Annotated in this window: 101 protein-coding genes, 2 pseudogenes and 2 riboswitches; of the genes and pseudogenes, 53 read left to right on the forward strand and 50 right to left on the reverse strand. The window is 60.2% G+C overall.

Features of this window, described 5'->3' with window-relative positions:
- A partial coding sequence (locus tag N554_RS38305; RefSeq protein ID WP_156041924.1) for a helix-turn-helix domain-containing protein occupies nucleotides 1-299 on the reverse strand: 299 nt, incomplete at its 3' end.
- A gap of 106 nt (nucleotides 300-405) precedes the next feature.
- The gene (locus tag N554_RS0113965) at nucleotides 406-1,089 is read right to left on the reverse strand and encodes a DUF938 domain-containing protein (RefSeq protein ID WP_029584035.1); all 684 of its coding nucleotides are present in this window, start codon (nucleotides 1,087-1,089) and stop codon (nucleotides 406-408) included.
- A 27-nt stretch (nucleotides 1,090-1,116) separates the two neighbouring features.
- Between N554_RS0113965 and N554_RS0113970 the strand changes: the two genes are divergently transcribed.
- Together N554_RS0113970 and N554_RS0113975 are read left to right on the forward strand one after the other, a co-directional pair.
- Nucleotides 1,117-1,338: a hypothetical protein gene (locus tag N554_RS0113970; RefSeq protein WP_029584036.1), complete on the forward strand. Its 222-nt coding sequence runs from the start codon at nucleotides 1,117-1,119 to the stop codon at nucleotides 1,336-1,338.
- Between the two features lie 46 nt (nucleotides 1,339-1,384).
- Nucleotides 1,385-2,425: an MBL fold metallo-hydrolase gene (locus tag N554_RS0113975; protein WP_029584037.1), complete on the forward strand. Its 1,041-nt coding sequence runs from the start codon at nucleotides 1,385-1,387 to the stop codon at nucleotides 2,423-2,425.
- A 144-nt stretch (nucleotides 2,426-2,569) separates the two neighbouring features.
- Here N554_RS0113975 and N554_RS0113980 read toward each other — a convergent pair whose 3' ends face one another.
- From N554_RS0113980 to N554_RS0113990, 3 genes are read right to left on the reverse strand one after another with little or no spacing between them, the layout of a single operon-like run.
- A complete protein-coding gene (locus N554_RS0113980; RefSeq protein WP_081851263.1) occupies nucleotides 2,570-3,427 on the reverse strand; it encodes an ABC transporter substrate-binding protein in 858 nt (285 codons plus the stop codon).
- A gap of 8 nt (nucleotides 3,428-3,435) precedes the next feature.
- The gene (locus tag N554_RS0113985) at nucleotides 3,436-4,218 is read right to left on the reverse strand and encodes an ABC transporter ATP-binding protein (protein ID WP_029584039.1); all 783 of its coding nucleotides are present in this window, start codon (nucleotides 4,216-4,218) and stop codon (nucleotides 3,436-3,438) included.
- Nucleotides 4,215-5,240 (reverse strand): FecCD family ABC transporter permease, encoded by a 1,026-nt coding sequence (locus N554_RS0113990; protein WP_029584040.1) that lies wholly within the window; start codon nucleotides 5,238-5,240, stop codon nucleotides 4,215-4,217. The genes N554_RS0113985 and N554_RS0113990 overlap by 4 nt, the downstream gene beginning before the upstream one ends.
- Before the next feature lie 170 nt (nucleotides 5,241-5,410).
- Nucleotides 5,411-5,612, forward strand: a riboswitch (cobalamin riboswitch).
- A 394-nt stretch (nucleotides 5,613-6,006) separates the two neighbouring features.
- On the opposite strand from N554_RS0113990, the gene N554_RS0113995 reads away from it, so the two are divergent.
- The 5 genes from N554_RS0113995 to N554_RS0114015 all read left to right on the forward strand — a co-directional run bounded on the left by N554_RS0113995 (nucleotide 6,007) and on the right by N554_RS0114015 (nucleotide 9,803).
- Nucleotides 6,007-7,851 carry a TonB-dependent receptor plug domain-containing protein gene (locus N554_RS0113995; protein WP_371259487.1) on the forward strand — a complete coding sequence of 615 codons (1,845 nt, stop codon included), beginning with the start codon at nucleotides 6,007-6,009 and terminating at the stop codon, nucleotides 7,849-7,851.
- 55 nt (nucleotides 7,852-7,906) lie between these two features.
- On the forward strand, nucleotides 7,907-8,038 hold the full coding sequence (locus N554_RS42700) for a hypothetical protein (RefSeq protein WP_256378738.1): 132 nt from the start codon (nucleotides 7,907-7,909) through the stop codon (nucleotides 8,036-8,038).
- Nucleotides 8,039-8,151: 113 nt separating this feature from the next.
- On the forward strand, nucleotides 8,152-9,162 hold the full coding sequence (locus N554_RS0114005; protein ID WP_051677490.1) for a DUF6925 family protein: 1,011 nt from the start codon (nucleotides 8,152-8,154) through the stop codon (nucleotides 9,160-9,162).
- Nucleotides 9,163-9,290: 128 nt separating this feature from the next.
- On the forward strand, nucleotides 9,291-9,524 hold the full coding sequence (locus N554_RS0114010; protein ID WP_029584044.1) for a hypothetical protein: 234 nt from the start codon (nucleotides 9,291-9,293) through the stop codon (nucleotides 9,522-9,524).
- A gap of 15 nt (nucleotides 9,525-9,539) precedes the next feature.
- Nucleotides 9,540-9,803 (forward strand): hypothetical protein, encoded by a 264-nt coding sequence (locus tag N554_RS0114015; protein WP_029584045.1) that lies wholly within the window; start codon nucleotides 9,540-9,542, stop codon nucleotides 9,801-9,803.
- A 10-nt stretch (nucleotides 9,804-9,813) separates the two neighbouring features.
- On the opposite strand, the gene N554_RS0114020 is transcribed toward N554_RS0114015, so the two are convergent.
- Complete coding sequence (locus N554_RS0114020) at nucleotides 9,814-10,056, reverse strand: hypothetical protein (RefSeq protein WP_029584046.1); 243 nt, start codon at nucleotides 10,054-10,056, stop codon at nucleotides 9,814-9,816.
- A gap of 213 nt (nucleotides 10,057-10,269) precedes the next feature.
- Between N554_RS0114020 and N554_RS35830 the strand changes: the two genes are divergently transcribed.
- Nucleotides 10,270-10,482 (forward strand): hypothetical protein, encoded by a 213-nt coding sequence (locus N554_RS35830; protein WP_036053161.1) that lies wholly within the window; start codon nucleotides 10,270-10,272, stop codon nucleotides 10,480-10,482.
- A 39-nt stretch (nucleotides 10,483-10,521) separates the two neighbouring features.
- Here N554_RS35830 and N554_RS0114030 read toward each other — a convergent pair whose 3' ends face one another.
- Nucleotides 10,522-11,778, reverse strand: a complete 1,257-nt coding sequence (locus tag N554_RS0114030; protein ID WP_029584047.1) for an ATP-grasp domain-containing protein — start codon at nucleotides 11,776-11,778, stop codon at nucleotides 10,522-10,524.
- Nucleotides 11,779-11,954: 176 nt separating this feature from the next.
- On the opposite strand from N554_RS0114030, the gene N554_RS0114035 reads away from it, so the two are divergent.
- The 6 genes from N554_RS0114035 (at nucleotide 11,955) to N554_RS0114065 (ending at nucleotide 19,879) form a co-directional block, all read left to right on the forward strand.
- Nucleotides 11,955-13,193, forward strand: a complete 1,239-nt coding sequence (locus tag N554_RS0114035; RefSeq protein WP_029584048.1) for an MFS transporter — start codon at nucleotides 11,955-11,957, stop codon at nucleotides 13,191-13,193.
- Nucleotides 13,194-13,270: 77 nt separating this feature from the next.
- The gene (locus N554_RS0114040; protein WP_029584049.1) at nucleotides 13,271-14,992 is read left to right on the forward strand and encodes an N-acyl-D-amino-acid deacylase family protein; all 1,722 of its coding nucleotides are present in this window, start codon (nucleotides 13,271-13,273) and stop codon (nucleotides 14,990-14,992) included.
- Nucleotides 14,993-15,261: 269 nt separating this feature from the next.
- Entirely contained in the window at nucleotides 15,262-15,915 is a 654-nt protein-coding gene (locus N554_RS0114050; RefSeq protein ID WP_029584050.1) for an ABC transporter ATP-binding protein, read from the forward strand.
- Entirely contained in the window at nucleotides 15,912-18,374 is a 2,463-nt protein-coding gene (locus N554_RS0114055) for an ABC transporter permease (RefSeq protein ID WP_029584051.1), read from the forward strand. Before N554_RS0114050 ends, N554_RS0114055 begins: the two co-directional genes overlap by 4 nt.
- Complete coding sequence (locus N554_RS0114060; RefSeq protein ID WP_029584052.1) at nucleotides 18,364-19,452, forward strand: lipocalin-like domain-containing protein; 1,089 nt, start codon at nucleotides 18,364-18,366, stop codon at nucleotides 19,450-19,452. Before N554_RS0114055 ends, N554_RS0114060 begins: the two co-directional genes overlap by 11 nt.
- A gap of 34 nt (nucleotides 19,453-19,486) precedes the next feature.
- The gene (locus N554_RS0114065; RefSeq protein ID WP_029584053.1) at nucleotides 19,487-19,879 is read left to right on the forward strand and encodes an MAPEG family protein; all 393 of its coding nucleotides are present in this window, start codon (nucleotides 19,487-19,489) and stop codon (nucleotides 19,877-19,879) included.
- A 26-nt stretch (nucleotides 19,880-19,905) separates the two neighbouring features.
- Here the strand turns inward: N554_RS0114065 and N554_RS0114070 are convergent, their stop codons facing one another.
- From N554_RS0114070 to N554_RS0114105, 8 genes are all read right to left on the reverse strand, one after another.
- Nucleotides 19,906-20,913, reverse strand: a complete 1,008-nt coding sequence (locus tag N554_RS0114070) for a branched-chain amino acid ABC transporter permease (RefSeq protein ID WP_036053164.1) — start codon at nucleotides 20,911-20,913, stop codon at nucleotides 19,906-19,908.
- On the reverse strand, nucleotides 20,910-21,779 hold the full coding sequence (locus N554_RS0114075; protein ID WP_029584055.1) for a branched-chain amino acid ABC transporter permease: 870 nt from the start codon (nucleotides 21,777-21,779) through the stop codon (nucleotides 20,910-20,912). Before N554_RS0114075 ends, N554_RS0114070 begins: the two co-directional genes overlap by 4 nt.
- Nucleotides 21,780-21,820: 41 nt before the next feature.
- A complete protein-coding gene (locus N554_RS0114080) occupies nucleotides 21,821-22,525 on the reverse strand; it encodes an ABC transporter ATP-binding protein (protein WP_029584056.1) in 705 nt (234 codons plus the stop codon).
- 13 nt (nucleotides 22,526-22,538) lie between these two features.
- Entirely contained in the window at nucleotides 22,539-23,294 is a 756-nt protein-coding gene (locus N554_RS0114085; RefSeq protein WP_029584057.1) for an ABC transporter ATP-binding protein, read from the reverse strand.
- Between the two features lie 29 nt (nucleotides 23,295-23,323).
- Complete coding sequence (locus tag N554_RS0114090; protein ID WP_029584058.1) at nucleotides 23,324-24,634, reverse strand: ABC transporter substrate-binding protein; 1,311 nt, start codon at nucleotides 24,632-24,634, stop codon at nucleotides 23,324-23,326.
- Nucleotides 24,635-24,920: 286 nt separating this feature from the next.
- Nucleotides 24,921-26,114, reverse strand: a complete 1,194-nt coding sequence (locus N554_RS0114095; RefSeq protein ID WP_029584059.1) for an ABC transporter substrate-binding protein — start codon at nucleotides 26,112-26,114, stop codon at nucleotides 24,921-24,923.
- Nucleotides 26,115-26,230: 116 nt separating this feature from the next.
- Complete coding sequence (locus N554_RS0114100) at nucleotides 26,231-29,389, reverse strand: efflux RND transporter permease subunit (RefSeq protein WP_029584060.1); 3,159 nt, start codon at nucleotides 29,387-29,389, stop codon at nucleotides 26,231-26,233.
- Nucleotides 29,386-30,531: an efflux RND transporter periplasmic adaptor subunit gene (locus N554_RS0114105; RefSeq protein ID WP_051677500.1), complete on the reverse strand. Its 1,146-nt coding sequence runs from the start codon at nucleotides 30,529-30,531 to the stop codon at nucleotides 29,386-29,388. The genes N554_RS0114100 and N554_RS0114105 overlap by 4 nt, the downstream gene beginning before the upstream one ends.
- A 187-nt stretch (nucleotides 30,532-30,718) precedes the next feature.
- Here N554_RS0114105 and N554_RS39920 point away from each other — a divergent pair.
- Nucleotides 30,719-30,885: pseudogene (locus tag N554_RS39920) on the forward strand (acyl-CoA synthetase); the annotation flags it as partial.
- Between the two features lie 102 nt (nucleotides 30,886-30,987).
- Here N554_RS39920 and N554_RS0114115 read toward each other — a convergent pair.
- Entirely contained in the window at nucleotides 30,988-31,764 is a 777-nt protein-coding gene (locus tag N554_RS0114115; protein WP_029584062.1) for an SDR family oxidoreductase, read from the reverse strand.
- Nucleotides 31,765-31,791: 27 nt separating this feature from the next.
- Entirely contained in the window at nucleotides 31,792-32,490 is a 699-nt protein-coding gene (locus N554_RS0114120) for a GntR family transcriptional regulator (RefSeq protein ID WP_029584063.1), read from the reverse strand.
- Between the two features lie 183 nt (nucleotides 32,491-32,673).
- On the opposite strand from N554_RS0114120, the gene N554_RS0114125 reads away from it, so the two are divergent.
- The 12 genes from N554_RS0114125 to N554_RS0114180 all read left to right on the forward strand — a co-directional run bounded on the left by N554_RS0114125 (nucleotide 32,674) and on the right by N554_RS0114180 (nucleotide 46,695).
- Nucleotides 32,674-33,930 carry an ABC transporter substrate-binding protein gene (locus N554_RS0114125; protein ID WP_029584064.1) on the forward strand — a complete coding sequence of 419 codons (1,257 nt, stop codon included), beginning with the start codon at nucleotides 32,674-32,676 and terminating at the stop codon, nucleotides 33,928-33,930.
- A 95-nt stretch (nucleotides 33,931-34,025) separates the two neighbouring features.
- Nucleotides 34,026-34,904, forward strand: coding sequence for a branched-chain amino acid ABC transporter permease (locus N554_RS0114130; protein WP_029584065.1), 879 nt, complete (start codon nucleotides 34,026-34,028; stop codon nucleotides 34,902-34,904).
- Nucleotides 34,905-34,913: 9 nt separating this feature from the next.
- On the forward strand, nucleotides 34,914-37,433 hold the full coding sequence (locus N554_RS0114135; protein WP_029584066.1) for a branched-chain amino acid ABC transporter ATP-binding protein/permease: 2,520 nt from the start codon (nucleotides 34,914-34,916) through the stop codon (nucleotides 37,431-37,433).
- A 7-nt stretch (nucleotides 37,434-37,440) separates the two neighbouring features.
- Nucleotides 37,441-38,415: a 3-hydroxyacyl-CoA dehydrogenase gene (locus tag N554_RS0114140; protein ID WP_051677491.1), complete on the forward strand. Its 975-nt coding sequence runs from the start codon at nucleotides 37,441-37,443 to the stop codon at nucleotides 38,413-38,415.
- On the forward strand, nucleotides 38,412-39,335 hold the full coding sequence (locus tag N554_RS0114145) for a 3,5-dioxohexanoate:acetyl-CoA acetone transferase (protein WP_029584068.1): 924 nt from the start codon (nucleotides 38,412-38,414) through the stop codon (nucleotides 39,333-39,335). The genes N554_RS0114140 and N554_RS0114145 overlap by 4 nt, the downstream gene beginning before the upstream one ends.
- Nucleotides 39,336-39,430: 95 nt before the next feature.
- Nucleotides 39,431-39,889: a VOC family protein gene (locus N554_RS0114150; protein ID WP_029584069.1), complete on the forward strand. Its 459-nt coding sequence runs from the start codon at nucleotides 39,431-39,433 to the stop codon at nucleotides 39,887-39,889.
- Nucleotides 39,890-40,162: 273 nt separating this feature from the next.
- Nucleotides 40,163-41,755 carry an ABC transporter substrate-binding protein gene (locus N554_RS0114155; RefSeq protein WP_029584070.1) on the forward strand — a complete coding sequence of 531 codons (1,593 nt, stop codon included), beginning with the start codon at nucleotides 40,163-40,165 and terminating at the stop codon, nucleotides 41,753-41,755.
- A 115-nt stretch (nucleotides 41,756-41,870) separates the two neighbouring features.
- Entirely contained in the window at nucleotides 41,871-42,818 is a 948-nt protein-coding gene (locus N554_RS0114160; RefSeq protein WP_029584071.1) for an ABC transporter permease, read from the forward strand.
- Between the two features lie 8 nt (nucleotides 42,819-42,826).
- Nucleotides 42,827-43,720: an ABC transporter permease gene (locus N554_RS0114165; RefSeq protein ID WP_029584072.1), complete on the forward strand. Its 894-nt coding sequence runs from the start codon at nucleotides 42,827-42,829 to the stop codon at nucleotides 43,718-43,720.
- Nucleotides 43,720-44,733 carry an ABC transporter ATP-binding protein gene (locus N554_RS0114170; protein WP_029584073.1) on the forward strand — a complete coding sequence of 338 codons (1,014 nt, stop codon included), beginning with the start codon at nucleotides 43,720-43,722 and terminating at the stop codon, nucleotides 44,731-44,733. Before N554_RS0114165 ends, N554_RS0114170 begins: the two co-directional genes overlap by 1 nt.
- Nucleotides 44,730-45,722, forward strand: coding sequence for an ABC transporter ATP-binding protein (locus N554_RS0114175; protein WP_029584074.1), 993 nt, complete (start codon nucleotides 44,730-44,732; stop codon nucleotides 45,720-45,722). Before N554_RS0114170 ends, N554_RS0114175 begins: the two co-directional genes overlap by 4 nt.
- Before the next feature lie 259 nt (nucleotides 45,723-45,981).
- A complete protein-coding gene (locus N554_RS0114180; RefSeq protein ID WP_029584075.1) occupies nucleotides 45,982-46,695 on the forward strand; it encodes a DUF1614 domain-containing protein in 714 nt (237 codons plus the stop codon).
- Nucleotides 46,696-46,728: 33 nt separating this feature from the next.
- Here N554_RS0114180 and N554_RS0114185 read toward each other — a convergent pair whose 3' ends face one another.
- Nucleotides 46,729-47,358, reverse strand: a complete 630-nt coding sequence (locus N554_RS0114185) for a class I SAM-dependent methyltransferase (RefSeq protein ID WP_029584076.1) — start codon at nucleotides 47,356-47,358, stop codon at nucleotides 46,729-46,731.
- 224 nt (nucleotides 47,359-47,582) lie between these two features.
- Here N554_RS0114185 and N554_RS0114190 point away from each other — a divergent pair, with 224 nt between their 5' ends.
- The 4 genes from N554_RS0114190 to N554_RS0114205 all read left to right on the forward strand — a co-directional run bounded on the left by N554_RS0114190 (nucleotide 47,583) and on the right by N554_RS0114205 (nucleotide 58,936).
- Entirely contained in the window at nucleotides 47,583-49,802 is a 2,220-nt protein-coding gene (locus N554_RS0114190; protein ID WP_029584077.1) for an acetate--CoA ligase family protein, read from the forward strand.
- A 133-nt stretch (nucleotides 49,803-49,935) separates the two neighbouring features.
- The gene (locus N554_RS0114195) at nucleotides 49,936-50,778 is read left to right on the forward strand and encodes an MlaD family protein (RefSeq protein WP_029584078.1); all 843 of its coding nucleotides are present in this window, start codon (nucleotides 49,936-49,938) and stop codon (nucleotides 50,776-50,778) included.
- Between the two features lie 354 nt (nucleotides 50,779-51,132).
- Nucleotides 51,133-57,414, forward strand: a complete 6,282-nt coding sequence (locus N554_RS0114200) for a HAMP domain-containing protein (protein WP_371259488.1) — start codon at nucleotides 51,133-51,135, stop codon at nucleotides 57,412-57,414.
- Between the two features lie 16 nt (nucleotides 57,415-57,430).
- Nucleotides 57,431-58,936: a sensor histidine kinase gene (locus N554_RS0114205; protein ID WP_081851267.1), complete on the forward strand. Its 1,506-nt coding sequence runs from the start codon at nucleotides 57,431-57,433 to the stop codon at nucleotides 58,934-58,936.
- A gap of 129 nt (nucleotides 58,937-59,065) precedes the next feature.
- On the opposite strand, the gene N554_RS42010 is transcribed toward N554_RS0114205, so the two are convergent.
- On the reverse strand, nucleotides 59,066-59,311 hold the full coding sequence (locus N554_RS42010; protein WP_081851265.1) for a pilus assembly protein PilZ: 246 nt from the start codon (nucleotides 59,309-59,311) through the stop codon (nucleotides 59,066-59,068).
- Nucleotides 59,312-59,631: 320 nt separating this feature from the next.
- Between N554_RS42010 and N554_RS39925 the strand changes: the two genes are divergently transcribed.
- From N554_RS39925 to N554_RS35835, 7 genes are all read left to right on the forward strand, one after another.
- Nucleotides 59,632-59,784, forward strand: coding sequence for a hypothetical protein (locus N554_RS39925; protein WP_156041927.1), 153 nt, complete (start codon nucleotides 59,632-59,634; stop codon nucleotides 59,782-59,784).
- 275 nt (nucleotides 59,785-60,059) lie between these two features.
- Complete coding sequence (locus tag N554_RS0114215; protein WP_029584081.1) at nucleotides 60,060-60,389, forward strand: PilZ domain-containing protein; 330 nt, start codon at nucleotides 60,060-60,062, stop codon at nucleotides 60,387-60,389.
- Between the two features lie 29 nt (nucleotides 60,390-60,418).
- The gene (locus N554_RS39930) at nucleotides 60,419-60,586 is read left to right on the forward strand and encodes a hypothetical protein (protein ID WP_156041928.1); all 168 of its coding nucleotides are present in this window, start codon (nucleotides 60,419-60,421) and stop codon (nucleotides 60,584-60,586) included.
- A 76-nt stretch (nucleotides 60,587-60,662) separates the two neighbouring features.
- The gene (locus tag N554_RS0114225) at nucleotides 60,663-61,031 is read left to right on the forward strand and encodes a hypothetical protein (RefSeq protein ID WP_029584082.1); all 369 of its coding nucleotides are present in this window, start codon (nucleotides 60,663-60,665) and stop codon (nucleotides 61,029-61,031) included.
- A gap of 111 nt (nucleotides 61,032-61,142) precedes the next feature.
- Complete coding sequence (locus N554_RS0114230) at nucleotides 61,143-62,945, forward strand: adenylate/guanylate cyclase domain-containing protein (RefSeq protein ID WP_051677492.1); 1,803 nt, start codon at nucleotides 61,143-61,145, stop codon at nucleotides 62,943-62,945.
- Between the two features lie 5 nt (nucleotides 62,946-62,950).
- Nucleotides 62,951-63,250, forward strand: a complete 300-nt coding sequence (locus tag N554_RS39935; protein WP_156041929.1) for a hypothetical protein — start codon at nucleotides 62,951-62,953, stop codon at nucleotides 63,248-63,250.
- Complete coding sequence (locus N554_RS35835; protein WP_051677494.1) at nucleotides 63,226-64,302, forward strand: phosphatase PAP2 family protein; 1,077 nt, start codon at nucleotides 63,226-63,228, stop codon at nucleotides 64,300-64,302. Before N554_RS39935 ends, N554_RS35835 begins: the two co-directional genes overlap by 25 nt.
- A gap of 16 nt (nucleotides 64,303-64,318) precedes the next feature.
- On the opposite strand, the gene N554_RS0114240 is transcribed toward N554_RS35835, so the two are convergent.
- Nucleotides 64,319-67,075 (reverse strand): hypothetical protein, encoded by a 2,757-nt coding sequence (locus N554_RS0114240; protein ID WP_029584084.1) that lies wholly within the window; start codon nucleotides 67,073-67,075, stop codon nucleotides 64,319-64,321.
- Between the two features lie 155 nt (nucleotides 67,076-67,230).
- Complete coding sequence (locus N554_RS0114245) at nucleotides 67,231-67,992, reverse strand: S1 family peptidase (RefSeq protein WP_029584085.1); 762 nt, start codon at nucleotides 67,990-67,992, stop codon at nucleotides 67,231-67,233.
- Nucleotides 67,993-68,105: 113 nt separating this feature from the next.
- Between N554_RS0114245 and N554_RS0114250 the strand changes: the two genes are divergently transcribed.
- On the forward strand, nucleotides 68,106-68,738 hold the full coding sequence (locus tag N554_RS0114250) for an HAD-IA family hydrolase (protein WP_029584086.1): 633 nt from the start codon (nucleotides 68,106-68,108) through the stop codon (nucleotides 68,736-68,738).
- Between the two features lie 37 nt (nucleotides 68,739-68,775).
- On the opposite strand, the gene N554_RS0114255 is transcribed toward N554_RS0114250, so the two are convergent.
- From N554_RS0114255 to N554_RS0114265, 3 genes are read right to left on the reverse strand one after another with little or no spacing between them, the layout of a single operon-like run.
- On the reverse strand, nucleotides 68,776-70,830 hold the full coding sequence (locus N554_RS0114255; protein WP_029584087.1) for a bifunctional aldolase/short-chain dehydrogenase: 2,055 nt from the start codon (nucleotides 70,828-70,830) through the stop codon (nucleotides 68,776-68,778).
- A gap of 15 nt (nucleotides 70,831-70,845) precedes the next feature.
- A complete protein-coding gene (gene mtnA / locus N554_RS0114260; RefSeq protein WP_029584088.1) occupies nucleotides 70,846-71,955 on the reverse strand; it encodes an S-methyl-5-thioribose-1-phosphate isomerase in 1,110 nt (369 codons plus the stop codon).
- Between the two features lie 25 nt (nucleotides 71,956-71,980).
- Entirely contained in the window at nucleotides 71,981-72,856 is an 876-nt protein-coding gene (locus tag N554_RS0114265; RefSeq protein ID WP_029584089.1) for an S-methyl-5'-thioadenosine phosphorylase, read from the reverse strand.
- A gap of 275 nt (nucleotides 72,857-73,131) precedes the next feature.
- On the opposite strand from N554_RS0114265, the gene recQ reads away from it, so the two are divergent.
- Entirely contained in the window at nucleotides 73,132-75,006 is a 1,875-nt protein-coding gene (gene recQ / locus N554_RS0114270) for a DNA helicase RecQ (protein ID WP_029584090.1), read from the forward strand.
- Nucleotides 75,007-75,097: 91 nt separating this feature from the next.
- Here the strand turns inward: recQ and N554_RS0114275 are convergent, their stop codons facing one another.
- A complete protein-coding gene (locus tag N554_RS0114275) occupies nucleotides 75,098-77,305 on the reverse strand; it encodes a lytic transglycosylase domain-containing protein (protein WP_029584091.1) in 2,208 nt (735 codons plus the stop codon).
- Nucleotides 77,306-77,686: 381 nt separating this feature from the next.
- Nucleotides 77,687-77,935 (reverse strand): hypothetical protein, encoded by a 249-nt coding sequence (locus N554_RS0114280; protein WP_029584092.1) that lies wholly within the window; start codon nucleotides 77,933-77,935, stop codon nucleotides 77,687-77,689.
- A gap of 458 nt (nucleotides 77,936-78,393) precedes the next feature.
- On the opposite strand from N554_RS0114280, the gene N554_RS0114290 reads away from it, so the two are divergent.
- The 4 genes from N554_RS0114290 (at nucleotide 78,394) to N554_RS0114305 (ending at nucleotide 81,209) form a co-directional block, all read left to right on the forward strand.
- The gene (locus N554_RS0114290) at nucleotides 78,394-78,852 is read left to right on the forward strand and encodes a YidB family protein (RefSeq protein ID WP_029584093.1); all 459 of its coding nucleotides are present in this window, start codon (nucleotides 78,394-78,396) and stop codon (nucleotides 78,850-78,852) included.
- 45 nt (nucleotides 78,853-78,897) lie between these two features.
- A complete protein-coding gene (locus N554_RS0114295; RefSeq protein WP_029584094.1) occupies nucleotides 78,898-79,161 on the forward strand; it encodes a GlsB/YeaQ/YmgE family stress response membrane protein in 264 nt (87 codons plus the stop codon).
- A 242-nt stretch (nucleotides 79,162-79,403) separates the two neighbouring features.
- Complete coding sequence (locus N554_RS0114300) at nucleotides 79,404-79,595, forward strand: hypothetical protein (protein WP_029584095.1); 192 nt, start codon at nucleotides 79,404-79,406, stop codon at nucleotides 79,593-79,595.
- Nucleotides 79,596-79,985: 390 nt separating this feature from the next.
- On the forward strand, nucleotides 79,986-81,209 hold the full coding sequence (locus N554_RS0114305; RefSeq protein ID WP_029584096.1) for an ABC transporter substrate-binding protein: 1,224 nt from the start codon (nucleotides 79,986-79,988) through the stop codon (nucleotides 81,207-81,209).
- A gap of 249 nt (nucleotides 81,210-81,458) precedes the next feature.
- On the opposite strand, the pseudogene N554_RS0114320 reads toward N554_RS0114305, so the two are convergent.
- Together N554_RS0114320 and N554_RS0114325 are read right to left on the reverse strand one after the other, a co-directional pair.
- Nucleotides 81,459-82,059 (reverse strand): annotated as a pseudogene (locus tag N554_RS0114320) (NADPH-dependent F420 reductase).
- 26 nt (nucleotides 82,060-82,085) lie between these two features.
- Nucleotides 82,086-82,526 carry an ester cyclase gene (locus N554_RS0114325; RefSeq protein WP_029584099.1) on the reverse strand — a complete coding sequence of 147 codons (441 nt, stop codon included), beginning with the start codon at nucleotides 82,524-82,526 and terminating at the stop codon, nucleotides 82,086-82,088.
- 217 nt (nucleotides 82,527-82,743) lie between these two features.
- Here N554_RS0114325 and N554_RS0114330 point away from each other — a divergent pair, with 217 nt between their 5' ends.
- From N554_RS0114330 to N554_RS0114350, 4 genes are all read left to right on the forward strand, one after another.
- Nucleotides 82,744-83,673 carry a LysR family transcriptional regulator gene (locus N554_RS0114330; RefSeq protein ID WP_029584100.1) on the forward strand — a complete coding sequence of 310 codons (930 nt, stop codon included), beginning with the start codon at nucleotides 82,744-82,746 and terminating at the stop codon, nucleotides 83,671-83,673.
- 583 nt (nucleotides 83,674-84,256) lie between these two features.
- The gene (locus N554_RS42015) at nucleotides 84,257-84,694 is read left to right on the forward strand and encodes a hypothetical protein (RefSeq protein WP_245283609.1); all 438 of its coding nucleotides are present in this window, start codon (nucleotides 84,257-84,259) and stop codon (nucleotides 84,692-84,694) included.
- A 23-nt stretch (nucleotides 84,695-84,717) separates the two neighbouring features.
- On the forward strand, nucleotides 84,718-85,698 hold the full coding sequence (locus N554_RS0114345; RefSeq protein ID WP_029584102.1) for a formylglycine-generating enzyme family protein: 981 nt from the start codon (nucleotides 84,718-84,720) through the stop codon (nucleotides 85,696-85,698).
- A 109-nt stretch (nucleotides 85,699-85,807) separates the two neighbouring features.
- On the forward strand, nucleotides 85,808-87,553 hold the full coding sequence (locus N554_RS0114350) for an arylsulfatase (RefSeq protein ID WP_245283602.1): 1,746 nt from the start codon (nucleotides 85,808-85,810) through the stop codon (nucleotides 87,551-87,553).
- 107 nt (nucleotides 87,554-87,660) lie between these two features.
- Here N554_RS0114350 and N554_RS0114355 read toward each other — a convergent pair whose 3' ends face one another.
- The 16 genes from N554_RS0114355 to N554_RS0114425 all read right to left on the reverse strand — a co-directional run bounded on the left by N554_RS0114355 (nucleotide 87,661) and on the right by N554_RS0114425 (nucleotide 102,741).
- Entirely contained in the window at nucleotides 87,661-87,843 is a 183-nt protein-coding gene (locus N554_RS0114355) for a hypothetical protein (protein ID WP_029584104.1), read from the reverse strand.
- Nucleotides 87,844-87,852: 9 nt separating this feature from the next.
- The gene (locus N554_RS0114360) at nucleotides 87,853-88,434 is read right to left on the reverse strand and encodes a phosphorylase family protein (protein ID WP_036053173.1); all 582 of its coding nucleotides are present in this window, start codon (nucleotides 88,432-88,434) and stop codon (nucleotides 87,853-87,855) included.
- 18 nt (nucleotides 88,435-88,452) lie between these two features.
- Complete coding sequence (locus tag N554_RS40975) at nucleotides 88,453-88,896, reverse strand: BBE domain-containing protein (RefSeq protein WP_197033574.1); 444 nt, start codon at nucleotides 88,894-88,896, stop codon at nucleotides 88,453-88,455.
- Nucleotides 88,832-90,004, reverse strand: coding sequence for an FAD-binding oxidoreductase (locus N554_RS40980; RefSeq protein WP_197033575.1), 1,173 nt, complete (start codon nucleotides 90,002-90,004; stop codon nucleotides 88,832-88,834). Before N554_RS40980 ends, N554_RS40975 begins: the two co-directional genes overlap by 65 nt.
- Before the next feature lie 118 nt (nucleotides 90,005-90,122).
- Nucleotides 90,123-90,929, reverse strand: coding sequence for a crotonase/enoyl-CoA hydratase family protein (locus N554_RS0114370; RefSeq protein WP_029584106.1), 807 nt, complete (start codon nucleotides 90,927-90,929; stop codon nucleotides 90,123-90,125).
- A 470-nt stretch (nucleotides 90,930-91,399) separates the two neighbouring features.
- Nucleotides 91,400-91,735, reverse strand: a complete 336-nt coding sequence (locus N554_RS0114375; RefSeq protein WP_029584107.1) for a carboxymuconolactone decarboxylase family protein — start codon at nucleotides 91,733-91,735, stop codon at nucleotides 91,400-91,402.
- A 24-nt stretch (nucleotides 91,736-91,759) separates the two neighbouring features.
- On the reverse strand, nucleotides 91,760-93,043 hold the full coding sequence (gene glyA, locus N554_RS0114380; RefSeq protein ID WP_029584108.1) for a serine hydroxymethyltransferase: 1,284 nt from the start codon (nucleotides 93,041-93,043) through the stop codon (nucleotides 91,760-91,762).
- Between the two features lie 14 nt (nucleotides 93,044-93,057).
- The gene (locus N554_RS0114385) at nucleotides 93,058-94,440 is read right to left on the reverse strand and encodes an L-serine ammonia-lyase (protein WP_029584109.1); all 1,383 of its coding nucleotides are present in this window, start codon (nucleotides 94,438-94,440) and stop codon (nucleotides 93,058-93,060) included.
- Nucleotides 94,441-94,607: 167 nt separating this feature from the next.
- A riboswitch (glycine riboswitch) is annotated at nucleotides 94,608-94,695 on the reverse strand.
- Nucleotides 94,696-94,968: 273 nt separating this feature from the next.
- On the reverse strand, nucleotides 94,969-95,670 hold the full coding sequence (locus N554_RS0114390; protein WP_029584110.1) for an ABC transporter ATP-binding protein: 702 nt from the start codon (nucleotides 95,668-95,670) through the stop codon (nucleotides 94,969-94,971).
- A complete protein-coding gene (locus N554_RS0114395; RefSeq protein WP_029584111.1) occupies nucleotides 95,657-96,451 on the reverse strand; it encodes an ABC transporter ATP-binding protein in 795 nt (264 codons plus the stop codon). The genes N554_RS0114390 and N554_RS0114395 overlap by 14 nt, the downstream gene beginning before the upstream one ends.
- The gene (locus tag N554_RS0114400; RefSeq protein WP_029584112.1) at nucleotides 96,448-97,488 is read right to left on the reverse strand and encodes a branched-chain amino acid ABC transporter permease; all 1,041 of its coding nucleotides are present in this window, start codon (nucleotides 97,486-97,488) and stop codon (nucleotides 96,448-96,450) included. Before N554_RS0114400 ends, N554_RS0114395 begins: the two co-directional genes overlap by 4 nt.
- Nucleotides 97,485-98,357, reverse strand: a complete 873-nt coding sequence (locus tag N554_RS0114405) for a branched-chain amino acid ABC transporter permease (RefSeq protein ID WP_029584113.1) — start codon at nucleotides 98,355-98,357, stop codon at nucleotides 97,485-97,487. Before N554_RS0114405 ends, N554_RS0114400 begins: the two co-directional genes overlap by 4 nt.
- Nucleotides 98,358-98,386: 29 nt before the next feature.
- Nucleotides 98,387-99,535 (reverse strand): ABC transporter substrate-binding protein, encoded by a 1,149-nt coding sequence (locus N554_RS0114410; protein WP_029584114.1) that lies wholly within the window; start codon nucleotides 99,533-99,535, stop codon nucleotides 98,387-98,389.
- Nucleotides 99,536-99,607: 72 nt separating this feature from the next.
- Nucleotides 99,608-100,123 (reverse strand): flavin reductase family protein, encoded by a 516-nt coding sequence (locus N554_RS0114415; protein WP_029584115.1) that lies wholly within the window; start codon nucleotides 100,121-100,123, stop codon nucleotides 99,608-99,610.
- A gap of 46 nt (nucleotides 100,124-100,169) precedes the next feature.
- Nucleotides 100,170-101,168, reverse strand: a complete 999-nt coding sequence (locus N554_RS0114420; protein ID WP_029584116.1) for a succinylglutamate desuccinylase/aspartoacylase family protein — start codon at nucleotides 101,166-101,168, stop codon at nucleotides 100,170-100,172.
- A 10-nt stretch (nucleotides 101,169-101,178) separates the two neighbouring features.
- Nucleotides 101,179-102,741: a 4-hydroxyphenylacetate 3-hydroxylase family protein gene (locus tag N554_RS0114425; RefSeq protein WP_245283605.1), complete on the reverse strand. Its 1,563-nt coding sequence runs from the start codon at nucleotides 102,739-102,741 to the stop codon at nucleotides 101,179-101,181.
- Nucleotides 102,742-102,823: 82 nt separating this feature from the next.
- On the opposite strand from N554_RS0114425, the gene N554_RS0114430 reads away from it, so the two are divergent.
- Complete coding sequence (locus N554_RS0114430; protein WP_051677495.1) at nucleotides 102,824-103,456, forward strand: MarR family winged helix-turn-helix transcriptional regulator; 633 nt, start codon at nucleotides 102,824-102,826, stop codon at nucleotides 103,454-103,456.
- 442 nt (nucleotides 103,457-103,898) lie between these two features.
- On the opposite strand, the gene N554_RS0114440 is transcribed toward N554_RS0114430, so the two are convergent.
- Together N554_RS0114440 and N554_RS0114445 are read right to left on the reverse strand one after the other, a co-directional pair.
- Complete coding sequence (locus N554_RS0114440) at nucleotides 103,899-105,491, reverse strand: gamma-glutamyltransferase family protein (RefSeq protein WP_029584119.1); 1,593 nt, start codon at nucleotides 105,489-105,491, stop codon at nucleotides 103,899-103,901.
- Nucleotides 105,492-105,626: 135 nt separating this feature from the next.
- Nucleotides 105,627-106,913 carry a M20/M25/M40 family metallo-hydrolase gene (locus N554_RS0114445; RefSeq protein WP_029584120.1) on the reverse strand — a complete coding sequence of 429 codons (1,287 nt, stop codon included), beginning with the start codon at nucleotides 106,911-106,913 and terminating at the stop codon, nucleotides 105,627-105,629.
- A 167-nt stretch (nucleotides 106,914-107,080) separates the two neighbouring features.
- Between N554_RS0114445 and N554_RS0114450 the strand changes: the two genes are divergently transcribed.
- Both N554_RS0114450 and N554_RS0114460 read left to right on the forward strand, forming a co-directional pair.
- Entirely contained in the window at nucleotides 107,081-107,959 is an 879-nt protein-coding gene (locus tag N554_RS0114450; RefSeq protein ID WP_036053176.1) for a LysR family transcriptional regulator, read from the forward strand.
- Between the two features lie 824 nt (nucleotides 107,960-108,783).
- The gene (locus N554_RS0114460; protein ID WP_051677496.1) at nucleotides 108,784-109,272 is read left to right on the forward strand and encodes a low affinity iron permease family protein; all 489 of its coding nucleotides are present in this window, start codon (nucleotides 108,784-108,786) and stop codon (nucleotides 109,270-109,272) included.
- A 477-nt stretch (nucleotides 109,273-109,749) separates the two neighbouring features.
- Here the strand turns inward: N554_RS0114460 and cysK are convergent, their stop codons facing one another.
- The 4 genes from cysK to N554_RS39945 form a co-directional block, all read right to left on the reverse strand.
- Entirely contained in the window at nucleotides 109,750-110,787 is a 1,038-nt protein-coding gene (gene cysK, locus N554_RS0114470; protein WP_029584125.1) for a cysteine synthase A, read from the reverse strand.
- A 45-nt stretch (nucleotides 110,788-110,832) separates the two neighbouring features.
- Entirely contained in the window at nucleotides 110,833-111,933 is a 1,101-nt protein-coding gene (locus N554_RS0114475) for a pyridoxal phosphate-dependent aminotransferase (protein ID WP_245283606.1), read from the reverse strand.
- Between the two features lie 273 nt (nucleotides 111,934-112,206).
- Nucleotides 112,207-112,515 carry a helix-turn-helix domain-containing protein gene (locus N554_RS42020; RefSeq protein WP_245283607.1) on the reverse strand — a complete coding sequence of 103 codons (309 nt, stop codon included), beginning with the start codon at nucleotides 112,513-112,515 and terminating at the stop codon, nucleotides 112,207-112,209.
- A 603-nt stretch (nucleotides 112,516-113,118) separates the two neighbouring features.
- Nucleotides 113,119-113,304 (reverse strand): hypothetical protein, encoded by a 186-nt coding sequence (locus tag N554_RS39945; protein WP_156041931.1) that lies wholly within the window; start codon nucleotides 113,302-113,304, stop codon nucleotides 113,119-113,121.
- 200 nt (nucleotides 113,305-113,504) lie between these two features.
- On the opposite strand from N554_RS39945, the gene N554_RS0114485 reads away from it, so the two are divergent.
- Together N554_RS0114485 and N554_RS39950 are read left to right on the forward strand one after the other, a co-directional pair.
- Nucleotides 113,505-114,542, forward strand: a complete 1,038-nt coding sequence (locus N554_RS0114485) for a GumC domain-containing protein (protein ID WP_029584128.1) — start codon at nucleotides 113,505-113,507, stop codon at nucleotides 114,540-114,542.
- A gap of 272 nt (nucleotides 114,543-114,814) precedes the next feature.
- Nucleotides 114,815-115,090: a hypothetical protein gene (locus N554_RS39950; RefSeq protein WP_156041932.1), complete on the forward strand. Its 276-nt coding sequence runs from the start codon at nucleotides 114,815-114,817 to the stop codon at nucleotides 115,088-115,090.
- Nucleotides 115,091-115,343: the final 253 nt, after the last annotated feature.

Below are 115,343 nucleotides of genomic sequence, written 5' to 3' on the forward strand. Positions count from 1 at the left end.
TGGACTTCACGGCTGATGGTTGATGGCGATCGTCCCAAGTGGCGCGCGATCGACCGCAACGAGCAGCGCATGCTGAGCCATCGAGAGATTTCCTCTCGTTCAGAAAGGCCGAGCGCCTGTTTGGCACGGTGCCGATCCGGAGGACGTATGCCACCGGTTGGCGAGATCACAGAGAAGACCGACGAGGACTCCCGGTCAAATCGGCGTCCGATCGAACTCATCGGCTCGCCGGCCTGCCAGCGATCCCAGATCTCAGACCGCTGAGCGGTCGAGTAATAAATGCGACGTCGCTGTTTCATGCCCACACTCCATCTTTGCTAAAAGATTAGAGTGTTGCGCTGACCAATTGAGCCCGCCCTCCAAAGCGGACGTTCGTTACGGGCTACGGCTATTCGAGTCAGACTTTTAGGACCGCTTCGAGCGCGCGAACACCAGAATCAGATTGTTGGCGGGCATCCCGGCGATCTCGATAAGCTTGAGACCGGCATTTGCTGCCAGCTCTTCCAAGGCTTCGACATCGCGCACGCCCCAGTCGGGGTCGTTGTCGCGAAGACTTGAGTCGAACACGGCATTGCTCAGTGCGGTGTGCTTGCCGCCGCGCTTGAACGGACCGTATAGAAACAACCGCCCATCCGGCCGCAGGTAATGTCCGGCGCCTGCAAACAACCCTTCCGCGACGCGCCACGGCGCGATGTGGATCACGTTGGCGCAGAACACCGCCAGCAATTGGTCAGGGCCGCTGCCGTCATGCATCTCCGGGCACCACGCCGGATCGGACAGATCGATCCGCAGCGGCGGGCGGATATTCGCTAGCCCTACATGCGCCCGCCACGCCGCGATGCTTCTTAAATGCTGCTCGTTGAGGTCGCTCGGCCACCAGACGATTTCAGGACTATGGCGGGCGAACTCGACCACATGCTGGCCGGTGCCGCTGCCGGCTTCCACCACGTCGCCGGATTTCCCGGCAAGGAATTGCTGCAATACCGGCCAGATCGCCTGATGGTTGCGGTGAAACGCCGGCGCGTCGAGGCGACCGTCGGGCTCGACCGGCCGGCCGTCCTTGCCGAATTCCACGACGTATTCAGCCATCTCAGACTTTCACTTCAAATCGCCACAATGAATTTGCTTGAGCATCGTCGTGCACGGCTTTCCTCGTTGGATGCTGTTGCGTTCGCATCGAAGGCGTTCGCCGCGGCTGGCCTCGCGGCCGACGGCAAAGTACATCGCGGTGCCATCCGGGTCGACTGGAACGACCCGCCGGTGATGAACCTTGCGCTCAAGGGTGCCGCCAATGTGATCGAATATTACCGCGCGGGGAACGAAGCGGTGGAGGTTTAGAACGTTCGTATGGTAGTATCGAAGCTCATTCACGACGGCACCAGCCATGATCTTTCGCCAGCTCTTCGACAGCGTTTCGGGAACCTACAGCTATCTGCTGGCCAGCCGGGCCGGCGGCGAGGCACTGATACTCGATCCCGTGCTGGAGAAAGTCGATCGCTACTGCCAATTGCTGCGCGAACTCGATCTCCGGCTGGTCAAGGCCGTCGATACACATCTGCATGCCGACCACGTCACCGGGCTCGGCGAGCTGCGCGACCGCACCCACTGCGTCACCATCATGGGCGAGCAGAGCAAGGCCGACGTGGTGGCGATGCGGGTCAGTGACGGCGACAGGGTGATGATCGAGGGCCTCAGCCTCGACGTGATGTATACGCCCGGCCATACCGATGATTCCTACAGCTACCTGATGGGCGACCGGGTATTCACCGGCGATACGCTGCTGATCCGTGGCACCGGCCGCACCGATTTCCAGAACGGCAGCGCGCGGGCGCAGTACGAGTCCATCTTCGGCCGGCTGCTGAAATTGCCCGATGAAACCATGGTGTTTCCAGCCCATGACTATAAGGGCGATACAGTCTCCACCATCGGCGAGGAAAAGCGGTTCAATCCGCGGCTGCAGGTGCGCTCGGTCGACGAATATATCGAGCTGATGGCCAATCTGAAACTGCCCAACCCGAAGATGATGGATGTGGCGGTGCCGGCGAACATGCATGTCGGCCTGCACCAGGACGATCTTGCCAAGCAAGGTCTGGCGCTGGGCGCCCGCGAGGCCATCGACAACCTCGGCCGGCCCGATATTCTTCTGGTCGATCTCAGGGAAAACAGCGAACGCGCCAAACACGGCATGCTGCCGGGCGCGCTTCATGCGCCCTATCCCGGAATCGATGAAAGCCTGGCACCCGGCGGTATGTTGCGCGAAGTCGCCGCGGGCAGCGGACGCCGCATCGTGTTCTTCTGCGCGTTCGGCGAGCGCTCGGCGATGGCGGTGGCGGCCGCCAAGCAAGCAGGCCTCGCCAACACCGCTCACATCGCCGGCGGCATCGACGCGTGGAAGAAAGCCGGCGGACCGATACTGACGGGGTGAGATCCGTTGCCGCGAGGCCGTCGTCACCCATACTCCGCGGCTTCAGTCGTGGCGAAGAAGACCAGCAGCCCGCAAAATCATTGACGGCGGTGGTGATGGGTCTTTGCGTTCGCAGGGACGACGGAAGAGTTCAGCCGGATGACGCTAACGCCGCACCCGCGGCAGCTCCGCCACCAGCACATCCAGCGCTTCGGCAAGCATCACGCTGCCGCACTCGGTCAGCCATTCCGGAATGACAATCCGCTTCGACGGCGGATAGAATCGCTCGAGTGCGGGATGCAGCAGAAATGCCTGGCCTTCGTCTCTCGCGTGGTCGCCGGCCTGCGACACCAGAATGAAATCAGGCTTCAGGTTGACGATCGCTTCGAGTGAAGCAAACCCGCCGGAGGCGACACCGAGATCGCCTGCGGCATTGAACAGCCCGGTTTCCGTCAGCACCGAACTGACAAAGCTGTCGCTGCCGGATACCCAACCGCGCCGCGACAATGGCAGCACGCGATAGTGTTTATCCGCGACCGCCAGACGCGCGCGCGCCACGGAAGCGTCGAGCCGAGCGATTTCCGCCGCGGCGCGATCGGGATGCTGCACAATTTCGCCCATCGCTCGGATGTCAGCCTTCACTTCGTCGAGGTTTCGCGGCACCGCGAATTCGACGAGATGAACGCCGTTTTCCTTCAGCAATTCGCGCGTCGAGCGCTTGTCGAACAGGCTCGCGACGACGATGTCCGGCTTGAGCACCAGCAGATCCTCGGCGCCGCCTGACAGGACCGGAAAACGGCGCGCGTCGCCCGACGATGATTGCCAGCCGTCACGTGAAAAACGGCTGAGACCGACGATTTGCTGCGGATCGGCCAGCGGCACCAGCAATTGGTCGGTGCAGACATTCATCGATGCGATCCGCGGCAAACCGGCCGCGGGCGCCGGCGAAAACCATGCGTTTCCGAACGTCGCAAGCGTTGCAAGCACGATCGATTGGAATAGACCTCCGAGGCGCCTGCTCATGGCACGTCCTAAATTTCCGCCCATGGCACAATCACGGTCTCGCGCTGATATTCCGCGCGATACGAGCTGATGCGGAATACGTCCGCCATGACCTGCTCGGAGAGCGCTTCGGCCGGAGCGCCTTGCGACACAAGGCGGCCTTCCGACAGCACCAACACCGTGTCCGCAAATCGCGCGGCAAGCCCGAGATCGTGCGTCACCACGATCACCAGCGTGCCCTGATCGGCGGCGGTGCGCAGGGTTTTCATGACATCGATCTGGTGACGCGGATCGAGCGAGGATGTCGGCTCGTCCGCCAAAATCACCGGCGCTTCCACCGCGAATACGCGGGCCAGCGCGACACGGCTGCGCTCGCCGCCGGATAATTCCGTAACCCGGCGCTCGCCGAATTCCATCACGTCGGTCGCCTGCATCGCCCGCAGCACCGCCTCGGTGTCTTTCGGCGTCAACCGCGCCGGGTCGGTCGCACCATGCGGATAGCGGCCGAGCGCCACGATATCGCGCGCCGGCAGCGGCCAGTGCACGAGGTGGCCCTGCGGCAGATAGCCAAAACTCCGCGCACGTTCGCGTAGCGGCAGCGACGACAGCGCGGCGCCGCCGACATGGATGGCGCCACGAGCGGGCACCAGTCCCGCCAGCGCGCGCAGCAGCGTGGTCTTGCCGGCGCCGTTCGGACCTACCAGCGCGACCAGATGCCCTGATGAAAGCGAGAGCGAGACATCATGCAGCACGGCGCGACCAGCCAACGCCACGTTCAGGCCTTGCGCGGTGAGGAAGGCGGGCGCGGTCAAGCCACGCCTCCACCGAGCACGCGCCGCTCGCGCATGATCAGGTAAAGGAAAAACGGCACGCCGATGATCGAGGTCAGCACGCCGACTTTGATATCGCCGGTCGATGGAATGATACGCACGGCGATATCGGCTGATAGCAGCAGCGCCGCCCCGGTGAGCGCGCTTGGCAAGAGCAACCGCGTCGGATCGTGGCCAATCAGCGGCCGCATCAAATGCGGCGCGACCAGGCCGATGAAGCCGATGGTGCCTGACACAGAGACGGCGCCGCCGACGCCGAGCGCGACGCCTGTGATCACCAAAAGCCGGAGCCGGCCGACATCGACGCCCAGGCTTTGCGCCGTCTCCTCGCCGAGGCTGAGCGCGCGAAACGCATTGCGCTGGCTCAACAGAACGACCGCACCGGCCACGATGAAGGGCAGCGCCAGCATGACATGCTGAAAGCTGCGATCCTCCAGCGAGCCGAGCAGCCAGAACGCAATTTCGAGCACCACGAACGGATTGCTGGATAGATTCATCACCAGCGCGGTCGCAGCACCGGCAAGGCTCGAAATCGCAAGGCCTGCCAGAATGAGAATCAGCAGGCCGGCGTTGCGGCCCGCGACGGCGAGCAGCACGAATACCGAGGCGAAGGCCATGGCGATCGCCGCAACCGGGAGCGCGTAGGAGCGCACGTCGGCAAGACCCAGCGCGATCACCAGCACCGCGCCGAAGGCCGCCGATTGCGGCGCGCCGAACAGTGAAGGCGACGCCAGGGGATTGCGCAGCAATCCCTGCAATGCCGCGCCCGATAGTCCGAGAATAGCGCCGATCGCAAAGGCTAGAATCGTGCGCGGCAGGCGAATCTCCTGCACGATCACCTGCTGCACGTCGCTGCCGCCGCCGAACAAGGCGTCGATGACGGTCAACGGCGACAGCCGCACCGGTCCGATTCCAAGCGACACCAGCGCCAGCAGGGCGACAAGGACGACAAGCCCGGCCATCACGCCGGAGCGGCGGCGCGCCGCGATGTCAGCCGTCACCATGACGTTCTGAATGCTCATCAATCGTCCTCAGGCGGCGGCGACGCCGCATCGCTTCAATGCTCATACAATGATTGAGGTCGGGCACAAGCGGGGCTTGCGAACAAATTGCGTAGCCGACGAAGAGCAAACGCCCGCCCCGGACGATGGGCATTGACTCCTAGGCGGCCAAACTTCTAGATATTCGCGACGGTTCCCTAGCTTGGGGATCAAAAGGGAATGCGGTGCGGGGAAACTTCCCCAATGCCGCGGCTGCCCCCGCAACTGTATGCGGTGAATCTTTCGTCATAGGCCACTGGGAATCTCGGTCCTGGGAAGGCGACGCAAGGTATCGACCCGCGAGCCAGGAGACCTGCCGTCAGCCGTGGTCATACGCGAAGATGTCGGTCGGGGAGTACAGACATTAGTTTCGCCAGCGCTGCGCAAGCACCGTGGTGAGACTTGGTTCGCTGTGACGTGCCACTGACGTCATACCGAGGCCCGAACCATGTCTTCCGTCACCAATGCCGTACAGCGGCGTCGCACCAGTTTCCTTGCTTCCACCTTTCTCGTGCCGATCCTTTCATTGGGTATTTCCACTGCGAAAGCGCAGCAGTCGGCATCTCCAGATCTGCTGCCACCCATTGAGGTCCGTCCGCCCAAAAGAGTGGACGGAACAAAGCCTCCGGTCGATCGGGCTTCGAGGTCGCGCCGGGTTGTACGTGCTCCCGTGCAGCCAGCACCCGCAGGCACGCCGCAACCGGGTGCGCCCGTCGCCGCTGCTCCTGTCGTGGCTGTGCCTGTCGCGGTCAGCCCGACCGGAATAGTCACCCCGCTCAATCAGATCGCGAGCTCGGTCACTGTCATCACCGCAAAGGACATAGAGCGGGATCAGCGCCGCACGGTGCCCGAGGCGTTGAGCACGGTGCCGGGGCTCAACGTCGTTCAAAGCGGCGGCCCCGGCGGGCTGACTTCGGTCTTCATCCGAGGCACCAATGCCAATCACGGAAAGGTTTTGATCGATGGCATCGACGTCAGCGACTCCAGCAATCCGGCTCGTGTGTTCGACCTGGGTCAACTTCTCACTGCCGATATTCAGCAGATCGAGGTGCTGCGCGGCCCGCAAAGCGGGCTCTATGGTGCCGATGCGCTCGGCGGTGTGATTTCGATCATCACCAAGAAGGGCGAAGGTCCGCCGCGCGCCACGGGAATGATCGAGGGAGGCTCGTTCGGTACGTTCAACCAGACAGCCGCCTTGAGCGGATCTCAGGACAGGTTCAATTACGCCTTCAACGTCGCGCATTTCCGCGCCACCGACATACCGGTAACGCCGCTGGAGCTATTGCCTCCCGGGCAAAAAGCAATCGGCAATAATTACGACAACATGACGTATTCGACCAAGCTTGGTGCGGACGTCAGTGAAAATCTCACGCTAAACGGCGTCCTACGCTATACCGACGCGACCCTGCGCTTTACCGGCGACACCTTGGACCCGGTAACGTTTGCGAGTGTTCCCGCCGCGGCGCAGAGCACGCAAACAGTGCATCAACTCTTCACGCGCGGCGAAGCCGTCTGGTCGGCGCTCGACGGCCGTATCAAGAACTATTTCGGCGTCAATTACACCAATCACTGGAACTACAACATCTCGCCGGGCGATGCCGCGCCGACGATCACGACCGGCGATCGGGTGCAATACGACTGGCACGCTGTCGCCCAGCTCGCCCCGTACCACACCGTCATCGTCGGCGCGGAGCATCAGATCGAGACGCTGCAGACTTCCACGGTATCGGCTCAAAACATCAACAAGGCAGGCTACGTCGAATTTCAATCGCAGTTCGCGGACCGCCTTTTCCTGGTCGAGAACATCAGACAGGACGACAACGACCAGTTCGGGCAGCACCCGACCTTTCGTCTCGCTCCGGCGCTGATCGTCCCAATAACCGAAACCAAGCTCAAGGGAAGCTACGGTACCGGCTTCAAGGCTCCGACTCTGAGCCAACTCTTCGTGGACTTTCCAGCGTTCTTCTTTTTCGCCAACCCGAATCTGAAGCCGGAGGAAAGCGTCGGCTATGATGCCGGATTCGAACAGCCGTTGTTTAACGATCGAGTCCGTTTCGGGTCGACGTACTTCCACAACGACATCACCAATCTGATCCAGGCCGTGTTTGACAGCACGACCCTCACCAGCACCAACACCAACATCGGCCGGGCGACGACAGAAGGCACCGAAAGTTTCGTGGCTGCCAACATAACCGATCGTATTCGGTTTCGTGCGGACTACACGTTCACGCGGACCGTCGATGCCACGACCGGGTTAGAACTGTTGCGGCGGCCCAAGGAAAAATGGAGCGCCAATGTCATCTGGAATCCGATCGACCCGCTGACATTGTCCGCGACGGTCGTACACACCGGCAGCTTCATCGACGTTAGCCGCGACTTCAGCATCCAGCGTCTGCTGGCTCCGGCATACACGGTGGTCCATGTGGCGGCGGACTACGTCATCAACGACCAGATCAAAGTCTTCGGCCGCGTCGATAATCTGTTCAATGTCCATTACCAAAATCCGACGGGGTTTCTTCAACCGGGTCTCGGGGTCTTTGGCGGCATCCGCGTTGCGAACTACGGGGTGAAATAGACCCAATTTGAGCTCTCGGCAGCCGGCTGCCGAGAGCTCATCCGCGACACGGTCATTGAGCGTCAACAACATTTTCAACGCGTTGTATTGCGACTACGCAATCGCAAGCGCCTTTACGGAGGGCCGGTTCAGCGCCTATCCGCTGCCGGGCCGGACGTTCATGGTGAAGGCCGGCGCGACGTTCTGAACCGAAGCCTGCACCGGGCCGGCTTGTTCCGGGCGCGCAAGACGATATCCTCCCGGCAAAACGCCGGGGGAATTCCCACCAATGCCAACGCTGATCCCGCCATGTAGGCGGCCATGACCGCGCCCGCCGCGGCGATCGATTTGCTGTGCCGGGAAATCGCCAATCCCGGTACGCAATGGAGCCTGGGCACGTTCGGCGCGATCGCCGAATTCGCGCGCGGCCGCGATGAACCGGTCTGGCTGAGCCAATTGCCTCAGTCCGTGTCGGCCGTCACGGCGCGCGGCGGCATTGCGCTCAAGCACGACGTGCGCTGCCGGCCCTTCGCATCCGAAAGCATCACCAAGACCGGATGGGGCCAGAGGGTTGCGCTTTGCCTGCCGGCCGGCGAGTGCGCGATGAATCGCCGTCCAGTACTCACCGAGCTCGGCATCGATCACGACGCTCTGAGGCCGGAACACCGCGGATCGACCCTGTTCGATCTCGGCCTCGGCGCGCTGCAAGCGGATTTCTGTGTACGCATCGAAGACCGCGGCACCATCGCGCAATTGCGCCGACATGCCGGCCGCTCCCTGTTCGAGGCCGGCAACCCTGCGATGGCATTGATCCTTGAAGCAAATCCGCATCGCGTCTTCATCGGCCAGCTCGGCAGGATCGAAGTCTATCAACCCATTCCGCCGGCATCGGGAAAGAGTCCTGAGGGGCCGCATACGCACATTCTGCCAAAACTTTTGAAAAGCGGCCGGACCCATCCCGCGACCGAGCCGATTCCCGACGGCTGGATACCTTGCGCGCATCTCTATCCGCCGCACCCGGCCCGCGATGAATTGGGCGAGTCCCGGCCATTCGATGCAGCTCGCCATGATTCATTTCAGCTGCTGATTGGGACGTTCGGTCATCCCGAAAGTCTCGCGACCAAGCGGCGCGTCGTGGAGGCAGTCGAAGCGGGAGAGCCCCCGTCACCCATGACGCCTAGTCGCCATAGCCGCGCCAGCATCCGCATAGCCTTGCGGCAAATGAAAGCCGCTGGGCATGCGTCTCCGGTATTGCCCGACTGGCTTGCGAGTTTCGATCAAGCCTGTCAGGAAGACCACGAGGACGAAGCCTCCCTTCACCACGATGGCTGATTCGGCGCGAAAAGCTGCTTTCCGGGCGGATTCGGCCTAAAGATGCGCCTTTATCGGTCGGATGCGTGGTAGGATCGGTTCACAGGTCGCCGCACGACGACGCGCGGCCTGCGAATTGGAGGCATCCCATGAACGACGAGCCGAAAAGCGCCGCCGAGATGAAAGAGATCAGGCTGAAGCGAAAGCTCGCCCAGGATGCCGAAGGCATCAAGGCCATGGCGGAGATCGCCGCAGCCGACGTCGCTATTCGAAAGCGGACCGCGAACCTGCGCGCAATGCGCCTGGCAAAAGAAGCCGCCGACCGGGACAAGCCGGCGGAACCCAAGGCCAAAGCCAAGCCCAAGAAAAAGAAATCGACCTAAAAGAAATCGACCTAAATGACAAAAGATGATCGCAACCGCGCTAACACGCGTTTCAATAAAGTGGATCCGGGCAAGATCGAACGCGACACCGCGCTGAAGGCTGTGACCGACAACATGGCGAAGCTGAGAGCGTTGCGGCTCGCCCGCGAGGCCGCCGAGCCTCCACGCCCGGCAGCCACGGTCAAAATGGCGCGCTCCAAATCAAAGAAGACGGGAGAAAAGGGTCCGGCACTGGCGGATTGGCTGGCGAGCCAGCAAAGCGGCGGACGCCGGACTTAAGAAACTGCTGCTATGCCGGCGCGGGCCATTGGATCATCGATCGCGTCTTGGTCTCGGCATCGTAAACCTGCACCTGAAGCATCTGGAACTGGTTCTTCAGGGCCATGCCCGCCCCTTCGGCGGCTTCGACCGTATCGTGGTGCGACTTGAAATGACCGTCCACCACCAGCGAATAGCCATTGGTCGGCGCTTTATCGGCGCGAATGATTCTGCGCGGCGGCTGTTCTTCTGCTTCGATCTTCGGCTTTTTCATGCTTGGCTCCTGTATGATGATCCGATTGGATCGGATCATCATCTCATCTCTTTGTTTGGGCACGATCTCTTCGGAAAACCGGTTCCCACTTTTCCGGATCATGCTCTGGCTGTGCCTCGCTTTACACTGAACGCCGCAAAAAGGCAGGAAAGTTTGTCCGACTATGGCTAATATGCCGGTCAAAGGCCGGCAGATTGAGGTCGATTCGTTGTCGTGAAGGGATGGCTGGGCAAGATGTCGCTCCGTTCGATCAAAGGGCATATCATGGGTGGACCCGGCAAAAGCAAGAAGCCTAAGCTTCCCAGGAAGGACGACGACAAATCAAAGAAATCGCCGCCTGCACCGATCGAGGAAGAAGACTTCGAGGATGGCGATTTCGCCACTCCGAAGCGGGATCGCAACGGCGAGGACGATCAGCCGTTATAAGGCGCTGCTAGCATAAGACGTTGCTAGCATAAGAGGTTGCTAGCGGAAATTTTCGCTCTCGATCAGGCGGATGCTCCTGAGATCGAGCAAATGTTCGCCCCAGCCTTTTCTCGCCAGAGTAACCACCAGCTTCGGCGCGACCAGCAGACATATCGCCGTCAGCGCCAGCGGCACCGCGCTGATCCAGTCCAGCCGCACCGGCGTTAGTTCTTCGGCGCTTTCGGCGTAGGGCCCGCCGCCGATCAGCAAACGCCAGCACTCGCGCGTAAGATCGCCTCGCGTCCCGCCGCGCGACGCGCATCCAAGCAGGGCCTGCATGGCGAGATGGGTCCGGACGCCCGCGCGGCTTTCCGATAGCGGCGCGGGCATTTCACCTTGCGAAACCTGAAGCAGCAAGCCGGCGAGATCGATGCCGGCAAGATACGCGCTCATCGGCTCGACCAGCCGCGGATTGCAATCGATCAGCAGCGGCGTGGCGCTATCATCGGGCAGGATGTAATCAACCGATAACGCACCGTGCCAGGCGAGCTTCTCTCCGATGGTTGCGAGGTGAGCGCGCACCTGCGGTCGAGACACGCTTTGTTTGATCGCCTCGCCGCCGCCGGCGCCGGCGGCAATTTGCCGATAGGCGTGAAATCCAATCAATTTGCCGCGGCAAAACACGGCTTGCGCCTTCTCGGTCGTGCCCGCGACCAATCCCTGCACCAGCACCTCGTCCGCGAATGCACCGTTCGCGCTTAGATCTTGCAGGGCGCTCTCGAGGTCGGCCTGGTTGCGCACAAACCAGATGCCGCGGCTGGCGGTGCCGACGGAGGTTTTGACGACGGAGGGAAAGCGAACGGCATCACGCAGTTCATCAGCAAATTTCACGATTTGCGTGTCCGGCTGCGGCAAGCCGAATTGATCGAGCAGCCGGCTAAATCCCGCTTTGCTGTGCGCGGTGCGGTAGCTCGCAAAGCTCGGCAGCGCCAACCCAACGCGAACCTCCAACCGTTGCTGCACCCGCGCAAACAGCAACCCCTGTTCATGGATCGGCAGCAGCACATCGAAATGCCGCGCCGTCAGCAGCCTCTCGATAAACCCCAAGAACCCGACCGGATCGTCCCGCAGCCCCGGACAACGGTGAAATTTCCGGACGAACCGCGAGAATCTCGCGAGGCAATAAGGTGAGGGATCGCAAACTTCAATGAGGTGGCCCGACAGCCCCAGAATCGTAATCGCCTCCCGCGCAGACGTGCTGTTTCCCTCGGAAACCAGCACCCGGAGGGGGTTTCGAAGCTGCGCGGAATCGGCCATATCGGATCATCCCTGCCGCCGAGGGCTTTGTCTCTGACTTTCACCAGGAATCGCGGGGTTCCAGCCCCACTCGCCAGGGCCGCCATGCGGCGGTGTTCATGGACAAATAACCGGCAGCCGGTAGTTTTGCCGGGCCTTGCCGGGCCGCTACATCTCAACGGGGTTTTAGATCGGATATGGTCGACGTTCTGGCCGCAGCGCAACAAGCGAAGACCGACGCCGCGCCGCGCACCCTGGCCGCGATTTCGACGGCCCATTGGGTCAGCCATTTCCATTTGATGGTGCTGCCGATGCTGTTTCCGTTTCTGAAGGAGCAGCTTGGGGTCGGCTATATCGAACTCGGCCTCGCGCTGACCGCCCTCGCCATAACATCCGGCCTGACGCAAGCGCCGATGGGCTACCTGGCCGACCATATCGGCGCCCGCAAGATCCTGCTGATGGGCCTCACCCTCGGCGGCTTAGCGCTGGTCATGCTCGGCCTGCATCTGAGCTATTCCTGGCTGATCGCCAGCGCCGTGCTGCTCGGGCTCGCCAACAGCGTTTATCATCCAGCCGATTATGCGATCCTTTCCGCCCACATGGATGAGGCGCGCATCGGCCGCGCGTTTTCGATCCACACCTTTGCCGGTTTTCTCGGCGGCGCGGTCGCGCCTGCCATCGTGGCCGCGCTCGTTGCGTCGACCGGAGGCTATGGCGCCCTGATCGTCGCCGGCGCGGTAGGCCCGCTGGTGGCGCTGCTGCTCATCATCGTTGGCATTCCCGACGCCAGCGCCGCCGACCGCAAGATCGATGGCGCCAAGGCGCCGACGCAAACCATCATCACGCCAGCGATCATCGGGCTGGCGATCTTTTTCATGCTGCTGAGCCTCTCCAACGCGGGAATCGGCAATTTCGGCGTGGTGGCGCTGATGAGCGGCTATGGCGCGTCATTCTCCGCTGCCAATATCGCGCTGACGGCGTATCTCGGCTTCGCCGCCATCGGCGTGCTGGCGGGCGGCTTCCTCGCTGATCGCACCCGGCGCCACGGACAAATCGCTGCCGCCTGTTTTGCGATCAATGCGGCGATCGTGTTTGTCATTGCCAGCGTCAATTTGCCATCGCTGCTGCTGACCGCGGCGATGGGCGCGGCAGGGTTCCTCGGCGGCGTGATCGCACCCTCGCGCGATATGCTGGTCCGCAACGCGGCGCCGGCGGGCGCTGCCGGGCGCGCATTCGGCATCGTCTTCACCGGCTTTAATCTCGGCGGCATCGTCAGCCCGCTGTTGTTTGGCTGGATCATGGATCAGAGTTTGCCGCAGTGGGTGTTCGGCGCGTCCGCCGTGTTCATGATTCTCACGGTCTTGCTCGCGCTGGTCTCCGACCGCAGCCCGCAAGCCAGCCTCGAACAACCTGACGCAAGGCTTACGCATCCCTGAGCCTCATCCCCGACAGTTGACAGCATCGGGCGAGAATCCATGATGCGGCAACAAAATTGACCTCGGGATGAAACGCCATGACCTTTGATCCAGACCTCGTGATCCGCGGCGGCACCCTTGCCGACGGCTCCGGCGGCGAACTGTTCGAAGCGGACGTCGCGATAACGGGCGACCGGATTACGGAAATTGGCCGCGTCTCGGGCAAGGGCAAGGAAGAGATCGATGCCTGTGGCAAGCTGGTGACGCCGGGCTTTGTCGACCTTCACACCCACTATGACGGTCAGGTCACATGGAGCCAGGACATAACGCCCTCCTCGCAGAACGGCGTGACCACCGCGATCATGGGCAACTGCGGCGTCGGTTTCGCGCCCTGCCGGCCATCCGATCATCAGCAGTTGATTCAGTTGATGGAAGGCGTCGAGGATATTCCCGAACCGGTGCTGAGCGCCGGATTGCCGTGGGCATGGGAAAGCTTCCCAGACTACATGGACTGGCTGTCGCGGCGCAGCTTCGACATGGACATCGGCGCGCAATTGCCGCATGCGGCGCTGCGCGTCTACGTGATGGGCAAACGCGGCGCGCGCCGCGATCCGGCGACGCCAGACGATAACACCGCGATGGCGGCGCTCGCGGGAGACGCCGTGCGGGCCGGCGCGCTGGGCTTCTCGACCTCGCGCACCCTCAACCACCGCACCTCTACCGGCGATTTCACGCCCACACTGAAGGCCGGCGAGGATGAACTGACGGCAATCGCCGGCGCCATGCACAAGGTCGGCCGCAGCGTGCTGCAATTCGTGCTCGATCAGGACAGCATCGAGGAAGATCTGCCGATGATGCTGCGGGTGGCGGAGAAAACCCAGTGCCCGATTTCGTTTTCCGTAACCCAGGCCGACAAGGCCCCGCGGCGCTGGCGCCAGACACTCGACAGCATCAACCAGGCGTCCGCCCGCGGCCTGTCGATCACCGCGCAGATCGCCGCGCGCCCGGTGGGGCTGTTGCTGGGACTGGAACTATCCCGCAACCCGTTCCAGACCCATCCGAGTTACCAGGCGATCGCCAAACTGCCGCTGACCGAACGCCTGGTGCGGCTGCGCCGGCCCGAAGTGCGCGCAGCGATCCTGAGCGAGACGCCGACTTCGACCGACGATCCGCTGTTCTTCCGGCCGAACTACGACAAGATGTACCTGCTCGGCGATCCCCCGGATTACGAGCAGCCGCCGGAGAATGCGTTGGGCGCGCAGGCCCGCCGTCAGGGACGGCAGCCGGAAGAACTGGCCTATGACGCAATGCTCTCCGACGACGGTCGCGGCATGCTCTATGTGCCGTTCTTGAATTATGCCGACGGCAATCTCGATGCGGTGCACGAGATGCTGCGCGATCCGCATTCCGTACCGGGATTGAGCGACGGCGGCGCCCATTGCGGCATTATCTGCGATGCAAGTTTTCCGACCTATTTGCTGACGCACTGGACCCGCGACCGCAGCCGCGGCGAGAAACTCTCGATTCCCTTCGTCGTCGCGGCGCAGTCGCGCAAGACGGCGCTGTCGGTCGGGCTCTACGACCGCGGCGTCATCGCACCGGGGTACAAGGCCGACGTGAACGTCATCGACTACGACAGGCTTCACCTGCATCCGCCGAAAGTCCACTACGACCTTCCGGTCGGCGGCCGCCGCTTGCTGCAACAGGTCGATGGCTATGATGCCACCATCGTCTCAGGCGTGGTGACGCAACGCCACGGCGCTGCCACCGGCGCGCGCCCGGGCCGGCTGGTCCGCGGCGCGCAGGGAAGTTTGCATTAGCGCTTGAGCGGATACGCTTCAACACGCTCCGAGTCGTCCCCGCGCACGCGAGGACCTATACGCCGCGGCCTATCGGTGGGCGATGGGGTAGACGCGCGTCCCCTTTTTGACGGTGGACGCCGTTTTTGAAGCGTCCTGCAGCCGGATCACGATCAGGTCGCCGACGCGATTGAGGCCGTGATCTCTCATCCCGGTCTTGCTATGTTGCGAACGATCAGAAGCCGTTGTGAGGATCGCATACGCTTCGCATGGCAACCGGCAAACCAATCGTGCTGAGCGTTCGCAATCTGACCAAGACCTATCGTTCGGCCGGCGAGCAAATCGTGGTGCTGCGTGGCGTGAACCTGAGCATCGCGGCAGGCGAGCGCGTCGCGCTCACAGGCGAATCCGGCAGCGGCAAGAGCACGCTGCTGCACCTGATCGCCGGGCTGGATGCCCCTGACGGTGGCGAGATCAGGCTGGCCGACACCTCGGTTTCGGATCTCACCGATGCCGGCCGCGCAGCATTGCGGCGCGATCGGCTGGGCCTGGTATTTCAGCAATTCAATCTGATCCCGAGCCTTGATGTCGAAGACAATCTGGTCTTTCAGTCCCGCATTGCCGGCCGTCACGATTCCGCCTGGCATGCCGAGCTGGTGGAGCGGCTCGGGCTTGGCGGTCTGCTCAAGCGCTATCCCGACCAATTGTCCGGCGGCCAGCAGCAGCGGGTCGCGATCGGCCGCGCGCTGGCGGCAAAACCGCTGCTTCTGCTCGCCGACGAGCCGACCGGCAATCTCGACGAGGCGACGGCGGATGACGTTCTCGCGCTCGCGCGCGACCTGGTCGCGCGAACCGGCTGCGGCTTCCTGATGGTCACCCATAGCACGCGCCTCGCCGCCACGCTCGATCGCCGGATCCATCTCCATGCGGGGCTGGTCGCATGACTCGCATCATCTGGATTCTTGCCGTGCTGTTGAGCCATTGGCGGCGGCATCCGATGCAACTCGCGACCTTGCTGATCGGGCTGATCTCGGCGACCGCGCTGTGGAGCGGCGTGCAGGCGCTGAACCAGCAGGCGCGCGATAGTTACGACCGCGCGGCCGCGACTTTCGGCGGCGCGCGAACGGCGATGCTGGTCGGCCGCAACGGTGCGACATTTCCGCAGCAACTCTTTGTCGATCTACGCCGTGCCGGCTGGCCGGTATCTCCCGTTGTCGAGGGCCGGATTCAGATCGGCGGACGATCGCTTCGGCTGCTGGGTATCGAGCCCGTTACCCTGCCCGCTGAAGTGGGCAATGCGCCGACGATCGGGCGAACAGGTTTGCAATCCTTCGTCACGCCGCCGGGAGAAATGCTGGTGGCGCCGGAAACGCTTTCCGATCTCGACCTGACAGAAGGCACGGCGCCATCGGCAAGCGACGGCACGTTGCTGCCGCCGCTGCGCGTGCAGGCGCAACTCGTGCCGGGCGTTCTGGTAGTCGACATCGGGATTGCGCAGCGGCTGCTAAAAATGCCGGATCAGCTTTCGCGGCTTCTGGTCGGCAAGGCCAAAGGCAAACGTGTGCCGCTTGAAAACGTCGTCGGCGACAGACTTCAACTGGTCGAACCGGATGCGGAGAGCGATCTCGAACGGCTCACCGACAGCTTTCACCTGAACCTGACGGCATTCGGGCTGCTGTCATTCGTCGTCGGGCTGTTCATCGTCAATTCGGCGATCGGGCTTGCATTCGAGCAGCGCCTGCCGATGCTGCGGACCTTGCGCGCCTGCGGGGTATCGGCGCGCATGCTCAATGTGGTGTTGGTGGTCGAACTGGTATCGCTGGCGCTGGTCGCGGGCGTCATAGGCCTGATCTGCGGTTACCTGATCGCAGCATCGCTGCTGCCCGATGTCGCGGCTTCCCTTCGCGGCCTCTATGGCGCGCAAATTCCCGGCCAGCTGACGCTCAAGGGCGAATGGTGGATCGCGGGCATTGTCATCAGCATTGTCGGCGCGCTGGCGGCGGCGACCACGAGCCTGGCGAAGGCGATCCGCCTTCCGGTGCTGGCGACCGCGCAACCCTATGCCTGGCAACAGGCGCAGCACCGATGGTTGATTTTTCAAAGCGCACTGGCACTCGCCGTGCTCGCTGCCGCGGCCGGCATTCTGTGGTACGGCGACTCGCTGATATCGGGATTTGCCGTGCTCGCGGCATTGCTGCTGGGCGCGGCGCTGGGGCTGCCGGCGATTGTGGAAGTAGTGCTTTCTTTCAGCCAGCGCAGCGCGCACCGCGCGGTTGCGGTCTGGTTCTGGGCCGACGCCCGTCAACAGCTTTCGGGATTGTCGCTGGCGTTGATGGCGCTATTGCTCGCGCTCGCGGTCAATGTCGGCGTCAGCACGATGGTGGAAACCTTCAGCCGGACCTTTAGCGGCTGGCTGGATGGACGACTGGCGGCAGACGTCTATCTCATCGCCTCGGACGACACCCAGGCCACCGAGATCAAGGCGTGGCTGCGCCAGCGTCCCGAAGTGGAAGCGATGCTGCCAAGCGGCCGCGCCGAGACGCAAATCGGGGGAGAACCGATCGAGATTCTCGGCCTTTCCGATCACGCGACCTATCGGGACCACTGGCCGCTGCTCCAATCAACCGCAAACGCCTGGATTCGCCTTCGTCCCGGCGATACCGGCCTCATCAGTGAACAATTGGCCCGCCGTTTAAAGCTCGCTATCGGCGACCGGATCGAGGTACCCGCGCCAGGGGGAAACTGGACCCTGGAGGTCGTCGGCATCTACGCCGATTACGGCAATCCGAAGGGACAGATTGCCGTCAACATTGACGCGCTGACCAGGCGCTTTCCAGCAATTCCGCAAACGCGACTGGCTTTGCGCGTCGCCCCTGCGGCAGCGCCGGCGCTGATATCCTCGCTGCAGAGCAAATTTGGGCTGGATGGGCGCAACCTCGTGGACCAGGCGACGCTGAAAGCCGAATCTACGCGGATCTTCAACCGGACCTTCGCCGTGACGGCGGCGCTGAATACCTTTACCCTTGGTGTCGCCGGCGTCGCGTTGTTGACGAGCCTGCTGACCCTCGGCAATTCCCGCCTGCCGCAGCTTGCGCCGCTGTGGGCAATCGGAATCACGCGGCGCCGGCTGGCGGCGATCGAGCTGTTGAAGACCATGTCCGTTGCACTGATCACCACCCTGCTCGCGCTGCCGCTGGGCCTGTTGGTGGCGTGGTGCCTGATCGCGGTGGTGAACGTGAAGGCGTTCGGCTGGCGACTGCCGTTTCACATTTTCCCGCTGCAACTACTTGAACTGGTGGGGGTAGCGATGGCGGCCGCGCTGTTGGCCGCGCTAATTCCCGTTCTCAAGCTGGCCCGTATGCAGCCGGCGAACCTGGTCAAGATTTTCGCCGATGAGAGATAAGGTCCTGATATCGCGCCGTGCTTTCACGGCAGGCGTTGCGCTTCTCGGGCTTGGCGGCAACGGCGCGCGGGCGCAGGGCTTTGCCGGGCTCGGCATCACGGCGGAAGGATTTTCGCCCGTCATTCCCGGCAAGACCTTTGCCTTTCCGGAAGATCACGGTCCGCACCCCGACTACCGAATCGAGTGGTGGTATGTGACGGCTAACCTTGCTGATACGACGGGCGTTGCCTACGGCGCACAATGGACCTTGTTTCGTCTGGCCTCGAGGCCAGGCGCACAACAGGAAGGATGGGCCAACCAGCAAATCTGGATGGGCCACGCCGCGGTGACGCGCGCGGATACCCACAGATACAGCGAAGCGTTTGCCCGCGGCGGCATCGGGCAGGCCGGCGTCGACCCAAAGCCGTTTCGAGCCTGGATCGATGCATGGGAAATGCGTGGGTCGGACCGGACGCGCGACCACACGATCGCGCCGCTCGAACTCACGGCGTCGGGCGCGGATTTCAGCTACGCGCTGCGCCTCGACACCGATCGCGCACTGGTTCTGCAGGGCGACGCCGGCTACAGCAAGAAATCGGAACGCGGACAGGCCTCGTATTATTTCAGCCAGCCATATTTCAAGGCGACCGGCAGCATCGCCATCGATGACAAGCCTGTAGAGGTCACCGGACAGGCATGGATGGACCGCGAATGGAGCACCCAACCGCTCGCCTCGGATCAGACCGGATGGGACTGGTTCTCGCTGCATCTGAGCTCCGGCGAGAAACTGATGCTGTTTCGCCTGCGTCAGACCGACGGCAACAACTACGCTTCCGGCAGCTGGATCTTGTCAGATGGCAAAACCGAACAGATCGCATCCGCGGATATCGACATGGTACCGAAGACCTTGACCGACCTGGCAGGACGCAAGATCCCGGTCGGATGGCAGATATCCATTCCACGCCTGGCGCTTTCGATCGAGAGTGTCGCGCTGAACACGAAGAGCTGGATGGGAACGAGCTTTCCCTATTGGGAGGGACCGATCAGCTTCAAAGGCAGCCACGCGGGAGTAGGATATCTGGAGATGACCGGCTATTGAGGTCATAGCTATCGTCTTGAAGGGACCCCTCGCGATGTATCATTTCACGGCACTCGTCACCTGCCTCGCAATCGCCTTCTACTTTTGCACCACCATTCAGGTGGCGCGGGCGCGCACCGCCTTCGGCGTCAAGGTGCCGGCCACATCAGGCAATCCCGATTTCGAGCGGGTGTTTCGCGTGCAGATGAACACGCTGGAATGGATGCCGATTTTTCTGCCCTCGCTCTGGCTGTTTGCGGTCTACATCAGCGATCCAATCGCGGCCGGACTCGGTTTGGTCTGGATCGTCGGGCGCATTATCTACTTAATCGGCTATTCGCAAGCCGCCGCAAAGCGGGGTCTGGGCTTTGGCATTCAAGCCAACACAACCATCATCCTCTGGCTCGGCGCGCTCGGCGCCATCGTCTGGCGGCTTGTTCATGGATGAGTATTCATCCGACTACGAAAGCGTTTCTAAATCTTCGCCGGCCCGCGCTTAAGCGATTTCCCGCGCGTCGCGCCGCCGGCGCGCGCCTTCAGCCGCTCGGCGAGGCTGCCCAGGATGCCCTTGGGCAGGAAGATGATGAAAAGCACGAGCAGCACACCGTAGACGAGATTATCCCAGCCGACGGCCTTTGTGCCGAAGCCGATACGCAGCACTTCCGCCAGCATGATGGTGATAATCGCGCCGACGGTCGGTCCGAGCGACACATAGAGGCCGCCGACGATAACGGCAAAGACCATCTGCAACGAAACTGCGATGCCGCTCACCGTGTCCGGGGAAATGAACATTTGATACTGGCAATAGAGAGCGCCGGCGAGCGCGGTCATCAGCGCGCTGATCACCGTAATCTTGAGCTTTTCCCAAGTCACGTTGACGCCGGCCGCGGCGGCGGCATCTTCATCCTCGGAGATTGCCTCCAGGGCATAGCGATCCATGCTGCCGTCGACCCAGCGCCAAATCGCCAGGCCGAGCGCCCAGACTCCGAGCGCAATCATGTACCAGGTTATCTTGTCGTCGAATTGCAGCGCCAGCAGCTGGCTGCCTTTGGTGCGGTCGGGCGTGTATCCAAGTGAACCGCCGGTGTAGTCGCGCGTCGCGGTAATGACCTGCAGGACGATGCCGGACAGCGCCAGAGTGACAAGCACGAAATAATGGCCGGTGATGCGGAAGCGAAAACACGGGTATGCGACGATCACTGCCAGCACCGCGGCTGCGGCCATGGCGACTGGAATGCCCAACCACGGCGAAACGCCGAGATGATTCCACAACAGTGCCGTTACATAGGCGCCTACGCCCATGAACCCGCCATGGCCCAGTGAAACCAGGCCGAAGCGGCCCATCATCGACCACGAAGTGTAGGCGAACGCCCAGATCAGGATCAAGATCAGGATATGCAGGTGGTAGGGATCGCGATGGACGAATGGCAAGGCGATCAGCGCAGCGCCGGCGATCCAGGGTCCCAACTGACGTAGGGTCACGAGCGCCTCGCCAGCAGCCCGGCGGGCTTGATGAACATCATGACGATGAAGAAGGCGAACGCCAGCACATAGCCCCACTCAAGATCGGAAAACAGCCCGCCGAGCGAGATGATCACGGCGAATACAAACGCCGCCACGAAGCCGCCGACGAAATTACCGAGACCACCCAGTACGCAGATCAGAAAGGTGATCGGTCCGAACGACAGGCCGACAAACGGGTGGATGTCGTATTGCAGCACCAGCAAGCAGGAGGCGAGGCCGGCGAGCGCGCCACCCAGCGCTGAGGTAATGAGATAGAGCCGACGCGTGTCGACGCCCATCAGCGCCATGATCTGACGATCCTGGGAGATGGCGCGGATCGCGGTGCCGACATAGGTCCGCTTCATGAAGAAATACACCAGCAGCATGCCGATCAGCGCCGCGCCGAAGGCGAGCAGGCGCGAGTAGCTGAAATGCATGTCGGCGAACTTCAGCACCGGCATCCGGATGCCGAGGTTGCGGAAGTCGATGCCGAACGCGACGGAGGCGAAGCTTTGCAGCACGAACAGCACGCCGCCGGTGGCGAGCAGCTGGTTGATCGGCGGCGCCGACAGCAGCGGCGCGATCACCAGCAAATGCAGCAGTGCTCCCAGTCCCGCGACCAGCAGAATCGTGAACGGCGCCGCAACGTAATAGGGTAGCCCGAAAACCTGGACCAGATAGTACATGCCGTACATGCCGATCATGACAAGCTCGGCGTAACAAATCCAGGTCACGTCAATGACGCCGAAGATCAGATTCAACCCCAGAGCCAGCAACGCCAGCAGGCCGCCGAGCAGAATGCCGTTCACTATCGCTTCGAGCAGGTAGATGTCGAAAATATCCATCATCGTTTCACCTGACCCTCAAGAACTTGCACTCCAAAATCCTAGACTCCGAGATAGGCTTGCCGGATCGTGTCATCGGCCAACATCTCGCTCGACTTGCCGGAGGCGCGGATCGACCCTGCCTCCAGCAGGTAGGCTCGATCGACCACGCGCAACACCTGCTGCACGTTCTGCTCGACGATCAGCACGGTCAGACCGTTGGTGCGGATTCGCTTCACCAGTTCGAACACCTGCTGAACGACGACGGGCGCCAGGCCGGCCGAGGGTTCATCAAGCAGCAGCAACTTCGGATCGGACATCAGCGCGCGGCCGATCGCACACATTTGCTGCTCGCCTCCCGACATGGTGCCGGCAAGCTGGTTGCGGCGTTCCTTCATCCGTGGAAAAAGATCGAACACGAACGCCAGCCGTTCGGCATAGCCGGGCCGCGCTTCGGGCATGAAGGCGCCCATCTTGAGGTTGTCTTCCACCGTCAGGCGGGGAAACAGCCGGCGGTTCTCCGGCACATGGGCGATCCCGAGGCTGACGATGCGATGCTCCGGCGTTTTCAGGATGTCGACGCCTTCCATTGAAATCGCGCCCGCGCGGGGTCGGATCAGACCGGAGATCACCCGCATCAAGGTGGTCTTGCCGGCGCCGTTGGGACCAATCACGCCCACCGCCTCACCGGCCTTGACCTCGAGACCGACGCCGAACAGCGCCTGGAAGGTTCCGTAGCCCGCATCGACCGATTTCAGCTCGAGCATGCGCGCACCCCGCCTAACGACGCGCTTCCGCCGCAGCGGCTTGAGTCGCAACGGCGTCGGTGCCGAGATAGACCTCGACCACCCGCGGATCGTTCGACACCTCGCTCGGCAGGCCCTCGGAAATCTTTTCGCCGTGATCCAGCACCATCACGCGATCAACCACGCGCATCAGCACGCCCATGATGTGCTCGACCCAGATGATGGTGATGCCAAGCTCGTCGCGAATCTTGCGCAGCATGTCAGCCGCCTGGTCCATCTCGGCGTCATCGAGCCCGCCCAGACTTTCGTCGGCGAGCAGCAGCTTCGGCCCGGTCGCCAGCGCCTTGGCGAGCTCGAGCTTCTTCAAGCCGGCAGCGCCGAGCCCATCGACGCTTGCGGCGCGGTCCGTCGGCAGGCCCACCATGGCAAGCGCACGCTCCGCTGCCTCCTCGGCCTTGGCACGGCTGTGCCGGCCCTGCCCGAAATAGCCGGCCAGCGCCACGTTCTCGAATAGCGTCAGCCGGTGGAACGGTCGTGGGATCTGGAACGTCCGGCCGATGCCACGATTGATGATCCGGTGCGGCGCGAGACCTGCGAGTTCGGCGCCGGCGAATTGGATCGAACCTGCCGTCGGCAGCAGCGTGCCGGAGAGCATGTTGAAGATCGTACTCTTGCCGGAGCCGTTCGGGCCGATCAGGCCGAGAATCTCGCCCTGAGCGACCTTGAACGATATTTTGTTGACGGCCGTGAAACCGCCAAACCGCTTGACCAAGCCTTCGATTACCAGCACGACGGTCCCTTCTGTTGTAAAGGACCCGCCTACTTGTTGCTGTAGGTCGAGCCCGCCGGCAGCGGCAGCACGGCCTCGCGCTGCGCCTGGCTCTTCGGCCACACCACATACGACTTGTCGTCGACATACTGGATGACCACCGGGAACGAGCGCTCGTTCTGTCCGGCCATCGGGGTGCCTTCACCGAAGAACTTGACGCCAAAGCCAAGCATGGTGCCGCCCTCGGCGAGGTCCACTTCCAGCGCCGCCTTGCGCAGCGCCTCTGGATCGACGCCGCCATATTTCTTGATGGCGCGCGGCAGCACTTCATTCATGAAGACATAGATGTTGGAGGCGGCAATGCCGACATGGGCAGAGCGGATGGCGACGCCGGGCCTTACCTTGTCGAACTCCTCGCCGACCATCTTGATCACCGGCACCAGCTTGGGATCGAGCCCCTTCTCATTGGCGAGCCAGATCGAAATCGGATCGGTGTTGAAGACATAGTTGACGTCGCCACCGAGACCTTCCTTCAGTTTCTCGTAGACGCCATAGCCGGCGCCGTGGCCGACCAGGGCGCCAAATTTCAGACCCTGCTCGCGGGCCTGGCGCAGCAGCAGGGTGATGTCGGGATTGTAGCCGGTGTGGAAGATCACATCGGGCCGCGCACGCTTCAGCTTGGTGACCAGCGCGGAAAGATCCGGCGCGGTGGCCGAATAGCCCTCTTTCATCACCACGTTGAATCCGGCCTTCTTGGCGCCGGCCTCGTTGCCCTTCGACACGTCGACGCCGTAGGAGCCATCCTCGTGGATGATGGCGACCCGCATGTCCTTTGGCTCCTTGCCGAACTTGGATTGCGCGTTGCCGGCGATGAAGTCCATCGTCATCTGGCCGAACTGATCGCCGCTGGCCTGCGGGCGGAACACGTATTTGTAATTCTTGTTCTCGAAAACCGCCGAGGAGATGCAGGTGGTAATCCACATGAACTTCTTCAGCTGTTCGACCCGAGCGGCCACCGGTACGCATTGCGCCGAGGAGAAGAAGCCGAGCACCATGTCGACCTTTTCCTGCTCGAGCAGGCGCACCGCCTCGTTGATGGCGATATCGGGCTTGCTCTGGGCGTCGGCATAGACAGCCTCGACCTTGTAGCCCTCGACGCCGGTCTTGGCGTAATGATCGAGCATGATCTTGGCGCCGACATAGCCGAGCTCCGAACCGCCGCCCGCGAGCGGCCCGGTCAGGTCGTAGATCACGCCGATCTTGATTTTCTTTTCCTGGGCGTAGGCGGAAACCGCCGTGCCCATCGCCGCGACCGCGGCCAACAGCCCAAAAAACAGGCGTGCAGTCTTGCGCCCCAGCATCAAAACCTCCCTGGAATTCTTGTTTGCGTTTCTTGGTCTTGTTGACGCCCATCACACGGGCAGCGCCGACCGATGTCAAGCGCCTAACGTCCTTCAGTCGACGCTCAGAACGTCGCACATCATCAGCGACCCGGAATTTCGAGCCTGCCGAAGAGCGTTTTCCGGTCTTGTTGACGTGCGCGCCCCTGCTCGCCCGTGCGCGCAAAGAAACGCCGCGCTGCCTTTCGCAAAGAGGCAGCGCGGCGTTCAGATCGAGAGATGATATGCGATCAAATGATCGCTGCGATCACTTCGTCAGCGGGCAGCCGCTGTCCTTGGCGGATGGGAACGCCTTGTCGCCGGGCACCACGGCGAGTTGCTTGTAGTAGTCCCAGGGCTTTTTGGACTCTGACGGCTTCTTGACCTCGAACAGATAGAGGTCGTGCACCATGCGGCCGTTTTCGAGCACCTTGCCTTGCGCAAAGAGATCGTCGACCGGAAGCTCCTTCAGCTTCTTGGCGACGGCTTCGGTGTCCTTGGTGCCGGCGGCCTTGACCGCCTTCAGATATTGCAGCGTCGCCGAATAGGTGCCGGCCTGGATCATGTTCGGCATGCGGCCGGTGCGCTTGAAGAAGCGGTTTGCGAGATCGCGGCTCTTGTCGTCACGGTCCCAGTAGTAGCCCTCGGTCAGCACCAGACCCTGCGCCGCCTGCAGTCCAAGGCCGTGCACCTCGGCCAGCGTCAGCAGCAGCCCGGCCAGCTTCTGGCCGCCGGCAACGATGCCGAATTCCGCTGCCTGCTTGATCGAATTTGTGGTGTCGAGGCCGGCATTGGCGAGACCGATGATCTTCGCCTTCGAGCTTTGCGCCTGCAGCAGGAATGACGAGAAATCCGACGAATTCAGGGGGATGCGCACCGCACCCAGCACCTTGCCGCCGTTGGCCTTGACGAAATCGCCGGTGTCTTTCTCGAGCGCGTAGCCGAAGGCGTAGTCGGCGGTCATGAAGAACCAGCTATCGCCGCCCGCTTTCACCAGCGAGCCGCCGGTGCCAACCGCGAGCGCGTGCGTGTCATAAGCCCAGTGGAAGCCGTAGGGATGGCAGGCGTCGCCGGTCAGGCGCGACGTCGCGGCTCCGACGACGATGTCGATTTTCTTCATCTGCTTCGACAGGTCGTGGACCGCGAGCGCTACCGAGGATGTCGTCAGCTCGGTGATCATGTCGACGCCTTCGATCTCATACCAGCGCCGCGCGATACTGACGCCGAGATCGGGTTTGTTCTGGTGGTCGGCGGAGACGACTTCGATTTTCTGACCAAGCACGCTGCCGCCGAAATCCTCGACCGCCATCTTGGCCGCCTCGACCGACCACTTGCCGCCATAATCGGCGTAGACGCCGGACTGGTCGTTCAGAATGCCGATCTTGACGCCCTGTGCCGACACTGGCCCGGCGAGCAACACGCCGCATGCTGCAACGGCAGCCGACAACAATCCCGATTTCATATTGGTCTCCCAAACGTTTGTGAAGCTTAAGATTATTTTATAACTTCACGGCTGCCCATATAATTCAAATAGGCCAATAGTAGGGGAATTCGCGAACAGCAGCGAAGAGGTGCCTGCTATTTGGCTGGAGCCGGTTTTTTGCCGTAGCGCCGATCGGCCAGGTTGCGGACCACCATGTAGAAAATCGGCGTGAAGATCAGGCCGAACAATGTCACACCCAGCATGCCGAAGAAAACGGCCACGCCGACCGCCTGACGCATTTCCGATCCGGAACCCGACGAGATCACCAACGGTAGCACGCCGAGAATGAACGCGAACGACGTCATCAGGATCGGCCGCAGCCGCAGCCGGCAGGCCTCGATCACGGCTTCCAGCCGCGGCCGGCCCTCGTTCTCGATGTCGCGCGCGAACTCGACGATCAGGATCGCGTTCTTCGCCGCCAGCCCCACCAGCACGACGAACCCGATTTGCGTGAGGATGTTGACGTCCTGCCCCGTGATCCGCACGCCGATCGTCGCCGCCAGCAAGCACATCGGCACGATCAGGATGACGGCAAGCGGCAGGCTCCAGCTGCCATACTGCGCCGCCAGCACCAGGTACACGAACAGCACACAGATCGGGAACACGTAGAGGCCGGTATTGCCGCCGGTGACCTGCTGATAGGACAGGTCGGTCCACTCAAAGGAAAAGCCGCTCGGCAGCGTTTCATCGGCGAGCTTCTTCATGGTGTTGATGGCGGTCGTCGAACTCGTGCCCGGCAGCGCCTCGCCCTGCAGCTCCGCCGTCGGATAGAGATTGTAGCGCGCGACGCGGTCGGGGCCGGAAACGTCGCGGAAATCCACCACGCTGCCGAGCATCACCATGTCGCCGGCGGCATTGCGGGTGCGCAGCCGCGCCAGATCAGACGCCTCTTTCCGGAAATGCAGGTCGGCTTGCGCGGTGACGTGATAGGTGCGGCCGAACAGGTTGAAGTCGTTAACGTAGGTCGATCCGAAATAGGTCTGGATGGTTTCGTTGACGTTCGCAATCGGGACGCCGAGCTTCTGCGCCTTGACCCGGTCGATATCGACGAAGAGCTGCGGCGTATCGGCGGTGAAGGGCGAAAATACCTGGGTCAGTCCGGGCGCCTTGCGCGCGGCGGCAACGAGTTCGTCGTTGGCGGCCGCCAGCATTTCGGGGCCGCGGCCCTGGCGGTCCTGGACGCGCATCGTGAAACCGCCACCAGTGCCGATGCCGGGCACCGGCGGCGGCGGAATGACGATGATAAAGGCTCCCTGGATATCGGACATGCGCTTGCGCAGATCGGCAGTGATCACCGCCGCGGTCAGGCCCTTCTTCAGGCGGACTTCCGGCTCCTCGAACACCGGAAAGAGGGCCGCCGAATTGCCCGCCTGCGTTCGGGTCGCGCCCGAAAAGCCTGCGAACGCCGCGACCCTAATGACGCCCGGGGTATCCAGTGCCGCTTTCTCGATCTGACGGACGATGTCGGTGGTGCGCGCCAGCGACGCCGCGCCCGGCAACTGCGCCGATATGATGACGTAGCCGCGATCCTGCGCGGGAATGAAACCCTGCGGCGTGGTGGCGATCAGCCATCCGGCGCTGCCGATCAGCGCCACATAAAAGAGCAGCATCAGCGCCGAATGCCGGATCACGAAATCGGCCGTCCTGGCGTAGCCGTGCGACAGCCGGTCAAAGCCGCGGTTGAAATAGCCGGTGAATTTGTCCCAGCCGCGCGCGATGAAATTCCAGCGTGCCGGCGGCTTCTTCTCCTCGCCCGGCACCAGGATCAGCGAGGCCAGCGCCGGCGACAAAGTCAGCGAGCAGAAGCAGGAGATCGCGGTTGCGACCGCGATGGTGACGGCGAATTGCTGGAAGAACTGCCCGGAGATGCCGCCGAGGAAGGCGGTCGGCACGAACACCGCGCACAGCACCAGCGCAATCGAGACCAGCGCGCTGCCGACCTCCTCCATGGTTTTGAGCGCCGCATCGCGCCGGCCCATGCCGTGCTCGAGGTGCCGCTCGACGTTTTCCACCACCACGATGGCATCGTCGACCACGATGCCGACCGCGAGCACGAGCCCGAACAGCGTGAGATTGTTGATCGAGAACCCGAGTGCCGCCATCACCGCAAACGTGCCGACCAGCGAGACGGGGATGGCGATGATGGGAATGATCGCCGGACGCCAGCCCTGCAGGAACACCAGCACGACGATGATGACGAGCAGCATCGCCTCGTAGATCGTCTTGATCAGCTCGTGGACGGATTGCGCGATGAATTCGGTGGGGTTGTAACCGATGTTGTAATCGAGACCCTTGGGAAAACGGACCTTCAGCTTCTCCATCGTGTCGGAAATGTTCTTCGCGGTCGCCAGCGCGTTCGAGCCGGGCCGCTGCGTCACCAGCAGCGCGACCGCCGATTTGCGCAGCAGGAAACTGTTGGTCGAATAGGACAACGCTCCCAGCTCGACCCGCGCCACGTCGCGCAGCCGCACCGTGCGGCCGTCGGCGCCCGCCCTGACCACGATGTCCTCGAACTGTCTCTGATCCTTGAGACGGCCCGTAAATGTGAGATTGGGCTGGAACGCGCGGTCGGCGATCGGAGGCTCGCCGATCTGCCCGCCGGTGATCTGCAGGTTCTGCGCGCGGATCGCGGCTATCACCTCGGCGGAGGTCAGGCCAAGCGTTGCGATCCGGTCCGGATCGAGCCAGAGCCGCATCGAGTAGTCGCGGGCACCGAACATCTGGATGTCGCCAATGCCGTCGAGGCGAAGCAATTCGTCGCGCACCTGCAGCAGCGCATAGTTGCTGATGTAGAGCTGGTCAAAACTGTCGTCCGGCGACAGCATGAACACGACCATCAGGATGTCGGGGCTGTTCTTGCGGGTGACGACGCCGTTGCGCTGCACCTCTTCAGGCAATCGCGGCTGCGCGATGGCGACGCGGTTCTGCACCAGCACCTGTGCCTTGTCGAGATCGGTACCGAGTTTGAAGGTGGCGGTGATGGTCAGATTGCCGTTCGAGGTCGCCTGGCTGTAGAGATACAGCATGTCCTCGACGCCGTTGATCTCCTGCTCGATCGGCGCGGCAACCGTGTCGGATACCGTCTGCGCGGTGGCGCCCGGATATTGCGTGGTGACGACGACGGTCGGCGGCACCACCTGCGGATATTCCGAGACCGGCAGCGTGGTGTAGGCGATTGCGCCGACAATCAGGAGCACGATCGACAGCACCATCGCCAGGATGGGCTGGTTGATAGAGAGCCTTCCGAGATTCATGACTTGGTACCGGCCGGTGCGGTTTGCGGCGTCACCTTGGCGCCGACGCGGGCGCGCTGGATGCCGTCGACGATGACGCGGTCTTCCGCCTTCAGCCCCTCGCGGATGACGCGCAGGCCCTCGTCGAGCGGTCCGAGCGTCACCGGCTTTGCCTCGACGGTATTGTCGTCCTTCACGACAAAGACGATCTTGCGTGACTGGTCGGTGGCAACAGCGGTATCCGGCAGCAGCAGGGCCGCATAGGGCGAACTGGCGATCAGCCGCACCCGGCCGAATTGTCCGGGCAGGATCGAAAGATCCTTGTTGGGAATGGTCGCGCGGCTCCGCAACGTGCCGGTCGAGACATCGAGCCGGTTGTCGAGAAAGTCCATCTTGCCTTCATGCGTCGGTTTTGTTGCGCCGGTCAGCGTGACCTGCACCGGGTTCGGCGTGTCCCGCGAGCTCGGCCGTCTTCCCTCGAACCACAGCCTGTTGTTCTTCAGATACGTCGTCTCATCCACGTCGAAATAGATGTAGATCGGATCCATCGTGACGATCGAAGTGAGCAGTGTGGCATTGCCCTCGCTACCCTGCACGAGATTGCCGGGGCTGACCAGATGGCGGCTGACGCGGCCGGTCATCGGCGCGAGAACGTGGGTGAATTCGATATTGAGCCTCGCCGCCTTCAGCGCGCCTTCGGCCTGCATCTGGGCGGCATGCGCCGCCTGCAAGGTCTGGCGGCGCTGGTCGACGATGGATTCGGAAACCGCACTGGTCTGGACCAACGTCAGCGCGCGGTCGAGTTCGCGTTTTGCCAGTTCCGCCTTGGCGCGCGCATCGGAGAGCTGGCCATCGGCCTGCAGCGCGACCGCCTCGAACGGGCGGGAATCGATCGTGTAAAGCAGATCGCCGGCGCGGACGATCGCGCCGTCGCGGAATTCGACGCTGTTGACGAAGCCGCCGACCCGGGCGCGCACCTGCACTTCTTCCACCGCCTCGAACCGTCCGGTGAATTCGTCCCAATCCGTGACGGTACGTTGGGTGGGCTGCGCGACCGTGACCGTCGGTGGACCGACGGCAGCTTGCGGGGGCTTGTCCCCGCAGCCGGCCAAGGCGACGGCCAGCAGAATGATCAGCGGTCCGAGGCCGCGGAGTGAATGGATATCGGAAGTTCCTGTTTGAGCCGGACACTCCGATTTCTCAGTCGCGCTCAATTGCATCTCCTCTGCACGCTTGCCGCGATCGATCGAGGCGGCCGCAGTCCTTCGGCGGGATCAAGACGAGGTCGATCAGCAGTCTGTTCAAGAACTGGCCGGGATCAAGCAAAATCATTATGCATGGGTGGTGCGACCGATCATCCACGAATATTACGGCGCTACCGAAGGCTTAGGTCTTACCTCATGCAACAGCGAGGAATGGTTGGCCCACCGGGGTACCGTCGGCACCACATTCTCGGTGAAATCATGCAGCCCTGCCCGGTCGGCACGCCGGGCACCGTCTGGTTCAAGACCGCCACAGGCACCGGCATCGACACGCGTTCCTTGCAGCGAAGGTTCTCACCGCCGAACAGGCGCCGTGACGGTTTGCGCGCCGCGCAGCATCCGAAGGTTCGTGATCACCTACCCCAGCATCTGCGTATCGCCGCAAATCGAGATTGCCTGCCCGGAAATCGTCTTGCCGCGCGGGCTGCACATGAACAGGATCTGGTCGGCGATCTGCTCCGGCGTCACGTAGTCCTTGATCGAGGTGTAGGAAAACGCCGTGCGCTCCATCTCGGCATAGGAAATCCCGCGCTGCTGCGCCTTGGCTTCCAACACCCGGCGCTGGCGGTCGCCGGCGACGAGGCCCGGCAAAATCGCATTGACGCGGATGTTGTCCGGTCCGAGTTCGATTGACAGCGATTTGGTGAAACCGATCACGCCCCATTTCGCCGCCGCATAGGGCGTGCGCATCGCAAAGCCGAGCCGGCCCGCGGCCGACGAAATATTAATGATCGAGGCGTTCTTGCTTTTGCGTAAGTGCGGCACCGCTAGACGCGTGCAGTTGAATTGGCCGGTCAGGCAAATCTCCAGGCAGCGGTCCCAGTCTTCCGGGTTCATCTCCTCGATTTTGGAGGTCGGCCCGGCGATGCCGGCATTGTTGACGAGCACATCGAGGCCGCCGAGTTGCGCGATCGCATCCGCGAACAGATTCTTCACGGCTGATCGGTCGGAGACGTCGCACGGTGTCGCGGTGATCGCGGGATCGCTGGAGGCGAGTGCGGACAACGCCATCTCGTCGACATCGCAGGTGTGAACCCTGGCGCCTTCGCGGGCGAAGGCGCGCGCAATCGCAAGTCCGATGCCGTTGGCGCCGGCAGTGACCAGCACGCGCAAACCCTTGATATCGAGATCCATTGATTGCTCCGGGATTTTCGAAAGAATTCAGTCGGCCAGACCGCCGCGAGACAGGATGAAATTCGCCGCACCGCTGATGTCGCCGGCTATTCCGGTCCGCGCGGCGTCGCCATTGCCGGCGGCGACGGCGTTACGCACATCGGCGTGAAACCTGATCGCGTCGCCCTTCCCCAGCCGGTCGGGATTGGCGCGCAGATCGAGATTGATGACCGGCCCGGCTTTCAGCCAGAGCGCGCGAATGATTTCCACCAGGATCGGCGAATGCGCCGCTTCATAAATTGCAAAGTGAAAGCTCTTGTTGAGTTCGACCGCGCGCGGCAAATCGGGCTTCGGTAACTCGCTCTCCGTCCGCATTGCTTCTTCCGCGTGCGCGATGGCCTCAAGATCGGTTTTGTCACATTGCAGCGCGGCCTGCGCGGCGGCGTGGCCCTCGATGGCAATGCGCGCCTTGGTGAGATCGCGAAATTGTGCCGCCGACATCAGGGGCACGCGCACCGCGCGGTTCGGCGTCACCTCCAAAGCCCTATCGGCGACCAGCCGCGATACCGCCGCGCGCACCGGCATGATGGAGACGCCGAGGACATCGGCCGCGGCCCGCAGCGATAGTTTTTCGCCCGGGGCGAGCCGCCCGGAAATCAAGAGGTCCGCCAATTTCGCGTAAGCGCGTTCGCCCAGCGTCTGACGGTCGAGCGGCTCCACCAGATTAAGCGCGGCGGGCAAATTCAACGCTGGCCTCCCATACAGGTCCGAAATTTCGCAAGAGGGCTCGACAACGGCTCTGTCTTTTGCAAGTCTAACTGTGATCACAGATCACGGCAAGCGGGACCAAAGCACGTCTAAAGAACTGCGCTGATCTTGCCGGGGAACAAACAGCCGCGCCACGCGGCCGTATCAGGGAGACAAAGGCTGATGTCAGACAACAATCAATTCACGCGCCGCCGCCTGTTGAAGACCGCCGGCGGCATTGCGCTGGTGTCGGGAATCTCCGCGCCGGCGATTTTGCGCGCCCAGACTGCCGAGGTCATCAAGATCGGTCACCTGACGCCGCGCACCGGCTTTCTCGGGCCGCTCGGCGAGTATGCCGTGATGGCGATCGATCTCGCGGTGGAGGAAATCAATGCTTCCGGCGGCATGATGGGGCGAAAGGTCGAACTGTTGAAGGAGGATTCGGTGAATCCGCAGACCGCCTCGACCAAGGCCGAACGCATGATCGAGCGCGACAAGGTGGCCTGCATCATCGGCGAGATTTCTTCCGCCTCGTGCTTGACCATCGCGCAGGTCGCCTCACGCAACAAGACGCTGTTCATCAATACCGGCGGTAACTCCGACGCGCTGCGCGGCAAGGACTGCCAGCGCTACATGTTCCACGTCGAATCGCAGAATTCAATGTATGTCAAAACCGTTGGCCGCTCGTTCCTGCGCGATGGACTGGTCAAGGGAAAGAAGTGGTATTCGCTGACGGCCGACTATGCGTTCGGCCATGACCTGCTGAAGGTTTCCAAGCGCTTCATGGAAGCCAATGGCGGCAATTTCGTCGGCGACGATCTGGTGCCGACCGATGCCACCGACTTCTCCGCTTACCTGCTGAAACTCCGCGAGGCCAAGCCCGACCTGGTCGTGATCAATCTCGCGGGCAACCAGACCACCAACTTCCTCAAGCAATATGCGGAGTTCGGCCTGACCTTCCCGGTCGGCGGCTTCGGCTTCGATACCGCTCTGGCTTGGGCGGCGGGCAAAGGCAACTTCGTCGGCACCTGGCCGGTGGTCTGGCATCACCTGATCGACACGCCCGGCTCGAAAGCGTTCGTTGCGGCCTTCACCAAAAAATATTCCAAGCCGCCGGAAAACCAGGCCTGGGGCGACTACATCGCCACCAAGATCGTCGCGCAGGCCGTCAATGACCTCAAATCAGCGGAATCGCCGAAAATCATCGAGCACTTCGAGAAGGGTGCGAAATTCGATGTTCTGAAAACGCGACAAGGCTACTTCCGCGGCTCGGATCATCAATTGATGCACGAAATGTATGCGGTCACGGCGCTGCCCGCTGACAAGATCAAAAATCAGTGGGACATCTTTACCTCGAGCCCGCCGGTGCCGGGTCCCAACGAAGACCTCGAAGTGATCGCCGCCACCAAGGAAGAGAACAGCTGTACCTTCGCGAGCTGATCGATTGAATTTGCGTCTCTCCGGGATTGCCGGAGAGACGTGATCTTTTGCCATCCTCTCGTAACCCTTACTGCGCGCGGCGCGGAGCCAGAACCATGTCCGCCATGTTGCTGACGCAGCAAATTCTCAATGGACTGCTTGACGGCGTCTACTATCTCCTGATCGCGCTTGGTCTGTCACTGATCTTCTCGCTCGGCGGCATCGTCAATCTCGCGCATGGCGCGTTTTATGCAATCGGCGCTTATCTGACGCTGGTGCTTTCGCCCTATCTCGGTTTCGGCGGATCAATCGTGGCAGCACCCGTCGCGGTGGCATTGCTTGGCGTCGTGATCGAACGCACGCTGTTCCGCCGCTTCTATCGCTCCGATCCGATCCTCTCTCTGCTGCTGACATTCGGCCTGGCGATGGTGGCGGAGCAGGTGCTGCGCATGATCTTCGGTGCGCCGCCATTGTCCTATTCAATACCGCCCTGGCTGCGCGGACAGGTCGCGATCGGCAGCTTCATCTATTCGTTCTATCGCGTGGTTCTGCTCGGAATCGCCGTGGCCTGTATCGCCGGGCTATGGCTGCTCTTGCAAAAGACCTCCTTCGGCCGTGTGGTGCGCGCCGGCGTGCAGAACCCGGACATGGTCGGCGCGCTCGGCATTTCGCTGCAGCCTTATATGTCCGCGGTGGCCGCACTGGGCATCGGGCTTGCCGGCCTCGCCGGCGTGCTGCTGGCGCCAATCTATTCGATCCATCCGGCGATGGGCCAGGAGATCATCACGCCGGCTTTCGTCGTCGTGGTGATCGGCGGTCTCGGATCGTTCTGGGGCGTCGTTGCGGCGGCGCTGTTGGTTGGTCTCGTCAAAGGCGTCATGGTCGGCATCGGCTATTCCGCAGCCTCCACCGCCGCGATCTATCTGTTGATGCTGCTGGTGTTGCTGTTCCGGCCGCGCGGCCTGTTCGGCGAGCGCATCACGCGGTTCGAGTGAGGCGCTGACATGCTAAAGCGCCTGCCAATTCCACTGCTGATTGCCGCCATCGGACTGTTGGTATTGCCGCCGGTGCTGCTGGCGCTCGGCCTCACCATGACTTCGGCCACCGAGGTCGCAACCTTCGCCATCGCCTGCATGGCGCTGAACATTCTGGTCGGGCACACCGGGCTGGTATCATTCGGCCACGGCGCCTGGTTCGGTCTTGCGGCCTATGCGGCTGCGTTAGTCCAACGCAACCTGATGCCGGACTCGTTTTTCGGCCCGACCATCGCCGGCGTTTTGATCGTGGCGGTGGTCGCCACCGCATTCGGATTCCTGATCTTACGGCGGCGCGGCGTATATTTCTCGTTGCTGACGCTGGCGCTGGCGGCGATGCTATATGCGGTGTCGTTTCGCTGGACCGAAGTCACCGGCGGCGAGAACGGGCTCGGCGGCATCACGCGGCCGACACTGCTCGGCTTCAACCTGGAATCCTCGACCGTCTATTACTGGTTTGTGGCGGGGATCGCGTTCTTGGTGCTGGTCCTGTTGTGGCGTTTCCACAATTCCACCGTCGGCAGCGTGCTGGTGGCGATCCGCGAGAATGAGCAGCGCGCCCGCTTTCTCGGCTATCCGACCAATCGCTACAAGCTCGTGGCGTTCGTGCTGTCCGCCGCCATTACCGGCCTCGCCGGCATCCTGTTGCTCTACCAGAACCGCATGACCTCGGCCGATCCGATCTCGGTCGCGTTCTCCGGCGATTTGCTGGCGATGGTCGTGATCGGCGGCATGCGCAGTTTCCTGGGTCCGGCGCTCGGGGCGCTGTTCTTTATCCTGTTTCGCGAATTCCTCGGCATCTATACCGAGAACTGGCTGTTCTGGTTCGGCCTGGTGTTCGTCGCCTTCATCGTGTTTTCACCAACGGGTCTCGTCGGCGTCGGCGAGCGGCTGATCGCGCCGTTCCGCAAGAAGACGGTCGAAGACGCCGCGATGTCGGCGCGACGCATCGAAGTCTTGCCGCTGCCGGAATTTTTGCGGCCCAAAACGCACATCAACGGCGCGGTGCTCTCCGCCCGCCACATCTTCAAGAGTTTCGGCGGCATCAGGGCGGTTCAGGGTATCGACATCTCGATTGCCGATCGTACTCTGCACGCGCTGATTGGCCCAAACGGCGCCGGCAAAACCACCGCGTTCAATCTCTTGTCGGGCATGTATCCGCCGGACGAGGGCGAGGTTTCGCTGATGGGCCAGCCGATCGCCGGACATACGCCGGAGGAGATTGCGAGCGCCGGTATCGGCCGGTCGTTCCAGATCACCAACCTGTTTCCGGCGTTGAGCGTCGGCGAGAACATTCGCCTTGCCGTGCAGGCACGGCATCCCCGCCGCTTCGATCCCATCACCAACGCGCTGTCGATCGAGGCCATCAATGCCGAGACCACTGCCACCATCCGTTATCTCGGCCTCGCCGGCATCGAAAAGGCTGAAGCGGGCATGTTATCCTATGGCGGCCAGCGCCTCCTCGACATGGGGGTGGCGCTCGCCACCGCGCCGCGCGTGTTGTTGCTGGACGAACCGCTCGCCGGGCTCGCCGCGGCGGAGCGCGAGCGCATCGGCGCCATCATCAAGCGCATCTCGTCTGACTTGCCGGTGCTGCTGGTCGAACATGACATCGACCGGGTGTTTCAGCTCGCCGATCAGGTGACGGTCATGAACGAAGGGCGGGTGCTGCTCGACGGCTCGGTCGAGGATGCGCGCGCCAGTGCGAAGGTGCAGGAAATCTATATCGGCTCCGGCGCGACCGAGATCGCCGCGCGCCCGCGCGAGACCGCCGCCCGCGTCAACGCGCTTCTGACCGCAGCGAACGTCAATACATTCTACGGCAAGAGCCACATTCTCAACGACGTCAACTTCACGCTGCATGAAAACGAGATCATCGCGCTGCTCGGCCGCAACGGCGCCGGCAAATCGACCCTGCTGAAGACCCTGATCGGAATCGCGCCGGCTTCGCAGGGATCGATCAAGCTGGCGGACAACGAACTGGTCGGGCTTTCGTCCGCGCAGATAGCGCGCCTCGGCATCGGCTATGTGCCGCAGGGCCGCGGCCTGTTCGCGGGCATGAGCGTCGAACAAAACCTCGAGCTTGGCGGCTTGAAGCGCCAGACCGGCCATGGTGTGCATTGGACGCGTGAACGCATTTACGAATACTTCCCGCGTATTCGCCAACGCCTCGACAGCCCGGCGGATTATCTCTCCGGTGGCGAGCAGCAGATGGTGGCGGTGGCCCGTGCGCTGTCAGGCGACGTGCGGGTATTGCTGCTCGACGAACCCTTCGAGGGCCTCGCGCCGGCCGTGGTGGAACAGCTGTTCGAGACTTTCGATCGCCTGCGGAAGGAAATCGCCATCATCATCGTCGACCACAACCTCGATCTGGCGCTGGCGTTGTCCGACGCCACGGTGGCGCTGGAGCGCGGCCGGGTGATTCACGAGGGACCGTCCAAGGCATTGCGTGACAATATCGATCTGCGCCGCAAGGTGCTTTGGCTGTGAGAAGGACATGAAAAAGCAACATCGAAACGTCGCCATCGTCGGCGTAGGCCTGATCGGACGCGCCTGGGCGGCGATTTTTGCGCGTGCGGGATGGAACGTGGTGCTCACCGATCCGCATGAACCGACGCTCAAGGCCGCACCCGGCCTGATCCGCGACGAACTGCATGCGCTGGCACATTACGGGCTGGCGGACGATCCTGATGGGGCTGCGGCGCGGCTCTCCATTGCGGCGAGTCTCGAAGACGCCGTCAGGGATGTCGAATTCGTCCAGGAAAACGGCCCGGAGCTCGTTGAAGAGAAGAGAAGCATCTTTGCTCAACTCGACCAGCATGCGCCGCCGGACGCGCTGCTGGTCTCTTCGACCTCGGCCATAGCAGCGTCGCGCTTCACGGAGATGCTGCCGGGCCGCACCCGTTGTCTGGTCGGTCATCCCGTCAATCCGCCGCATCTGGTGCCGCTGGTCGAATTGTGCGGCGCGCCGTGGACCGCGCCTGAGACCATCGACCGGGCGCGCAATATCTATCGCGAGATCGGGCAGGTGCCGGTCACGATCAATCGCGAGATCAACGGCTTTGTGCTGAATCGTTTGCAGGGCGCGCTGCTGGCCGAAGCATTTCGGCTGGTCGGCGAAGGGTATATCTCGGCCGAAGATCTCGATCACACCGTCAAGGATGGCCTCGGTCTGCGCTGGTCGTTCCTGGGTCCCTTCGAGACCATCGAACTCAACGCGCCCGGCGGCATACCCGATTACTGCGCACGCTACACCGGTTTCTACAAGGAGCTTGCGTCGGCTTCCGCCGGGCCGGAGGTTTACCAAAGCCCGAATGTGGACCGGGTGATCGCGGCATGGCCGCACCAGCCGACGCCGGAGCGGATCGCCGCGCTGACGCAGCGGCGCAACCAGCGCCTTGCGGCGCTCGCCGCCCACAAGGCTGCTCAAACCGACGAAGCATCGACCCGCCAGAAAGAGAGCAAAGCATGAGCCGCAAAGTCATCATCACCTGTGCCGTGACCGGCGCGATCCACACCCCCTCGATGTCGAAGGCCTTGCCGGTGACGCCGCAGGAAATCGCCGATGCCGCGGTCGACGCGGCGGAAGCCGGCGCTGCCATCGTGCATCTGCACGCCCGCAACCCCAAAACCGGTCAGCCCGACCAGAGCCCGGAGGCGTTTGCGCCGTTCCTGAAGATCATCAAGCAGCGCTCCAACTGTGTAATCAACTTGACCACCGGCGGCGCGCCGACCATGACGGTGGACGAACGTGTCCGTCCCGCCGCGGTCTACAAGCCGGAAGTCGCTTCCCTCAACATGGGCTCGATGAATTTCGCATTCTTCGGCATGCTCAACCGCTTCAAGAACTTCGAACATGACTGGGAGCGCAAGCACCTCCAGAACAAGGATATCGTGTTCCGCAATACCTTCCAGGACATCGAATACGTGTTGAAGACGCTGTCCGAGACAGGCACCCGCTTCGAATTCGAATGCTACGATACCGCGCACCTCTACAACCTGAACTACTTCCTCGAGCAGGGCATGGTGAAACCGCCGCTGTTCGTGCAAACGGTGTTCGGCCTGCAGGGCGGCACCGGCGCGCACCCCGAAGACGTACTGCACATGAAGCGCACCGCCGACCGGCTGTTCGGCGACAAAATGGTCTGGTCGGTGCTGGGTGCCGGGCGCAATCAACTGCCCATCGCGGCGATGGCAGCGGCGATGGGCGGCAATATCCGCGTCGGGCTTGAAGACTCGCTGTGGGCCGCGCCCGGCCGAATGGCGGCATCGAACGCCGAGCAGGTGCAGCTCGCCCGCAAGATCATCGAAGGCCTCGGCCTTGAGGTGGCGACGTCGGACGAGGCGCGCGAAATTCTCGATCTGAAGGGCGGCGACAAGCTGGAAGTGTGACGGCCGCTTCGCCATCACATTTTCACAACGGCGGCAACAAAAAGCCAAGTTGCTGACGACGCTCAGCGCGTTCTCAGCAAATCCGGAGGCCCATCATGGCAGCAAAACCCGTTCCCGACGGTTATCATACGGTCACGCCGTATCTGACGGTGCGCAACGCACCGAAGGTCATCGAATTCCTCCAACAGGCTTTCGGAGCCGAAATATCTCATGAGCCGACCAAGCGGCCAGATGGAACGATCATGCACGCGGAGGTAACGATCGGCGATTCCCGCATTATGATCGGCGACGAAAGCGAGATGGCAAAAGCGACGACGTCTTCGCTTTACCTCTACGTTCCAGACGTGGACAGCGTGTACCAGCGGGCGGTCAAGGCCGGCGGCATTACCATCATGGAGCCGACGGACATGTTCTACGGCGACCGCAACGGCGGCGTGAAAGATCCGTCCGGCAACAGCTGGTTTATCGCCACGCATAAAGAAGATGTCGCGCCGACGGAATTGGCCAAACGCGCCGCGGCCTTTTTGAAACAGCAAAAGGGCAAGGCGGCTTAAACAATATCATTCAGCTCCCCTCTTCGTGCAGAAGAGGGGAGCGGAATTCAAGGGAATGCCCGACGCTTACCCGCCGCTGCTACTCATTGCCATCTGCCAGCCACTGGGTGCCGCGCGCGGAAGCCTTACAGGCTCGGCGGTAGCGCGCAGCCATTTGCCTTACTTTGAAGGACCAATGCCGCGATTTGCCTTGCTGGTTGCGCGGACGCCCCGCCATGATATCGTTCGATAAGATCGGTCCGCCATGAGGCCGAACTTTCGAGGGAGGAAGGCATGCGGAGGGCGCAGGCGTTTGCCGTCGCGATATTGTCTTTGCTGGCGGCTTCCGACGTCACGTCTGCTACCGAGAAGCAGGGCGGCATCCTACGGGTCTATCACCGGGACAGTCCAGCCAGCGCCTCAATCCATGAAGAGGCGACCTACTCGACCAACGTTCCCTTCATGCCCGTCTTCAACAACCTCGTGATATACAAGCAGGACGTTGCGCAGAACAGCCTGCAGTCGATCGTCCCGGATCTCGCGGAAAGCTGGGCTTGGAGCGGCGACAACAAGACGCTCAGCTTCAAGTTGAGACAGGGCGTCAAGTGGCACGACGGCAAGCCGTTCACATCCAACGACGTCAAATGCACATTCGACATGCTGATGGGCAAGTCGGCGCAAAAATTTCGCAAGAACCCCCGCAAGTCCTGGTATGACCAGGTGGTCGATGTGACCACGAACGGAGACTTCGAGGTCGCGTTCAACCTGAAGCGGCCGCAGCCGGCGCTATTGGCGCTGCTCGCCTCCGGCTATACGCCGGTCTATCCCTGCCATGTTTCTCCGGGGGACATGCGCACCAAGCCAGTTGGCACCGGCCCGTTCAAGTTCGTTGAATTCAAGGCCAACGAATCGATCAAGCTCATCCGCAATCCCGACTATTGGAAAAAGGCCCTGCCGCATCTCGACGGCATCGAGTTCACGATCATACCAAATCGCTCGACGGCCATCCTCGCCTTTGTTGCGGGTAAGTTCGACATGACGTTCCCGACCGAGGTATCGATCCCGCTGCTCAAGGACGTCAAGACCCAGGCGCCGAACGCGGTGTGCGTGGTCGAGCCTATCAACGTCAGCACCAACATCATCGTCAATTCGTCTGCGCCTCCGTTTGACAGTCTCGATATTCGCCGAGCGATGGCGCTGGCGCTCGATCGCAAGGCGTTTGTCTCGATCTTGTTCGAGGGCCAGGCCGACATCGGCGGCACGATGCTTCCGGCGCCAGCCGGATTGTGGGCGATGCCGAAGGAGATGCTGGAGACGATTCCGGGCTACGGTCCCGACATCAACGCCAACCGGGAGGAGGCGCGCAAGCTCATGCAGAAGGCGGGCTACGGACCGAACAAGCACCTGCAGGTCAAGGTCTCGACGCGCAACATTCCGATTTATCGCGACCCCGCCATCATCCTGATCGATCAGCTCAAGAGTATCTATATCGATGCCGATCTTGAGGTAGTGGAAACCGCCAACTGGTTTTCGAAGGTTGCGCGCAAGGACTACACGCTCGGCCTCAACCTCACCGGAAATGCCGTCGACGATCCGGACCAGTCGTTCTATGAAAACTACTCCTGCAATTCGGAACGAAACTATACCAACTATTGCAACGCCGAGATCGAGAAGCTGTTCGACCAGCAGTCCGCTGAAACCGACGTCAGCAAGCGCAAGAAACTGGTGTGGGATATCGACAAGAAGCTTCAAGAAGACGTCGCTCGCCCCATCATCTTCCACGGCCGTCAAGGCTCGTGCTGGCAGCCCTACGTAAAGGGCATCACCATCATGGTGAACAGTTCCTACAACGGCTATCGTTACGAGGACGTGTGGATGGATAAGTAACGTCTACCGTTACAAGCCAGCACAAGACCTCGCCAGGAAGCTGAGTAACTTGCGCGTATTCTGATCGCAAAGCCGGCATTCACTTTGCGGAATACGCGCTAACGGGAGCAGCCAGGTGTTTGCCTATATCGTGCGACGCCTCGTATTGATGCTCGTGACCCTGTTCGGGATCTCGGTCATTATCTTTGTGCTGCTGCGCATCGTGCCCGGCAATATTGTCGACATCCTTTTTGATGCCGCCGGATTCGTCGACAAGGCCGACAAGGCGAACCTGGAACGAGAACTGGGGCTCGATCAGTCGATCGTCGTGCAGTATCTGCACTGGATCGGCGGGCTACTCCGCGGCGATCTCGGCTATTCCTACGTGTCCGAAAAGCCTGCGCTGGAGGAAATCCTGCCGCGAATTCCCATTACGGCGCGACTGGCCGGTCTTGCGCTGTTATTTTCCGCGATGTTCGGCATTCCGCTTGGCGTCATCAGCGCCGTCAACCAGGGCACTCGGCTCGACTATGCCCTGCGCGTCGTGAGTCTGAGCGGCTTGTCGCTGCCATCCTTCTGGCTCGGCCTGCTGATCTTGATGGCCTCCGTTTCGCTGTTCGGAACCATGCCGATCTTCAATCCAAATCCGCAAACGTTCGGTCAAGCACTGGCGATTTACTGCGTTCCGGCGCTCGCGGTCGGTTTTCGCAGCGCCGCGCTCGTCATGCGGATCACGCGTTCCTCGATGCTCGAAATATTGCGGCAGGATTATATCCGCACCGCGCGTGCCAAGGGCGCATCCGAAACAACCGTCAACTATCAGCATGCCCTGAAGAACGCGATTCTGCCCGTCATTACCGTGATCGGCATCGAGGCGGCTTTCCTGATCGGCGGGTTGATCGTCACCGAAACCGTTTTCAATATCCCCGGCGTCGCCCGGTTCCTGGTCGAAGCGATCCGCTGGCGCGATTATCCAATCGTCCAGAACCTCGTGATGTTCATCGCCGTGGTGGTCGTGGTCGCGAACTTCACGGTCGACATGCTCTACGCCGCGCTCGACCCGCGGATCCGGTACACGGATTAGGAGGCCAATTGGACGCTATCAATTACGACATCGAATTGAAACGCGCCGGCGCCAATTCCACCCATGGCTGGCGCAAGCTGACGTTCCTTGCGCAACGTCATATGCTTGGCGCTGTCGGCCTGGTCATCATGTTGATTTTTGTGCTGACTGCGGTATCGGCGGATTTCATCAGCCGCTTCGATCCTCTCAGCGTCGATTCCACGCATCGGCTCGCGGCGCCCGATGCACGGCACTGGATGGGAACGGACTCGTTTGGCCGGGATGTCTGGAGCCGCATCATCCACGGCGCGCGCATATCGCTGGCCGTCGGCATCGGGTCGACCGCGCTCGGCTCGTCGATTGGCGTGATTATCGGTCTTGCTTCGGGTTATCTGTCCGGCTGGGTCGATCTGGTTTTTCAGCGGCTCATCGATATTTTGCAGGCCCTGCCGTTGTTGGTGCTTGCACTGGTGATGACCGCGGCCTTGGGACCGTCACTCCCGAACGTGATCATCGCGATCGCTATTCCCCTGATCCCCATCGTCGCCCGCGTGATCCGGGCTAACACGCTGGCGCTGCGCGAACTTCCGTTTGTGGAGGCGGCTAAATCGATCGGCATGAGCGAGATGCGAATTGCCCTTCGGCATGTTCTGCCCAACACGCTCGCCCCGTTGATTGTACTTGCCACCGCCCAGCTCGGCTCAGCGATCCTCACTGAAGCCTCGCTTTCGTTTCTCGGCCTCGGGATCCCCGAACCATATCCTTCCTGGGGACGCATGCTGTCGGAGTCGGCGGCGGAGTATGTTCGTGTCGCCCCATGGCTTGTGATTTTTCCGGGCGTGGCCATCAGCCTTGCGGTGTTCGGCACCAACCTGTTCGGCGACGCGCTCCGCGACATCCTTGATCCCAGGCAGCGCGGCTGATGAGCGAGGTTCAGGCACAAGCGACGGTTCTCGACGTGAAGGGCCTGCGGACGGTTTTCTTCACCAATTCAGGACTGTTCAAGGCGGTCGATGACGTTTCATTCACGGTCCGCCGCGGCGAGACGCTGGCGATCGTCGGCGAATCCGGTTGCGGCAAAAGCGTGACCGCGCTCTCGATCATGCGGCTGGTGCCGAACCCGCCGGGCAGGATCGTCGGCGGCTCCGTTGTGCTCGAAGGCACCGATCTGCTCGGCCTCGAAGAAGACAAGATGCGCGAGATCCGCGGAAATCGCATTTCCATGATCTTCCAGGAGCCGATGACTTCGCTCAACCCGGTGATGCGGATCGGCGACCAGATCACCGAGGCGGTCCGCCTGCATCGAACAATGACGGCGCAACAGGCGTGGGCTCAAGCCGTCGAGATGTTGCGCCTGGTCAGAATTCCCGTGCCCGAGCGGCGGGCGCTGGAATATCCGCACCAACTCTCGGGGGGGATGCGCCAGCGTGCGATGATCGCCATGGCGCTCGCCTGCCGGCCGGCGCTGTTGATCGCCGACGAGCCGACCACCGCGCTTGATGTCACGATTCAGGCCCAGATACTGGCGCTGATACTCGAGTTGCAAAAAGAACTCGGCATGGGATTGGTGCTCATCACCCACGATCTTGGCGTGGTCGCCCAGACCGCGCAGCGGGTCATTGTGATGTATGCTGGAAAGAAGGTCGAAGAGGCTGACGTCGAAACCTTGTTCGCGAATCCAAAGCACCCCTACACGCGGGGTTTGATGGCGTCGATGCCGGCCGTAGCCACGCTGGGCGCGAAAGCCGATGTGCGGCTGGTCGAAATTCCCGGCATGGTGCCATCATTGACCAGGTTGCCGAAGGGTTGCGCGTTCGCGCCGCGCTGCCAACTCGCGATTGCCCGCTGCCACGAGGAATATCCGCCCCTGCAGGCGCAAGGCGCCGATCATCTGGCCGCGTGCTGGCGCGCCACCGAACTGGCGGGATCGCCATGACCGACGCGCGCGTTCTGCTCGAAATATCGGATCTGGTGAAGCACTATCCGGTGCGAGGCGGCATCCTTCGCCGCAAAGTCGGTACGGTGCATGCCGTCGATGGCGTCAGCTTCACGCTTGGCGTCGGGGAAACACTTGGACTTGTCGGCGAATCCGGCTGCGGCAAGTCAACGGTGGCGCGCAGTATCCTGCGCTTGATCGAGCCGACCAGCGGCAGCATCCGCCTCAATGGCCGCGATATTACCCATCTCGGCAAGGCCGCACTGCGTCCACATCGGCGTTCGATGCAGATCGTGTTCCAGGATCCGTTTGCCTCGCTCAATCCGCGCATGACGGCGGGCGATATCGTCGGTGAGCCGCTCAGCGTGCATGGCATGGCGGCCGGCGGCAAAAAACGCCAGCGCGTCGCCGAACTGTTCGAGCAGGTCGGACTCAGGCCGGATCAAACGGAAAATTACCCGCACCAGTTCTCCGGCGGCCAGCGGCAGCGCATCTGTATTGCGCGAGCTTTGTCGCTCGAGCCGAGCCTGATCGTGTGCGATGAGCCGGTATCGGCGCTCGACGTATCGATCCAGGCCCAGGTGATCAACTTGTTGATCGACCTGCAGCGCAAGCATGGCTTCTCATATCTGTTCATCGCGCATGACCTCGCGGTGGTGGCTCATATCAGTCACCGCGTCGCCGTGATGTATCTCGGGCGGATCGTCGAGATTGCAGAAAAGGCTGAGTTGTTCGCCAATCCCCGCCATCCATATACGCAGGCGCTGCTGGCGTCCGTTCCCGTTGCAAATCCCAAAATCAAGCGCCTCAAACCACTCGTCGATGGGGATGTGCCAAGCCCGATCAATCCACCCTCGGGCTGCGCCTTCCACACCCGCTGCCGCTACGTGATGGAGCGCTGCAAGCTCGAGACGCCGGTGCTGGTTGAAACCGGATCGCAGCACCGGGTAGCATGTTTTCTCAATGAGGGAACGGGACGGCCGAGCTGAAAACCACCGTCGCGTGATAGAATTCGTCGATGTCTTGCCGTGCAAGGCCACGCGCAAGATCCACAAACCCCGCCACGCAAGAACTTCGGTTTACCGAAAGCTACCGATGTGGCCAAAGCAGCTGCCTCATGGCCTTGTGAAGTCACCGGGCCATGATCGCCGACCGAGATGCTCGGATAAACCCTTGCCGTGCGGCGGAAAATCAATAGTTGAACACATGACCGGAGACGCCAACCAGCCCGACTGAGCCCGCGAAATCATGGATTCCCAAGTTCACTATTTGCCGCTGACGCCGGGATTGTTTTCGATCCTGGTGCTTTTGTTTGTAGCGCTGATTATCCTGATTCAGCTTGGCATTCTCAGATATGCCTATATGCGGCTCGGTGTCGGTCCGGGTGCCGCTCTACTTCTGCTGTTCGGCTCGCTGATAGGGAGCTATTTCAACATTCCAATCACGGTCTTGCCCGGACCGCCCGTCAGATCGGGAGAGGTCGTCGAGTTCTTCGGCATGCGTTATGTCGTACCTGTCGTCGTGTCATGGCCCGGTACGGTTCTGGCCGTGAATGTCGGCGGCGCGCTCATTCCAACGATAATGTCCACCTACCTCGTTATTCGATATCAGCTCTGGCTCAAGGCGGCGCTGGCCACGGCGGCCATCGCCTTCATTATCCATTCCATGGCAACGCCGGTGCCGGGAATCGGCATTGCCGTGCCGGTCTTTGTGCCCGTCGTGGCCACGGCAATCCTGGCCTTTATCCTCTCCCGCGAATACGCGCCGCCGCTTGCCTATATCGGCGGCTCAATGGGAACGCTGATTGGCGCCGATCTGCTCAATCTCGATAAAATCAATGGGCTGGGCGCACCCGTTGCCTCGATTGGCGGCGCGGGGACATTTGACGGCATTTTTCTCACCGGCATTCTCGCCGTCCTGCTCGCCGGCATCGCCTCGCCATCGCGCCCGCGGGCGGCCTGATCGTATGGCAGGCGACGTCGCGGCGGTGCGCACCTACCCATCCCGCTCGCGTCGAAACGCACTGAATTGAAACTTCTGCATCACTCCCCAAGGCGTGGTGTGCTCATGCCGCCGCGTATCGATCAGTTCAAAGCCGCATCCAAGCGTTGCGGCTAGACTGTTGGCGTCGTACCGGCTGACCATCAGACCACTGCAGCGCTCCGGGCCGTCAGGCGCGAACGTGCCGATGATGGCGTGCCCGCCCACACGCAAGGCGCGTCGAAGCCGATCAACGTAAGCCGTCTGGTCCTTCTGATCAGTGAGAAAGTGAAAGGCCGCCCTGTCGTGCCAAATATCATAGGGCCGCGACGGCTCCCAGGTGGTCACGTCGGCGGCGATCCATGTCACCTGGCTTGCTTTGTCGCCGATGCGAGATCGCGCAGAAGCAAGCGCCGCGACTGACAAGTCGAGCACCGTCACATCCTCGCAACCTTGCGAAACGAGGCTATCAACGAGGCGTGAAGCGCCACCGCCAATGTCGATGATGGCTGAGCTCCGAACTGCCCCGGTGAGCGCGATCAGCTCGAGGGAGAGAGCCGGCGTTTCCTGAAACCAGCTCACCTGGCTTTCGCCCTTGGTGGTGTAGACCTTCTCCCAATGATCCTGACGGCTCACGTCGATCATGTCCTCATTCTCCGCCGGGCGGTAGTCGCGCAAGCCAACAAGAGCGCGTGGTCCCGCCTACTGCTAGGACACGGCCTGGAATGGCAGACCTGCGGGCATTGTCCTGCCGTGCGAGTTGCCACCCTCCCCTTCTATCAATAATAAGAAATAAAACGCCAAGGAGAATGCCGATCTCCAATCGATACTCATTAAAAATGAGAAACGAAGGGTACGGGGTTACGCCGATGGAAGCTCAGGTAAACACCGCGTCACGTTCGGCCGGCAAATGGTCGCCTTCGCCGGATGCAAGCGACATCGTCAAAAGTATTCATGCGATGCTGCATCCGCGCAATATTGTGCTGGTCGGCGCAACCGACAAGCCGGGCAACTATGCCGAGCGGATCTGGAACAACCTGATCAAATACAACTACGAAGGCGGCCTTTATCCGGTCAACGCCAAACGCGAAACAATCTGGGGCGTGCCCTGCTACAAGGACTTTGCAGGCCTGCCGGATAAACCCGATCACGTGCTGGTGCTGGTGCCGGCGCGCTTCGCGGTTCAGGTGATCCGCGACGCCGCGGCAGCCGGCGCCCGCTCGGTGACCATCGTGACTTCCGGCTTCAGCGAACTGCAGGACGAAGAAAGCCAAAAGCTCGCCGCCGAACTGCAGCAGGCGATCAGGGAGACCGGGCTTGCGGTCACCGGCCCGAATTGTCTCGGCAACCTGAGCGCCGGCGAAAAGATGTTCACCAACATCGACGACCGCATCGTCACCATGGAAGCAGGTCCCGTCGCGATCGCGGGCCAGTCCGGCGCGATCGTGATGGCCATCCGCCAGGCGCTGGAGGATCGCGGCGTCGGCGTCGGCTACATGGTTACGACCGGCAACGAGGCTGGCCTCGAGACCCCCGACCTGATGGGCTATTTCGCGGCCGATCCTTCGATCCGCGTGATCGTGGTTTATCTCGAAGGCGTGCGCAACACCAAGGCGTTCCGCGAAGCCTGCAAGGCCGCGCGCGCGGCCGGCAAGCCGGTGATCGCGCTCAAGCTCGGCACGTCTGAAGGCGGCCGGGCCGCCGCCATGGCCCACACCGGCGCGCTCGCCGGCTCGATCGAGACCTTCGACGCCATCTCGACTCGGGAAGGCGTCATCCGGGCGCGCGGTCTCGACGAATTGATCGAAACCACCGAATGCTTCGTCCATGCCGATCCGCCGAAAGGCAATCGGCTGGCTGGAGTGACCCTGTCGGGCGGCAAGCGCGGTCTTCTGATCGATGCGTTCCATTCGGCCGGCCTGAGTTTCGCTCAACTCAGCGAGGACGCGAGCGGCAAGCTTGCGAAGATGTTGGGCCCGGGCAGCATCGTCGGCAATCCCTTGGATGCGGGATTCGCCGCGGTGGTCGATCCCTCGGTCTACATGCAGTCGATCAAGGTCATGATCGACGATCCCGACACCGACATCGTCATCATCGATTCGGAGCTGCCGAAGGCGCCGCACGAATTGCGCGAAAGGAATTTGCGCATCGTCAACGAGATGGCGGCGACCGCCAGCAAGCCGGTCGTCTATATCAGCACCATGTCGATCGGCTTCACTGAGTTCACCAAGGCCTTGCGCAGATCGTTGCCGCATATCACGGTCATGCAGGGCCTCGATCGGGCGGTGGGCGCGATCAAGTCGCTGATCGATTACGCTTCGCTGCGCAAGGAAGTGCCGGACATCGTCTCGAGTTCCAGCGCTTCGGCGCGCACCACACTGGAGAGAACCCTCAAGAACGCCAAGGGCGCAGCGCTCGACGAGGTCGCGTCAAAGACGCTGCTTAGGGCTTACGGCATCCCGGTCTCGAAGGAAGAGATTGTCCAGACTGCCGCAGATGCGGTGAAAGTCGCCAAGAAAATCGGCTTTCCCGTCGTCGCCAAGGTCGTCAGTGCGGAGATATTGCACAAATCCGACATCGGCGGCGTGGTGCTGAACCTGAACAGCGCTGCCGAAGTCAGGAAAGCCTTCAACGACATCACGGCTCGGGTGAAGAAGCTGAAAAACAAGCCAAAGCTCGAAGGCATCCTGATTGCGCAACAGGTCAAGGCCGAGCTCGAACTGGTCGTCGGGGCAGCGCTCGATGCCGAAATGGGGCCGGTGGTGCTATTCGGCACCGGCGGCGTCGATATCGAACTGATGAAGGATGTCGCTTTGGCCGGCGCTCCGCTCGACGCGGCCGAAGCGAAGGAGCTGATCAACCGGACCAAAGCCGGCGTGAAACTGAAGGGTTATCGCGGCAGGCCCGCGCTGCACGAGGCGTCCGCCGTGAAAGCCCTCGTCGGACTGTCCAACCTGATCACGGATGCCGGCAGCCGCATCGCCTCGATCGACGTCAATCCATTTCTGATCAATGCCAAAACCGGGGTTGCCGTCGATGCCTTGATCGTTCTCAACAACGCCGCTGCCAAAAGCGCCGCCGCCCATTGATGCCAACCCATGCGCGTTCCAAGGCGCTCCAACTGGTTGCATTGACCTTTCGCTTGGCTTGCTTTGCCCGTACAATTGGCAGATGGCCAAGTGCGCTTAGCTCTCAACCCAGCACATCGCGCCGGATTTTTGGATGAAAGTGCGGGCCAGCAACCTGGTGATCGGATCTACAATGCTTGCGGTTATCGCCGCGGGGTTCGTGGGCCTGCTCGGGTTCCAGAAAATCCACAGCATCCAGCAGCGAAGCCTGCTTCGCATCACTTTCGAAGGCTCCGCCAGCGGTCTGCGCAAGGGCGGCAGCGTCAATTTCGATGGTATTCAGATTGGACAAATAATGTCCCTCAAGCTCGACAACCCTCGCAAGGTTGTCGCCCTTGTCATGGTGGATAGCAGCGCCCCGATCCGCAAGGACACCATTGTCGGCCTGGAATTCCAGGGGCTGACCGGGGTGGCGGCGATATCGCTGACGGGGGGCGAGGCTGCCGCGCCACCGGTGCCCTTGGATCGGGACGGCATTCCGGCGCTAACCGCCGACCTGAGCGAGACGGAGTCGATCCGCGACACCTTGCATAACGTTGACCGGATCCTCGTCGGCAATCAGGCGACGTTGAAACATACGCTGCAGAATTTCGAGACCTATACGGCGTCGCTGGTGAGCAAGGGCGAAGCGATCGATAGCATTATCCGCAAAGCCGATGGCGCTTTCGAAGGCTTCGACAGCGCCATGGCAAAGATCGACAGCGTCGTGCCCGGCCTTGCGTACGGCAAGGCCGACGAATTGTTTCAGAAGGTGAAGTCCATTCGCGAACTGGCCGAGGACTTCAAAAGACGCTCCGGCACCCTGATGGAGGAAGGCCGGCGCTCGCTTGTCGACATCAGCGAGGCCGCCATCAAAGTGACCAGAAAATTCGACCCGCAAGCCGGTAGGGCCGACAACCCAGTTCCGCCGAGAAGCCCGAGCCAAAAGCGGCAGTGAAGCTGCGGCCTGCCCCAGCGCGGTCAGTCCTCGCTATCAAACGGCGACACATCGCGCGCTCGGCATCGCGTTATGACGCCGCCGACCCACTCAAACTACGGATGCCTACACAACGAACCGCAGCCCCGGCTGCCTATCAGGGCCGACATTGAATCAATTTGAGAATCAATCCGATCCTTGGGAACTAAAATTCTGTTTGGGAATTGTTTCTCTTCGTTCAATTACGGGAACCTAAACATTTGAACTACCTCTGGTATTCCGCTTGATTTGCGATCGTCCGCGCGATTTGATGCTGGAAAATCAATGACTCGCACTTACTCAATTCGACTGCGCACTTAGTTCAGGGGAATGCAAATGGACGATTTCGGCTCTGCCGCTCCATCCGCAAGGCGTCGCGCCAAAGTCAAGCCATACACCAACGGAAAGCCCGATCCTTCGCAGGAGTTGCTTCACGCGCTGCAAGCGATGCGAAGCGGCGACTTTTCGGTGCGAATGACGGCTGATCATGCTGGGATCGATGGAAAGATCGCCGATACCTTTAACGAAATCGTCGCCGCCAATCAGCGGATGGCGCAGCAGCTGGAACGCGTCGGCCAGGTTGTCGGTCGGGAAGGAAAAACCCGGCAGCGCGTCAAGTTCGGGCTTGCCAGCGGCTCTTGGGCCGACATGGAGGGATCGGTAAATACTCTGATCGATGATTTGCTCTGGCCTACGCGTGAGGTGACCAGGGCGGTCGCCGCCGTTGCGCAAGGCGATCTGTTGCAAACCGTTCAGCTGGATGTCGATGGCCGCCCACTGGGCGGCGAATTTTTGCAATCGGCCAACATCGTCAACACGATGATCAAGCAGCTCAGCGTGTTCACCTCCGAGGTGACGCGCGTCGCGCGCGAGGTCGGCACGGAGGGCAAACTCGGCGGTCAAGCGCAGGTCCCTGAAGTGACGGGCGTCTGGAAAGACCTGACCGAGAGCGTCAACTCCATGGCCAACAATCTCACTGGCCAGGTCCGCAACATCGCCGAGGTTACCATCGCGGTTGCAAACGGCGACTTGTCCAAGAAGATCACGGTCGACGTGCGCGGCGAGATCCTGCAGCTGAAGGAAGCCATCAACACGATGGTCGATCAGCTTCGTTCCTTCGCGTCCGAAGTCACCCGCGTCGCCCGCGAAGTCGGCACCGACGGCAAACTGGGCGGCCAGGCGATCGTCCCAGGCGTCGCCGGCACATGGAAGGATCTGACCGACTCGGTGAACGCGATGTGCGGCAACTTGACCGCGCAGGTGCGCAATATCGCCAACGTCACCACGGCTGTCGCCCGCGGCGACCTCTCGCGCAAGATCACGGTCGACGTACGTGGCGAAATTCTGGAGCTGAAGGACACCATCAACACGATGGTCGATCAGCTCAATTCATTTGCGTCTGAAGTGACGCGCGTCGCCCGTGAAGTCGGCACCGAAGGAAAGCTTGGCGGCCAGGCTCAGGTGCCCGGCGTTGCCGGCACCTGGAAGGACCTTACCGACAACGTCAACTTCATGGCGAGCAACCTGACCGCACAGGTGCGCAACATCGCCGATGTCGCGACCGCGATCGCCGGCGGCGACCTTTCAAAAAAGATCACCGTGAACGTATCAGGCGAAATCCTGCAGTTGAAGGAAACGCTCAACACCATGGTCGACCAGCTCAACGCCTTCGCCGGAGAGGTGACGCGCGTCGCGCGCGAGGTCGGCACCGACGGCAGACTCGGCGGTCAGGCCAACGTGCTCGGCGTTGCCGGCACCTGGAAGGATTTGACCGAGAGCGTCAATTCGATGGCGAGCAACCTGACGGCCCAGGTTCGCAACATCGCCGAGGTGACCACCGCGGTCGCCAATGGCGATCTGTCCAAGAAGATCACAGTGGACGTGCGCGGTGAGATTCTTGAACTGAAAGACACCATCAACACCATGGTCGATCAGCTCAACGCGTTTGCCGGCGAGGTGACGCGCGTCGCGCGCGAGGTCGGCACCGAAGGCAAATTGGGCGGCCAGGCGCTGGTCCGCGGCGTTGCCGGCACGTGGAAGGATTTGACCGACGGCGTCAACTCGATGGCCAGCAACCTGACCGGCCAGGTCCGCAACATCGCCGAAGTCGCGACCGCCGTGGCAAAGGGCGACCTGTCGAAAAAGATTACGGTGAACGTGTCGGGCGAGATTCTTCAGTTGAAGGAAACGCTCAACACCATGGTCGACCAGCTCAACGCCTTCGCCGGCGAAGTGACGCGCGTCGCGCGCGAAGTCGGAACTGACGGCAAGCTCGGCGGTCAGGCCGAAGTCCGCGGCGTTGCCGGCACCTGGAAGGACCTCACCGACAGCGTCAACTCGATGGCCGGCAACCTGACCGCTCAGGTCCGCAATATCGCCGAGGTCGCGACCGCCATCGCCGGCGGCGACCTCTCGCGCAAGATCACGGTCGACGTCCGCGGCGAGATCCTGCAGCTCAAAGAGACCCTCAATACGATGGTCGATCAGCTCAACCGGTTTGCCGGTGAGGTGACGCGCGTGGCGCGCGAGGTGGGAACCGAAGGCCGCCTCGGCGGCCAAGCCAACGTTCCCGGCGTTGCCGGCACCTGGAAGGATTTGACCGACAGCGTGAACTCGATGGCGGGCAACTTGACCGCTCAGGTTCGCAACATCGCCGAGGTGACCACCGCGGTGGCGCGCGGCGACCTGTCGCGCAAGATTACCGTGGACGTGAAAGGTGAAATTCTCGAACTCAAAAACACCATCAACACCATGGTGGATCAGCTCAACGCGTTCGCATCCGAAGTGACGCGCGTGGCGCGCGAAGTCGGCACCGAAGGCAAGCTGGGCGGTCAGGCCGAAGTTCCTGAGGTCGCCGGCACCTGGAAAGACCTCACCGACAACGTCAACTTCATGGCGTCGAACCTGACCGCGCAGGTTCGCAACATCGCCGAAGTGGCTACCGCGATCGCGGGCGGCGACCTCTCGAAAAAGATTACAGTCGATGTCCGCGGTGAAATCCTGCTGCTCAAGGATACTCTGAATACGATGGTCGAACAGCTGCGCTCGTTCGCAGCCGAGGTGACGCGTGTCGCGCGCGAAGTCGGTACCGAGGGTCGGCTGGGTGGTCAGGCCGTGGTGCCCGGCGTTGGCGGTACCTGGAAGGATCTGACCGACAACGTCAACCTGCTGGCAGCCAACCTGACGACGCAAGTGCGCAACATCGCCGAAGTTACCACAGCGGTGGCGCGCGGCGACCTGTCACGCAAGATCACCGTCGATGTGAAGGGCGAGATTCTCGAACTCAAGAACACCATCAACACGATGGTCGACCAGTTAAATGCATTCGCCGGCGAGGTGACGCGCGTTGCGCGTGAGGTGGGCACCGAAGGCAAGCTCGGCGGACAGGCGCAGGTTCCCGGCGTCGCCGGGACCTGGAAGGACCTGACCGACACCGTGAACTTCATGGCCGCCAACCTCACCGAACAGGTGCGCGGCATCGTCAAGGTCGTGACGGCCGTGGCCAACGGCGACCTGAAACAGAATCTGACGGTGAAATCGAAGGGCGAAGTCGCAGCGCTCGCCGAAACCATCAATAACATGACTGAGACCCTGGCGACGTTCGCCGATCAGGTCTCCAGCGTGGCGCGTGAGGTCGGCGTTGAGGGCCGCCTGGGCGGCCAAGCCAACGTCCCCGGCGCGGCCGGCACGTGGAAGGGTCTCACCGGCAACGTCAACCTGCTGGCCGCCAACCTGACGTCGCAGGTGCGCGCGATCGCCGAAGTGGCGACCGCCGTCACCAAGGGTGACCTGACGCGTTCGATCCAGGTCGACGCCCGAGGCGAGGTCGCGGAGCTCAAGGACAACATCAATACGATGATTGGCAACCTGAGGCTCACAACCGATGTCAACACCGAGCAGGACTGGCTGAAGACCAATCTCGCCAAATTCACCAACATGCTGCAGGGCCAGCGCGATCTTACCACGGTTGGCCGGCTGCTCCTGACCGAGTTGACCCCACTGGTGAACGCGCACATGGGCGTGATCTACCAGGTCGAAAACGAAGACAATCCGCAGATGCGCCTGCTCGCGGCTTACGCCGGCGACGGCATCAATCCTCATCCGCCAATCCTGCAATTCGGCGAGGGCCTGATCGGGCAATGCGCCTTGGACAAGCGTCAACGTCTGGTCTCGGACATTCCGACCGATGCGGCGCCGGTCAATTCGGCGCTGTTGCGCGCGGTACCGAAGAATCTGGTGGTGCTTCCGGTCTTGTTCGAGAACCAGGTCAAGGCGGTCATCGAGCTGGCTTCCCTCAGCGCCTTCACGAATTCGCAAATGACCTTCCTCGAACAACTCACTGATAGTATCGGCATCGTGCTGAACAGCATTGAAGCAACGATGCAGACCGAAGGCCTTTTGAAGCAATCCCAGCAACTTGCCGGAGAGCTGCAGACGCAACAGAAAGAGTTGCAGCAGACCAACGAACAGCTGGAGCAAAAGGCCCAGCAGCTGGCCGAGCGCAACGTCGAGGTGGAACGCAAGAACCAGGAAATCGAGCAGGCGCGGCGTGCGCTCGAAGAGAAGGCGACCGAGCTTGCACTGACATCGAAGTACAAATCGGAGTTTCTTGCCAACATGTCGCATGAGTTACGAACGCCGCTCAACAGCATCTTGATTCTCGGCCAGCAGCTGACTGAAAATCCCGACGGCAACTTATCTCCAAAACAGGTCGAATTTTCGCGAACCATTCATGGTGCGGGCACCGACCTGTTGAACCTGATCAGCGACATTCTCGATCTTTCCAAGATCGAATCCGGAACGGTGACGGTGGATGCGGAGGAAATTCTGACATCCAATCTCCTCGAAGCCGTCGGCCGGCCGTTCCGGCACGAGGCGGAAGATCGGCAACTGTCCTTCAACATCGAGGTCGATCCCAATCTGGGCCGCAGTATCGTCACCGACTCCAAGCGCCTGCAGCAGGTGCTGAAGAATCTGTTGTCGAACGCGTTCAAGTTTACCGCCGAAGGCTACGTGCGCCTCAGCGTTTCGGCAGCCGTAGGAGGCTGGAGCAACGAACATCCCGTCCTCAATCATTCTCCCGCCGTTGTCGCCTTCGAGGTGTCCGATACCGGCATCGGCATTCCCCTGGAAAAGCAGAAGCTGATCTTCGAGGCATTTCAACAGGCGGACGCCGGCACCAGCCGGAAATATGGCGGCACCGGTTTGGGCTTGGCCATCAGCCGCGAGCTTGCAGGCCTCTTGGGCGGGGAAATTCATCTGCAAAGCACCCCCGGCAAGGGCAGCACCTTCACGCTCTATCTGCCGCTGAAGTATTCCGGACCAACGGTAGCTCCGCGAGCGGCCAGCGCGTCCCGGTACAACGCAACGCCAGCGCTGCAGGTCGCGACGCAGGAGGGTACCATCGAACAGCTGCCGGACGACCGGTTAAATCTCCAACCGGGGGATGCGATTCTTTTGATCGTCGAGGACGATCCGCATTATGCGCGCGTGCTGATAGATCTGGCGCGCGACAAGGGCTTCAAAGTGCTGGTCGCGGCGCGCGGTGCCGAAGCGCTCGATCTCGCCAAGCAGTTCCAACCGACTGCAGTGTCGCTTGATGTCTTCCTGCCGGACATGCTCGGCTGGACGGTGCTGAGCCAGTTGAAACATAACCCGCTGACGCGCCACATTCCGGTTCAAATCGTCACGCTCGACGAAGATCGCCAGCATGCGCTGGCCCGCGGCGCGTTTTCTTATGTCAACAAGCCGACGACGACCGAAGGGGTCATCGCGGCGCTGTCGCGAATCAAGGAGTACGCCAAGCCGCGTCGCAAGCGCCTGCTGATCGTGGAGGACAATGCTGCGGAACAGATGAGCATCCGCGAACTCCTGGATCATCACGATATCGAGATTGTCACCACCGATACCGGTGCGGGCGCGCTTTCGACTTTGCGCGAGAACCCATGCGACTGCGTGGTCCTCGATCTGCGGTTGCCCGACATGAGCGGCTTCGAGGTGCTCGATCGCATCCGCAAGGATGATTCGCTGTCCAACGTGCCCGTGGTCGTATTCACCGGCCGCGAGCTTTCGGTCGAAGAGGATGCGGAATTGCATACGATGGCTCGGAGCATCGTGGTGAAAGGCGTAGAGTCGCCGGAACGTTTGCTCGACGAAACGTCACTCTTCTTGCACCGTGTGATCACCGAATTGCCGATTGAGAAGCAGCGGATGCTCGAGAAGCTCAACAGCTCCGATGACGATCTTATCGGCCGGACCGCGCTGCTAGTGGACGACGACGCTCGCAATATCTTCGCGCTGAGCAGCGTGCTGGAGCGGCGTGGCATGAGAGTTCTCACCGCCACGACGGGCAGCGAAGCGGTCGCGCTGGTCGAATCGAACCCGAACATCGCAATTGTTTTGATGGATATCATGATGCCGCAGATGGATGGCTATCAGACCATCGGCGTTATCCGGGGAAACCCGTCGTTCCGCCGGCTTCCCATCATCGCACTTACCGCCAAGGCCATGAAGGGGGACCGCGAGAAATGCCTCGACGCCGGCGCTTCCGATTATTTGGCCAAGCCGGTCAACACCGAGCAGTTGCTCCTCGCCATACGCATGTGGCTACACCGGTGATTGGTGCATTTCGATGATGGACCATGAAAAGGTAAACATCCTTCTGGTCGATGATCAGCCGGCGAAGCTGCTTGCCTACGAGGTTATCTTGAGGGAGCTCGGCGAAAATCTCGTCGTCGCCGCTTCCGGTCGGGAAGCGCTGGAATTTCTTCTCAAGAACGAAGTCGCAGTCATTCTAGTCGACGTTTGCATGCCGGAGCTGGACGGATTCGAACTCGCCGCCATGATCCGCGAGCATCCCCGTTTCCAGAAGACGGCGATGATCTTCATTTCGGCCATTCAAGTCAGCGATCTGGACCGTCTTCGCGGCTACGAGATGGGCGCGGTGGACTACGTTCCGGTGCCGGTCGTTCCGGAGGTATTGCGCGCCAAGATCAGAGTGTTCGCCGAACTCTATCGCAAGACCCGGCAGCTGGAGCGATTCAATGCCGAACTTGAGGGTCGCGTTCGCGCCCGCACCGCGGAGCTGGAACAATCGAACGCGCGGCTTCTGGAAAGCGAGCAGCGCCGCAGCCTGGCCCTCGCAGCCGGCCGAATGGGTTCCTGGGATTGGGACTGGGTCAACGGCGACTGGATGTGGGATGAAGGCCAGTACCGTATCTTTGGAGTCGACCCACGAAGCTTTGTGGTGACCCCGGCAAACGTTCAAGCGTTGCTTTACCCAGACGATATTGACGAACTGCAGAAAGCCACCGCCCAATTCGCCAAGGGCACAAAATCATACGAAGCCGAGTTCAGGATCAAGCGACCCGACGGCGAGATTCGCTGGTGCGTCGGTACCGCCGCGGCAACGGTGGACAAGGGCGGCCGCGTCGTGCGCGTCAGCGGCGTCACTGTCGACATTACTGAACGCAAGCAGGCGGAAGAACGTCAGAATCTGCTGGCCCGGGAAGTCGACCATCGCGCGAAGAACGCATTGGCGCTTGCGCAATCCATCATTCGACTAACGCGCGGCGAGAATGTCAAAGCTTACATTCAGGCCGTGGAAGGACGGATCAATGCCCTGGCGCGGGTGCATACCATCCTCTCCTTGTCGAAATGGCAGGGCGCGGAAATAGGAAAGCTGGTCGATGAGGAGATCGCTCCTTATTCGACCGGCGATCAGATCGCATTCGGCGGCTCAGAGATTCAGCTGCAGCCCGCGACCGCGCAGACGCTAGCCCTGGCCCTGCACGAACTGGTCACCAATTCGGCCAAATACGGAGCGCTCTCCACGCTTTCCGGCCGTTTGTCCATCAAGTGGGAGATGCAAGGGGACGTCCTCCGCATGGTGTGGGAAGAGAGGGATGGCCCCGTCGTCGAAAAACCGGTCTCGCGCGGATTCGGAACGAGAAGCGTGATCGCCAGCATCGAGACGCAGCTAGGAGGACAGGCCGAGTTCGACTGGCGCTCCGAAGGTCTGGTCTGCCGCCTATCGGTTCCGCTGATGCGGGACATGCCAATCGGTCAGCTCGACCCCCACCATAACCTGGCCCTCAATGGCAACGGCGCTAAGCTGACTTCGAGGCCGGCAGACGGGTAAAGCGGTCAGCGTTCCGCTATTGGCCGCATGTCCTGAGTTCGTTGGATCTTTCGCGCGGCCCGTTCGCTTGGCGTCATTCAGCGCTTACACTCGTTCTTTCAGGGATGACGCACGTGATGCTCAGGTCCACTAAAATGCGACCCCGAGACGTCGTCCGGCAATCCAAACAACCCGGCAACGCTTCCTGGTGCCACCAAATAGCAATTCAAATCGAATGGGGAGCTTGGTGTTCCCCCAAACCTCGAGGCATGCGCCACCAGGGGAATAGTCTACAACTCTGCAATCAATGACGGGATCTTTCGGGCCAAGGATCAGTTTGGCCAGATCGGAATTTCTGCCTGTCGGCCGAACACGAACAAACCTTCGCGGATGCACATGCGCTCCTATGCATGACCAGAAGCCTTCGGATGACCTTCGCCGAATGTTCTAAACACTTCGTTGAGCTATATAGTTATCGAAAACGCAGATTTCGGTTGCGATTCCGGTCACGCCACAAACAAGGCTCAACTTCCGAAGCTCGTTACCGACCGTCAATCCGTTCAGACACCGCGCAACGCGTTTACGAAAAAGTTCCATGTTGGAGGTACCCTATACATACGACCCTGTTTGGTACGGTGTCGGACATACGGACAAATGGGGCGATGAAATTTATTGAAGATTGAATGATCGACGGCAGGTCGCTTCGTTGATAGCGTATGCCGGCTGCATTTATTTTGTGTTTTGCGATTTTGACGATTGCTATGCAAGGCGCTGAGGATTCTCCGTTTGCTGATCTCGATGCCGCACTCCAGGGCGGTCCATCGGAAAAGCGCGGAGCCATCCTGCGGCGAATTGCCGATCTTTTCTGAGTGAAGCGAATCGCTTAAACGAAGAACAGATCGGCGTTTTCGGTGACTTTTTTATATTCAATTGATCGAGAGAATTAAACCCGGGCGTTGGTGGAGCTCAGCGAGCGTTTCGGGCCACCTGCTAGCGATTTTAATCGAGCTTACGCTGCAGTTGGCTCACTTCTTTGATTCAAGGTTTTCAGAAGGCGGCTTTGCAACTTTGCAGGGGCCCGCGAAGTAGGTGCGAGGAGCGCCTAACCCCGTTTTTCAATTTCATGAAAGATCGGATTGCGCAGATGGCCTACGGAGACAGAAAGAGCGAGCGTGTCGATTTCGAGCGCGGCGTCCATGTTCACATCATGGGGATTGATGGAACCTGGCGTCGGGACTGCACGATGATTGACGTGTCGCAAACGGGCGCGCGGTTGTGCGTCGAAGGGTCTCTTGAAGGGCTGGACCTCAAGGAGTTCTTCCTGCTGCTGTCCTCGACGGGGCTCGCGTTTCGCCGCTGTCAAATGGTGCGCCTCGATGGCGATCAAATCGGCATCCAGTTTTTGGCGCGAGACAAGACCAGAAAAAAATCTTTGAAGCGACAGTCTGCTGACGAGATCGTCCGAAACACTTGATTCAACTCAACACCTGCAAGGAACATTCGATGGATGACGCGCAGAAAGTAACGGAGGTCTCCGTCCTCACTAAATCAATTGAGCCTCTAATCGGAATCGTCCAAGTAAGTACCGCCGAGGCGGCAATCAAATTCGAAATAACAGAAGATCTGGCGCACAAGATCTGCACCGATCTCGAGCGCTTTCTCACTCGATGACATGTTTTGAAGATTCCACTCTCTTGGGAGATTATTGCTTTTAGTAACGGCCTGGAACAATTGAAACCGGCTATTCATGTCCGTTCACGTCATCGCTGATATTGCCAGCAAACTTTCTGCCCTGCGCGCCAGGGTGGAAAAGCAACACGCAATAACATCCGAATTGCCTAGCGGCACGAGCCGCAGCGAGCCCGACGCTATCGTCGTCACGGCGGATTTACGGGTGGTTGAAAACATCGCCGCCCTAAAGGAGGAGGAGATGTTCGGAAAGTTAACTCACGTCCGCAAGCGTATTTTCCTTGTCGATCAGAAGGCGCGATTGCTCGCCGTTCAAGCCTATGCACTTGGGACAACCCGCGTGCTTACTCATCCCATCGGTGAAGCCAGCCTGTTAGCAGAGAGCGATAAGATGGAGTGGGGCCACGCTGGGAGTGACGGTATCTAAATACTAGTTGCCAAATAACGAGTGCGCCAAAAAATGTTGTAGTGTCTGCTGATCGCAGGTCAGTGTGGAAATGCGTCCGGGTGTTTCGGTCCCAGGAATGGCTGTGTCCTCATGAATCTAGCCGAGCAAGCGAGAGAGATACCCGCCATTGCTCCCTCGGTCATCACGAGGCGGCTTGCTGCGATCGCCTTTGCGGACGTCGCAGGCTTTTCCCGCCTGATGGCCCTCCAAGATGTCGAGACCGTGCTTGCTTGGAGGGCGCTCCGGACGGAGATCATGGAGCCGCACATGACGCGGCATGGCGGGCGAGTGGCTGAAATCGCCGGCGATGCGATGCTGATGGAATTCCCGAGCGTCGTGAACGCCGTGCGCTGGGCGGCTGATGTTCAGCAGGCTCAGGAACGTACAAGGGCTACCGATGGTCCGCTCGCACTCCATCTTCGCATTGCCATCAACGTCGATGATGTCATCGACGAAGACGGAATCTTGCAGGGTGACGGCGTCAACATCGCATCCCGCATCCATCAGGCCGCGGAGCCCGGCCAGATCGTCGTCACCTCTGCAGTTCGCGACTATGTCATGAACCGGTTGCCGTTGACATTTCACGACCTTGGTACGCCGCCGATGAAAAACATTGCGCGGATGGTGCGCGTCTATAAGGTCGAATGGACCGAGGGCGCCAGAGGCGATCCTATCGCGCAGCCGTATTTGCAATGGGCGTCACGGCCCACGCTCGCCGTCCTGCCATTCCGGACAATCAGCGGCACCGACGACGACAGCTATTACGGCGAGGGGATCACCGATGAGATCATCACCGGCCTTTCAAGAAATCGGGCGCTTTACGTTATAGCGCGCAATTCGACGCTGCGTTATCGTGAGCACGACAAGGATCTGCGTCAGATCGCTAGTGAACTCGACGTGCGCTACGTGCTTGACGGTAGCGTCCAGAGGCAAGGCACGCGTCTGCGGATTAATGCCGAACTCACCGATATTGTAGGCAACATCTCTATTTGGGCCCAAAGATATGAAGGATCGACCAACGATCTGTTCGAGTTTCAGGACCGCATAGCCGGCGGTATTTTGGCATCGATCGAGCCGCGTGTGCGTGCGGTAGAGACGGCGCGTGTCGGTGATCGCCCGACGGAGAGCCTGGACGCATATCACTGTGTGCTGCGGGCAATGTCCCTGCTCTATCATTTCACGCAGGAAAGCTACCGCGAGGCAGGCGAACTCCTTGAGCGTGCCATCGCGCTCGATCCATCCTACGCGCAGGCGTATGCGCATCTCGGATGGTGGCTCAATTTCCGCATCGGCGAAGGCTGGTCTCAGGATCCTGAAGCCGACAAGGCGCGCGCGCTCTCGGTTTCGCAACGAGCCATCGAGCTCGACCGCGAGGATCCGTTTGCGCTTGCCGTCGCCGGGCACCTTCTTTCGTTCCTCGGCAGGAATCCGGAGGACGCGCTCGACCTTTTCAATGAGGCCTTGGCGCTCAACCAGAACTCGGCGTTCGCCTGGGGTTTGAGTGCCCTGACACTTGCATATCTGGGCCGTGCCGACGAAGCCTCGGAACGATTGCAAAACGTCTGGCGTCTCAATCCTTTCGATCCGCTAAACTTCTATTTCTGGATCGTGGCCGGCATTGCCGAGTTTGTGGCCGGCCGATACAATGAGGCGATCGTGTGGCTGCGCAAAAGCAGGCGCGCGAATCCAAGATTTGTTGCCTGCCTGCGGATGTTGGCGGCGTCGCTGGCGATTTCGGGCGATGAAGCAGGAGCGCACGCGATTGCTCGAGAACTTCTGGCGATGGATCCGTCGTTTCGAGTTTCGACATTTGTTTCCTGGTATCCGCTGCGGCGGCCAGACGATCTGTCGCGTCTAGCGAAGGCATTACTCGCCGCCGGCGTACCGGAATAGACGAATTGCAAGCCGAAGCATTTAGGGAGGGCGTGATATGGGCGCAGGTGCGGGAGCAGGTGCAGGTGCCGGAGCCGGAGCAGGTGCGGGTGCGGGTGCAGGAGCGGGTGCAGGAGCAGGCGCAGGAGCAGGCGCGGGCGCAGGCGCGGGCGCAGGCGCGGGCGCAGGAGCGGGCGCGGGTGCAGGAGCGGGCGCGGGTGCGGGAGCCGGTGCGGGAGCCGGTGCGGGTGCGGGAGCCGGTATCGGTACCGCTCGCAGCTATTATGCGACGCCCTGGGATTTGCGCTATCGACCGTGGACGCTAGATTTTACACCGGACGACGCGGGTGTTCCGGCCTTCCCGTTCGAAGAGGTTATCAATCCTTATCAAGTCGATGCGAGTGGCAACGACGCATTCATTGAATGGACGACCGGGGATTGGGACCCCGCCTTACGGTTCTGGACGCTGCCTTACGATCCGCAACTCACCCAATGGCTGCTTTCGGTTGATCCCTCCCGGCCCTCGATCATGGTGGCCCGCGAATTCGGCGGACAACCAACGCGTTGGCAGTTTTCGCGGACGCAATTAATCGGCAACGGCTGGCTCGAAGCAGAAGATCTGATATGGCAGCCAGACCCCAACCTGGCGGGCACTCCTGGATGGCCGGGCGCAAAGACCGCGGCCTGGGGTCGCGTTCGCGCCGAGATCGAAGAGCTGCAACAACTCATGGAGGACGATCGCGAACGCTATCTCCCAGAGATCGACATTCAAGCTGACGGCTTGGCTGACTACTTCATCAGCTTTCTTGGTGCCAGCGAAGAGCGCCATCCCTGGACCATCGAATACATGAGTTGTGGAATGGCGCTCGGCAATATCGCCTACATGTTCTACAAGCAACGGTTCAAGCGCCCCCGCCCCTCAGTTTTGTGCCCTGGTCTTATCCCGCCATTCGGTCCCCCGGCGCATCCGGCTTTTCCGAGTGGGCATTCGTTTCTCGGCCATCTGCTCGCGCTAATGCTCCTGGAGATTCCGGCAATCCGTCAACGCTACGGTCTTTTCAACGTGTTCGATGGCTCGCCTGGCAGGCCGATCAATCCAAATCCGCCCCCACCAGGTGGCGGTGCACCGCCGACCAATCCTCTCTACGGACGGGACGAGATCAAATCGCCTATGCTCTGGTTGTCTCAACGGTTAGCGAAAAACCGTGAGCGCCTTGGCGTTCACTACTTTTCGGACTCAACTGGTAGCCGGCACTTGGCCGGCGGAATCTGGCGCGCGTTGTTCCACGAAACGAACCCCAACAACCGTATCGAGTGTCCGACCCTAAGCGGCGTACTGGCCAAAGCCACGGCCGAGTGGCCAACAAAGCTGCCTTAGCCGAGCAGCGCAGCGGTCAGTTGTGCTTGAGCACGCACAGAGCGAGATTGTTGTCGCTTGCGACCAGATCCTTGAGGTCGGTCTCGAGGTAGCTGCAGGGAAGACCCGTCACCGGATCGGTATTCGCAGCGTCGGCACTGCACGTCGCCTGCGCCAGAATCAGATACCGTTTTGCCGGCGGTGTATGCGTGAACGGTCCGAAGGTCTTCTCTCCGCCTGCGGCGATGGATTGGCCGCCACTGGCCGACGGATTACACCGCTTCCATCCTGCCCCACGGTGCCACGTCGGTGGCTCCGTGTTTTTCGGCCATTCGCGATACCAAGCGCTAACCCTCACATTGGCGGCAGTTTGACTTCCTCGATTGCCGACTTTCACGCGGATGTTGTTGCCTTGCACAATGATAGTGGATGGTGACTGCCAGGCGGGTGCCGGATCGCCACCTCGCTGATTGCGATCCCATTCAAGGGAGATCGGCACGTAATTGCCCGGACCGTAGTCGCTGCTGCCGTTTGGCGTGGCATCCACCAGCGGCCGGCCATCAGCAATGTAGACATCCACCGGCGGAGGCATTCCCGGCGCATTGGTAATGACGCCTGCGGGTGTGTATAGCCCTTGGGCCTCGAAGGCCCAGCGTATTACTTTGTGCGCGCACCCGCCGACTCTTTCAAATGTATCACCGTTCACGGAAGGATAAGTCACGTTCCAGACCTGCGTGCCGATGTCAGCGTCAACTAACTCAGAAACGAAATCATCAGGATTATTGCCTGCTACAATTCCGGTCGTCCCCATAAGCTGGACCGCGCGAAGAATAAGGTAGACCGTATAGTGCGAGGCGCGCTCGCGGAAATGTTCGTCGGCATCTGCTGAACCGAACTTCTTGGTGTCGCCACCGAGGCATCGATAAAGCCGGAACAGTGACGACGACAGGATCTGCTCGCTCCGATAAGCTTTGCGACGTTGCGGTGTAACATATGGCGCATGCGACAGTGCGCTGTGCATCGTGCCGCCCCAGCTCCAGCCGTGCCCAACACAGCGATCATGACGACGCGGGATAAACACCCACGGAAAGGTTAGTCCCCGAGAGTTTGGATCTAAGGCCAGCTTTGAGAGGGGGTCCATGGCGATGGCTGCCAAAGCATCACCGGCACTGTGAGCGAAGCGGAATTCCAATTCGCCGATTGACGCCATCAGAATAACATGTCCGATCTCGTGCCAAATCCAGCGCGCGTCGGCAGCGATGCCAAGCGGCGCGGCCTGCGAGCGATCCTCGCCGTTCCAAGGTTTTCGCTCGCGGTGCCGCAGGTTGGCGAGCGCAAGATGCATTTCCAAGCCCGGGCGCTGGCCTAGCGTCATCGGGCCCGCTGCGTCCGTCGGCCAGCCGTCTGGAATGACCCGGGCATTGACGACCTGGCCGTCCTTTCCCGGACCAGGCTCGACACCCGAGCGATACGCGACCTTGAGCGGCAGCTTCGCAACACGGAAATAGGCGTTGACGTCGATGCCATAGGCATCCAGACGATCGAAAAAGTCTTTAACATTGCGGAACGCGCTAACGGCGCTGAAATCATTGCTGCGGATTTCGGGCCCGGATCCAGGCAAATCGGCCACCCTTGGATCGCCAGCCACACTACCTTGGTCGGCAAGAACGAAGCGAGGCGCCACCGTTGCCCGCATGGTTTCCGGCACGCCCAATCGTAGCGGCACGTTGCGCTTGGTCCCGAGCTTGGCAGGCCCGCGGAAGCTCCCCAGGTCCTTTTCCGAGCGGGTGGGGCGTCGCTTGCGACAATCTTGAGGTGACCCACACGACGCCGGATCAATCGGAAACAGCTGCGCTTCTCCGGGCCTTGCATCGGCAAAAAGCCTAGCCTTCCGGATGGAAGTAGGCCCTTCCACGGACTTCCCTTCGGCCGAGACTATTTCCGTGGCCACGAAGAAATAGGGATAGTCCCGAACGTGACGACGTGTCGTGGCTTCATCGTCGCCCAGCGGACTCTTGAATCTCCCCGTTCCACGTCGTTCGACCTTCCAATTGTTTCCGTCAATGCGTGTAATCCGCAGCCTGCGGGTTTTGACATCATCCAGACTTAGGCGTTTTGATATGTCATCGTTTGTCAGAAAATTACCGATGAAGGCTTTGCTCTGTTTTGACCAATCCTCACTAAACACTCCCATCCTCTGATGTTCGCCAAACGGGAGCGAAGCCGACATTCCGGTAATGCGAACGTCGAATTCCGTTCCTTGCTTGGTGACCCTGCGCTCGCTCGCATGCAGGACAACCCGCAGCCCGAAACCGGAGCCCAGAACCTGATCTTGTATTTTTTCGGACGCCATCAAAATGACCGTCTGTTCCGGCAGAGCCTTGCCTTCAGCTGAAAAACGCTCCGCGCGGAACGAGACAAACGGATCGGCCGGAGTCTGCTCGTCCTCAAAATTTGAGGGAGGCCACTGGATCGGCAACCATCCGAACGCCGAGGCTAGCCGCGGGTTGATTTTCGTAGAGCTAAGAGCCCGAAGCCACTCCTCGGGAAGCTCAAGCCGAGGCTGAATATCAGTAAGTTTGGTTGCACGCTCAAGGTAGGCGAACGCTAACGCCCGCAAAGCCCGATCACTGAAATCTTTCACAACCCCCGTGAAAGGCGCGGTGGGATGCCGCAACAGAAGAGTGGTCGGCGCAGAATCTTTCGGATCGACCCACCGCTGACTCCAAACCGCATATTTGCCGGGATTCCAGACCGGATGATCGCCTTTCCGCGAAGCAGGCTTTCTTGCCATCGGCAATTCTCCCTGTCTGCCGGCACGGTCGCTGATTGCGACGGCCTCGTTTCGCTTATTCCCCGGTAGTGGGGCCAACTCTATCCCAAATGGCACGACTCGGCGATAGGCGGCTGGGCTGGGTGAGTGCATTGCACCAGATCAACCCGCAGAACTCACAGCCCTGAACCCCATTGCCGCGCGGTCTGCAAGATCCAGTCGCGGTAAAGCGTGAGCGGGGTGACGCCGGTCAATCCGCCGCAGCCCGCAGAGCCGTTCGGTCCTGTCGACCAGCTGACGACGCCGACGATGGCGGGTCCGCCATGCCGATCCTCAAATACCGGTCCGCCGGAATCTCCGGTGCAGGCGCCAAGTCCGAGACGAGCGCCCTGCCCGACCGGATCGACCAGGCGAATCTGCAACGTGCCTGGCTGGCCGGTGACGACAAGGCCGGCCACGCGTACGGTCCCACCAGTGCCGCCCTCACCACGGATGGTCACGCCGATGCCGGCGATGGTGAAGCGGCTGCCGCCGACGATTGGAATCTGAGGCGCTCCGAGCACTGCTGCAGTTTTTCCGTTAGGGCTCGTTTCGAGCTGCAGCAACGCCACATCGGCGGTGGCGCGATGGTCCGTCATCGCCTGGATATTGAACGCGGGATGAATGGCGACGTTCTTCACGTCTTGCAGCTGCGGCTGCCGGTCTGTGCCATATTCGACGATCTTGTAGACCGCGCCGGGCTGCACGCAATGCGCCGCCGTCAACACAAGCTTGGGTGCAATCAAGGCGCCGGTGCAGAAATTGCCGCGTGCGCCGACAATGGTGATGACCGAGCGGCCGATGCCCTCGGCAGACGGCACCCCTCCGCCGACGATGGCGTAAGCGGGCACGGAGAGGAGCAGCGCGAGGGCCGCAATCACTAGGGCTAAGATGTTCATCGGAACAGAAATAGCCCGCACCGCGGTGATCGCCAAGTGACTATACGGACTGGCCCTCGCGCGAGCACCGTGTTAGCCGTCTGCAAAATCGCGTTGCTGCCGGCAGGGAAGTAATGATCGAAGCAGTCATCTGGGATTTCGGTGGGGTGTTCACCAGTTCGCCCTTTGAGGCTTTTGCGCGGTTTGAGACCGAACGCGGGCTGCCCGCCGATATCATCAGGCGCAGCAATGCCGCCAATCATCTGGAGAATGCCTGGGCGAAATTCGAACGCGCCGAAGTGGACGTTGAGGCGTTCGATCAATTGTTCGCGGCGGAATCGCTGGCCTTGGGAGCCGAAGTTCGCGGCAAGGATGTCTTGCCGCTTCTCGCGGGAGATTTGCGGCCTGACATGGCCGCGGCGTTCAAGCGGATAGCCGCCAAATTCAAGACCGGCTGCATCACCAATAATCTTTCGGCCAACGCCATCGGTAGCCTCGGCGGCCGATCGATCTATGTTGCCGAGGTGATGGCGCTGTTCGATCACGTGATCGAGTCGGCCAAGATCGGCTTAAGGAAGCCCGACCCGCGCATTTTTCAGATGATGGTCGAGGCGCTTCACGTCGATCCCAGACGCTGCGTCTATCTCGATGATCTGGGCGTCAATCTGAAACCAGCGCGCGACATGGGCATGACTACCATCAAGGTGCTCAATGCTCCACAAGCCATTGCCGAACTCGAAGCGGCGACGGGGCTACCGCTCAGATAATCGCGAGGGCCGCCGCTGGTCGCACGAATCTGCCTCGTCAGCGCAGCGCGGCGGCGATGTTGCCGCCATCGACGGTGGTCACGTCGGCGGTGGTCTTGAGCGCCAGCGCTTGGGCCAGAAATGCCTGGGCGACATCTTCGGCCGCTACTTCCCGGCCGAGAAGGTTGCCCCGCATGTAAGCCTGTTCGCTGACGCCACGCGACGTCGAACGTGACGCGATCATCGCTTCGGTGAGGAGACCGGAACGGATGCGATCGGCATTGACGGCGTTGGCGCGAATGCCTTCGCTGCCGTAATCGAGCGCGTATTGCCGCACCAGAAACAGCGTCGCCGCCTTCGGCAAACCATAAGGGCCGAAATCGGGTCCGGGATTGACGGCCTGTTTGGAAACATTGAACAGCAGGCAGCCGCCGGTGCCCTGCACCCGCATGATCTTGACGGCGGCCTGCGCCACGCGTTGGTGACCGTAGAAATTCAGCTCAAAGCTCTGCCGCAGCACCGCCTCGTCAACCTCGCCGATGCGCCCCTGCCAGGCGGCCCCGGCGTTCGACACCGCTATGTCGACCCCGCCGAACGCCGACACCACTTGCGCGAATGCTTCCCGCACCGATGCAGCCTCGGTAACATCGCAGCGAATGCCAAGCGCCGCGCCACCGATCGATCTGGCTTTCGCCTGCGCGGCGGCCTCATCGACATCCAGCAGAGCCACTTCGGCGCCGGCCGCTGCGAACGCTTTCGCCGTTGCAAAGCCGATCGCACCGGCGGCGCCGGTGATGACGGCAACCTGTCCCGCAAGCGGCAGTTCCTTGGCGCCGCCCAGTTTCGCCTGCTCGAGCGACCAGTATTCGACATCGAACAGATCGGATTCCGGCAGCGGTTCAAAGCGGCCGACCGCTTCGGCATCGGTGATGGTGGCGATTGCAGCCTCGGCCAAGTCAGCGGCAATTTTGGCGTCCTTCTTGCTTCGGCCGAGCCCGAACAGTCCGACGCCGGGCACCAGCACCACCCGCGGCATCGGATCGAGCATGGTTTTGATCCCGCCGACGCGGGCATTATTGCGGGTGAAATAGTCCTGGTAGCGCTCGCCGAATGCCGCGACAGCATCACGAACCGCGTCCTTGAAACGAGCGAGTTCTCCCTGTTCGGGTGCGGCGACAACGAGCGGCCGATTCTTGATGCGGATATTGTGATCCGGCGTCACCACGCCGGCCTGGCCGTAGCGCGCTACGTCAGCACCGTTGACAAAATTCATCACCGCATCCGATCCGCGGAAGTCGAGCACGAAGCGCTTCCAGGCGCCGTCGGCTTTGCCGTCTGGCAAGCTGCAGGCCCCACGGATGATTGGCGCCACCTCTGCTACCGGTGCAGGACGCGCCGGAAGCTTTGCGCTGATGAAAACCGGCTTGCGCTGCCTGGCCAGCCGCTCTTCGGCCAATGTCACCAGCGCGATCATGCGCTCGTAAGCTTGCCGCGCGTCGGCGCCGAAGCTGAAGATGCCGTGCTTGACCAGGATCAGCCCTTCGACGGAGGGATCCGCATCGAACACCTCCGCGGCAGCCTTTGCGAGACCAAAACCCGGCATGAGGTAGGGCACGTAACCGACGCGCGCGCCGTAGACCTCGCGGCACAACGCTTCGCCGTCAGGCTGATCGGTGAGCGCGAGCAACGCCGTAGAATGGGTGTGGTCGACGAATTTGTGCGGAATGAACGCGTGCAGCAACGCCTCGACCGATGGATTCGGGGCCGAAGGCTCGATCAGATTGGCACGCTGCAACCGCACCATTTCCTCGTCGGAAAGTGTTTCGCGGGCGCGCAGTTTCAGGAGCGGCGCGAGCCGCACCGCCGGCAGGCCCGCCGGTTCGATGGAGCCCATATCCCAGCCGGAACCTTTGACGCAGAGAACATCGACCGCATCACCGTTGAGATCGGCGATGCACGTCTTCACCGAGGTGTTGCCACCACCGTGCAGCACCAGACGCGGATCCCTGCCCAACAGACGCGTGGTGTAGACCCTGAGCGCCAGATCGCGGCCGAGACTTGCGAAGCGGGCGATCGCATCATCGGCGTCGCGGTCGGTCCAGGCACTCTGCATGCGCTTCTTTCTTCGTTACTCGGCCGCTGCTGCGATCCGCTCGGGAAATGCGGCTGACAGCGCGGCACGATCGGCCCTGAGCACGCCGCGCTCGGTGATTAACCCGGCAACGAGTCGCGCGGGCGTGACATCGAAGCCATAATTCGCAACCGGCGAGCCCTCGGGCACAATCCGCACGGTCTCGATTCGTCCGTCGGCGGTCCGCCCGGTCATGGTTGTGACCTCGTCGGCGGCACGCTGCTCGATCGGAATCTCCCTGACCCCGTCATCGACGCTGAAATCGATGGTGGGCGAAGGCAGCGCCACATAGAACGGCACGCCATTGTCGTGTGCGGCGAGCGCCTTCAGGTAAGTGCCGATCTTGTTGCAGACATCGCCATTCGCAGTCACCCGGTCGGTGCCGACGATCACGAGATCGACCAGCCCGTGCTGCATCAGGTGGCCGCCGGTGTTATCGGGAATCACGGTGTGCGGCACGCCGTGATGACCGAGCTCCCAGGCGGTGAGCGAGGCTCCCTGATTGCGCGGGCGGGTCTCGTCGACCCATACATGGACGGCGCGACCGAGGTCATGCGCCAGATAGATCGGCGCCGTGGCCGTGCCCCAATCGACCGTTGCCAGCCAGCCGGCGTTGCAATGGGTCAGCACATTGACGCGCTCGCCCGGTTTCTTTGCCGCCGTGATCGCCTCGATTAACTTGAGGCCGTGCTGACCGATGGCCCTGTTGATGGCAATGTCTTCTTCAGCGATCTCGGCGGCCCGAGAATAGGCTGCCACGGTCCGTTCCGGCGGCGGCAGCGGGCGCAGCATTGACCGCATCTGGTCGAGCGCCCATCGCAGATTGATCGCCGTCGGCCGCGTCGCAATCAGCATCTTATAGGCGTGATCGAGCGCGGCATTCGAACTGTCGGCGCGCATCGCCAGCGCCATCCCGTAGGCCGCGGTCGCGCCGATCAGGGGTGCGCCGCGCACCAACATTGAGCGGATCGCGTCGGCCGCGGACTCACAGGTCGTGAGCTGCGCAACGACAAAATCGTGCGGCAGCCGCCTCTGGTCGATCGCGCTGACGGTCCAACCGTCCGGCCCAAGCCAGATGCTGCGGATGTGCTTGCCCTCGACCTTCATGACGTACCCATCGACAATGCAAGCCTTACGTTCGCAGCACTCGCCCCGCTACCGCGTCGAGCTTGTTCAGGAACTCCGGATCACGCGCTTCCGGCGCGGTGATCAAGGCGGTATCGAGCGCGCGATCGGAACCGATCGGACACGGCTCATGCTCCCTGGGAAAATCCCTGGCAAAGCGCGCGACCAGACCCTTCGCCTTCTCGGCATTCGTGGCCAGCACCCGGATGATGTCCTGTACCGTCACCGCATCATGATCGGGATGCCAGCAATCGAAATCGGTCACCATGGCAACGGTCGCGTAGCAGATCTCCGCCTCGCGGGCGAGCTTGGCCTCCGGCATATTGGTCATGCCGATCACGGAATAGCCGAGATTTCTATAAGTCATGCTTTCGGCATAGGTTGAGAATTGCGGACCCTCTATGCAGACATAGGTGCCGCCCCGCGCAACCGCGATACCCTCGGCCTCGGCGGCGGCGGCAAGATGGATGCGCAGCCGCGGCGACACCGGATGCGCCATCGATACGTGCGCCACGCAGCCCTTGCCGAAGAACGAGCTTTCGCGCTTGTGGGTGCGATCGATAAACTGGTCGACCAGCACGAAGGTGCCGGGCGGCAATTCCTCCTTGAACGAGCCGCAGGCCGACAGCGAGATCAGGTCGGTAACACCGGCACGCTTCAGCACGTCAATATTGGCGCGGTAGTTGATGTCGGACGGCGACAGCCGGTGGCCCTTGTCATGGCGGGGCAGAAACACGAGCGGCAGCCCCTCGATGGAGCCGCGGCGAATCGGCGCGGAAGGCTCACCCCATGGGCTGCGGATCGCCTCCTCGCGTGCGTTCTCCAGCCCCGGCAGGTCGTAGATACCGGAGCCGCCGATGACGCCCAAAACCGCCTTCGTCATGATTCTTGCTTCGTCCCGTTGGTGCTACGATTCAACATGCCCATGACGCGGTCACAATTTGTATTTCGGGGCCCAACTGGCGAAGAACTATTGGACAATGGCGGGAAAAGGCATCGACCTCCTCCCAGGCCATGGTAACGGAACCTGCTCACACAGGCAAAGCCCCGGCCTTCAGCAACTTATGACGACTTTCGGCAAATTCTCGCGGATATTTGCCCGAAGCTCGTTTTCAAGCGAATCTGTGGCGATTGCCCGAATCGGATGACCGAAGCCGCATGTCTGTTCCCATCGCCGCGCCAGCCCAGCATCGTCAGTCCGGCATCGCCTCTAACGCACTGTCAGTCCTGAATTCCGTATTTGGCCTGCCTGCCTTTCGGCGCGCACAGGAAGAGATCGTCAGGCATGTCACGAACGGCGGCAATTGCCTGGTGCTGATGCCCACCGGCGGCGGCAAGTCGCTGTGCTACCAATTGCCGTCCCTGTTGCGCCAGGGGTGCGGCATCGTCGTCTCGCCATTGATCGCGCTGATGCGCGACCAGGTCGCGGGGCTTATCGAGGCGGGCGTCAAGGCGGCGGTCCTGAATTCCACGCTATCGTTTAACGAAGCCGCCGCGGTCGAGGCGCGGCTGCTCGCCGGCGATCTTGATCTGCTTTACGTCGCCCCGGAGCGGCTATTGACCCCGCGGTGCCTTGCCATGCTCGATCGCGCGCAGATCGCCTTGTTTGCGATCGACGAGGCGCATTGCGTGTCGCAATGGGGGCACGACTTTCGCCCGGAATATATCGGCCTGTCCGTTATCGCCGAACGCTTTCCGAACGTCCCGCGCATCGCGCTCACCGCCACCGCCGATGAACTCACCCGCCGGGAGATCATCGACCGCCTCCACCTTGCCGCCGCGCCGAGCTTTGTCGCGAGTTTCGATCGGCCGAACATCAAATATGAAATCGTCGACAAGCAGAACGCGCAAGCGCAGCTCAAAAACTTCATCGCCGAGCGCCACGCCGGCGACGCCGGCATCGTCTACTGCCTGTCGCGCGCCAAGGTCGAGGACACCGCAGCCGCGCTAAACAAGGCAGGCGTGCCGGCACTAGCCTATCACGCGGGCCTGGATGCGAATATGCGCGCCCGCCACCAGGATCACTTCATCAACGAGGACGGTGTCGTGATTGTCGCGACGATCGCGTTCGGCATGGGTATCGACAAACCCGACGTGCGCTTCGTGGCGCACCTGGATTTGCCGAAAAGCATCGAGGCCTATTATCAGGAGACCGGGCGCGCCGGGCGCGACGGCAAGCCATCGACCGCCTGGATGGCATATGGCCTGTCGGATATCGTGCAGCAGCGCCGCATGATCGAGGAGTCCTCCGGCTCGGAAACGTTTAAGCGCGTCTCGATCGGCAAGTTGGAGGCGCTTGTCGGCCTGGCCGAAACGGCAAACTGCCGCCGTAGCCGGCTGCTCGGATACTTCGGCGAGACGCCTGCGGCGGCCAAATGCGGCAATTGCGACAACTGCCTGTCGCCGCCGCAGCTTCGCGACGGCAAGGTCATCGCGCAGAAGCTGCTGTCCTGCGCCTATCGCACCGGGCAGCGTTTTGGGGCCATGCATCTGATCGACGTTCTCGTCGGCCGCATGACAGAACGCGTCAGGCAATTCGGACATCACAAGCTGTCTGTGTTTGGAATCGGATCCGAACTCAATGAAAAGCAGTGGCGCGCCGCTTTCCGCCAGCTGGTGGCGATAGGCCATCTCCAGGCCGACAGCGACGCCTTTGGCGCGTTGAAGCTGACGGAGACCGCGCGCGGCGTATTGAAAGGCGAGACCGAGGTGATGCTGCGCGAAGTGGCCGCGGGCTCCCGCCACCGCCCGAACAGAACCAAGTCGAGGCGCGGCGATATTGCTCCGCGATCCGCCGACGCGGGTGAAGCCGGCAGTCCGGCACTGATCGGCATTCTCAGGACTTGGCGTTCCGAGGTCGCGCGCAAGCGCGGCGTGCCGGCCTATGTCGTGCTGCACGATTCAACGATCGACGGCATCGCCACCTTGCGGCCGAAGACGCTCGGGCAATTGCGTGAGATCCCCGGCATCGGCGACAAGAAGCTCGAGCATTATGGGGACGAACTGCTCGCGCTGGTGACTGCGGCAGGGTGAGCAGGTGGACTTCGTAGCGATCGCTTGCGCGCGGACCGCACAACTCATTCCAGGAGCTACTGACATGGCGACGGCGCGGCGGTGATCAGGTTCATCGCTCGGAAGTCGATGCTTGGCTCGACGAAAGCGACGCCGAGCCGACTTGCTGCGTATTCCCGCGATGCTGATCGAGCTTCGACATCACGGGGGCGCCGTTATCAAAACGGACACGATAAACCTGCAAGTTTTCCATGACGCGCTGGACGTAATTGCGCGTTTCAGCAAATGGAATGCGTTCTACCCAATCGATCGCATCCACGTTGGGATCGCGCGGATCGCCAAACTGCTTCATCCATTGCTGGACGCGGCCCCGGCCGGCATTGTAGCCGGCGAAGGTCATGATGTGGGAGCCCTTATAGTCCTGTAACAGCGCGCTGAGTTCGGCGGCGCCCATCTGCGTGTTGTAAACCGGATCAGAGACCATCCGCTTCCAATCGTAGGCAACGCCGAACCTTTTGGCGGTGTCGCGCCCCGCTTCCGGCGTGACCTGCATCAGGCCGACCGCTTTTGCGTGGGACATGTCGCGCTGGTCGAACGCACTTTCGGTGCGTGCCACCGAATAGATAACGCTGCGGTCGATTTCGGGGCCGACGGGGCTGTGCTGCGGTATCCCGATCGTGGGGAAGGCGTAAAGGTCCAGCGCCAGGCCGCGGGCGAGCGCCGTTTTCCCGATCTGCAGCATGGCGCGCGCATCGTTCCGGCGACCGGCAAGCTCGCCGAGCGCGGCCAGCGCTGCGACGTCAACACTCTGCCCCGCGAGATCCGTCACAAAATTAAGAGCGACGTCGGGCTCGCCAACCGCGTAGAGCATTTCGGCAGCGCGCACGAGTTCGTCCGAAGGTGCAGAGCGGCCAGCCGGATCGGCGCGCAGCGGAGGCCGCAGCTCAACTCGGTCAAGGCCGAGCTTGGCGCGCGCAAGTTGTCCGTAGTAGGCGGTGGTATGGCGGGCAGCGGCTTGATAGTTAGCGCGCATCTCATCGTTCTCGCCGATTGCTTCGGCGGCGCGGCCGCGCCAGTAGTTCGCCCTAGCAAGTACGATCGGGTTAGCCGATCCGTCGTCAATATGGGCGAAATGCGCCCGCGCCGTAGCGGGATCGTTGAGGTAGCGCAATGCGATCCAGCCGGGCATGAAATGGGATTCTGCCCGATAGTTTTCATTGGCCGGCAGCGCGGCGTCGCGCACGATTTGATAAGCGGTTTCGGGCTTACCTAGATCGAGCAGCTTGCGGGCGAGACCACGCCGCTCGCGCCACCATTCGTCTGTGTCCTGAAGCGCCATGGTTTCCGGCAGGGCCGCCAGCATCAGACGGGTTGCGTCTGCAATCCGATCATTACGCATCATCCAACGAATACGGCATAGCGCGTAACCCAAATCCTGGCGGGCCTCGGTTGCAACCGCGTCGAGCAGTCGGAGGGCCTTGGTCGCATTCGCCGTCACTGCGGCACAGGCTTTCACAATCGAAACATCATCGCTGCCAAGGCGGCGCGCTGCGCGCATCGCTCCTGAGAAATCCTTAGCGCCGAGGCGCTTGTCCATCCGTGCCCGATGGTCTTCGCGGGTGAGCAGGTCGCGGAATATCACGTAGGCCTCGGCTTCAAAGCTCTCGGACAGTTCATGCGACCGCCAGGCCTCGCGAACCTGGCGTCCCGCGCCTTCACGGTCGCCCTCGGCAAGCAGCACCCGCGCGAGCGCAAAGCGGCCCTTGGCGGTCGCCGGCTGACCGCCGGTGAAGCTGCGAACCCTCGCCGCTTCGATACGCTCCTGCCACAGGCGCGCCTCCGCCCGCCGACGCAGCAGCGCCATGCTGGGCCAGCCTGGGTTATCGGCAATGAACGTTGCGTATCGGCTGAAATTCGCTTCGGCGTCCGGATGTCGCAGGATAAACCATTCGACGAGCTTCTGGGCGGCTGGATCGCCGATCGTTTTTTTGATGGCGGCAGCTTCGCCAGATTTGGCCTTGCGCGCCAAATCGATCGCGTTCTTTACCGCCGCAACGTCGTTCGAGGGCGGAACGGTGGCTGCTGTCGGAGGAGGTACCTCGATCGAGGGCGCAGGCTCAAGCGGCGGCGCCGCGGCACGCACCCGATGCCTGCCTCTCGTAAGGAAGGAGTTGTGCTGATGCCGCGCCTCAGTCGCCGTATCCGCGTTCTTGGCCTCTTGAACTTGCTTGTGGCGGGCGACCATTATCATGTCGCTCGAAAGCGCGGCGAGCATGGCTACGGTGACGAGACAAGTCAGCGGCCGGAAGCGTTGGTTCATTCCGTGGTCCCCCCGCGAGCCCACCGGCACCGCCAGTGAGATCGCACGATCCGTGCGGTTAGAACTGCACGGACGGTATCACCCCGCCCATTTTCAACTGTCACGTTTCGGCAACATCGCAGGAAAAAGTGGCGCACGATGGAACCAAAGCGTTCCTCGTGACCAACCGAAACTGTCATCTGAATGGGCGTATCGTGCGAGCTGAGCGAAGCTCAAAAATCCCGGAGGGCGAGCGTGGTGGAACTTTTCTTCGGTATGTTTTTTACGCTGAGCATCTAAGTGAGCGGCAGGAAGGCAGGCTTGCAATAGGCGGACCCCTCAGCCTGAGACAAGCCTCGACATTGTACTTGCAGCGGGCAAGAGGACGGGGCCCGCCAACCATCATCGGCGCCGGGCGACGGCAACACCCAGCAGAAACGCGACCAACAGCGAACCGAGCGGCGCTTCGCGCGCAATATTGCTCAAGATGCTCAACGGCATGCCGGGTCTCCGGCCAGCATCGATCGCGGCCCCGACACGAAGCACCGTGTCTTTCACCGCTTCCGATGCTTTTTCGATGGTGGGCTTAGGCTGCGGAGCTGGATCCAGGCCGTCGTAGACGAACGGGGGCGCCGGAATGTCATCGCTCATGGCTGGATCTCCAATCGATTGATGCTGCCAATCGATCAGGCGATAAATCGTTCCGAGTTGGTAGCAGCCGAGCAGCATGTCTGGCTCGAGATCCTTGAGACGACCTTGCTTTATTCTTGTCCCAATGTTGCACCTGCTCATAATTGCTGTGGTGCTGATCCTCGCCGGCCCTGTGGTGAGTTATTTGGTGCGCTGCGCTGGCTCTATGATCTTCATGCGGTAGCCTGTAGCGCGGCTTGGCAAAAATCGGGCTGGAAGAATTTCGATCCATCCAGCAAGCCCTATGGGGCCGACGAATGCGCAAGGAGCGTCAAATCTATAGCGCGGGTATGCGGTAGGCACTCAACATGACCCGTTTCGGCGGGTGGCCTTTTCTCTGACCGACCGGACATCGCGCTTGGAACAGAAATCAAACCCGGGCGTTGCAGGGCATCCATGATCCTGCAGGGAGCAGAAAAATGAGCCGCGGAATGCCCTCGATGACTGCACTTCTGGGACTGCTCGCTATTGCGGGATACCAGAACCGGGATAAGCTGGCAGAAATGCTTAGCGGCGCGAAAAAAGTTGGCGATCCGAAGCTCGGCGACAGCACGCCCCAGCCGGGTGGGCTCCTTGGCAATCTCGGCGGGATGTTGGGCGGCGCCGGGGTCGGTGGCCTGCTCAATGGGGGGATCGGCGAGCTGCTCGAGAATTTTAAGCAAAACGGTCAAGGTGAAACGGCTCAATCCTGGATCAACAACGGTCCGAACAAGGAAGTTTCGCCACCTCAGCTCAAGCAGGCGATTGGGTCCGACATTTTGGAAAAGCTTGAACAGCAGACCGGACTTTCGCAGGAAGAGCTTCTTGCCAGACTATCGCGAGAGCTTCCGGAAGCAGTTGATAAGTACACGCCGGAGGGCCGTCTACCCGCCGCGTAAATTCCTGGAGCTATCGGTCTGCATATACGGGAAAGGAAGTTTGAGATGAGCATAATTTGGACGATTATCATCGGCTTTATCGCTGGCGTGATTGCCAAGTTCATCATGCCCGGAGACAATGAGCCATCAGGCTTCATTCTCACCTCCATCCTGGGAATCGTGGGGGCGTTCGTGGCGACTTACCTTGGCCAGGCTCTCGGGTGGTATCGTCCAGGAGAAGGTGCGGGTTTGATCGGCGCTGTCGTTGGCGCAATCCTCGTGCTCTTGGTCTACGGCCTCGTCGCTGGCGGGCGACGGCGAACCATCTAAGCGAACCATCTAAGATTGCCTCGCCGCGACATTGGTGCAAGGCAGAAAGAACTCTGCCGCGTCAATCGAAGCGCTCTCCTGCTCCGTCTGACAACGCTCCCCGTGCGCGAGGTTCGCCTAAAAAATGGGGCCGACGCCGCCCTTTCCTTTTTTGCGCGGCCTGCAAAAGGATAGAACGGGATGACAACTAGAAGGAAAGTCAGCTAGCAGACTTTACCACGCACAGCGCAGAGGAGGTTACGATGGCGGAAATAAACAAACTCTCCGTCGGCAAAGTGCTCGACAAGCTGCGCAGCAACGATGCGCCACAAAAATCGAAGATCATGCAGCTCGACGAGAAAGTTGAGGCGATCGACGAAGAGATACAGCGCCTGAGAGCGGCAAGACTTCGCCTTAAGCCTGGCCGCCGAGCCGGCAAGACTGGGCGCGATTAAGATTTCCGTGGACGTTCCTCAACTGCGTAGATCGCGACTGTCGAAAGGCGCTTGGGGATTGCTGTTCTGCGCCTCCTCAGACGTAGTCGGGCGACGCCGAGGGCGCCCATCGGCTGATACCGCCGTCGTAGCGACGCAGATCGTGGGAGGTCGCAAGGGTTCCATGAGCAGGGCTACCTCATGGTTCCATGCTCCGTGCACGCCTAACATTTCGTGCTGGCTCCGGAGACCCTTGACCTATGTCAAAGGGGGAGCGAGGCGTCAGGGCAAAACATGCCGAAACGCGCCAACTCGGTTGATCGAATGCGCAAGGCCAAGCCCGTCGAAAGATGATTTCCCTCAGCACCCAATTCAAACCTGCCAGAAGGTAGACACATCTGAGGCGTGAACATGAATGTTGCAGGCCGGATTCTGCTCGCTCTGGTGATCGCACTGACATCGTTGGGTGCGATGTCTCTGGAACGCGCCGACCAACCCGCTGGTGATGAGGAAATCCGTATTGGCAATCTCATGCCCTATACGGGGCCATTGGCGGAATTTGGCGCGATCGGAAAGGCCGAAGCGGCGTATTTCGAGATGATCAACGAGCGCGGTGGCATAAACGGCCGCAAAGTGCGCTTCATCTCCTACGACGACAAATCTGATCCCACCGTTGCACTCGATCTGACCCGCGGACTGGTCGAGAGAGAAAACGTCCTCTTCATGTTTGGCTCCTTCGGAACGCCCGGAAACCTTGCGGCGCGGGGCTTCCTGAATGAGGGAAAGATTCCCCAGCTCTTCGTTGCCTCCGGCGCCGAGGAGCTGAGCGATCCAAAGGCCTTTCCCTGGACGATGGGCTGGCAACCGTCGTTTCGGGCCGAGGGACGCATCTACGCCAATTACATCCAGGCATTTTATCCGCAACGCAAGATCGTGGTGCTCTGGCAGAACGATCAGTTCGGTCGCGCTCTGTACAAAGGAATTCAGGAGGGCCTCGGCGATTTGACTCGCATGATTATCGTCGGCGTCGCCTTTGATATTGCGGATGCGCATATCGATGGGCACGTCTCGATCCTGAAACGATCGGGCGCCGAGATTCTCGTTTTTGCGGGCGTGCCGGCCACTGCTTCGCAGGTAATCCGGTTGGCGGCAGATTTCCATTGGCACCCTGCCTTTCTTCTGAACGATGCGGCTGCCTCGATCGGCACCGCGTTAAGCCCGGCGGGTGTTGAGAACTCCGCCGGAGTGATCTCAGCCGCTTTCCTGAAGGATCCGAGCGATCCCGCATGGAAGGACGATCCGGCCATGAACGATTGGCTCGCCTTCATGGACAAGTATTACCCCAACGGAGACAAGGCCAGCAGCGCCGCCCTTTACGGCTACGCGGCAGCCGAAACCCTCGTGCAGGTGCTGAAGCAATGCGGCGACGATATCTCCCGCGAAAACGTGATGCGGCAGGCGGCAGCGCTCAGGGACTATGAACCCTCCGTCCTCATGCCCGGCATCAAGATCAACACGGGTCCGGAGGATTTCCGGCCGATCAAGCAGATGCGATTGGTTCAGTTCGATGGCCGCACCTGGCAGCTGATCGGTGACGTGATCGAAACCGCGTTTTCTGATGCACCGAAAAACTAGCGATCGAAGGCGGAGCCCACCTGAATCTGGCCAGTAGGCGGCGGATCACGCTTTCAGCTTATTTGCCCTCCGCACGCATTCCAACGACCTCTTGACCTCGGTCAATCGCGGCGACGCGCTGCAAAAGCGGCACCTTCGTCGTCATCGCTTCGATCTCCGAAAAGTGCGCCAGTAGCGGCCATTCTTAGATCGATCGCTATGGCCATGCCGCCGATCTCGTGACTCGGTCCGCAAAGGTCGTTAGCGGGATTATCCGATCTTCAAGAGATTCTGGTTCGGCAATGGCCCGCCGGGAAATTGTGCGAGTCGGCCGCCGAGCGCGAGTGGACCAAGGTCGATGCCGGCGAATCCGATGCGATCGATCAGCGCTCCAACCTCTGCCTTTGCGCTGCTATCATCGCCAGAGTAGAAAAGCACGCGACGGACCACCGTCTACCAGTGGATCGCTTGCCAGCACCTCGGCCCTCAGATGATTGAATGCCTTCACGAGGCGCGCACCACTCACCAGATCGGCGACCACCTCGCTTGAAACACGGCCCGCCAAATCCACCGGCTTGAACAGCGGGGCTTCGACCGGGTTATTGGCGTCAATGACGATCCGTCCGCCCCAGGCCGGCAGCCCAGCCACAGCCCGCGGCAGTTTCGACCAGTTGACCGCGATCAGAACGATGTCCGCGGCGGCGGCTTGCTCGCGTGTTCCGGCTTTGATGGTCGGGCCCAAAGCAGCGACGGACTCCTTGAGCGAGTCGGGCCCTCGGCTGTTGGCGATGGTCGCGGCAATTCCAGCTCGCGACAGCGTCTTCGCGACGGCCAGGCCGATATTGCCCGCTCCGATGATGCCGATGCTCATGGTCATGTCCTCTGCTATACGCTGCTTTAAGGCTTGGGCCGGCTGGGAAGCGCGCCAAGCTGCTGCATCAGAGAGAATAGATTGGCCACGCCCCAGTGCTCGGTGATCTTGCCGTCGCGCACCCGCATCACGTCCACGGTCTCGAATTGGATTTCGCGACCGGTTGGCGCGATGCCGAAGAACTCGCCCTTGTGCGTGCCGTGGTAGGTTTTGTAGGTCGTCACCCGGTCGCCATCGGCAAGCTGCCAATGGATGTCCGCGTGGAAGTCCGGGAAGGCAGCGCGCAGAACCTTGTAAAGTTCGCGCGCGCCAGCCTTGTCAGGCGTGCGTCCTGGCTGCGGCGTATGGTCGAGAAAATCGTCGGCGAACAATTCCTCGAACACCTCGAAATTCCCGCCGCCTTGCACTTCTTCGGTGTTCCGCCGAACAACCGCCTTCGCGGCTTCGCTCACGCTGATCTTGGTCATGGATGTCGCTCCAAGTTGGCGAACTGGAAGGGCTGGTGATCGATCGGGATCAGGACCGAATCTTCTGGGGTGGGCGTCGAGACCTTCCTTGGAAGGGGTTGGCTGGGTCATGTCGGTCACTCCATGCGTTTTCTGCTATGGATGATGAAGACAAATTCGCCTAAGATTAGCCTGGAATTGATGGAATGACTTTCAAGCATCCGTTGAAGGCAAGCTTCTGGAAACCCTCGCCAACCTCGAATCGTTCGTCCGCAGCGCCGAAACCGCCAGTTTCTCGGCCGCTGCGCGCCGGCTCGCCCTCACCCCAGCGGCGGTCAGCCGGAACGTGGCGATGTTGGAACGCAATCTCGGCGCCCGGTTGTTTCACAGGAGCACACGCAAGCTGACGCTCACCGACGCTGGAGAACGCTTCCTGCTCGCCATCCAAGACAATCTGGAAGGACTGCAGCAGGCGATTTCGGGGATGGCGACGAATGGGGGAGAGCCGGCGGGCGTGCTCAAGGTGAGCATGGGCCTCAACTTCGGTGCGGATTACATCCTTCCGCTGTTGCCAGCGTTCCTGGCCCGCTATCCCGGTATTCGGCCAGATTGGCAATTCACCACGCGTCAGATCGATTTGATCGCCGATGGATACGATGCCGCGATCGGCGGCGGCATTGAATGGGCGCCAGGCGTCGTCTCGCGCGTGCTTGCGCCGCTGCACCTCATCGCGGTCGCCTCGCCGGAATATCTCAAGAATCGTACGCCGCCGACCGAGCCCACCGGGCTTGCGTCATTCGAAGGAATCGCATGGCGCTCATCGCTCACGGGTCGGATTCGCGAACGAATAATGCGCAATGCGGCAGGCACCGAAGTTCCAGTGAAGCTGGCGGAGACGATCGTCCTCGACGATCCGGAAGCGACCTGCCGGGCAGCCCTGCTTGGCCTCGGTGTGACATTGATCGCGGTGTGCCATGCGCTACCGCATTTGGAGCGCGGTGCGCTCGTGCGTCTCGTACCCCAATGGTACAGCGACGGTGGGCCGATCTCCATCTACTACGCGAGCCGCACGCTGCTGCCTGCGAAGACGCGCGTCTTCGTCGATTTTGTTGTTGAGGCATTCAAGCGTGACCGTCTGGCCGAACGCTTCGCTGGTAGCTTGAGTTAGGGTTCGGTCTGCCCGAAAGTCCCGGGAAGCCAAAAGCTCAGCCCTCCGTTGTCGGCGCTCGCACGTTCGGATGAAGCAGCCGACAGGCAGACGGCGATCGAGAGCACGGCGATCAACCTACGTCGGACTACGTGTCCGAACATCGTCGCGAGGCCTCTGCAGCGCTCGTGTTCCATGACTCTTCCGAGGCTTTGAGTAAAGGCCAGGCGGTTATGAGACTGGGGAAGTGCCGCGCCAGGTCAATGGGGCCTCTGTACTGCAGAAAGGCCGTTTTCGACCAGCGTGACATCCACACGTTGTTCTCGCATGGAACTGTAGGCTGCATCCACCGATGGCCTTTTTTGCAATTGCAAAGATGATTGCAAATTTGCGACGAAGCGCTGCGTACAGCTGGGAGATTCAGCAGTTGACGCCGTCGCATTTCGGTTCAAACTACCTGGAGTAGATGCTTTCGGAAGGTGAAGAGGGGTCGTTAGACATTGCCGGTGAAGCTGATGCGCCGGCCGTAGCGAGTGAAAGGGCCATTCAAATGCAATGGGTGAATTTTATTCGTCGATTTAGCTACCCGACTAAGTACATTTTGATGACAATCGCCGCCGTCGTCGGGTTGGCGACCATCGGGATGCCCGGCAACCCGGCATCCGCGCTGAGCCCGGGGCTCGGCGTTTCGCTCCAAAAGCAGATCAAGCAGGACAATGACATCACGCAAGTCTACGTGCGCCGCGGCGGGGCCGTGCGACGAACGACCGTCGTTGGGCCGCGCGGTGGCGTGTACCGTAGCAGGACGGCGGTCCGTGGCGGCGCGGTGGTTCGGCCGGGCTATCGCGGCGGCGGCGTCCGGTGGGCGCGGCCGGGGTGGTACCGCTGGCCGAGAGGCGGTGCCATCGCAGCAGGCGCGGCGATTGGTTTCGTGACGGCAGCGACGGCCGCGGCCTGGGCAGGTGCTGCTCCGGCGGCGGGCATGTGCTGGTACTACACCGATCCATCGCGCACGCAGGGCTTCTGGGACTACTGCCAATAGCTGACCGATCCGGAGCGGCTCGCATGACGATGGCGCGTACCGAGATCCGGGCGAACGATCCGGTATCACCGCCCGCCGATATGGTGTGGGTTCCCGGTGGAACGTTCAGCATGGGCTCGAACGACCATTATCCGGAAGAAGCTCCGGTGCACCGTGTGCGAGTCGACGGCTTCTGGATCGATCGGACACCAGTGACGAACCGGCAGTTCAAGGACTTCGTCAAGGCGACCGGCCACAAGACCTTTGCGGAAATCGCGCCAGATCCGAAAGATTATCCCGGCGCGTTGCCGCACATGCTGTACGCCGGCTCGCTTGTCTTCGTGCCGCCGCCGTCCGCGAACGGGCTGCGCGACTGGAGCCAGTGGTGGACGTTCATGAAAGGTGCCGACTGGCGCCATCCCTTTGGCCCGAAGAGCAGCATCAATACGGCGGGCCAGCATCCCGTCGTTCACCTCACCCATTCGGATGCGTTCGCCTACGCGAGGTGGGCGGGCAAGGATCTGCCCACCGAAGCCGAATGGGAGTTCGCCGCGCGAGGCGGGCGCGACGGTGCCGAATTTGCCTGGGGAGATGAGTTCATGCCGGGCGGCCAGCACATGGCGAACACCTGGCAAGGCGAGTTTCCGCTGCGCAACGAAAACGACGATGGCTACGAACGCACGTCGCCAGTCGCCGCGTTCCCGGCGAACGGCTACGGGCTGCACGACATGATCGGCAACGTCTGGGAATGGACGTCCGACTGGTATTCGCCGAAACACCACGCCGATGCGCCGAAGGCCTGCTGCATCCCGGAAAACCCACGCGGCGGGCAAGAAGACGGCAGCTACGATCCCGCTCAACCCAACATCCGGATCCCGCGCAAGGTCATCAAGGGCGGCTCGCATCTGTGTGCGCCTAACTACTGCCGCCGCTACCGCCCCGCCGCGCGGCATGCGGAAGCGGTCGATACCTCGACCAGCCATCTCGGATTTCGATGTGTGAAAAGGACGCCCGTACCGGAATGATTGTCGGTCCTCATAGTGAAGAAGGAGCCAGAAAATGCCCGGCGACACTAAGAACAAGGACACCGCGAAAAGACCCGATCAAAGCGTACTCAGCCGCCGCAACATCCTGATGGCCGGATCATCAATCGCCGCCGTGACCGCGTTCAACGCGGTCGATCGCAGCCAAGTGGCGCAGGCCCAGCAGCCGCAACCGACCCCTCCCTCGGGACGCAAGCCGAACATCCTGGTGATCTGGGGGGACGATATCGGAATCGCGAACATCAGCGCCTACTCGAACGGGCTGATGGGCTACGAGACGCCCAGCATCGACCGCATCGCCCGCGAGGGCATCAAGATGCAGCACTATTACGGCGAACAGTCGTGCACGGCCGGCCGCGCGACGTTCCTGACTGGCCAGCACGGGATCCGCACCGGCCTGACCAAAGTTGGCTTCCCCGGCGCGCCGATGGGCATGAGCCAGCTGGATCCTTCGATCGGCGGCCTGCTCAAGAACCTCGGCTACGCCACGGGCCAGTTCGGCAAGAACCATGTCGGCGACCGCAACGAGTCATTGCCCACGGTGAACGGCTTCGACGAGTTCTTCGGCAACCTCTACCACCTCAACGCCGAGGAGGAGCCGGAGCTGCCCGATTACCCGAAGGACCCTGCCTACCGCGCCAAGTTCGGCCCGCGCGGCGTGTTGAGGTGCAAGGCGACCGATCGCGACGATCCCACGGTCGATCCGCGGTTCGGCAAGATCGGCAAGCAGACCATCGAGGATACCGGTGCGCTGACCAAGAAGCGGATGGAAACCATCGACGACGAGACCTCGACCGCGGCGATTGACTACATGAAGCGACAACAGGCGGCGGGCAAGCCGTTCTTCGTCTGGTTCAACTCGACCCGCATGCATCTGCGCACCCATGTGCGTCCCGATCACCGGGGCCGTTACACCCACGGCGACAGCGAATATGTCGACGGCATGCTCGAGCATGACGACATCGTCGGCAGCCTGCTCAAGGCGCTCGACGACATGGGCATCGCGAACGACACCGTGGTGGTCTATTCCAGCGACAATGGCCCGCACATGAACACGTGGCCGGACGGCGCCATGACCTGGTTCCGGTCCGAGAAGAACACCAACTGGGAAGGCGCCTTCCGGGTGCCGTGCCTGGTTCGCTGGCCCGGCACAATCAAGCCCGGCACGGTCACCAACGAGATCATGAGCCACAACGATTGGATCCCGACGTTGTGCTCGATCGCGGGCGAGCCCGACATCGTCAACAAGCTGAAGGCCGGCTACACCGCCAACGGCATCACCTACAAGGTCCACCTCGACGGGTTCGACCAGTCCAATTTCCTGCGCAACGTCAGCGGCACCGCGGCCAACAACAACGGCACCACGAGCGCCCGCGACAAGTTCTTCTACTCCGACGACGACGGTCTGCTCGTGGGCTATCGGCAGGGCTACTACAAGTACGTTTTCTCCGAGCAGCGCAAGGAAGGCACTTTGGGTCTCTGGGCCGAGCCCTTCACCACGCTGCGCCTGCAGAAGATATTCAACCTGATGCAGGATCCGTTCGAGCGGGCGGACATCACGTCAAACACCTTCTGGGATTGGAACCTCAACCACGTGGGCCAGGTCTACGGCGCCATGGACGACGTGTTCCAGTTCGTCGCGACCTTCAAGGAATTTCCGCCGCGTTCCTTCCCGCCGAGCTTCAACCCGGCAAACATCATGGAATCCACCCTGGACACCATGAAGCAAAGGAAGGCCTTGGCCGAGGGGCTGGATCTCGAGCGGATCCGGGGCGGACTGAACAGGATGATCGACCAGCAGATCCAACAGATTCAGCAGCGCGGGTTGGCACGTTAGCGGCTCTCCGCGCGCCGGCCTTCATACCTTGGGCCGGCGCGCGGACGCTCGAAGAACGAGTCAGCTCGCTTTCACATTCGCCGCACCTCGGCGGCGACAACGGAGCGCTAGCCATGAAGAGAGCCCTCTTCGCGGCGCTGGCCTTCGATCTGCCGATCGGATCCGCTCAGGCGCAAACGTTCAGCGCTGACGACCTCAACCACCGCACGGTCCATTGCCCCGCCGCCGAGGCCGTCATCTGGGGAATGCCGGCGGTCAGCGGCATTGTTGATGCTGCGCAGCTGCGTCATTATTCGTCGTTATGTCCGGCCGATAATTTGTTCATTCAATACGTCCCAGAACAGGTCCTCGCCATGGGAGACGTTCGCCGTCCAGTGCTCATGGGCGAAGTCGTCGGCGTCGTCGGTGATGAATTTAAACGCGCGCCACGGCACGTCATACCGCTTGCAGACGTGGGCCATGGCGAACAGCTCCATATCCACCACGTCGATTCTGTTCTCGGTCAGCCAAGGATCTGTTGATGTGACGAAGCTGTCACCGGTTCCGCACACCGCGGTGCCGTGGCCGGATGTCAGCATGCGTTCATCGTCGCACAGCGGCGTGACGCCGCGCGGTGCGAGCGGCATCGCCATCATGTCGCGCTGGACCACATGGGATATTTCCAGCAGGCCGCGCAGGTTGTCGGTGATCTTGCCGCAGGTGCCGTAATTCACCACCAGCTCGGGCCTTGCAGCAAGGATGGAAGCGGTGGTCGCGATCGCGGTGTTGATCTTGCCGACGCCGCCATAGATTACATCGACGCCGTCGCAGGCGCGCTCGGCGTTCAGCTCGCTTTTCAATGCGGTGACGACGAGGATTCTAGTCATGCGAAAATGGCCCATCAACGCGCGGTCTTCCCATCAGCGCGCGGTCTTGGTGTGCTGATTTCGGGAGAAGAAGTTGGTCGGATCGTATTTGGTCTTCAACTCGACCAGCCGTGCGTAGTTGCTGCCAAAACCCGCTCTCATCGCTTCTTCGCTAACATCGCTGGTCAGCGTTAACACTTGGCCTCCGCTCGAATAGGGCTTCAGCGCGTCCCAGAGGCGATGTGCCCAGCCGATATGCTGATCATTCTCCGCGGCGTCCCTCCACTGCGCTGCAATGACGATATTGTATTCGGCTTGTCGCTGGGCAAACGCGGTGTCGCCGACCTTCACCCGGGTCGCCGCGCCGCCATAAAATTCGATGACGATGCCGGACAAGGGAGACTGCGCCTGGTTGCCGTGGTCGATGATCACGTCAATTGCCTCGTCGCTGATCGCTTTCAGGAATGTCGACTTCCAGTAGTTGTAGGTGCCGTCCAAAAGCACCCTCGAGAAGCTTTTGCATGGCCGGAAAGGGCATCGGCTGAATCGCATCGAGGACCGGCGAGCCGAATGCCCGCAGCGGGCGGAGCACGCGCTCGCCTTCGGCGAGTTCGCCACAATAGCAACCCGCGATGCCAACCACCGGGGTGCCCTCAGGGGTCCAGATCAGGGCACCATAGGCGGTCAATTCTTCAGGTGCTGTCGTCATGAAAGCTCGGTACTGATTTAACACGGCGCTGGCCTGACTTCGCGGGTAGAGGATGAGGCCGCTTAGCACCGTCGAGACCGGGTGAGTCTTGATCAGGAACGAAGTTACGATTCCGAAATTGCCGCCACCACCGCGTAGTCCCCAGAACAAATCTGGATTCGTCGTTTCGCTCGCGGTAACCAGCTTGCCTTCCGCGGTGACGACTTCGCACGACAACAAATTGTCACAGGTCAGCCCGTATTTGCGAACCAGCCATCCGACACCGCCGCCGAGCGTGAGGCCCGCGATACCGGTCCGCGAGACCGTGCCGGTTGGTACTGCCAGACCATAGGCGTGCGTCTCGCGGTCGACATCGGCCAACGTCGCCCCGCCTTGCACGCGCACCGTTCGTGATTGCGGGTCGACAACAACGCCTCTCATCGCCGACAGATCAATGACGATGCCGTCATCGCACAGCGCACGGCCGGCGACATTATGGCCGCCGCCGCGAACCGACACCAGCAGGTCGTTCGCCCGCGCAAACTTCACGGTCCTCACGACGTCGGCCACTCCCGAGCACCGCGCGATCACACCGGGGCGTTTGTCTATACTTGCATTCCAGATCCGTCGCGCCGAATCGTACCCAGCATCGCTTGGCACAATGACCTCTCCGGCAAAATCGGCTGCTAATGTGTCAACTGTATCGATCATCGGAACCTTCCACGACTTCATCTTGGGACTAACCAAGCTGTTCCCTGTTCGATGCGTGATCCCTGGATGAGCGAGTTTGTCGGAGCCGCTACGCATTGATTCCGTTCTCGGCAGCCGAGCTACAGGCGCAGCTTGATTGAAGCGACGGCTGTTACCTGTCACCGACAGGACCTCCCGTCGATGATCCGCTACTCGGTCATCAGTCATGGACTGCTCACGAACTTCGGGTCGCCGCTAAGCCGGTTCGATGTCGCCGTCCGGCGTAACAATCGCGTGCCGTCTAGTCGAAATATTCATGGGGATGAGCCGGCGCCGGCGGCGTCTGCTACGGGCTGTCCGCGTGTGACACTTTTTGCGCCCGCTTTTCCAGAAACGCGCGCAGCCTCAACCTGGCTTCGTCATCCGCCACGGCGACGGCAGACATCAGGCTTTCCAGCAGGAAGCCGGCATCCGGATCTGCACGCGCAATGCGGGGTAACGCCTGGAGCACAGCATAGTTTGACAATGGCGCATTTGTACTGATTCGTGCCGCCAGTTCGACGCCCTTGGCCAGTCCCTCTCCGCGCTCGACGAGATATTGCGACAGGCCAAGCGCCATACCCTCTTCCGCCCCGTAAGTTCGTCCGGTCAGCATCATATCCATCATGCGTGGCACACCGATCAGCTTGGGAACCCGCACCGCGGCGCCACCGCCAACAAAGATGCCGCGGATTCCCTCCGGTAGCCCATAGAAGGCGCCCCGCTCGGCTACGCGAATATGCGCCGCCGCCGCAAGTTCCAGACCAAGGCCAATCACGGCACCGTGCAGCACGGCGATGACCGGGACAGAACATTGCTCGACCATTTCCAGGACGCGGTGAATGGAACGAGAGGCGAACAGTGCGGTGGATGCGTCGGCCTCGGAAATCTCCGAAAGATCAGCACCTGCGGAAAAGTGATCGCCCTCGCCGTGGATCACGACAGCGCGAATGTCCTGCGGCAATGCTGTGAAGAAGCGACCGATGCCCTCCACCATCGCGAGATTTATCGCATTTCGCTTCTTAACGCGCGACAATCGTAGGACTGCTGTCTCCCCGCGCGACTCAACGAGTAGGGAGCCAGGCAGAGCGAACTGTGAAGTATGATAGTTCATCTTGCGATCCCATTCATAAAAGGGCGACGTCAAACTCGAGGTCGCCAGTTCTTCCTACCCATAAATATGAGGCCGCCGTGTTACGGGTTGATGCCGTTTTCCTGCAAGACGCGTTACCAATGTAGCGTTTGGACAAATATCCCGGGCCAGTCCTCCAACGATGTATCCGCAGACCGATACACCAGTCTTCAGCTCAGGAAGTACACGGAGTGTCTGAAAATTTTACAGAAAGGCACAACCCGAACCGCGAAGTCGCTTCGTTGATGCTGATGGTCGCCAGGTTTGCCAACCACGGCCGCGGTTGCGAAAGCAAAACGCCACCAATGTGGCCATTGGAGCGCAGACAGTTTGGACGCGTGGCATTCGTTGATTCTAGATCATGACAGCGCCAATCGGCTCGATGGCGACCCTGCCAGCAATCTGCGTTGAACAGGATGGCAGATCAGTTTTAGTTTCGTACCGGAAGAAGATTATGCTTTCAATTCGTCAAAGGCGGCCAGCGCTTTTCCGCCATAGACAGTCGCTGGGCCTCCTCCCATTTCGACCGAGACGGTGATCGTCTCGACAACCTCTTCGCGCGTCGCCCCATGCTTGATGGCATTCTGGACGTGAAACACGATACAGCCTTCACATTTGACATTGATCGCTACCGCGAGAGCCATCAGCTCCTTGAGCTTCGCCGGCAGTGCGCCCTCTTTGCCCACGACCTTCATTACGCTCTGGAACGCCTGCATCGCTTCCGGCGCGGCCTTGTAGAGAGCGAGACCCTGGTTGCGGACCTCGCTCGAGATATCCTTAGCGCTCACAATTCTTCTCCGTTTTCGATTCTGTCAGTGCTGCGGCATGCTTGAATAGATCGGGAATGATCGGCAGAGATTGCGCACACGCTGCGCGACGTCGATCTCTTCAATCACTTCTGTGGGGCTGCCGTTCGCGAGAGCTCTCAACGTCTTGAGAATGAGAAATCCAATCTCGCGAAACTCCGCTTCGCCGAAGCCACGCGTCGTTCCCGCCGATGAGCCAAGTCTAATCCCGGACGTGACAGCCGGCTTCTCAGGATCGAAAGGGATGCCGTTCTTGTTGCAAGTCAGGCCGACATGTTCGAGCGCGGCTTCGGCTGCTTTTCCTGTCAGGCCAAGAGGACGCAGATCGACTAGGACGACATGGCTGTCAGTACCTCCAGAAACAATCGCCAGTCCGCCTTCCGCAAGCACCGACGCGAGGACCCGCGCATTTGCGATCGTCTGCGTTGCGTATATCTTGAAAGACGGATCCAGCGCCTCCCCAAACGCTACCGCCTTGGCAGCGATTACGTGCATCAGAGGGCCACCCTGGGCTCCGGGAAAAACGGCCGAGTTCACTTTCTTCGCCAGATCGGCGTCGTTCGTCAGAAGCAATCCGCCTCGCGGCCCCCGTAGGGTCTTGTGCGTGGTGGATGTCACGATGTGAGCGTGAGGAATGGGTGAGGAGTAAACACCGGCGGCTACCAGTCCGGCAACGTGCGCCATGTCGACCATTAGTTTGGCGCCGACCTCATCGGCAATCTGGCGAAACTGCGCGAAATCGATGTCACGGGGATAGGCTGAACCTCCGGCGAGGATCAGTTTCGGACGGTGGCGATGGGCCAGTTCGCGAACCTCTGCCATGTCAATGCGGTGATCCGTCTCTCTTACGCCATAAGAAATCGGCTGGAACCATTTCCCCGAAATCGTAACCGAAGAGCCGTGGGTCAAATGTCCGCCGTGGGCAAGCGACATTCCTAGAAATACGTCGCCCGGTTGAAGGAGTGCCAGAAAGGCCGCCAAGTTCGCCTGGGCACCCGAGTGAGGCTGTACGTTCGCGAAACTTGAACCGAAAAGAGCTATGGCTCGCTCGATCGCCAGCGTTTCGACCTCGTCGACAAACTCACAGCCGCCATAATACCGGCGGCCGGGATATCCTTCGGCATATTTGTTGGTAAGGACCGACCCCTGAGCTGCAAGAACAGCTTGTGACACGATGTTCTCGGACGCGATCAACTCAATCTGGTTCTGCTGACGTTTGAGTTCCCGATTGATGGCGCCGAACACAGCCTCGTCCGAATTCCATGCTTTCATCTTCACTTGCTGGTTCATGCCATTTTTCCTTTTCAACATTCCGGAACATTGACGGCGAGGCCGCCCCGGGACGTTTCCCGATACTTGTCGTGCATGTCAGCCCCTGTCTGCCGCATCGTCTCGATGACCTGGTCGAGAGAGACCTTGTGTGTTCCGTCGCCTGCAAGAGCCAAGGAGGCTGCGTTGATAGCCTTGATCGCGCCAAAGGCATTGCGCTCAATACATGGAATTTGGACAAGGCCGCCAATCGGATCACAGGTCATGCCAAGATGATGCTCCATGGCGATCTCAGCCGCGTTCTCGATCTGCTCGTTTGTGCCACCGAGCGCCGCCGCGAGGCCGGCGCTTGCCATCGCCGCTGCCGAGCCAACTTCGCCCTGGCATCCCACTTCTGCACCGGAAATAGATGCATTGCGCTTGATGATTCCCCCGATCGCGGTGGCTGCCAGGAGGAATGTGCGCATGCCTGACCAATCGGCGCCGGCGCAAAAATCGCAGTAATATCGAAGGACCGCGGGCACAACTCCGGCCGCGCCATTTGTTGGAGCCGTGACGACCCTTCCACCGGCGGCGTTTTCTTCATTCACTGCGATAGCGAACGCCGAAACGTAATCGAACGCCTCGCTTGACGACCGAGCGTTGGACAGGCGGGAGGCGTTGAGTTTCTGAAAGAGATCCTTGGCGCGCCGTCGCACGCGCAAACCGCCGGGCAACTCGCCTTCCTGAGAAAGGCCCCGGTCAATGCATGCCATCATGACGTTGATAATGCGATCGATCCGATCAAACGTTTGCTCTTCGCTACGGCGGGCGAGCTCGTTGACCATCGCAACTTCCGAAATTGTGCAATTGTTGGTACGGCATAGCGACAGCAATTCATCCGAAGAACGGAAATCGAAGCCAAATGCAGCCTCAAACGCCTCTTCTGCTCCCTGCACTCCCTCCCGTTCGATGAAGCCGCCGCCGATCGAGAACCAAACCTCCGTCGCAAGCTTTAAGTGTGCCGCGTCGAAGGCTTCAAACCGCATTGCATTCGGATGACGATCGAAAATCTGAAGTGTGTCAAAAACCACGTCGCGCTCGGGCCGAAACTCGATGGCGCGGCCATTTGGAAGGACAATTCTCCGGCTCGATCGAATATCGTCAAACACTCTGTTCGCTTGATCTGGATCAATGCTGTCAGGCAAATAGCCCGCGAGCCCGAGAATGAGCGCCTTCTCCGTGGCATGCCCCTTCCCCGTCCAGGCCAGAGACCCAAACGCTGTCGCTTGAACCGTGTCGATTCTCCCTTGCAGGGCGGGTCCAAGGCGACGCACGAAGGCCGCGGCAGCCTTCATCGGGCCCATGGTATGAGACGACGACGGTCCTATGCCGACCTTGAACAGGTCGCATACCCCGATGGGCAGCCTGATGGCCATGCCGTGAGGACGCGAGGTGAGATTAACTAGCTCGAATAAGGGTCTTCGCATCGGAGCACTCCTCGCTCTTGATCATTTTGATCAAGCTGAATGAAGTGCCCCATCTGTCATTTTGCCTGAGAATGTTATCCCGTCGGCGGATGCAAACTGCATCACTTTCCAGATTTGATTCTGATGCGGTCCTTTTGCCTGAGAGTTTCCGGGGCGGTTGCTCCTTCGGCGCCGGATATACCGGTCTCTCCCGTCATCAGATTACGAGCGTTTGCTCGATTGAGTGGCTCCTGCAATATGTCTCGGCACAGAGGGCGAGTGCGTTGTATTTAATTCCGGCTGTCTTGACAAGCGGCGCGTTGTCACGGCTCGGGCGTGACAAGATCATTCAACTCTGCAGCTGTTAGCGACTATCAACGAGTTCCGATTTTCCAAGACCGAAAGCCGATTTCGACCAAAGGCAAGTGCCTCGCGATCTACTCGCGTTGCCTCAATGAGACGGTGAAAGAGGAAGACAATTCGCTGCAACATAGGGCGCTATCCGCCGAGGTAAGCCTCGCGGATGTGTGGATTAGACAGCATTTGACTGCTTGTGCCGTGTTGAACCAACTTGCCAGACGCCAACAGATATGAGCGATCGCAAAGTTCCAACGCTGCGAACGCATTTTGTTCCACCATCAACACGGTTGTGCCCTTGGCTCGAATATCCAATATGAAACGAAATGTCTGCTCAACCAAATTTGGCGCGAGTCCAAGGGACGGTTCATCGAAGAGAACCAGTTTCGGCCTGCTCATCATCGTGCGCGTGATCGCGAGCATTTGCTGCTCGCCGCCCGACAGCGTTCCGGCCGCCTGCAAGCGTCGTTCACCCAGTCTGGGAAACCGTTCGAAAAAGGCATCAATGTCTCGCCGAACCTCGTTTCGGTCATGCCGAAGATACGCCCCCATCAACAAATTCTCGGTAACAGTGAGCTGCGGAAACACACGCCGACCTTCCGGACAATGCGCAATGCCCATCGTCAGCACATTTCGAGGTCCACAATTGTCGAAAGACTCGCCGTTGAAGATGATCTCGCCCTCATACTTCACGAGTCCCGAGATGGCCTTCAGCATGGTCGATTTACCGGCGCCGTTCGCACCGATCAGAGTAACCAGCTCGCCCTCGTTGACCTCCAGTGAGACTCCATGAAGGGCTGGGACAGCACCGTACTTCACCGAAAGACCATCAACCCTTAACATTGGTCAATCCCTCACCGAGATATGCGCGGATAACTTCGGGGTTATTCTGAATTTCCTGCGGTGAACCTCCCGCGATCATCTGACCGTTGTTGAGCACAACGATGCGGTCGGAAATCGACATGACCATATGCATGTCGTGCTCCACCAGCAGTACCGTGACGCCGCGATCTCGGATGTTTCGTATGAGCTCCATGAATTTTTGCGTTTCGGACGGATTCAAACCCGCGGCCGGTTCATCGAGCAGAAGCATGATCGGCTTGGCGGCCAATGCCATCGCCAATGCCAGAAGCCGCTGCTCTCCATACGCTAACGTCCCGGCAACTGCATCAGCACGATGCGAAAGGCCCGCGATATCGAGAAGCTCTTCCGCTTCCGAGTGCAACCGCTGTTCCTCGGCGACAACGGACGCTCGCCGCAGGATAGCCCCTAGAAGCTCGGTGGTGCCTCGAAGATGCAGCGCGGTAACGACGCTTTCGAGAACCGTGCAAGCGTTGAAGACGCTGGTTCTCTGAAATGTGCGGACCACACCCAGCTCGGCGATTTCGGGCGGCGACATCTGCGTAAGATCGCGGCCCTTGAAAAGCACGCGACCGGCGCTTGGTCGTAAATATCCCGTGATGACGTTAAAGGCGGTCGTTTTGCCGGCTCCATTGGGGCCTATTAGGCTGACGATCTTGCCGGGAGCAACGCTGAAGGTCATATCGGCGATGGCGACAAGCCCACCGAAGCGAACCGCGACGTGGCTAACCTCAAGAAGGTCAGTTGGCGTTGAAACAGTCATGTCGTCAAGCTGTCCTTCAGCACGCCAGTCTTTCCAATTTTGCTTTTTCGTCGAACACGGTCTCCCAATTTTGCCAGTGCCGGCACAATGCCTTGTGGAAGGAAAAACACGATCAGGATCATCGCAACCCCGTAGAGGATCAACTGAAGCTCTGGGCGAACCATGTGCCGTAGCAACTCAGGGATAATCCCGAAAATAAGGCCACCAATGACCGGACCGAGTAACGTGCCCTTTCCTCCCGTCATGACCATGATGACCATGGTCACGGTGTAGATGAAGAGGAAGACGTCTGGATCAATCACGCGAACATAGTGGGCATAGATCGCTCCCGCACCGCCAGCCATGGCCGCGGAGACGACGGTCGCCAGGACAAGATACCGGGTGACTTTGATGCCCACCGACCGCGCAAGGGACTCGTTTTCTCGCAGCGCGATGAGCGCTCTGCCGACTCTCGAATGGACAATCCGCGAGATGATCCAATACGCCAAGATGCCGAATGCCAGAACGAGATAGTAGTTCTCCACTCGTCCGGACAACGGCACAACTCCGTAGCCAGGAAGCCAACCGGAAAGCGGCGGGATGTTGTTAAGCGCCATCGGGCCGTTCGTCAGACTCACCCAATTCAGGGCAACCATTCTTGAGACCTGCGCAAAGCCTATCGTCAGGATCACGAAATAGGCGCCTCGGACGCGAAACGCCAATTTGCCAATGATCCACCCAAAGATGCCTGCGACGACGATACCCCAAATAAGAGCGAGCCAGACCGGCTGTGATGGCACGACAAGCGGGCTTTCTGCTCCGTAGTAGAATTCAAATCCAAGCGAGCACAGCGCACTGACGTATGCGCCAATGCCGAAGAAGGCCACATGCCCGAGGCTCAATTGTCCCGCATATCCCAGCAAGAGATTGAGGCTCATTGCTGCGATGATCAGAATGCCCGCCGACGTCAGCGTGAAGAGCACGTATTGATTATTCACTGCTAGCGGGAGAACCGCCAAGAGGACAACGAGTATCGACGCTATGCCCCGCTCGGTCATCCCGTGCGCTCCCTCGGTGCAAACAATCCCTGCGGTCTCAAAAGGAGAACCGCGATGATTAGGATGAAACCCATAGCGTCCCGGTATCCCGAATCGATGTAACCTGCTCCCAACTCCTCAGCGAGACCAAGAACAAAGCCTCCGATCGTGGCTCCCACGATATTGCCGAGCCCGCCCAGGATGACAACGGCGAAGGCCTTTAGAGTGACCAGATCTCCCATCATCGGCACGACGACAAAGACTGGCGCAAGGAGGGCCCCCGCGCTTGCCGCCAACCCGGAGCCAATCGCAAAAGTCAGCGTAAACATCCGATTGATCTTTACGCCCATGAGGGAGCTGACTTCCGGATCCTGAAATGTCGCGCGCATGGCGATTCCGAAGGTCGTCCGATTGATCATAAGATAGAAGCTGACCAGGAGGACCATCGCGACGCACACGACGAAGACACGCAAAGGCGCCACCGAAACGGATCCGATGACAAATGGATCAGTTGGGAATGGGTGCGGCACAGATTTGGCCACGCCACCCCAACCAAACAGCTCCATATTCTGAAGAGCGATCCAGGCCCCGATCGTGACCAACATGGTCGTGTCCATGTCGGATTTTTGAAGTGGTCTCAAAAGCATAAATTCAATGACGATGCCCAGAAGGATCCCGAGCATGACCGCGATGGCGAGACCGACGAAGAAATTCAGCTCCAGGGGACCGATGAGCGCGTAGGCCATGTACGCGCCAAAGGTATAGAGCTCGCCGTGCGTGAAATTGGCGACCCTCATCACTCCGAAAATGAGAGTCAAACCAATTCCAAGCAACGCATACGTGCCGCCGAGCACCACGGCATTGAGGAGGTGCTGCAACAACTGTTCCATGAGACTATCCGCCTGCGTGCTTCAAGCCTTCATGGTTTCACCACCTTGCCGTCTTTGATCTGCACAACATAGATGTTCGGTATGCTCTGCCCGCTCTCCTGGCCTGCCGGTCCGGCCTTTTCGAATTTGATGTCTCCGTTCGCGCCCTTGACGTTGACGTTCCAAAGAGCATCGCGAATTGCCGCGGGCTCCGCCTTGCCGGCATCCTTGATCGCTTGAACGGCAGTCAGGATGCCATCGTAACCCCGAAAGCCATCAGTCAATCCCGCAGCTGCATAGCCCTTCTTCTTCCATGCCTCGATAAAGGTTTTGGCGACCTCGGGATGCGCTGCGTCTTCAGGAAACCAGGGAGCAAAGAACACGATGTGGTAGCTGCCATTCGCGGCCAGGCCCGCTTGCTCGATGAGCTGGTCTGGTGCTGACGATCCGCCGGTGCTGACGATCCTTTGCGGAACACGCTGCTCCTGGGCTTGTTTAAGCACAAGCGTCAGCTGCTCGATGCCCGTTGTCACAAACAACGTATCGCCGCCGGACTGCTTGATCTTGGCGAGTTGGGCGGAAAGGTCGGTGGCGTCGGGCGCCATCGTTTCGACTGCGCCGATCTGGACGCCCTTGCTACGCATCAGTTTTGTGAATTCGTCGGAGGCGCCCCGCCCCCAATCGTTGTTCACCACCAGCATATCCGCCTTCTTGATGGCCGGAGTGAATTTCGTGAACAACGTGTCGCCGAAGGCCTTCGCCTCGATGGCCGAAGGCGGCGAAATACGGAAAACCCACGGATTGCCTGAGGTCGTCACCTTGCTGGAAGACGCCGTCTCAACGACCATAGGGACTTTGTACTCCAACAGGCGAGGCATGATCGCGAGCGTCAGTGTTGACCCCCACGCTCCCAGTATCACTGGCACCTTGTCACCGCTGAGCAATTTTTCGGCAGTCGCTACGGCTTCTTTGGGATTGCTCTTATTGTCCTCAAGAATGAGTTGGATTTGGCGACCGAGTACCCCACCGGATTTGTTCACCACCTCCACTGCGACGCGGGCGCCGTTGGCGACGTAGGTACCCGCTGCGGCAATATCTCCGGTGAGCGGCTGACTCATTCCGATCTTGATGGGGTCGGACGCATGAACGTAAGAAACGGAGGAAAGCAAAGAGATCCCGAGAACAATTAGAGTCCGCATTTTTTCTCTCCTTATTTTGCTATTCTGTTTATCTCTCAAGAATTCGTTATCGATTCGATCGAGCATTGTCACTTACGCGTTTTCCAGTGCGACCTTTCCGAATTTTCCCTGCCAAAAAATAAGCGGCGTCCGCTGCCAGTCGGCCTTAATTTTCAGGACTCTTCCTACATAGATGACATGGTCACCTCCGTCGTAGCTGGCGTACTTCTCGCATTCGAGTGAGGCCGCGGCTTCCGAAATCAATCGGCAGCCGAAAGAGCCGTCTTCGAAATGAACATTTTTCCACTTTTCGCCCAACGCAACCGCGAATTGCTTCGCGAGCGACAGTTGTCCCTCGTGGAGAACGTTTATCGAGAAGTGCTCGGCTTTTTGAAACGCTGGCTGGCTATTTAATTTTCGCGCGATGCTGAACAGGATCAGCGGGGGATCAAGCGAGACGGAGCTAAACGAATTCGCGGTCAATCCGATCGGCTCGCCGTCGGAGCCGGTCGTCGTCACGATCGTTACTCCGGTCGCGAAACACCCCGCTACGCGGCGAAATTCCTCAGCGTCAACTATGTCGCGAGTACCGGCGAAAATATCGCTCATATCAAGCTCCGTCGGAAAGTCTCACCTCGAATTTCGGCCGCCTCACCTAAAGCAGCCCGAGGGTCGCGACACGCTCTCCTTGGGACACCGACCCAAGAGTCGTCGTTCGGACCAACACCCCATCCTGCGGCGCCGTGACCAGCTGCACTTCATCGCCGTACACGTTTATGACGCGGCACAGCGGATCGCCCGCCTTCACTTCCTGGCCCAACGTCGCGATTGAAACGAGGAGACCGCCCTGGTTCGCGCGAATGCCAAGGAAGTCGCGCATGACATACGTCTTGCGAGCCGGCTCGAGCTTGCCGTCGATCATCTTCAGAGAACGAAGGAGATTGAGGACACAGCGCGCGCCCGTAGCCACGCTTTCCTCCTCGAGACGGCCGCCTTCTCCGATCTCAAAGGTGAAGCATGGGACTCCCGCCTTGCACGCCTCAACGCAGAGGATCCCATCGGCGACATACATGCCTCGCTCGCCCTTCATGATCCAGCCTCCGCCCATATCATGAGCCATCTGCTCGGCTCGGCTGGCGGCAGCGCCAAGGTTCGGATGCGGAAGAATTGCAATAGGCACGTAACGGCCACCGCGCGTCGGGGTATGAATGTCGAGCGCATAGTCGCATTGGCGAATGAGACCAAAAAGAGTGGAGGCTACGATCTGCGCAATATTCCCCGATGGATCACCAGGAAAACATGTCCAGGCGTCATGCGGCACCTGATCGAGAGGCGACTTGAGGAATTGAGAGACCGGCAAACGATGGTCCGATTGCAACGCAAGCGGATGTTGGACAGGTACGCATACAATGCTGCCGCTCAATGACGACGGGTCGACCTGCGCGAGAGCCCGCGCAAGAATTGCTATTCCGTTGACTTCGTCTCCGTGAATAGCTGCCCCCATGTAGACCTTCGGCCCATCCTTCGCCCCATTAAGAACGAGCAGCGGCAGAGAGATGTTGGTGCCATCCGCCAGACTCAGGGCGGGAAGCGTACCCCTCCGCAGCTCTCCGGGCGGAACGCAAATACCAGCGATATTGAGATCTTTAGGCATGATGGAATCTTTACTCCGCAGCGTTTGTGCGAAGAACGCCGGCAGCGCCCGCCAATTTCGGAGAGGGATAGCTTTGCATCAGCCGATCAACCATGCCGGTCGCTTGGTCCCAGTTGAAATTGCGATATGCCATACCCGTTGTTACCGCGCGCGGTCCTGAATAGAACATCTCATACTGAACGTGCCGCGACGCGAACTCCGATCCCAACGCATCCCACGCCAGCTTGAAGAGTTTAACTCTCTCAACGGGGTCTCCGCTCGCGGAGTACTGAGTACGCGAGATAACGTGCGCAATTTCCGGATTGTCGAAATCCGAGATGTTTGATGGCAGCATCAATACGCCGCCGCCCGCCAGTTCTCTGATTGTCGTGATCACACGCGAGTATAAGCGCTGCGAATTCACCTGTGCCCCGTAGAGGATGTCCCTGTTCGGCATGAAATATTCGCCGTAATACGATCCCGCCGCCTCCATTCCATAGACGCACGCTTCGATAGTGCTCACTTCAGAAGTAAGCTCTCCCAGCACTTCACGAACTGGCGCGAAATTAATGGTACCGATCGCTTCAGTAATTTTTCGCGCCAAACCCACAAGAAATCTGAGTTTGACCATGAGGCGAATAGTTGCCTGATAGTTTTGATAGGAGTGCGTCGGCGCGACATGCCATTGCGCCAGCTGAAGATCGACGTCGCGATGCACAAACACTCGATCCCAAGGAATCTTGGTATCGTCAAAATAAAGCAGCGCGTCGTTTTCATCGAGCCGAGAAGCAAGCGGATAATCGAAAGTCGACGACGATGCCTCTTCGTACGATCGACGTGACATCAGCTTCACGCCAGGCGCATTGACGGGCACCGCTGCGGTGAAGGCATACTTTTCCTCACCCTTGCTCAACGGACGCAACGTCGTCACCAGCACTTCGTTCGAAAGAATAGCGCCGGTCCCAAGCATCTTGGCGCCTCGAACCGTTATTCCCTCCGAATCCTCATCGCAAATCGAAACGGCCAGATCTGCATTTCCGCTAGCACTGGTGCCTTTCGAGCGGTCGCCCTGTGGATCGATGATCACATAGGACAGGTACAAGTCATTATCGCGAGCATATTTATAGTAGTCGCGGATATTGCCGGCCTTGCCGCCTGGATACTGCGCGTATAGGTCCTGAGCCATATGCATCGCTGCAATCGTTGATGCGACGTGATCCGGCGATCGCCCCATGAATCCCTGGTGCAGCTCGGCCCAAGCGGTCAGCGCTTTCCGACGCGCAATGAGATCTTCAAGGGACCGCGGCAATTGCCACGAGCGATTGACCCGCTTGCCTCCTTCCGGAGTTTCGTAGGTCATCAACTCGAGATTTTCGGGGTGAGACTGGAAGTCGTAGAGACCGGCAATCGACCGCGCAGCGTTTCGGTAGGCACTGTTCGTTGTGACGTCCGAGACCTTCTTCCCGTTCACATAGACGGCACGACCATCCTGAAGACTTCGCAGATGCTGATCACCTGTCTTTGACATCCATAACCCCAGACGTTTTCCGTTATCGACAGGCACGATCCTCATTAAATTAATTAGGTAAGTCAATTAATAATCGTTAGGTGGCTTAAGTATTTTTCGAGCCAATTTGCTGCGCGCGGGATACTTGGGAGCGCTCCGACAATGACGGATGGACTTCCGGGGCGTATTTTGGCAATCAACCAACGACTATGCAGGTAAGGCGGAAGTGATGATGAAGAAGCCGAAGCGAACGCGCGGACATTTCCCCCCTTTGACCGTTTCTGTTCCCGCGCTTCTCGAAAGCGGAAATGACGCTGAGTTTCGCAAGCTGGTCGATGATCTACTTTTATTTGCGACCCAAATTCAGGATGTTCGAAAATCGCTCTCCACGGCAATGGGCCTGACACAACCGCAGTACAACATATTGATGATACTGGCGCACAAGGCTGCGACCGAAGAGATGACGGTAAGCGAAATGGCCACGAGGATGAACGTCTCGCCCCCGTTTGTTGTGGTGGAAACCAACAAACTCGAGGCAATCGGTTTGCTTCACAAGCGTCCCAGCGCTGTCGATCGACGTCGGATCAATTTGCATCTCACCAATAAGGCAATTTCGTTGACAACGAACATCGGGCCATTGCAGATGAACGTGAATGATCGTTTGTTCGGCTCTCTCAGCGCGCGAGACTTTCGAGCGCTGGGATCAATTGTCGGCAAGCTAATTGCCTCCTACGGACCAGCACTAGAAGAAGCGCGAGCGCATTCTAACCTCACTTCAAAGAGGCCACACGACTCGGAATGAGCAGAGACGCCATTCCTGACAAGGCTTCTTGCCACTCAAGACAGTTTGACACTGTCGGAAACGCACATGCGGATCGACAGTCTCACCAAAAAGTGTCACTTCCCCTTAGTTGAGTTGAGCTCTGCGAGCAGCCAAATTGCCCGTGTTGCGAAGCTGACACTTGAAATGCATACTGTGACTGCGACCGACGAACTGCAATAATTTGAAAAATCTGCCGGGCCGACCGAATGTATCGCAACTACAGCGCACTTCGATCCGAGCACCTCTTCAGCGGCAAATGAAAAGCTCAACGAATACGCACTGTCGCGCAGTGCCATCTTCATGAATGGGGCGTTTCCGGCGCACCGTGCTGTACATTCAATCCAGACAACACCAAATCACGGCGCATAGCGAGCATCGATAGTGAAATACGTCGACGTACCGAACCGTGCTCTTTCGTCATTCAGAATCCTATAGCAGCGCCGTCGCTGCGGGGGTCAGACGCGCCCTCGAGTAATCCGTTCGGATGTCTCACGATTGCACCAGCGTGACCCATGGTGCTGGTGAACGCGGGCAGTATCTCCACATCGTGCCCGGCAGCGCGTAAGGCGCTGACAACCGCGGGATCGAAACGAGACTCCAACTTTAACGTGACGCTGCTCTCGCCCCAGGTTTTGCCAAGGAGCCAGCGTGGCGCAGTTAGTGCACTTTGCAAGCCCTGTCCGAAGAACCCATACCGGCTGTATATCGCCGACTGAGTTTGGGGTTGTCCGTCACCGCCCATCGTACCGTAGACCATGACACGGCCATCGTCGAAGCGAGCCAAGGCGGGATTGAGGGTGTGGAACGGTTTCCGGCCCGGAGCAATCACGCGCGGGCCGGTGCCTTCGAGCTGGAAAGTCGTCCCGCGGTTTTGCCAAACGATACCGGACCCGGGCAACACGCAACCTGAGCCGAACTCGAAATATATGCTCTGAATGAAGCTGACGGCCAGACCGCTGCCGTCGATCGCACCGAGCCACACCGTATCGCCCGCCGAAGCTGGCGCCGGCCACGCCAGCGCATGATCTCGGTCGATACGGGAGGCGAGCCGATCGAGCCTGGAATCATCCAAAAATTGCTCAGCCGTCATCGTCATCACATCGGGGTCGCCAACGACAAGATCGCGGACAAGAAACGCCTGCTTAGTTGCCTCGACCAGTCCGTGAATATGGGCAAAGCTCTCAGGTTCGGTCACGCCGAGTCGCTCGAAGAGTGCGAGGATCATCAATGACGCCAAACCTTGGGTCGGTGGCGCGAAATTGTAGAGCGTGGCGCCGCGAACCCCGACCGAAAGACATGCCCGCCGCCGCGCCGAGTGCTGTGCAAGGTCCTGCTGCCCAACTGGGGATCCAAGACGCTCAAGATCAGCCGCGATTTCGCGAGCGAGGTCTCCTCGATAGAAATCGTCCAGCCCGGACTCTCCCAATCGTCGCAACGTGCGGCCCATCGCGGGAAACTTCATCAACGCGCCTTCGCGTGGCGGTCCGCCGTCGATCAGGAAGGTCGCGGAAAAACCCGGCGTGTCCCGCAATTCAGCGCACTTCAGTTGCGTCAACTCTGCCTGACTGGCAGTGACCGCAAAGCCATGCTCTGCATGCCAAACCGCATCCTCGGTGAGACGCGACAGCGGCACGCGACCGCCGAGTTCGGCGCTGAGCTCCAAAGCATTGCTCCAGCCCGACAAGGTCCCCGCAACCGTGTTGGCCGCGAGCGGACCGCGCCACGGGATCTCCATAAGCCCGCGCGCCGCATAGAGCGCCGGCGACGCTGCGTGCGCAGCCCCACCGCAAGCCTCGATAGAAATCGGATTCGTGCTGTTCGGCACGTTGATGATCCAGAAGCCGTCACCGCCAATGCTCGTCATATGCGGATAGACGACGGCCAGAGCTGCCGCCATCGCCACAGTCGCTTCAATGGCGTTTCCGCCCTCACGCAGGACGCGCGCGCCGGCTTCGCTCGCGAGATGGTGCGGGGACGTAACCATGCCCCGGTGCGCGCGTGACGTATTAAGCATCAAAACTCTCTATCGGACATTTCGGTTGGAGCAAAACGGACGGGACGACAGCGTCATCGGCGTTATCATGCATCGTTCAGCGATTGCATTCTGACGCTCGACGAAGTCGCCGCCTTCCATGACTGTCGTCGGCCTCTAGGTTGCAAGAAAATCAAATGCAGAGAGGGCAAAGATTTCTCCGAGAGCCATCAATTCTTCAATGGCGACGTGCTCATCTGCTGCGCCCATGTTGTTAGGCGTAAGCCCGCATACAACCGACGGAATCCCGGCAGCCCTGTAGAGCCGGGCATCGGAAGCACCGACCCGCATGTTCAGGACCGGACGATGCCCTAAAACCGAGTGGCAGTTTTTCTTGAGGATCTGGACAACTTCGTGATCCGGATCGGTCCAACTCGCCTCGTAACGGCGCGAGATGTCTACGGTCACGTCGCCGTAGCGACCTACAATCTCATTAATTTTTGCTTCGATCTCCGCGACGGTAACATTGACCGGAAGCCGAATGTCGGCGGTCGCCTCCGCATGATCCGCCACCAGGTTCGACAGCCGCCCCCCGTTAAACGTTCCGAACGTGATGGTGACGTTGCGCAGAACATTGCTTTCGCCGGTGCCTGAAAGGGCCTCGGACACATCAGAAGCTTCTTCGATGGCGTCGAGAACCTTTTGGGGTATCTTTGCTTCATACTTTCGGAGCGCACTGAGCTCCTGCATGACAGCGATGAGCTTTTCGATGGCGCTGTCGCCCCGATGAACGTGCGCCGCGTGGGACGACTTTCCCTTGGCGGTCAGCTTCAACCAGATCATTCCTTTCTCGCCAAATCGAAGGACGGTAGGAGATCCCGCGTCTCCGCTGATCATGGCATCGCCACGAGCGAACGGCACCTTATCGAGAAGAAACTGGGTCCCAAGTGTGCCCATGGTCTCTTCGTCACCGGCAAAGGTCGCCACGACTTCACCGGCAAACTTGGACCTGAACGCCGCGAGGTGCTGGAGGGCGAAGATGCTCGCAGCCAAGCCACCCTTCATGTCAGAAACGCCAAGTCCATACAGCCGACCATCGAGTTCCTGACCCGAGAAAGCAGTCGTCCAGCTCGCGGCGTTGCCGAGCGGAAAAGTGTCGAGATGCCCATTGAACACAATTCGACGACCGGGAGCCGCGCCGCGAATTCTTGCGACGATATTCAAAATGGGATCCCCACATGAATGGGTTTCCACTTCGATTCCGGGCATCGATTGAAGCATGGAAGCGATTTCGGCAGCCAATGGCCTGGTATCGCCGGGAGGGTTCTCACTCGGAATGGCGAGCAGGCGCTTCGTCAGGTCCACCACTTCTCGACGCGCCGCATTGAGGCGACTTGCAAGCAGGGCGCGCGTAGAGTGATCACCTTGAAAACCCGCCGGCTGAAGGCCCGTTTGATTGGTCATCTTTTGACTGATTGCTCCTCGTGCTCGTTGCCTGCACCGCCTCACCCGCTTCGATCGGGCTGACATTCGCGCGCGATAGACGTTAAGCACAATGTTCACTTCGGCAATAATAAAGTGAATTTCATGCTCTATAAGGTTTGCTTATACCGTCAACGCCCCGGACTCCCATGCAGATACGTCAACTAGAGTGTTTTCGAGTTCTTATGATCGCCACTACGATGACCCGGGCTGCAGAGATACTCGGGATAAGTCAGCCCGCCGTGAGCGGCACGATCGCCGCGCTCGAGCATGATCTCGGCTTTTCCTTATTCCGAAGAACGCGAGGGCGTCTACAACCAACTCCGGAGGCGCAGCTTTTCTTCGTGGAGGCAACTCGGATGCTAGAGGCGATGGAGAGCACCAATCGAGCAGCGGCCGAGATCCGAAGCGGCAAGCTGGGTCATTTGACGATTGCCGCCTATCCAAGCATCTCTATTAGTCTTTTGCCCAGAATCGTGTCGCTTTTCTTGGCAACCCGTCCCCATTTGCACATAAGACTGATGTCACGGAGCTCTCAAACAGTGAAGGAGTTGGTGGCGACTCAGCAGTTGGACTTGGCGATCGCCGAACTGCCCGTGGACCATCCCGCGGTTTATACAGAGAGTTTTTCCTACCGATGCCAATGCATCCTTCCGTCCGGTCATCCGCTCGCCGAACTTGACGTGATCACGCCGGCAGATCTCGATGGTGTTCCTTTCGTGACACTTTTTCGGGATCACATGACGCACCACCAAGTGGCCACGGCATTTTCTCAGTATGGCGCGCGGTGGAATGTCGTAGCGGAGACTGAGTACTTCGCGACAGTTTGCGAACTCGTGGCAGCAGGTTGCGGCGTAGGCGTGATCGATCCGGTGGTCAGTTCGCCTTTCACGACCGGAATAGTAAGTCGCAAATTCGAGCCCGCAATAACCTACGAAATTGGCATCCTGTATCCGCAGGACCGTATCGAATCTCGAGTTACAAAAGAATTCGTGGAAATGCTGAAAGTTCACCTTGCGCCGGATTAGTGCCTTCCGGCATCTCAAACACAAGTATTGGCCCCGCGATAGCGGTATTGAGCTTAAGCTGTGCGATGGTGGCCTCGCGATGATTGGCAGGAATCGTCATTCCGATCATGGCGCTCATTTTAATTTCCCGCCGCGCGGTGCGGCCATGGCTAAGACAATCAAAATCACCTTTCCTGAGAGTTCGAGCATTGACCGAATGCGAAACATTGAACGAGTGCGAAACTTTGCTGAGGAACTCAGTTTGGCGCTAGGCGATCTAGGGGAACTACCAATGGAGCAAGCCGACGCCGCGACAACCAGTGTCGTCGTTTCTAAAATTCATAAGCGAGACTTGGGTAGATGCAGGCAGCTCGTAACCCGGTTGTTAGAGAAACACCTGATGGCAAACGAAGCCATGCTGAGTTAGCCGTTTCTAATTAGAGCGTACCTCGCATCGCTTGCCGAGCGCGGAGAGCACAATGCCGACAAGCTCACGGTCGACGGCCTTGTGTATTTGAAGAACCTCACTTCCCACAAGAAGAAACCGGTTAACGCAGGGGCTTGATAGCAATTTCGATGCGCGGTCTCGCTTTATCGTAACCGCGCCGATCGCCAGTATCGCTATCTGGCTGTCGTCGTACCTACTGGTCGCCTCCTGGCCAAAAGAGCTTCACGGCCTCAATCGCGGCTCCTCCTTGAGGGATATTTGCCGGCGTGCGCTGGAACCCTTTGAAACTAACGAAATTGTTTTGAGTGGTTGGGATACTGGAAGGCTGAAGTGCGGCAGCGGCCAGCCCTGACCCAGTCACCTGAATCCCTGTCATAGGGATGAAACCGGAGGGATCATGGCCGAAAGTCTGGTGAGCCCGCGAGTCAAGCCACCACAACGTACAGGTGAACCGGGTGCAATCGCACAATTTTTTGGCGAGGTGGCAAATCGCACCTCGCTAGCCGCCGGGCGTGCGACAACATTCATTTTGGCTGCTTTAGTGATCATCATATGGGCAATTACCGGGCCACTCTTCGGCTTTTCAGACACGTGGCAGCTAATCATCAACACCGGAACGACCATCATAACGTTCCTCATGGTATTTTTAATTCAGAATTCGCAAAATCGCGATAATGCAGCGATTCAAGTGAAATTAGACGAACTAATACGTGTAAGCACCGCACAAAATTCATTCGTGGGAATTGAGCATCTCACAGACGAGGAGTTGGAAGAAATCCGCGCCAAATGCGAAAAGCGGGCGGCGGATCAGGTTGCAGACAGCGCTGTTCGCAAGACAGGTGAGATGGCTACGCGAGCGGCAGAGCGCGTTGCAGCCGCAGACTAACGATGGTCAACGCCAACCTCCATCCACCGGAGAGCTTCTTCGTGAGCTCGATGGCAGGTTTCAACCGGGGCAACAGAGTTTCGCCGCTGGTTATCTGCAACCGAGAAGCTGAGCGAAGTTTTGCTTCAGATAAACGAGACGCCGCTGAGCCAGCTCCGCCGAGATCTTGGGACCGGCCACCTCGAACACAAAACCGCAAACTCTTCGAAGTAAGGATCTGCATGGCAAAGACTCTGCTCTCGACCCAAGACTTGCAGGCGCGAGCGTTGGCAGAAATCCGAAAGCAACCTGGCTGCTCAAACGTTCGCAAAATCGCAATCAATCGCATCACGGATGAACGGACTGAAAATAATTGGTCAATGTGTGTGTTATCCGCGGGCGATGCCGATGCCAACACGGCGGCACGCGCTGCGCTCAAGGTCCAGGAGGCTCTACGGCACGACTACAATCTAGCGACAGATTAACCACCTGGTGCCGCTATGATGTGGAGGTGCTTCTTGACTTGAGCGTATCGCCGAATGTCGGCTTTGGGCTGCCATCAGCGAAGAGAGGTGTGCTCAAATAGCGCTCGCCGGTATCGGGCAGCATGCAGAGAATGTTTGCTCCTTTCTCTGCCTCTGCTGCAACCTTGAGGGCGCCCCCGAAGGTCCCGCCTGAGGTAATGCCCACAAAGATGCCCTCCTGGATAGCAAGGTCTTTGCTGCAGCGAATGGCATCCGGACCGGAAATTGCCAAAATGCGATCGATGACCTTCATTGCGACGGCATCGTCGGTGAGTTTGGGGATGAAATCCGGCGTCCAGCCTTGCATCGGATGCGGCTTGAATGTCGGATGCGGTGCCGCTGGAGTTCCATCCGAATTTCGCGCCTGCGCGATGCCACTGGCCAGCAACTGCGCATCCTCCGGCTCGCAAACCACAATCTCTGTCTCAGGACGCTCCTCGGCAAGCACCCGCGCGACGCCCTTTAGCGTTCCGCCGGTTCCATAGCCGGTAACCCAAAAATCCAGCCGCTCTCCGGAGAAATCGTCAATTATCTCACGCGCTGTCGTGCGCGAATGAATATCGGGATTGGCTTCATTCTCAAACTGCCGTGTCATGAACCAGCCATGCGTCTTGGCGAGCTCAATCGTCCTTTTGACCATGCCTACGGCGCCCTCGGCGGCGGGAGTTACAATGACCTTCGCTCCCAAGAACCGCATGAGCTTTCGGCGCTCGACACTGAATGACTCTGGCATGGTAATCACAAGCGGGTATCCCTTGGCGGCGCAAACCATCGCAAGACCAATTCCCGTATTTCCGCTTGTCGCTTCGATAACCGTCTGGCCAGGCTTAAGATCTCCCGACCTTTCGGCCGCCTCAATTACACCGAGAGCCAATCGGTCCTTCACTGAACCAAGAGGGTTGAAGGCTTCAACCTTTACGAAAAGATTCACGCCCCGCGGCGCCAAACGATTGATTCGAACGACCGGCGTTCTACCGATGGTTTCGACAATACTTTGGTATTTCCGCTGCATGCTGCATCTCCCGACCTTGCGTTTTGCTACCCGTAGTCAGAATACTCAACTCAACAGCTCCGAGACGGCGGTCCGGGCCAGCGCGTTTTCCTCAGGCAAGCCAATCGAGATGCGCGCCCAATGGTCGAGCGGAGGAAAGGCGCGCCCGATGTCGATGCCTTTGGCACGAAGAGCCCCGGCGATTTCCTGATGCGGACGGCCTGTGTGGAAAAACACGAAATTCCCCCTCGCATCCGAATACCGAAGCCTCAGAGTGTCGAATAAGCGGTGCCATAAATCGCGCTCTGCCATCACCTTCGATCGAACAGCTGCAACGTATGCTTTATCCCGCAGGCTCCCCGCGGCCGCCGCCAGCGCGAGCCGACCAAGCGGCTCGGCGGAACCGATCCCTCCTCGCTTCAACGATGCAGCGAGGGCTTTCGGGGCCACCGCATAGCCCATGGATAGGCCAGCCAACCCATAAATCTTGTCAAACGTTCTGAACACGACCACATTCTTGCCGGCCCGCGTCAAGCCGACAACTGTCCGTTCAGTGAAATCCGGCTCGAACTCCAGATAGGCTTCATCAACGATGACGACTGCGTGCTCCGACAGCTCGCTGACAAAGGCACCAAACTTCTTGGCATCGCTCACCGTACCGCTCGGATTATGCGGGTTGATGAGGTAGATGGCTCGCGTTCGGGCATTCACCTTCGCAGCTATGGCTGCAAGGTCGTTTTGAAGATTCTGATCGAGCGGCACACTGACAGCAGCGCCCCCGCCCCGGGCAGCTGCGTCTACCATCGCGGTATAACCGGGCTCCGAATAGATGAACTCTCCACCGCCTGGAGCTTGGTTCGCCAGTTGAAATCCCAGCGCATCGAGTACTTCGCCAAGCACGATCTGGTCCGCTGATACCTGCTCACGAGCGGCGATCGCCGGCGTCAGTACTTCATTTTGCTTGTCGACATATCGGAAGAGATTGCCGAACTCACTTTGAGCCGCGGCAATCGCAAGCGGCGATGGTCCGAATGGATTCTCGTTGAGAGAGAGCTGCACCCGAAGTGGCGGCATCGCGCTTTCCGCATCACCGGCTGCTGCAGAAACAACGAGTCCGCCCAACGCCAGTCCGCTTGCCGTCAGATAATCGCGACGGGTCAAAACCATTTCTCGTTTCCTCGTAGGCTCTTCAAAAACCTTTGCACGCCTACGTCGCATTGGATCGAAAGCTGCCCTGGGCTACCGACCCGCTAAGCAGACATGGTTGTTTACCGGTGCAAAGTGATCTCGTCCTGTCACGTCAAATCACGAATGAGGCACACGATCTGCCCGCCTGATCGTGAACGGCCACCAATGTAACATCGTCGTGCGTTGACTATCCCGGACCCTCTCGGGTGCAACGGGGGCTTTGGAGAATGGGTTGCAGTTAAATTATTTAACTCAGAAATTCTCGCGCCGATAAACCGTTGGCGTAACTCCAATCAATTTGCGAAACACGCGGTTCAGTTGGGATGCATCGCTAAACCCCACCGCGAGCGCCACATCGGCAATAGATAGATCGCTCTTCGACAACATCTCTTTTGCAACGCTGATCCGCACGGATAGAACGTATTGATAGGGCGAACTCCCAACTGAAGTTTTAAACGCCCGAATAAAGTGGAACTGGCTCAATCCTACCAAGCCCGCTAGATCGGATATCCCGATTCCACTCGAAATGTGAGCATCAACAAACTCTTTGATGCGTTTCAATTGAAGTGCAGTTAAACCACCGCGACGCGGGTTTAGCTGCAAGTACTTTGAGTCAGCGGCGTGCCGTAGTTCCCACAAAAGCAACAGCCCGAGCGCTCTCCGCATATGCAGGGTCGTCTATGCCCGAGCCATCTGAGACGCTTTGGAGTTTTTGGAGCGTAGCTTTAAGCTTGGTATTTTCAAAATACAAAGATGGCGGAACATTTGAGATATCATTTGAGCGGTGATGATCTGATGTGAGAGGGGCAAGATGGACCGCAAAGACCGAAGATGTCCGGCTCTTGAAACGAGCCCAACCATCCGCGGAAGATCCAATCGGCAAGAACGTCAATTTATCTCGGATGTCCGTAAGCGTAGAACGGCTCCCTCCGTTTATACTCGTCTCTCCATCGGAGCGAACAAAGTCATGCAGCGCTAGACAAGCTGCTTCTCCCTTCACTCGGTATTCCAATTCGGTTGGTTGAATACGAACAATCTCGGCAGAGAACCACGACCAAGACATCCGTTTAACTAGAAATGGATGATGTGCATCAGGGTGTCGCTGATGCCACTCGATTTTAGCGTCCGGCCCCAAACTCATTCCCCTCAAAGATTCGGTCTTTCTCACAATGTACTGACGATAAATTGACTCGGAATATCAATAATTGCTTGGATTGTTAAAAGTTGTTGCGGAACGCGTTTAAAGTGCGGCATTGAAGTCTTAGAACTTGCTCCAAATGGCCTTTCTTGCGCCAAAGAATTTCGACCGTTGCTCGTCCTGTTGCCCATCACCGGTCCGAAGGTATTCATTCGAGTTTGCTGGAACACGCTCGGGCTGGGCGGCAGCTCTCTTCCAACGCTGCGCAAAAATTCCAGGACGGGACTTCCGACAGGGAAGTTCCAACAAACGAGTTTGGGGCAGATCATATGATTGGGTGGAATTCAGCCGTCCTTCGGCTGCTTGACGAACACGACAGTCGTTTCGACGTCACTTGCGTCAGAATCGTGCAATGACACACTACCCGTTTCACCTTTTGCAGGGATATTGGCGCCCTTTCCTCTGGGTGTTTTTTATTTGCTTTGCCCTTGCGGGCACACTGATTTTCCGGATCCCAACGAAATACGAGGTCAAATCGTCGATCGAAGTCGCTTCGATCATAGTTGCTGATAATGTTGTAGCGATTGAACCGCCGCCCCAGATCGCCAAGATGGTCACCGACTTATATGGCCCATCTAGCGCGATCGAATTACAGGAACGAGGTGTCTCGATCTCATCTCTGGCCGCCCTCGAGAATGTGAAGGCCGAAGCAACCGGGCGTAATGTGTTCCTACGAAACCAAGTTAGCGAGTCGGGCGTCACAATCGCGAAGGATTTCCAGCAAACCATCATTAAGCACGTATTCAAGGCTAGCGCACCCTTGGTCCAATCTATGCGCCTTGGCATTTCTGAAAAGATTGAGTCTGCGCGCCACAACGCCCAGTCCTTGTCAGACCATCTCGAAAAGCTACGTAGCGAAATCGACCAAGTTAACATTCGAAAAGAAACTTCGAATCGACACTTGGCCGACCTACACGACGATTATTCTGATAAGATTAGGCGCCCGATCAATTCAGGGGGCGCCGAGAATGCTCTCGAGGATGCACGGGAACTCCGCCAGCGCATTGCCAGCGGAGAAGCGCAGCGCCGCGATCTGTCTGCAGAGCATGCAAGACTCAGTCACGAACTCTATGAAAGCCAGCGCTTGCTCGATGAGCAAGTCCGGCTTCGACGGGTCGGTGATCGAGAATTGGCGACTCTAAGCGATTTTCGGTTGGCACTTTCGCCCTCAGTTTTGCCAGTGCCTCTCGCAGGGAGACGCCTAGCTTTTCTTGCAGCAGCAATGGTGTTTTCGTTCTTAATTGCATTCGGCACGATTGTATCCCTCCAGAAATTTCAAACGAGTTCCTATTGGCAAAGGGAAGAGCCTGCCTTGCGTCCAGAATCAGACCCATCATCGGGCCAAGACAGTGAAAGGTTATTCGCGGCTTCAGTCGCCCAAATCCGCTGATTGCGAGCATATCCAAGAGTAGAGCAGCAAGTTATTCAGGCTGGTCACACTTAGCCTGTTTTGCCGTGTTGCTAGCGAATTATCGGGCGATCAAAAACGAGACACGGACGCTGGCTCTTGCAGTCTCAGCCGTGTCAGCGGACATAAAGAGGCAAGGTGCGACCATTACAGACTCGTTGAGAGTCCTTCCGACCAGCTCAACATTTTTGGCCGCGACAACTTTGATCCTCAGCGTCATGCAAGAAACCTCCTACAGCAGATGCGACAGTTAGATGGCTGATGACAGCATCACGCAGCGCGCTCCTCTTCCGCTTGCGCGTGCAGACGTTGGAGCCGCAGTTCGCAGTCTGGTGTCTGTTTTCTGGCTGTCCATCGTGCTGGGTGGCTGCGCCGCCGACGCCAATACTAGCTTTATCCCGGAATTTCTTAAGCAGCCCGCTCCCAAAGTAGACGTTGATCAGCCTCCTGATGTTGCTTCAATCGTTCGGAGCGATATCACAACCATTTTTGCAGCAGGATCCTTGTCAACATCGATCAAGGCCGCGTAGGGCGACGCGAGCATGTCGATGCCCATCATTGGTGTGACAGGGAATCTTACAGCCGCTCTGAATTCCACTAAAGCTACAATCGCCGCTGCCAGTGCTTGCTAGTGTAGTCCAGACCGCTCGAATACCGGTTTGGAGACCGAATTGGAGACCATAACCACCTTCGGTCCTAGGAATATGGTATTTTCAAATAGATGGATCATCTAGCTAGCGGAGCGAGAGCTACTGTAATCCAACATTCTCCGCTTTTGCGAAG

Source organism: Bradyrhizobium sp. URHD0069, from assembly GCF_000701345.1.
In the GTDB taxonomy this organism is placed as follows: domain Bacteria; phylum Pseudomonadota; class Alphaproteobacteria; order Rhizobiales; family Xanthobacteraceae; genus Bradyrhizobium.

Bases quoted from the DNA above. Each gene is read 5' to 3' on its own strand.
- N554_RS0114370 (WP_029584106.1), bottom strand. From the start codon at position 90,929: ATGAACTATCATACTTCACAGTTCGCTCTGCCTGGCTCCCTACTCGTT.
- N554_RS0114250 (WP_029584086.1), top strand. From the start codon at position 68,106: ATGATCGAAGCAGTCATCTGGGATTTCGGTGGGGTGTTCACCAGTTCG.
- N554_RS0114295 (WP_029584094.1), top strand. From the start codon at position 78,898: ATGAGCATAATTTGGACGATTATCATCGGCTTTATCGCTGGCGTGATT.
- N554_RS42015 (WP_245283609.1), top strand. From the start codon at position 84,257: ATGACAATCGCCGCCGTCGTCGGGTTGGCGACCATCGGGATGCCCGGC.
- N554_RS0114100 (WP_029584060.1), bottom strand. From the start codon at position 29,389: ATGAATCTCGGAAGGCTCTCTATCAACCAGCCCATCCTGGCGATGGTG.
- N554_RS0114175 (WP_029584074.1), top strand. From the start codon at position 44,730: ATGACCGACGCGCGCGTTCTGCTCGAAATATCGGATCTGGTGAAGCAC.
- N554_RS39945 (WP_156041931.1), bottom strand. From the start codon at position 113,304: ATGAATACCTTCGGACCGGTGATGGGCAACAGGACGAGCAACGGTCGA.
- N554_RS0114460 (WP_051677496.1), top strand. From the start codon at position 108,784: ATGGCCGAAAGTCTGGTGAGCCCGCGAGTCAAGCCACCACAACGTACA.
- N554_RS0114325 (WP_029584099.1), bottom strand. From the start codon at position 82,526: ATGACCAAGATCAGCGTGAGCGAAGCCGCGAAGGCGGTTGTTCGGCGG.
- N554_RS0114485 (WP_029584128.1), top strand. From the start codon at position 113,505: ATGACACACTACCCGTTTCACCTTTTGCAGGGATATTGGCGCCCTTTC.
- N554_RS0114275 (WP_029584091.1), bottom strand. From the start codon at position 77,305: ATGAACCAACGCTTCCGGCCGCTGACTTGTCTCGTCACCGTAGCCATG.
- N554_RS0114005 (WP_051677490.1), top strand. From the start codon at position 8,152: ATGACCGCGCCCGCCGCGGCGATCGATTTGCTGTGCCGGGAAATCGCC.
- N554_RS0113975 (WP_029584037.1), top strand. From the start codon at position 1,385: ATGATCTTTCGCCAGCTCTTCGACAGCGTTTCGGGAACCTACAGCTAT.
- N554_RS0114360 (WP_036053173.1), bottom strand. From the start codon at position 88,434: ATGGGCCATTTTCGCATGACTAGAATCCTCGTCGTCACCGCATTGAAA.
- N554_RS0114445 (WP_029584120.1), bottom strand. From the start codon at position 106,913: ATGACCAATCAAACGGGCCTTCAGCCGGCGGGTTTTCAAGGTGATCAC.
- N554_RS0114205 (WP_081851267.1), top strand. From the start codon at position 57,431: ATGGACCATGAAAAGGTAAACATCCTTCTGGTCGATGATCAGCCGGCG.
- N554_RS0114420 (WP_029584116.1), bottom strand. From the start codon at position 101,168: ATGCCTAAAGATCTCAATATCGCTGGTATTTGCGTTCCGCCCGGAGAG.
- N554_RS0114395 (WP_029584111.1), bottom strand. From the start codon at position 96,451: ATGACTGTTTCAACGCCAACTGACCTTCTTGAGGTTAGCCACGTCGCG.
- N554_RS0114290 (WP_029584093.1), top strand. From the start codon at position 78,394: ATGAGCCGCGGAATGCCCTCGATGACTGCACTTCTGGGACTGCTCGCT.
- N554_RS39950 (WP_156041932.1), top strand. From the start codon at position 114,815: ATGGCTGATGACAGCATCACGCAGCGCGCTCCTCTTCCGCTTGCGCGT.
- N554_RS0114440 (WP_029584119.1), bottom strand. From the start codon at position 105,491: ATGCTTAATACGTCACGCGCGCACCGGGGCATGGTTACGTCCCCGCAC.
- cysK (WP_029584125.1), bottom strand. From the start codon at position 110,787: ATGCAGCGGAAATACCAAAGTATTGTCGAAACCATCGGTAGAACGCCG.
- N554_RS0114475 (WP_245283606.1), bottom strand. From the start codon at position 111,933: ATGGTTTTGACCCGTCGCGATTATCTGACGGCAAGCGGACTGGCGTTG.
- N554_RS0113980 (WP_081851263.1), bottom strand. From the start codon at position 3,427: ATGAGCAGGCGCCTCGGAGGTCTATTCCAATCGATCGTGCTTGCAACG.
- N554_RS0114075 (WP_029584055.1), bottom strand. From the start codon at position 21,779: ATGGATATTTTCGACATCTACCTGCTCGAAGCGATAGTGAACGGCATT.
- N554_RS0113990 (WP_029584040.1), bottom strand. From the start codon at position 5,240: ATGGTGACGGCTGACATCGCGGCGCGCCGCCGCTCCGGCGTGATGGCC.
- N554_RS0114385 (WP_029584109.1), bottom strand. From the start codon at position 94,440: ATGGCCATCAGGCTGCCCATCGGGGTATGCGACCTGTTCAAGGTCGGC.
- N554_RS0114355 (WP_029584104.1), bottom strand. From the start codon at position 87,843: ATGACGCAGCTGCGCAGCATCAACAATGCCGCTGACCGCCGGCATTCC.
- N554_RS0114230 (WP_051677492.1), top strand. From the start codon at position 61,143: ATGAATCTAGCCGAGCAAGCGAGAGAGATACCCGCCATTGCTCCCTCG.
- N554_RS0114135 (WP_029584066.1), top strand. From the start codon at position 34,914: ATGCTAAAGCGCCTGCCAATTCCACTGCTGATTGCCGCCATCGGACTG.
- N554_RS0114035 (WP_029584048.1), top strand. From the start codon at position 11,955: ATGGTCGACGTTCTGGCCGCAGCGCAACAAGCGAAGACCGACGCCGCG.
- N554_RS0114200 (WP_371259488.1), top strand. From the start codon at position 51,133: ATGGACGATTTCGGCTCTGCCGCTCCATCCGCAAGGCGTCGCGCCAAA.
- N554_RS0114115 (WP_029584062.1), bottom strand. From the start codon at position 31,764: ATGGATCTCGATATCAAGGGTTTGCGCGTGCTGGTCACTGCCGGCGCC.
- N554_RS0114240 (WP_029584084.1), bottom strand. From the start codon at position 67,075: ATGGCAAGAAAGCCTGCTTCGCGGAAAGGCGATCATCCGGTCTGGAAT.
- N554_RS0114225 (WP_029584082.1), top strand. From the start codon at position 60,663: ATGTCCGTTCACGTCATCGCTGATATTGCCAGCAAACTTTCTGCCCTG.
- N554_RS0114430 (WP_051677495.1), top strand. From the start codon at position 102,824: ATGGACTTCCGGGGCGTATTTTGGCAATCAACCAACGACTATGCAGGT.
- N554_RS0114030 (WP_029584047.1), bottom strand. From the start codon at position 11,778: ATGGCCGATTCCGCGCAGCTTCGAAACCCCCTCCGGGTGCTGGTTTCC.
- N554_RS0114280 (WP_029584092.1), bottom strand. From the start codon at position 77,935: ATGAGCGATGACATTCCGGCGCCCCCGTTCGTCTACGACGGCCTGGAT.
- N554_RS0114300 (WP_029584095.1), top strand. From the start codon at position 79,404: ATGGCGGAAATAAACAAACTCTCCGTCGGCAAAGTGCTCGACAAGCTG.
- N554_RS0114080 (WP_029584056.1), bottom strand. From the start codon at position 22,525: ATGCTCGAGCTGAAATCGGTCGATGCGGGCTACGGAACCTTCCAGGCG.
- N554_RS0114155 (WP_029584070.1), top strand. From the start codon at position 40,163: ATGCGGAGGGCGCAGGCGTTTGCCGTCGCGATATTGTCTTTGCTGGCG.
- N554_RS0114390 (WP_029584110.1), bottom strand. From the start codon at position 95,670: ATGTTAAGGGTTGATGGTCTTTCGGTGAAGTACGGTGCTGTCCCAGCC.
- N554_RS0113970 (WP_029584036.1), top strand. From the start codon at position 1,117: ATGAATTTGCTTGAGCATCGTCGTGCACGGCTTTCCTCGTTGGATGCT.
- N554_RS0114410 (WP_029584114.1), bottom strand. From the start codon at position 99,535: ATGCGGACTCTAATTGTTCTCGGGATCTCTTTGCTTTCCTCCGTTTCT.
- N554_RS0114040 (WP_029584049.1), top strand. From the start codon at position 13,271: ATGACCTTTGATCCAGACCTCGTGATCCGCGGCGGCACCCTTGCCGAC.
- N554_RS0114350 (WP_245283602.1), top strand. From the start codon at position 85,808: ATGGCCGGATCATCAATCGCCGCCGTGACCGCGTTCAACGCGGTCGAT.
- recQ (WP_029584090.1), top strand. From the start codon at position 73,132: ATGTCTGTTCCCATCGCCGCGCCAGCCCAGCATCGTCAGTCCGGCATC.
- N554_RS0114415 (WP_029584115.1), bottom strand. From the start codon at position 100,123: ATGAGCGATATTTTCGCCGGTACTCGCGACATAGTTGACGCTGAGGAA.
- N554_RS0114095 (WP_029584059.1), bottom strand. From the start codon at position 26,114: ATGAAATCGGGATTGTTGTCGGCTGCCGTTGCAGCATGCGGCGTGTTG.
- N554_RS0114305 (WP_029584096.1), top strand. From the start codon at position 79,986: ATGAATGTTGCAGGCCGGATTCTGCTCGCTCTGGTGATCGCACTGACA.
- N554_RS0114180 (WP_029584075.1), top strand. From the start codon at position 45,982: ATGGATTCCCAAGTTCACTATTTGCCGCTGACGCCGGGATTGTTTTCG.
- N554_RS0114265 (WP_029584089.1), bottom strand. From the start codon at position 72,856: ATGACGAAGGCGGTTTTGGGCGTCATCGGCGGCTCCGGTATCTACGAC.
- N554_RS0114195 (WP_029584078.1), top strand. From the start codon at position 49,936: ATGAAAGTGCGGGCCAGCAACCTGGTGATCGGATCTACAATGCTTGCG.
- N554_RS0114140 (WP_051677491.1), top strand. From the start codon at position 37,441: ATGAAAAAGCAACATCGAAACGTCGCCATCGTCGGCGTAGGCCTGATC.
- N554_RS0114020 (WP_029584046.1), bottom strand. From the start codon at position 10,056: ATGAAAAAGCCGAAGATCGAAGCAGAAGAACAGCCGCCGCGCAGAATC.
- N554_RS0114090 (WP_029584058.1), bottom strand. From the start codon at position 24,634: ATGCTGGGGCGCAAGACTGCACGCCTGTTTTTTGGGCTGTTGGCCGCG.
- N554_RS0114170 (WP_029584073.1), top strand. From the start codon at position 43,720: ATGAGCGAGGTTCAGGCACAAGCGACGGTTCTCGACGTGAAGGGCCTG.
- N554_RS0114010 (WP_029584044.1), top strand. From the start codon at position 9,291: ATGAACGACGAGCCGAAAAGCGCCGCCGAGATGAAAGAGATCAGGCTG.
- N554_RS0114400 (WP_029584112.1), bottom strand. From the start codon at position 97,488: ATGACCGAGCGGGGCATAGCGTCGATACTCGTTGTCCTCTTGGCGGTT.
- N554_RS0114150 (WP_029584069.1), top strand. From the start codon at position 39,431: ATGGCAGCAAAACCCGTTCCCGACGGTTATCATACGGTCACGCCGTAT.
- N554_RS39930 (WP_156041928.1), top strand. From the start codon at position 60,419: ATGGATGACGCGCAGAAAGTAACGGAGGTCTCCGTCCTCACTAAATCA.
- N554_RS0114145 (WP_029584068.1), top strand. From the start codon at position 38,412: ATGAGCCGCAAAGTCATCATCACCTGTGCCGTGACCGGCGCGATCCAC.
- N554_RS0114125 (WP_029584064.1), top strand. From the start codon at position 32,674: ATGTCAGACAACAATCAATTCACGCGCCGCCGCCTGTTGAAGACCGCC.
- N554_RS0114405 (WP_029584113.1), bottom strand. From the start codon at position 98,357: ATGGAACAGTTGTTGCAGCACCTCCTCAATGCCGTGGTGCTCGGCGGC.
- N554_RS0114450 (WP_036053176.1), top strand. From the start codon at position 107,081: ATGCAGATACGTCAACTAGAGTGTTTTCGAGTTCTTATGATCGCCACT.
- N554_RS0114345 (WP_029584102.1), top strand. From the start codon at position 84,718: ATGACGATGGCGCGTACCGAGATCCGGGCGAACGATCCGGTATCACCG.
- N554_RS0114190 (WP_029584077.1), top strand. From the start codon at position 47,583: ATGGAAGCTCAGGTAAACACCGCGTCACGTTCGGCCGGCAAATGGTCG.
- N554_RS0114065 (WP_029584053.1), top strand. From the start codon at position 19,487: ATGTATCATTTCACGGCACTCGTCACCTGCCTCGCAATCGCCTTCTAC.
- glyA (WP_029584108.1), bottom strand. From the start codon at position 93,043: ATGAACCAGCAAGTGAAGATGAAAGCATGGAATTCGGACGAGGCTGTG.
- N554_RS0114130 (WP_029584065.1), top strand. From the start codon at position 34,026: ATGTCCGCCATGTTGCTGACGCAGCAAATTCTCAATGGACTGCTTGAC.
- N554_RS0114245 (WP_029584085.1), bottom strand. From the start codon at position 67,992: ATGAACATCTTAGCCCTAGTGATTGCGGCCCTCGCGCTGCTCCTCTCC.
- N554_RS0113965 (WP_029584035.1), bottom strand. From the start codon at position 1,089: ATGGCTGAATACGTCGTGGAATTCGGCAAGGACGGCCGGCCGGTCGAG.
- N554_RS40980 (WP_197033575.1), bottom strand. From the start codon at position 90,004: ATGACTGATGACCGAGTAGCGGATCATCGACGGGAGGTCCTGTCGGTG.
- N554_RS39925 (WP_156041927.1), top strand. From the start codon at position 59,632: ATGCCGGCTGCATTTATTTTGTGTTTTGCGATTTTGACGATTGCTATG.
- N554_RS0114185 (WP_029584076.1), bottom strand. From the start codon at position 47,358: ATGATCGACGTGAGCCGTCAGGATCATTGGGAGAAGGTCTACACCACC.
- N554_RS0114055 (WP_029584051.1), top strand. From the start codon at position 15,912: ATGACTCGCATCATCTGGATTCTTGCCGTGCTGTTGAGCCATTGGCGG.
- N554_RS0114215 (WP_029584081.1), top strand. From the start codon at position 60,060: ATGGCCTACGGAGACAGAAAGAGCGAGCGTGTCGATTTCGAGCGCGGC.
- N554_RS0114015 (WP_029584045.1), top strand. From the start codon at position 9,540: ATGACAAAAGATGATCGCAACCGCGCTAACACGCGTTTCAATAAAGTG.
- N554_RS0114060 (WP_029584052.1), top strand. From the start codon at position 18,364: ATGAGAGATAAGGTCCTGATATCGCGCCGTGCTTTCACGGCAGGCGTT.
- N554_RS0114255 (WP_029584087.1), bottom strand. From the start codon at position 70,830: ATGCAGAGTGCCTGGACCGACCGCGACGCCGATGATGCGATCGCCCGC.
- mtnA (WP_029584088.1), bottom strand. From the start codon at position 71,955: ATGAAGGTCGAGGGCAAGCACATCCGCAGCATCTGGCTTGGGCCGGAC.